The 115343-nt window shown below is 55.1% G+C and carries 104 protein-coding genes and 3 pseudogenes (1 of these 107 only partly in view); 60 read left to right on the top strand and 47 right to left on the bottom strand.

Going from position 1 to position 115343, the window contains the following annotated elements:
- Positions 1 to 71: 71 nt before the first annotated feature.
- A pseudogene (locus HV242_RS11625) lies at positions 72 to 188 on the bottom strand (site-specific integrase); the annotation flags it as partial.
- A 90-nt stretch (positions 189 to 278) separates the two neighbouring features.
- On the opposite strand from HV242_RS11625, the gene HV242_RS11620 reads away from it, so the two are divergent.
- The 5 genes from HV242_RS11620 (at position 279) to HV242_RS24240 (ending at position 2113) form a co-directional block, all read left to right on the top strand.
- Entirely contained in the window at positions 279 to 623 is a 345-nt protein-coding gene (locus HV242_RS11620) for a DUF1294 domain-containing protein (protein ID WP_020884005.1), read from the top strand.
- 144 nt (positions 624 to 767) lie between these two features.
- On the top strand, positions 768 to 1217 hold the full coding sequence (locus HV242_RS11615) for a hypothetical protein (protein WP_020884006.1): 450 nt from the start codon (positions 768 to 770) through the stop codon (positions 1215 to 1217).
- Between the two features lie 134 nt (positions 1218 to 1351).
- Positions 1352 to 1549 carry a hypothetical protein gene (locus tag HV242_RS11610; RefSeq protein ID WP_014170281.1) on the top strand — a complete coding sequence of 66 codons (198 nt, stop codon included), beginning with the start codon at positions 1352 to 1354 and terminating at the stop codon, positions 1547 to 1549.
- Between the two features lie 3 nt (positions 1550 to 1552).
- Positions 1553 to 1966 carry a GFA family protein gene (locus HV242_RS11605; RefSeq protein WP_032678258.1) on the top strand — a complete coding sequence of 138 codons (414 nt, stop codon included), beginning with the start codon at positions 1553 to 1555 and terminating at the stop codon, positions 1964 to 1966.
- 69 nt (positions 1967 to 2035) lie between these two features.
- Entirely contained in the window at positions 2036 to 2113 is a 78-nt protein-coding gene (locus HV242_RS24240) for a hypothetical protein (RefSeq protein ID WP_223263916.1), read from the top strand.
- 58 nt (positions 2114 to 2171) lie between these two features.
- On the opposite strand, the gene HV242_RS11600 is transcribed toward HV242_RS24240, so the two are convergent.
- From HV242_RS11600 to nifJ, 3 genes are all read right to left on the bottom strand, one after another.
- Positions 2172 to 2378, bottom strand: a complete 207-nt coding sequence (locus HV242_RS11600) for a hypothetical protein (RefSeq protein WP_032678257.1) — start codon at positions 2376 to 2378, stop codon at positions 2172 to 2174.
- Positions 2379 to 2521: 143 nt separating this feature from the next.
- Entirely contained in the window at positions 2522 to 3631 is a 1110-nt protein-coding gene (gene ompC / locus HV242_RS11595; protein WP_032678256.1) for a porin OmpC, read from the bottom strand.
- 392 nt (positions 3632 to 4023) lie between these two features.
- Positions 4024 to 7548 carry a pyruvate:ferredoxin (flavodoxin) oxidoreductase gene (gene nifJ / locus HV242_RS11590; RefSeq protein ID WP_050736872.1) on the bottom strand — a complete coding sequence of 1175 codons (3525 nt, stop codon included), beginning with the start codon at positions 7546 to 7548 and terminating at the stop codon, positions 4024 to 4026.
- A gap of 273 nt (positions 7549 to 7821) precedes the next feature.
- Here nifJ and HV242_RS11585 point away from each other — a divergent pair, with 273 nt between their 5' ends.
- A complete protein-coding gene (locus HV242_RS11585) occupies positions 7822 to 8088 on the top strand; it encodes a putative hemolysin (protein ID WP_014170276.1) in 267 nt (88 codons plus the stop codon).
- Here HV242_RS11585 and hslJ read toward each other — a convergent pair whose 3' ends face one another.
- From hslJ to HV242_RS11565, 4 genes are all read right to left on the bottom strand, one after another.
- A complete protein-coding gene (gene hslJ / locus HV242_RS11580; protein WP_014170275.1) occupies positions 8089 to 8526 on the bottom strand; it encodes a heat shock protein HslJ in 438 nt (145 codons plus the stop codon). It lies immediately after the preceding gene.
- Between the two features lie 127 nt (positions 8527 to 8653).
- Positions 8654 to 8782: a DUF2474 domain-containing protein gene (locus HV242_RS11575; RefSeq protein WP_014170274.1), complete on the bottom strand. Its 129-nt coding sequence runs from the start codon at positions 8780 to 8782 to the stop codon at positions 8654 to 8656.
- Positions 8782 to 9792 carry a cytochrome d ubiquinol oxidase subunit II gene (cydB, locus tag HV242_RS11570; protein WP_032678254.1) on the bottom strand — a complete coding sequence of 337 codons (1011 nt, stop codon included), beginning with the start codon at positions 9790 to 9792 and terminating at the stop codon, positions 8782 to 8784. Before cydB ends, HV242_RS11575 begins: the two co-directional genes overlap by 1 nt.
- Complete coding sequence (locus tag HV242_RS11565) at positions 9792 to 11192, bottom strand: cytochrome ubiquinol oxidase subunit I (RefSeq protein ID WP_020884013.1); 1401 nt, start codon at positions 11190 to 11192, stop codon at positions 9792 to 9794. Before HV242_RS11565 ends, cydB begins: the two co-directional genes overlap by 1 nt.
- A gap of 394 nt (positions 11193 to 11586) precedes the next feature.
- On the opposite strand from HV242_RS11565, the gene ymcF reads away from it, so the two are divergent.
- From ymcF to HV242_RS11520, 9 genes are all read left to right on the top strand, one after another.
- Entirely contained in the window at positions 11587 to 11775 is a 189-nt protein-coding gene (ymcF, locus tag HV242_RS11560; protein ID WP_020884014.1) for a cold shock small protein YmcF, read from the top strand.
- 82 nt (positions 11776 to 11857) lie between these two features.
- A complete protein-coding gene (locus tag HV242_RS11555; RefSeq protein ID WP_020884015.1) occupies positions 11858 to 13267 on the top strand; it encodes an aminotransferase-like domain-containing protein in 1410 nt (469 codons plus the stop codon).
- Between the two features lie 273 nt (positions 13268 to 13540).
- Positions 13541 to 14686: a putative ABC transporter substrate-binding protein YdcS gene (gene ydcS, locus HV242_RS11550; RefSeq protein ID WP_050736871.1), complete on the top strand. Its 1146-nt coding sequence runs from the start codon at positions 13541 to 13543 to the stop codon at positions 14684 to 14686.
- A gap of 15 nt (positions 14687 to 14701) precedes the next feature.
- Positions 14702 to 15715, top strand: a complete 1014-nt coding sequence (locus HV242_RS11545) for an ABC transporter ATP-binding protein (RefSeq protein WP_044859298.1) — start codon at positions 14702 to 14704, stop codon at positions 15713 to 15715.
- 43 nt (positions 15716 to 15758) lie between these two features.
- Positions 15759 to 16661, top strand: a complete 903-nt coding sequence (locus HV242_RS11540; RefSeq protein ID WP_108648610.1) for an ABC transporter permease — start codon at positions 15759 to 15761, stop codon at positions 16659 to 16661.
- Complete coding sequence (locus HV242_RS11535) at positions 16651 to 17457, top strand: ABC transporter permease (RefSeq protein ID WP_032680927.1); 807 nt, start codon at positions 16651 to 16653, stop codon at positions 17455 to 17457. Before HV242_RS11540 ends, HV242_RS11535 begins: the two co-directional genes overlap by 11 nt.
- A 24-nt stretch (positions 17458 to 17481) precedes the next feature.
- Positions 17482 to 18906: an aminobutyraldehyde dehydrogenase gene (gene patD, locus HV242_RS11530; protein ID WP_050736870.1), complete on the top strand. Its 1425-nt coding sequence runs from the start codon at positions 17482 to 17484 to the stop codon at positions 18904 to 18906.
- A gap of 155 nt (positions 18907 to 19061) precedes the next feature.
- Positions 19062 to 19235 carry a GhoT/OrtT family toxin gene (locus tag HV242_RS11525; protein WP_032670341.1) on the top strand — a complete coding sequence of 58 codons (174 nt, stop codon included), beginning with the start codon at positions 19062 to 19064 and terminating at the stop codon, positions 19233 to 19235.
- Between the two features lie 86 nt (positions 19236 to 19321).
- Positions 19322 to 20080: an alpha/beta fold hydrolase gene (locus HV242_RS11520; protein WP_020884021.1), complete on the top strand. Its 759-nt coding sequence runs from the start codon at positions 19322 to 19324 to the stop codon at positions 20078 to 20080.
- A 33-nt stretch (positions 20081 to 20113) separates the two neighbouring features.
- Here the strand turns inward: HV242_RS11520 and HV242_RS11515 are convergent, their stop codons facing one another.
- From HV242_RS11515 to HV242_RS11505, 3 genes are read right to left on the bottom strand one after another with little or no spacing between them, the layout of a single operon-like run.
- A complete protein-coding gene (locus HV242_RS11515) occupies positions 20114 to 22288 on the bottom strand; it encodes a virulence factor SrfC family protein (RefSeq protein WP_063858666.1) in 2175 nt (724 codons plus the stop codon).
- Entirely contained in the window at positions 22285 to 25266 is a 2982-nt protein-coding gene (locus tag HV242_RS11510; RefSeq protein ID WP_050736868.1) for a virulence factor SrfB, read from the bottom strand. The genes HV242_RS11515 and HV242_RS11510 overlap by 4 nt, the downstream gene beginning before the upstream one ends.
- A 4-nt stretch (positions 25267 to 25270) precedes the next feature.
- On the bottom strand, positions 25271 to 26623 hold the full coding sequence (locus HV242_RS11505) for an SrfA family protein (RefSeq protein ID WP_050736867.1): 1353 nt from the start codon (positions 26621 to 26623) through the stop codon (positions 25271 to 25273).
- Positions 26624 to 26906: 283 nt separating this feature from the next.
- On the opposite strand from HV242_RS11505, the gene HV242_RS11500 reads away from it, so the two are divergent.
- Together HV242_RS11500 and HV242_RS11495 are read left to right on the top strand one after the other, a co-directional pair.
- Positions 26907 to 28505 carry an ABC transporter substrate-binding protein gene (locus tag HV242_RS11500; RefSeq protein WP_025204114.1) on the top strand — a complete coding sequence of 533 codons (1599 nt, stop codon included), beginning with the start codon at positions 26907 to 26909 and terminating at the stop codon, positions 28503 to 28505.
- Positions 28506 to 28556: 51 nt separating this feature from the next.
- Positions 28557 to 28790, top strand: coding sequence for a YdcY family protein (locus tag HV242_RS11495; protein ID WP_050736866.1), 234 nt, complete (start codon positions 28557 to 28559; stop codon positions 28788 to 28790).
- A 14-nt stretch (positions 28791 to 28804) separates the two neighbouring features.
- On the opposite strand, the gene HV242_RS11490 is transcribed toward HV242_RS11495, so the two are convergent.
- A complete protein-coding gene (locus HV242_RS11490; RefSeq protein WP_050736865.1) occupies positions 28805 to 29254 on the bottom strand; it encodes a DMT family transporter in 450 nt (149 codons plus the stop codon).
- A complete protein-coding gene (locus HV242_RS11485; RefSeq protein WP_050736864.1) occupies positions 29251 to 29769 on the bottom strand; it encodes a GNAT family N-acetyltransferase in 519 nt (172 codons plus the stop codon). The genes HV242_RS11490 and HV242_RS11485 overlap by 4 nt, the downstream gene beginning before the upstream one ends.
- A 150-nt stretch (positions 29770 to 29919) precedes the next feature.
- On the opposite strand from HV242_RS11485, the gene HV242_RS11480 reads away from it, so the two are divergent.
- From HV242_RS11480 to HV242_RS11470, 3 genes are all read left to right on the top strand, one after another.
- Positions 29920 to 30495 carry a helix-turn-helix domain-containing protein gene (locus tag HV242_RS11480; RefSeq protein ID WP_032670344.1) on the top strand — a complete coding sequence of 192 codons (576 nt, stop codon included), beginning with the start codon at positions 29920 to 29922 and terminating at the stop codon, positions 30493 to 30495.
- A gap of 65 nt (positions 30496 to 30560) precedes the next feature.
- Complete coding sequence (locus HV242_RS11475; RefSeq protein WP_050736863.1) at positions 30561 to 31601, top strand: NADP-dependent oxidoreductase; 1041 nt, start codon at positions 30561 to 30563, stop codon at positions 31599 to 31601.
- A 253-nt stretch (positions 31602 to 31854) separates the two neighbouring features.
- Positions 31855 to 32523, top strand: coding sequence for a GntR family transcriptional regulator (locus tag HV242_RS11470; RefSeq protein WP_020884031.1), 669 nt, complete (start codon positions 31855 to 31857; stop codon positions 32521 to 32523).
- Between the two features lie 133 nt (positions 32524 to 32656).
- Here the strand turns inward: HV242_RS11470 and pqqU are convergent, their stop codons facing one another.
- Positions 32657 to 34771, bottom strand: a complete 2115-nt coding sequence (gene pqqU / locus HV242_RS11465; protein ID WP_020884032.1) for a TonB-dependent receptor PqqU — start codon at positions 34769 to 34771, stop codon at positions 32657 to 32659.
- A 241-nt stretch (positions 34772 to 35012) separates the two neighbouring features.
- Here pqqU and yncE point away from each other — a divergent pair, with 241 nt between their 5' ends.
- Positions 35013 to 36074, top strand: coding sequence for a 7-bladed beta-propeller protein YncE (gene yncE / locus HV242_RS11460; protein ID WP_020884033.1), 1062 nt, complete (start codon positions 35013 to 35015; stop codon positions 36072 to 36074).
- Positions 36075 to 36144: 70 nt separating this feature from the next.
- Here the strand turns inward: yncE and ansP are convergent, their stop codons facing one another.
- The gene (gene ansP, locus HV242_RS11455; protein WP_020884034.1) at positions 36145 to 37641 is read right to left on the bottom strand and encodes an L-asparagine permease; all 1497 of its coding nucleotides are present in this window, start codon (positions 37639 to 37641) and stop codon (positions 36145 to 36147) included.
- A 347-nt stretch (positions 37642 to 37988) separates the two neighbouring features.
- The gene (locus tag HV242_RS11450) at positions 37989 to 39524 is read right to left on the bottom strand and encodes a methyl-accepting chemotaxis protein (RefSeq protein ID WP_050736862.1); all 1536 of its coding nucleotides are present in this window, start codon (positions 39522 to 39524) and stop codon (positions 37989 to 37991) included.
- Between the two features lie 341 nt (positions 39525 to 39865).
- On the opposite strand from HV242_RS11450, the gene HV242_RS11445 reads away from it, so the two are divergent.
- The 10 genes and pseudogenes from HV242_RS11445 to pptA all read left to right on the top strand — a co-directional run bounded on the left by HV242_RS11445 (position 39866) and on the right by pptA (position 48950).
- Positions 39866 to 40405 (top strand): AAA family ATPase, encoded by a 540-nt coding sequence (locus tag HV242_RS11445; protein ID WP_025204120.1) that lies wholly within the window; start codon positions 39866 to 39868, stop codon positions 40403 to 40405.
- Between the two features lie 110 nt (positions 40406 to 40515).
- Entirely contained in the window at positions 40516 to 41535 is a 1020-nt protein-coding gene (locus HV242_RS11440; RefSeq protein ID WP_050736861.1) for an LLM class flavin-dependent oxidoreductase, read from the top strand.
- Positions 41514 to 42635, top strand: a complete 1122-nt coding sequence (locus tag HV242_RS11435) for an amidohydrolase (RefSeq protein ID WP_020884038.1) — start codon at positions 41514 to 41516, stop codon at positions 42633 to 42635. Before HV242_RS11440 ends, HV242_RS11435 begins: the two co-directional genes overlap by 22 nt.
- A 16-nt stretch (positions 42636 to 42651) precedes the next feature.
- A pseudogene (locus tag HV242_RS24235) lies at positions 42652 to 44915 on the top strand (NtaA/DmoA family FMN-dependent monooxygenase).
- A gap of 9 nt (positions 44916 to 44924) precedes the next feature.
- Positions 44925 to 45434: a GNAT family N-acetyltransferase gene (locus HV242_RS11420; protein ID WP_014170241.1), complete on the top strand. Its 510-nt coding sequence runs from the start codon at positions 44925 to 44927 to the stop codon at positions 45432 to 45434.
- Between the two features lie 9 nt (positions 45435 to 45443).
- Positions 45444 to 46370 carry an amino acid ABC transporter permease gene (locus HV242_RS11415; protein WP_050736859.1) on the top strand — a complete coding sequence of 309 codons (927 nt, stop codon included), beginning with the start codon at positions 45444 to 45446 and terminating at the stop codon, positions 46368 to 46370.
- Positions 46354 to 47127: an amino acid ABC transporter ATP-binding protein gene (locus tag HV242_RS11410; RefSeq protein ID WP_014170239.1), complete on the top strand. Its 774-nt coding sequence runs from the start codon at positions 46354 to 46356 to the stop codon at positions 47125 to 47127. The genes HV242_RS11415 and HV242_RS11410 overlap by 17 nt, the downstream gene beginning before the upstream one ends.
- A gap of 9 nt (positions 47128 to 47136) precedes the next feature.
- Positions 47137 to 48024 (top strand): transporter substrate-binding domain-containing protein, encoded by an 888-nt coding sequence (locus HV242_RS11405; RefSeq protein WP_014170238.1) that lies wholly within the window; start codon positions 47137 to 47139, stop codon positions 48022 to 48024.
- Between the two features lie 40 nt (positions 48025 to 48064).
- Positions 48065 to 48682: a glutathione S-transferase family protein gene (locus HV242_RS11400; RefSeq protein ID WP_014170237.1), complete on the top strand. Its 618-nt coding sequence runs from the start codon at positions 48065 to 48067 to the stop codon at positions 48680 to 48682.
- 37 nt (positions 48683 to 48719) lie between these two features.
- Positions 48720 to 48950 carry a tautomerase PptA gene (gene pptA, locus HV242_RS11395; RefSeq protein WP_020884045.1) on the top strand — a complete coding sequence of 77 codons (231 nt, stop codon included), beginning with the start codon at positions 48720 to 48722 and terminating at the stop codon, positions 48948 to 48950.
- 43 nt (positions 48951 to 48993) lie between these two features.
- On the opposite strand, the gene HV242_RS11390 is transcribed toward pptA, so the two are convergent.
- Positions 48994 to 49293, bottom strand: a complete 300-nt coding sequence (locus tag HV242_RS11390) for an ArsR/SmtB family transcription factor (protein ID WP_014170235.1) — start codon at positions 49291 to 49293, stop codon at positions 48994 to 48996.
- Between the two features lie 160 nt (positions 49294 to 49453).
- On the opposite strand from HV242_RS11390, the gene fusA reads away from it, so the two are divergent.
- Positions 49454 to 51553: an elongation factor G gene (fusA, locus tag HV242_RS11385; protein ID WP_014170234.1), complete on the top strand. Its 2100-nt coding sequence runs from the start codon at positions 49454 to 49456 to the stop codon at positions 51551 to 51553.
- A gap of 42 nt (positions 51554 to 51595) precedes the next feature.
- On the opposite strand, the gene HV242_RS11380 is transcribed toward fusA, so the two are convergent.
- Positions 51596 to 52171: a flavin reductase family protein gene (locus tag HV242_RS11380; protein ID WP_020884047.1), complete on the bottom strand. Its 576-nt coding sequence runs from the start codon at positions 52169 to 52171 to the stop codon at positions 51596 to 51598.
- A gap of 143 nt (positions 52172 to 52314) precedes the next feature.
- Here HV242_RS11380 and nhoA point away from each other — a divergent pair, with 143 nt between their 5' ends.
- A complete protein-coding gene (gene nhoA / locus HV242_RS11375; RefSeq protein ID WP_020884048.1) occupies positions 52315 to 53160 on the top strand; it encodes an N-hydroxyarylamine O-acetyltransferase in 846 nt (281 codons plus the stop codon).
- Positions 53161 to 53202: 42 nt separating this feature from the next.
- Here the strand turns inward: nhoA and narI are convergent, their stop codons facing one another.
- The 6 genes from narI to HV242_RS11345 form a co-directional block, all read right to left on the bottom strand.
- A complete protein-coding gene (gene narI / locus HV242_RS11370; RefSeq protein WP_014170231.1) occupies positions 53203 to 53883 on the bottom strand; it encodes a respiratory nitrate reductase subunit gamma in 681 nt (226 codons plus the stop codon).
- Positions 53880 to 54575: a nitrate reductase molybdenum cofactor assembly chaperone gene (gene narW, locus HV242_RS11365; RefSeq protein ID WP_050736858.1), complete on the bottom strand. Its 696-nt coding sequence runs from the start codon at positions 54573 to 54575 to the stop codon at positions 53880 to 53882. The genes narI and narW overlap by 4 nt, the downstream gene beginning before the upstream one ends.
- Positions 54575 to 56119, bottom strand: coding sequence for a nitrate reductase subunit beta (gene narH / locus HV242_RS11360; protein WP_020884050.1), 1545 nt, complete (start codon positions 56117 to 56119; stop codon positions 54575 to 54577). The genes narW and narH overlap by 1 nt, the downstream gene beginning before the upstream one ends.
- Positions 56116 to 59856 (bottom strand): nitrate reductase subunit alpha, encoded by a 3741-nt coding sequence (locus HV242_RS11355; RefSeq protein ID WP_047366419.1) that lies wholly within the window; start codon positions 59854 to 59856, stop codon positions 56116 to 56118. The genes narH and HV242_RS11355 overlap by 4 nt, the downstream gene beginning before the upstream one ends.
- Before the next feature lie 72 nt (positions 59857 to 59928).
- Entirely contained in the window at positions 59929 to 61314 is a 1386-nt protein-coding gene (locus tag HV242_RS11350) for a NarK family nitrate/nitrite MFS transporter (protein ID WP_050736857.1), read from the bottom strand.
- 206 nt (positions 61315 to 61520) lie between these two features.
- Positions 61521 to 62096 (bottom strand): TetR family transcriptional regulator, encoded by a 576-nt coding sequence (locus HV242_RS11345; protein ID WP_020884053.1) that lies wholly within the window; start codon positions 62094 to 62096, stop codon positions 61521 to 61523.
- Positions 62097 to 62212: 116 nt separating this feature from the next.
- Here HV242_RS11345 and HV242_RS11340 point away from each other — a divergent pair, with 116 nt between their 5' ends.
- On the top strand, positions 62213 to 63700 hold the full coding sequence (locus tag HV242_RS11340; protein ID WP_032680951.1) for an MFS transporter: 1488 nt from the start codon (positions 62213 to 62215) through the stop codon (positions 63698 to 63700).
- Positions 63701 to 63738: 38 nt separating this feature from the next.
- On the opposite strand, the gene HV242_RS11335 is transcribed toward HV242_RS11340, so the two are convergent.
- From HV242_RS11335 to yddG, 3 genes are all read right to left on the bottom strand, one after another.
- Positions 63739 to 64197 carry a GFA family protein gene (locus HV242_RS11335; RefSeq protein ID WP_020884055.1) on the bottom strand — a complete coding sequence of 153 codons (459 nt, stop codon included), beginning with the start codon at positions 64195 to 64197 and terminating at the stop codon, positions 63739 to 63741.
- Between the two features lie 79 nt (positions 64198 to 64276).
- Positions 64277 to 65350, bottom strand: coding sequence for a porin OmpD (ompD, locus tag HV242_RS11330; protein ID WP_050736856.1), 1074 nt, complete (start codon positions 65348 to 65350; stop codon positions 64277 to 64279).
- A 630-nt stretch (positions 65351 to 65980) separates the two neighbouring features.
- On the bottom strand, positions 65981 to 66859 hold the full coding sequence (gene yddG / locus HV242_RS11325) for an aromatic amino acid DMT transporter YddG (protein ID WP_014170222.1): 879 nt from the start codon (positions 66857 to 66859) through the stop codon (positions 65981 to 65983).
- Between the two features lie 221 nt (positions 66860 to 67080).
- Here yddG and fdnG point away from each other — a divergent pair, with 221 nt between their 5' ends.
- Genes fdnG through fdnI form a run of 3 tightly spaced genes read left to right on the top strand, consistent with a single transcriptional unit; the run spans position 67081 to position 71670 of the window.
- Positions 67081 to 70128 carry a formate dehydrogenase-N subunit alpha gene (gene fdnG / locus HV242_RS11320; protein ID WP_150343157.1) on the top strand — a complete coding sequence of 1016 codons (3048 nt, stop codon included), beginning with the start codon at positions 67081 to 67083 and terminating at the stop codon, positions 70126 to 70128.
- A gap of 11 nt (positions 70129 to 70139) precedes the next feature.
- Positions 70140 to 71024 carry a formate dehydrogenase subunit beta gene (gene fdxH, locus HV242_RS11315; RefSeq protein ID WP_014170219.1) on the top strand — a complete coding sequence of 295 codons (885 nt, stop codon included), beginning with the start codon at positions 70140 to 70142 and terminating at the stop codon, positions 71022 to 71024.
- Entirely contained in the window at positions 71017 to 71670 is a 654-nt protein-coding gene (fdnI, locus tag HV242_RS11310; protein ID WP_020884059.1) for a formate dehydrogenase-N subunit gamma, read from the top strand. The genes fdxH and fdnI overlap by 8 nt, the downstream gene beginning before the upstream one ends.
- A 43-nt stretch (positions 71671 to 71713) precedes the next feature.
- Here fdnI and ppk2 read toward each other — a convergent pair whose 3' ends face one another.
- Positions 71714 to 72532 (bottom strand): polyphosphate kinase 2, encoded by an 819-nt coding sequence (gene ppk2 / locus HV242_RS11305; protein WP_050736855.1) that lies wholly within the window; start codon positions 72530 to 72532, stop codon positions 71714 to 71716.
- A gap of 166 nt (positions 72533 to 72698) precedes the next feature.
- On the opposite strand from ppk2, the gene araJ reads away from it, so the two are divergent.
- Complete coding sequence (gene araJ, locus HV242_RS11300) at positions 72699 to 73877, top strand: MFS transporter AraJ (protein ID WP_040017569.1); 1179 nt, start codon at positions 72699 to 72701, stop codon at positions 73875 to 73877.
- A gap of 30 nt (positions 73878 to 73907) precedes the next feature.
- Here the strand turns inward: araJ and HV242_RS11295 are convergent, their stop codons facing one another.
- A complete protein-coding gene (locus HV242_RS11295; protein WP_181616926.1) occupies positions 73908 to 75110 on the bottom strand; it encodes an NAD(P)/FAD-dependent oxidoreductase in 1203 nt (400 codons plus the stop codon).
- Positions 75111 to 75309: 199 nt separating this feature from the next.
- Here HV242_RS11295 and HV242_RS11290 point away from each other — a divergent pair, with 199 nt between their 5' ends.
- On the top strand, positions 75310 to 75816 hold the full coding sequence (locus tag HV242_RS11290; protein ID WP_014170178.1) for an RrF2 family transcriptional regulator: 507 nt from the start codon (positions 75310 to 75312) through the stop codon (positions 75814 to 75816).
- 43 nt (positions 75817 to 75859) lie between these two features.
- Here HV242_RS11290 and adhP read toward each other — a convergent pair whose 3' ends face one another.
- The 6 genes from adhP to HV242_RS11260 form a co-directional block, all read right to left on the bottom strand.
- Complete coding sequence (gene adhP / locus HV242_RS11285; protein WP_020884077.1) at positions 75860 to 76870, bottom strand: alcohol dehydrogenase AdhP; 1011 nt, start codon at positions 76868 to 76870, stop codon at positions 75860 to 75862.
- 205 nt (positions 76871 to 77075) lie between these two features.
- Complete coding sequence (locus HV242_RS11280; RefSeq protein ID WP_014170176.1) at positions 77076 to 78785, bottom strand: ABC-F family ATP-binding cassette domain-containing protein; 1710 nt, start codon at positions 78783 to 78785, stop codon at positions 77076 to 77078.
- A 323-nt stretch (positions 78786 to 79108) separates the two neighbouring features.
- On the bottom strand, positions 79109 to 80806 hold the full coding sequence (locus HV242_RS11275) for an NAD-dependent malic enzyme (protein ID WP_020884079.1): 1698 nt from the start codon (positions 80804 to 80806) through the stop codon (positions 79109 to 79111).
- 176 nt (positions 80807 to 80982) lie between these two features.
- Positions 80983 to 81120: a stationary-phase-induced ribosome-associated protein gene (sra, locus tag HV242_RS11270; RefSeq protein ID WP_013096533.1), complete on the bottom strand. Its 138-nt coding sequence runs from the start codon at positions 81118 to 81120 to the stop codon at positions 80983 to 80985.
- Positions 81121 to 81215: 95 nt separating this feature from the next.
- Positions 81216 to 81431, bottom strand: coding sequence for a biofilm-dependent modulation protein (bdm, locus tag HV242_RS11265; RefSeq protein WP_020884080.1), 216 nt, complete (start codon positions 81429 to 81431; stop codon positions 81216 to 81218).
- 231 nt (positions 81432 to 81662) lie between these two features.
- Positions 81663 to 82514, bottom strand: coding sequence for a Vmh family MBL fold metallo-hydrolase (locus HV242_RS11260; protein ID WP_050736853.1), 852 nt, complete (start codon positions 82512 to 82514; stop codon positions 81663 to 81665).
- Positions 82515 to 82625: 111 nt separating this feature from the next.
- Here HV242_RS11260 and HV242_RS11255 point away from each other — a divergent pair, with 111 nt between their 5' ends.
- Positions 82626 to 83501 carry a LysR family transcriptional regulator gene (locus HV242_RS11255; RefSeq protein ID WP_063858461.1) on the top strand — a complete coding sequence of 292 codons (876 nt, stop codon included), beginning with the start codon at positions 82626 to 82628 and terminating at the stop codon, positions 83499 to 83501.
- 23 nt (positions 83502 to 83524) lie between these two features.
- On the opposite strand, the gene HV242_RS11250 is transcribed toward HV242_RS11255, so the two are convergent.
- Positions 83525 to 84484 carry a hypothetical protein gene (locus HV242_RS11250; RefSeq protein WP_032678222.1) on the bottom strand — a complete coding sequence of 320 codons (960 nt, stop codon included), beginning with the start codon at positions 84482 to 84484 and terminating at the stop codon, positions 83525 to 83527.
- A gap of 127 nt (positions 84485 to 84611) precedes the next feature.
- Here HV242_RS11250 and HV242_RS11245 point away from each other — a divergent pair, with 127 nt between their 5' ends.
- Positions 84612 to 85040 (top strand): OsmC family protein, encoded by a 429-nt coding sequence (locus tag HV242_RS11245; RefSeq protein ID WP_050736852.1) that lies wholly within the window; start codon positions 84612 to 84614, stop codon positions 85038 to 85040.
- A 77-nt stretch (positions 85041 to 85117) separates the two neighbouring features.
- Here the strand turns inward: HV242_RS11245 and HV242_RS11240 are convergent, their stop codons facing one another.
- The 3 genes from HV242_RS11240 to HV242_RS11230 all read right to left on the bottom strand — a co-directional run bounded on the left by HV242_RS11240 (position 85118) and on the right by HV242_RS11230 (position 86960).
- A complete protein-coding gene (locus HV242_RS11240) occupies positions 85118 to 85537 on the bottom strand; it encodes a hypothetical protein (RefSeq protein ID WP_020884084.1) in 420 nt (139 codons plus the stop codon).
- On the bottom strand, positions 85515 to 85907 hold the full coding sequence (locus HV242_RS11235) for a polymorphic toxin type 44 domain-containing protein (RefSeq protein WP_020884085.1): 393 nt from the start codon (positions 85905 to 85907) through the stop codon (positions 85515 to 85517). The genes HV242_RS11240 and HV242_RS11235 overlap by 23 nt, the downstream gene beginning before the upstream one ends.
- Before the next feature lie 147 nt (positions 85908 to 86054).
- The gene (locus HV242_RS11230) at positions 86055 to 86960 is read right to left on the bottom strand and encodes a LysR family transcriptional regulator (RefSeq protein WP_050736851.1); all 906 of its coding nucleotides are present in this window, start codon (positions 86958 to 86960) and stop codon (positions 86055 to 86057) included.
- Between the two features lie 153 nt (positions 86961 to 87113).
- Between HV242_RS11230 and HV242_RS11225 the strand changes: the two genes are divergently transcribed.
- The gene (locus HV242_RS11225) at positions 87114 to 87863 is read left to right on the top strand and encodes an SDR family NAD(P)-dependent oxidoreductase (RefSeq protein WP_020884087.1); all 750 of its coding nucleotides are present in this window, start codon (positions 87114 to 87116) and stop codon (positions 87861 to 87863) included.
- 26 nt (positions 87864 to 87889) lie between these two features.
- On the opposite strand, the gene HV242_RS11220 is transcribed toward HV242_RS11225, so the two are convergent.
- From HV242_RS11220 to HV242_RS11190, 7 genes are read right to left on the bottom strand one after another with little or no spacing between them, the layout of a single operon-like run.
- Positions 87890 to 88822, bottom strand: coding sequence for an ABC transporter ATP-binding protein (locus HV242_RS11220; protein WP_050736850.1), 933 nt, complete (start codon positions 88820 to 88822; stop codon positions 87890 to 87892).
- Positions 88815 to 89801 (bottom strand): ABC transporter ATP-binding protein, encoded by a 987-nt coding sequence (locus HV242_RS11215; protein ID WP_020884089.1) that lies wholly within the window; start codon positions 89799 to 89801, stop codon positions 88815 to 88817. The genes HV242_RS11220 and HV242_RS11215 overlap by 8 nt, the downstream gene beginning before the upstream one ends.
- The gene (gene ddpC, locus HV242_RS11210) at positions 89798 to 90694 is read right to left on the bottom strand and encodes a D,D-dipeptide ABC transporter permease (RefSeq protein WP_020884090.1); all 897 of its coding nucleotides are present in this window, start codon (positions 90692 to 90694) and stop codon (positions 89798 to 89800) included. The genes HV242_RS11215 and ddpC overlap by 4 nt, the downstream gene beginning before the upstream one ends.
- Complete coding sequence (locus HV242_RS11205) at positions 90691 to 91713, bottom strand: ABC transporter permease (RefSeq protein ID WP_050736849.1); 1023 nt, start codon at positions 91711 to 91713, stop codon at positions 90691 to 90693. The genes ddpC and HV242_RS11205 overlap by 4 nt, the downstream gene beginning before the upstream one ends.
- Before the next feature lie 23 nt (positions 91714 to 91736).
- The gene (locus HV242_RS11200) at positions 91737 to 93269 is read right to left on the bottom strand and encodes an ABC transporter substrate-binding protein (RefSeq protein ID WP_050736848.1); all 1533 of its coding nucleotides are present in this window, start codon (positions 93267 to 93269) and stop codon (positions 91737 to 91739) included.
- A gap of 15 nt (positions 93270 to 93284) precedes the next feature.
- Positions 93285 to 93860, bottom strand: a complete 576-nt coding sequence (ddpX, locus tag HV242_RS11195; RefSeq protein ID WP_047744692.1) for a D-alanyl-D-alanine dipeptidase — start codon at positions 93858 to 93860, stop codon at positions 93285 to 93287.
- Between the two features lie 12 nt (positions 93861 to 93872).
- Positions 93873 to 94727 (bottom strand): MurR/RpiR family transcriptional regulator, encoded by an 855-nt coding sequence (locus HV242_RS11190; RefSeq protein ID WP_025204147.1) that lies wholly within the window; start codon positions 94725 to 94727, stop codon positions 93873 to 93875.
- A 266-nt stretch (positions 94728 to 94993) separates the two neighbouring features.
- Between HV242_RS11190 and HV242_RS11185 the strand changes: the two genes are divergently transcribed.
- The 18 genes and pseudogenes from HV242_RS11185 to dsbG all read left to right on the top strand — a co-directional run bounded on the left by HV242_RS11185 (position 94994) and on the right by dsbG (position 114175).
- Positions 94994 to 96475 carry an alpha/beta hydrolase gene (locus HV242_RS11185; protein ID WP_063858459.1) on the top strand — a complete coding sequence of 494 codons (1482 nt, stop codon included), beginning with the start codon at positions 94994 to 94996 and terminating at the stop codon, positions 96473 to 96475.
- 93 nt (positions 96476 to 96568) lie between these two features.
- Positions 96569 to 97780: a diguanylate phosphodiesterase gene (locus HV242_RS11180; RefSeq protein WP_072126419.1), complete on the top strand. Its 1212-nt coding sequence runs from the start codon at positions 96569 to 96571 to the stop codon at positions 97778 to 97780.
- 89 nt (positions 97781 to 97869) lie between these two features.
- The gene (locus HV242_RS11175) at positions 97870 to 98775 is read left to right on the top strand and encodes an aminoimidazole riboside kinase (RefSeq protein WP_049022379.1); all 906 of its coding nucleotides are present in this window, start codon (positions 97870 to 97872) and stop codon (positions 98773 to 98775) included.
- A 173-nt stretch (positions 98776 to 98948) separates the two neighbouring features.
- The gene (locus tag HV242_RS11170; protein WP_014170154.1) at positions 98949 to 100466 is read left to right on the top strand and encodes a carbohydrate porin; all 1518 of its coding nucleotides are present in this window, start codon (positions 98949 to 98951) and stop codon (positions 100464 to 100466) included.
- Positions 100467 to 100533: 67 nt separating this feature from the next.
- Entirely contained in the window at positions 100534 to 101904 is a 1371-nt protein-coding gene (locus HV242_RS11165; RefSeq protein ID WP_025204151.1) for a sucrose-specific PTS transporter subunit IIBC, read from the top strand.
- Positions 101904 to 103310: a sucrose-6-phosphate hydrolase gene (locus HV242_RS11160; RefSeq protein ID WP_050736845.1), complete on the top strand. Its 1407-nt coding sequence runs from the start codon at positions 101904 to 101906 to the stop codon at positions 103308 to 103310. The genes HV242_RS11165 and HV242_RS11160 overlap by 1 nt, the downstream gene beginning before the upstream one ends.
- 28 nt (positions 103311 to 103338) lie before the next feature.
- On the top strand, positions 103339 to 104355 hold the full coding sequence (locus HV242_RS11155) for a LacI family DNA-binding transcriptional regulator (protein ID WP_050736844.1): 1017 nt from the start codon (positions 103339 to 103341) through the stop codon (positions 104353 to 104355).
- 97 nt (positions 104356 to 104452) lie between these two features.
- Positions 104453 to 106003, top strand: coding sequence for a methyl-accepting chemotaxis protein (locus HV242_RS11150; RefSeq protein WP_050736843.1), 1551 nt, complete (start codon positions 104453 to 104455; stop codon positions 106001 to 106003).
- A gap of 131 nt (positions 106004 to 106134) precedes the next feature.
- A pseudogene (locus HV242_RS24230) lies at positions 106135 to 106344 on the top strand (replication endonuclease); the annotation flags it as partial.
- Positions 106345 to 106517: 173 nt separating this feature from the next.
- The gene (locus HV242_RS11145) at positions 106518 to 107333 is read left to right on the top strand and encodes an RNase A-like domain-containing protein (protein WP_063858457.1); all 816 of its coding nucleotides are present in this window, start codon (positions 106518 to 106520) and stop codon (positions 107331 to 107333) included.
- Between the two features lie 9 nt (positions 107334 to 107342).
- Positions 107343 to 107681, top strand: coding sequence for a contact-dependent growth inhibition system immunity protein (locus HV242_RS11140; RefSeq protein ID WP_063858456.1), 339 nt, complete (start codon positions 107343 to 107345; stop codon positions 107679 to 107681).
- Between the two features lie 643 nt (positions 107682 to 108324).
- Positions 108325 to 108753, top strand: a complete 429-nt coding sequence (locus HV242_RS11135; RefSeq protein WP_080471936.1) for a WapI family immunity protein — start codon at positions 108325 to 108327, stop codon at positions 108751 to 108753.
- A gap of 479 nt (positions 108754 to 109232) precedes the next feature.
- Complete coding sequence (locus HV242_RS11125; protein ID WP_014170113.1) at positions 109233 to 109652, top strand: hypothetical protein; 420 nt, start codon at positions 109233 to 109235, stop codon at positions 109650 to 109652.
- Between the two features lie 5 nt (positions 109653 to 109657).
- Positions 109658 to 110215, top strand: coding sequence for an RNA polymerase sigma factor (locus HV242_RS11120; RefSeq protein ID WP_080471938.1), 558 nt, complete (start codon positions 109658 to 109660; stop codon positions 110213 to 110215).
- Positions 110216 to 110302: 87 nt separating this feature from the next.
- A complete protein-coding gene (locus HV242_RS11115; protein WP_050736817.1) occupies positions 110303 to 110674 on the top strand; it encodes a hypothetical protein in 372 nt (123 codons plus the stop codon).
- A 47-nt stretch (positions 110675 to 110721) separates the two neighbouring features.
- Positions 110722 to 112755: a protein-disulfide reductase DsbD family protein gene (locus HV242_RS11110; RefSeq protein WP_050736816.1), complete on the top strand. Its 2034-nt coding sequence runs from the start codon at positions 110722 to 110724 to the stop codon at positions 112753 to 112755.
- A gap of 7 nt (positions 112756 to 112762) precedes the next feature.
- The gene (locus HV242_RS11105; RefSeq protein ID WP_050736815.1) at positions 112763 to 113374 is read left to right on the top strand and encodes a DsbA family protein; all 612 of its coding nucleotides are present in this window, start codon (positions 112763 to 112765) and stop codon (positions 113372 to 113374) included.
- A gap of 42 nt (positions 113375 to 113416) precedes the next feature.
- Entirely contained in the window at positions 113417 to 114175 is a 759-nt protein-coding gene (gene dsbG, locus HV242_RS11100) for a thiol:disulfide interchange protein DsbG (RefSeq protein ID WP_050736814.1), read from the top strand.
- Between the two features lie 48 nt (positions 114176 to 114223).
- On the opposite strand, the gene HV242_RS11095 is transcribed toward dsbG, so the two are convergent.
- Positions 114224 to 115343: the 3' portion of a glycoside hydrolase family 10 protein gene (locus HV242_RS11095; RefSeq protein WP_025204161.1), read on the bottom strand. Its footprint extends 173 nt past the window's final position; only the last 1120 of its 1293 coding nucleotides appear in the window; its start codon lies beyond the right edge, outside the window; it ends in the stop codon at positions 114224 to 114226.

Raw genomic sequence — 115343 nt, 5'->3', positions numbered from 1 at the left:
ATTGCCCTCTCTTTGCTGTTCATCTCTTCACTCTATGAAGCTTATATTTCAAACACCCTCTGCGCATTTTAGTGCCCCATCTGACTGGCAATAAAAGACGGGTCAGCGCCTGCGGTTAACCACCAGCATGCGAAAGTGTGCCGTGTATGGTACGGATTGTTGCGCCGAATGCCAGCACGTTTTACAGGATTTTGAATTGTGGACGGCAGCAACCTTGCTTTGTGATATCGCATATAATGCGGCTTCGACATACTCTGAACATTCCAGTGGCTTGTGCTATGACCCTCAATCGCTTTTGTTATTTGCTTCTGTTGATCGCCGCAATCGGAAGTCTATTCACCTCGCATCCGTTCATCCTGTGGCTCCTGCTTATCAACGTACTGACGTTAGCGATGTATGGCGCCGACAAAATGGCGGCGCGAAGGGCCATGCGCAGAGTGCCGGAAGCCACACTGCTGGTATTTGGCCTTATCGGCGGATGGCCCGGGGCGATTATAGGTCAGCAACTGTTTCGCCATAAAACGCAAAAGCAGCCCTTCAAAACCTACTTCATTGTCAGTGTCATCGTCAGTATTTCAGCGATGGTGGCGGTGTACCAACTCTTTCCTGTTTTAACGTACTGAGCGTGTACAAACGGAATGCAATAACGCGCTGACCACGGTAGATAACTAAAAACGACTGCCAATAGTAGTAGGAATATTCTTAAGGTGTTGCTGTTTTTTGCACGATCTGAATAATGTGTGCAACGACACGGATGACAACATCTCATGAAAATTCAAACTATTACACTGGCAATGCTGGTGGTTGTTTCTGCGCCTTCGAGGTCAGCTTTTCAGGAACGGGAATATAATACCTGGTATATAAAAAATGCTGTTCTTTACGATATGACCCAGACTTCAGACGGTTTCCCGGTCATGTTGAGCATCTCCCAGCCTGAGCGGAAATCAGCAAATTTGCTGGTCTCCTATATCACCGAAGGGCGCTGTGGCGGGACCCGACAAGAACTTAACGTGAATGGCAAAGTGCTTCCGGCCACGTATTATTGTGTTCAGGTCGGGCAGAACCGGATAGAGCATTTTTCGGTGAAAGATGCACAGAGCGTTAACGGCATGGTTAACCATCTGAAATCGGATTTCACCTTACTTCTTCAAAACGACATCAAGGTCTGGGCCGCGAACATTAATGCGCCCAAATACGGCCTCGCGCCGCGATTCTGACACGTACACCTCGACCTCATCACCTGTTAGCTAAGGGGTTACGCCCTGTATCACAGAATAAATAGCATCCGTGACAACGCCACGTTTTACCACAATCCTGCTACGCTTTTTGTGTTGTACAAGGGAGCACAAACATGAAGAACAAAGATGAACAAACGGGATTAGTGGGACTGGCAATTGGCGCCGCCGTTATCGGTCTTGTTTCAGCACAGCAACCCATCCATCGCGACAGTATTGTGAGTGAACTGGTCAGACTCGGCAGACAGAAAGGCGATGGCGTTGAAGATGAGGTTTTCGTTAAGGCTGCCGAGCTCGTGAGAAAGGGGGTGTAACCGATGGCTGATATTCGTCATGCACAGTGCCATTGTGGCGCGGTGACGTTTACCGTTGAACTCTCAGACGGATTAAATACCGCCCGGCGCTGCAGCTGCTCTTTTTGCCGGATGCGGGGCGCCGTGGTGGTCTCGGCACCGCTGTCGGGCATTACCGTAACAAAAGGGGCGGATAAGCTCACGGAATATCGTTTTAACACAGGAACAGCCCGCCATTTCTTCTGCTCGGTCTGCGGGATTTATACCTTCCATCAGCGGCGTTCAAATCCCAACGAATACGGCGTGAATGTGGCCTGTTTTGAAAATGTGACCCCCTTTGATTTTGCCGAAGTGGCGGTGATGGACGGCGTTAATCATCCCGCGGATGGCGACAGCGGGGTTTTCGGCTACCTCTCTTTTCGTCAAAAAGAAGCATAACTGCCGCCTGGCCAGATTTTAACAATGCGGCCTATAGTGGGGAGTGGGTATCCGAAACAGGAGAGAAATATGCTGTATGTTGAGAAAGACGATCCGCGTGAGGCGCCTGAGTCAGGTGATAAAAAGCCTCAGCCGGTCAAAAAATAGTCCGTTGATACGTTTCCCGCCACCGGCCCTGCTGGTGGCGTATTGTTTGGGGGAAACCTTAACTGCCATCCAGATGGTTCAACAGCGCGCCGAGATGCCCAACGACACCACCAAAATCAAAAATTAACGCCATCCATATAATCGCCAGAAGGGTAAGTACGGCAACTGATACACGACCAAACAATGCAGTTATCCTTAATGAAGCAAAGTCTATAAGGTGAGTGTACACGGGTTTCTTTAAACTTACCCTTAACGACATAGTCATAAATTTTCCTTTTGAGATGATTCACACATTCACTGAGCCGACAGGCGCGAAGAGAGGGAAATATGATGGGAGAGAAGAGGAGGGCTGGCTTCAGGCGTCGCAACGAAAATAACGAGCCCGCATCACGATGCGGGCTCTTGGGATCAGAACTGGTAAACCAGACCTAATGCAACGACATCATCCGTGCTAATGCCGTTATTTTTGTAGAAACTGTCATCTTCATCCAACAGGTTGATTTTATAATCAACGTAGGTGGACATGTTTTTGTTGAAGTAGTAGGTTGCACCTACGTCAGCATATTTAACCAGATCCTGATCGCCCTGACCGTTGGCCAGGTCTTTACCTTTAGACTGCAGATAAGAAATTGCCGGGCGCAGGCCGAAGTCGAACTGATATTGCGCGGTCACTTCAACGTTTTGCGTTTTATTGGCCACGGCATCCGTATTATCGCCATAAGGGGTCATATTGCGGGTTTCAGAATACATTGCCGCCAGATAAATATTGTTGGCGTCATATTTCAGGCCTGCAGTCCAGGCATCCGCTTTATCGCCACCGGCAGTGGTATTCATCACCTGCTCGTTGGTACGGTCAGAAGAGGTATAGGCAGCACCCGCGCTGATACCCATGCCAAAGTCATAGGTGGTGGAGATACCGAAGCCGTCACCGTTCTCATGGCGCGTGTCGCGACCATTGTTGGTGCCTTCCTGGTTGTTGCTGGCATCTTCGTTCTTACCCTGATACTGCAGGGCAAAGTTCAGACCCTGTACCAGACCATAGAAGTCAGTGTTACGGTAGGTTGCGACCCCGTTGGCACGGCCAGTCATAAAGTTGTCTGCATTGGTGTAAGAGTCACCACCGAATTCTGGCAACATATCGGTCCAGCCTTCCACGTCGTACAGAACGCCGTAGTTACGACCGTAATCGAAGGAGCCATAGTCACCGACTTTAATACCGGCGAAGGCCAGACGCGTCCATGACTGGTTATCGGACCCTTCAGTGTTATTGGCCTGGATGTTGTATTCCCACTGGGCGTAACCGGTCATCATGTTGTTGATCTGGGTTTCACCCTTGAAGCCCAGACGCATGTAAGTTTGATCGCCATCTTTAGAGGCATCGTCGGAGAAGTAATGCAGACCATCTACTTTTCCGTACAGATCTAATTTGTTGCCGTCTTTATTATAAATTTCTGCAGCATGCGCAGCGCCAGCCATTAACAGCGCTGGAATCATCAGGGCCAGTACTTTTCTTTGCATTTTGGAATTCCTTTGCAGTTGTTTTTATTTAATTACGTATTGAACTTTCCGCACGAGAAAGCTGTCTCATGCTAAATCACTCCTGGCCAAGAACAATAAAATATAATTGTTACGAGTTAAGTTAATTCTTAACCGGATTATGCGGCGGAAATAGTCATTGGTTTTACGAATGATTTAAAGGTAATCATATTAAATAAAAATTATTAATTGCCCATTAAATCAGATAACCTCAGCGGCGTTATATGCCTTTAAGATTTTTCATCCATAATTTATGTGAATGTCATTTAGTGAATTAACGTGATATTCATTAATTATCTGGACTCGCCCGGTGTGAATACATCGGGCTTTTTTTATGGCAAAAAAATGCCCGGACAAGCCGGGCAGAGGGAGAGTCAGTCGCGGGTGGGTTTTTCCGCTTTTCCGGCCATTTGCGCCAGGAAATCATACCGTTTTTGCAGATCGGCGGCGGCATCTTTCCACAACTGCTCGGCCACCTCTGGTTGTTGCGCGTTGAGGCGACGGAAGCGCTGTTCCTGCATTAACGTTTCGGCCAGCGCATCGGAAGGCGGACGTGAATCCAGCGCCAGAGGCAATTTACCTTCATCGGCGCGGCGCGGGTCGAACCGGTAGAGCGGCCAGAAACCGGTTGCGGTCAGCTGGCGCATCTGATCGTGGCTGAGTGCCAGGTCGTAGCCATGCTCTTCACACGGGCTGTAGGCAATGATCAGCGACGGACCCGGGTAGGCTTCCGCTTCCTGAATGGCTTTCACCGTCTGGTTCAGCTGCGCGCCCAGCGAGATTTGCGCGACATACACGTGGCCGTACATCATCATGCTGACGCCGAGATCTTTACGCGCCTTGCGCTTGCCGTGTTCACCAAATTTAGTTACTGCGCCAAGCGGAGTAGCTTTTGACGCCTGGCCACCGGTGTTGGAATAGCACTGCGTATCCAGAACCAGAATGTTGACGTTTTCGGTAAGGCTTAACACGTGATCCAGCCCGCCAAAGCCGATGTCATACGCCCAGCCGTCACCGCCAATCAGCCAGATTGATTTTTCCACCAGCGCGTCAGCGTCGGTCAACAGCTGCCCGGCACCTTCTACGCCCTGCAGAGCGTTGCGCAGTTCCGCAACCTGCTCACGACGACGTTCTGGCGTTGCATCGGCGTGCAACGCCTCATTCAGCTCCGCCGGGATGTGGCCGACAAACTGTTCCAGTAACCGCATCACGCGTGCGCGGTGCTGGTCAACGGTCAGACGGAAGCCCAGACCAAACTCGGCGTTATCCTCAAACAACGAGTTCGCCCATGCCGGACCGCGGCCATGGGCATCGGTGGTGTACGGCGTGGAAGGCAGATTACCGCCATAGATTGATGAACAGCCCGTGGCGTTAGCGATCAACATTCTGTCGCCGTACAGTTGCGTGAGCAGCTTGATATACGGCGTTTCACCGCAGCCGGAGCAGGCGCCTGAATATTCGAACAGCGGAGTAATGAGCTGCGAGGTACGAATATCAATACGCTCCAGCGTGCTGCGGTCGATCTCCGGCAGGTTCAGGAAGAAGTCATAATTTACCTTCTCTTCTTCGACATGCTCGAGGCGCGACATCATATTGATGGCTTTGATGTCCGGATCCTGACGATCTTTCGCCGGACAGACCTCAACGCACAGATTACATCCGGTGCAATCTTCCGGGGCGACCTGCAGAACATACTTCTGTCCGCGCATATCACGGGATTTCACATCAAGTGAATGCAGGCTGGCCGGGGCGTCTTCCATCGCTTCCGGGGAGACCACTTTGGCACGAATGGCCGAGTGCGGGCAGGCTGCTACGCAGTGGTTGCACTGGGTACACAGCTCCTCTTTCCAGATGGGGATTTCTTCGGCGATGTTGCGTTTTTCCCAGCGCGTGGTGCCCATCGGCCAGGTGCCATCGGGTGGCAGTGCGGAGACGGGAAGGGCATCACCCAGCCCGGCCAGCATGGCTGCCGTCACGGTTTTCACGAAATCCGGTGCTGCGTCAGAAACCACCGGTGGACGGTTCGGGCTGGACGCATCAACCGCTTGCAGCGGTACTTCAAATAAAGACTCGCGTGCCAGCGCCAGCGCCTGCCAGTTACGCTCGACCAGCTCCTGACCTTTACTGCTGTAGCTTTTGGCAATCGCCCCCTGCAGTTCCATTAGCGCGCTGTCTCCCGGCAGGATCTGCGTCAGGTGGAAGAAGGCCATTTGCATCACGGTGTTAATTCGCGCGGCAAGGCCACACTCGCGGGCAATTTTTGCAGCGTTAATGACGTAGAAGCGGGCTTTTTTCTGGTTCAGCACCGCCTGCACTTCCTGCGGCAGTCGCGACCAGACTTCATCCACGCTATATGGCGTATTGAGCAGGAAAATACCGCCCGGTTTCAGGCGCTCTGCCATCTGGTACTTATCGATGAACTGCAGCTGGTGACAGCCCACAAAATCAGCCTGCGAGATAAGGTACGCCGAGCGGATAGGGTGCTCGCTGACGCGCAGGTGGGAAACGGTCAGCCCGCCTGCTTTTTTGGAGTCGTAGACAAAATACCCCTGGGCATACCACGACGTGGAGTTCCCGATAATCTTAATGTTGTTCTTGGTCGCGGAGACGCTACCGTCGCTGCCTAGTCCATAAAACAGCGCCTCAAGTTTTGCGGTGGAAGGCAGCGTGTTTTCCGGCAGGGGCAGAGAGAGGTTGGTCACGTCATCATAAATACCGACGGTAAAGCGCGGTTTTGGTTTAGCCTCGCTCAGCTCATTAAACACCGCCAGCACACAGTCCGGGCCAAACTCTTTGGAGGACAACCCATAGCGACCCCCGATCACGCGGGGCAGTGTTTCGCGCTCACCGCAATTAAACGCTTCAGCCAGCGCGGACATGACGTCCAGATACAGAGGTTCTGCGTGGGCGCCAGGCTCTTTAGTGCGATCGAGCACCGCCACGGTGCGCGCGCTTTCCGGCAGGGCGGAGAGCAAATGTCGCGCGGAAAACGGTCGGTAGAGCCGCACTTTGAGCACGCCGATTTTTTCACCACGGGTCAGCAGTTCATCCACCACCTCTTCACAGGTGCCAATGGCTGACCCCATGAGCACAATGACCCGTTCCGCCTGCGGATGACCGTAGTATTCAAACGGTTTGTATTGACGTCCGGTGGCCGCGGCAAAATCATCCATCGCCTGCTCAACGTGATCATAAACGGCGTTGTACCACGGGTTCGTTGCTTCCCGGGACTGGAAATAGGTATCCGGGTTGGCCGATGTCCCGCGGATCACCGGGTGTTCCGGGTTCAGCGCACGGGCGCGATGCGCGTCGATTTCCGCCTGCGGCAGAAGATTGAGGAGGGTGTCGTCAGCCAGCGGAACAATTTTATTGATTTCGTGAGAGGTACGAAAACCATCAAAGAAATGAATAAAGGGCACGCGACTCTTCAGCGTCGCCATATGCGAAATTAACGCGAAGTCCTGTGCTTCCTGAACGCTGCTGGCGCACAGCATGGCGCAACCGGTCTGGCGGACGGCCATTACGTCTGAGTGATCGCCAAAGATGGAGAGGGCGTGTGTCGCAACGGTTCGTGCGGCAACGTGAAGCACAAACGGGGTAAGTTGTCCTGCCAGTTTATAGAGCGTCGGGATCATCAACAATAATCCCTGCGACGAGGTGAATGACGTCGACAGAGCACCGGTCTGCAGCGCCCCGTGTACGGTCGCGATAGCGCCAGCCTCAGACTGCATTTCCACGACTCTTGGGACGTCACCCCAGACGTTTTTCAGTCCGTTGCCCGCCCAGGCATCGGCCTGCTCGGCCATCGTAGAACTTGGCGTAATTGGGTAGATGGCGATAACTTCACTGGTGCGAAACGCGACGGACGCGACTGCACCATTACCGTCAATAGTTTGCATAGGACAACACCCTTACATTGCGCAAAAAAAGGAGCCCGAAAAAAACACAACGGGCTTTGAATATTATTCCCTTAGTTTAGCAAAGGTCGGATTTTACGATTTTCGCTTTTGTGTCCTCGGTATTCTCGCCATCAATGAGTAGATCAATCTTTTGGCGAAAAAATTGCGAGAAATTGTTTCAGGAGCGCATAAATACGCACTTTCGCTCTCGACGACACGGCATGTGATGCCTATTATGCATAGGTTTCGCATTATTAATGGGGGAGAGAGAGCATGCGTTCAGCATTTTGGGTCGGGTGTGCCGCGTTATTATTATCGGCATGCAGCAGTGAACCTGTTCAGCAGGCAACGGCGGCACACGTAACGCCGGGAATGAAAGCGGCGATGTCCAGCTCCGGACAAGCCAACTGCGCGATGATTGGCGGCTCGCTGTCTGTTGCCCGCCAGCTTGACGGCTCAGCTATCGGGATGTGCGCATTGCCAAACGGCAAACGCTGCAGTGAACAGTCGCTTGCCGTAGGATCCTGCGGAAACTACTGATTACTCCGCACGCTTAAACATCAGCGTTTTATCGGCTGTCGCCAGCGTTAACTGGTCTTCAGTCAGGTCGACCTGCGCCCCTTTGCGCAGCATGTCGCCAATGGCCTGATCCAGTTCGTTTAACTGTGGTTCGGTACAGAGCTTGCGCGTCATGGCGAGCGTTTTGACCTTGAGCTCACCTTCGGACAATTTCCCCTGTCCGTTAAACGTGTTACACATCACGCCGGAAACGCTAATGTTATTAACCAGACTGATATCAGACAGGGCTTTGAAGCTGATCTCTGGTTGCGTTGTCGTGGCCTTAACGGCTTTCCCGTCCACATTCTCCAGCACAAAACGGTGGCTCTTAAGTTGGTCCGGCTGAACGGAGGCTTTACCAGGATTAACGCACCCGGTGAGGACAAGACTGATAACACTTAACGCAATGAGCTTTTTCATTTTTCTTCTCAGACGATAGATACTGTGAATCTTTTTTTCAGTGTAACGATACTCTGCCGTGCGTTAATGGGGTTTATCTGAAAGTGCGGGCGGGTACCGGGCAACGTTGTCGTTGCCCGCAATATGATCAGTGCGATTTAAACCCTGCGGCCGTCATTAACATGCGAAAGAGCATACTGACCGCCGCCAGTGCCAGTACGCTGCCGCCCCAGATAATGGCCAGCCACATGACTCTTTTCCAGAAAGGTTGTTGCATCAGTGATAACCCTCTCCATGCTGTACTTTTCCGCGAAACACGTAGTAACTCCAGAAGGTGTAGACCAGAATCACGGGAATGATCAACAACGCGCCCACCAGCATAAAGCCCTGACTTTGTGTCGGAGCCGCCGCCTGCCAGAGCGTGATTGACGGGGGAATAATGTGCGGCCAGATGCTGATCCCAAGTCCGCTAAAGCCGAGAAAAATCAGCCCTAACGTCAGGATAAACGGCAAATGATGGCTCTCTGGGTTATTCAGGCAACGCCACTGACACAGGCTCAGGATCACCACCAGCGCCGGCACGGGCAGCAGGAAGAAAAGATTCGGCAGGGTAAACCAGCGCGCGGCGATGGCCGGCTGCGCCAGTGGCGTCCAGAGGCTGATTGCTGCAATGAATACCAGAAGCAGGATCAGGAGCGTTCTGGATACCCGTCGCATTCGCTGTTGCAGCGCGTTTTCGCTTTTCATCACCAGCCATGTCGAGCCTAACAGCGCGTAGGCCACCACCAGACCTGCGCCGCAGAACAGGTTAAAAACGGTCAACCAGTCGAACGGTCCGCCACTGTAGGCACGCCCGGTGACGCTAAAGCCGTTAATCACCGCGCCCACCGTCATGCCCTGGGTAAAGGTCGCCAGGATCGAACCGCCGATAAACGCTTTATCCCAGAAAGGGCGGTGTGCCGGCGTGGCTTTAAAACGAAACTCAAATGCCACGCCCCGGAAAATAAGTCCGATCAGCATTAACGTCAGCGGAATAGTGAGGGCATCAATAATGACCGCATAGGCCAGCGGAAACGCGCCAAACAGCGCTGCACCGCCGAGCACCAGCCAGGTTTCATTGCCGTCCCAGACCGGCGCAACGCTGTTCACCATCACATCGCGATCGTCGGCATCAGGCGTAGCCGGGAACAGGATACCTATCCCCAGATCAAAACCATCCATCACGATATACATCAGCGTGGCAAAGACGATGATAACAAACCAGATAATGGAAAGATCGATACCCATTATGGTTGCTCCTTATGTTCAGTAGTAACGGCAGAAAGCGGGCGTGCGGGACGTCCATCGGACTCGGTGGCAAACGATTCATGAGGCTGAGGTCCTTTTTTAATCAGGCGGACCATATAGCTGTAACCCACGCCAAATACGGAGGTGTAGACGACGAAGAAGGCCAGCAGACTCACGCTCATATGCAAGTCACCATGCGCAGAAACCGCATCCTTTGTTCGCTGAAGCCCGTAGACGACCCACGGCTGGCGGCCCACTTCGGTAGTGACCCATCCGGCCAGGATGGCAATCAGCCCGGTGGGTCCCATCAGGAGGGCAAACCACAGGAAGGGACGCGAAGCGTACACGCGCTTTTTATAACGTAACCAGAGCGCCGTTACCCCAAGCAACAGCATCAGCATGCCTAAGCCCGCCATAATGCGGAATGACCAGAAGACGATGGTGGAATTTGGCCGGTCTTCCTTTGGAAATTCTTTCAGTGCCGGAACCTGTTTGTCGAGGCTGTGCGTCAGAATAAGGCTGCCAAGCGCCGGGATCTCCAGCCCAAAGCGGGTGCGCTCCTGTTCCATATCCGGCCAGCCAAACAGCAGCAGCGGGGTGGGTTCACCCGGTGGGTTCTCCCAGTGGCCTTCAATGGCTGCTATTTTAGCGGGCTGATGCTTCAGGGTGTTCAACCCGTGCATATCACCCACCATCGCCTGAAGGGGAGCCACAATCAGGGTCATCCACAGCGCCATGGAAAACATCGCGCGGATGGCGGGGGTGTTGTTTCCGCGCAGCAAATGCCAGGCTGCGGATGCGCCGACAAACAGGGCGCTACTCAGGAAGGCCGCTATCGACATATGCAGCAGGCGATACGGGAAGGAGGGGTTAAACACCACGGCAAACCAGTCTACCGGCACCACCTGTCCGTTGACGATTTCAAAGCCCTGTGGTGTCTGCATCCAGCTGTTTGATGAGAGGATCCAGAAGGTTGAGATAACGGTCCCCAGCGCCACCATGCAGGTTGCAAAGAAATGCAGACCCGGCCCGACTTTATTCCAGCCGAACAGCATAACGCCGAGGAATCCTGCCTCGAGGAAGAAGGCAGTAAGCACTTCGTAGGTCAGGAGCGGGCCGGTAATACTGCCGGCAAATTGTGAAAACCCACTCCAGTTGGTCCCAAACTGGTAGGCCATGACCAGCCCGGAGACCACGCCCATACCGAAGTTAACGGCAAAAATCTTCGACCAGAAATGGTACAGCGAACGCCAGACCGGGTTTTTGGTTTTCAGCCACAGGCCTTCTAGCACAGCGAGATAACTCGCCAGACCGATGGTGATTGCCGGGAAAATAATGTGGAAGGATACGGTAAAGGCAAACTGTATCCGTGCAAGATGAAAAGCATCTAAACCAAACATGCACAACCTCAATGTCAAACGGTGTGCTGTTATGGTATAGGGGCGAAATAACCAGTATCAGACGCAGAAAAGCGAAATTTACCTATAACAGTTCATGAAAACATCACGCTTTGCACATCTGATATAGCTTGCATGAAAGAATAAAAAAATTATTTTTATGAAATTTATGCATTAAACAGCTTGCCTTGTTATCAACAACATGCGTTAATGGCCCTCTGGGTTTGAGTCCAAATAAACATCTGACGTAGTTTTATAAAGCAGTTCTCATCACGTTGTGCCTCTCCGCAGCCTCTCTTGGGTCTTTTTCTACACTCCGATTAGTTTTTGTTTCAAACCACTATCGCCTGAAGGGCCCATTAAGCAATTAACGTTTTTACGTTTACAGGAGAATCCTATGACTTCTTATATCCATTTCCGCTGCCCATGTTGCCATGGTTCGCAGTACCGTACCTCAGCTTTTGATGTGTCTGAGAAAAACCCGTTCGGTGCAAAATGCATTTTTTGCAAATCGTCGATGATTACCCTCGATCATCTGGCCGCTGCCCGCCACGCTCAGCGTAACGTCACCGAACTGCGTAAGTAATGCATCTGGCTAACTATAACAGTTAGCAAAATCTTCTCTTTTTCTCCTGCTGATATACACTGTCGGTCATAAGGAGAATCTGATGAAAAAATACCAGCGTCTGGCGCAACAAATTATCTCGCAGATCGAGCTTGGCGTATGGTTGCCGGGCGATAAGCTGCCTTCTCTGCGAGAGCAGGTCGCGAGCAGCGGCATGAGTTTTATGACCGTTGGCCACGCGTATCAGATGCTGGAAAGCCAGGGGCGTATCGTCGCCAGGCCGCAGTCGGGCTATTACGTTGCCTCGCGCCCGACCGCACACCAACCTGCGCCGCCTGCCCAGGTGATGCGGGACGAAGTGGTAGATATCAATACCTATATCTTCGACGTATTACAGGCCAGCCGCGACCCGTCGGTGGTTCCTTTCGCTTCTGCCTTCCCCGACCCCCGGCTTTTCCCGCTGCAGCAACTTAACCGTTCGCTGGCCAATGTCAGTAAAACCGCCACAGCAATGAGCGTAATTGAAAACCTGCCTCCGGGTAACGTTGACCTTCGCCACGCCATTGCCCGCCGCTATGCGCAGCAGGGAATGAATATCTCACCGGATGAGATTGTCATTACCGCAGGGGCACTCGAAGCCCTGAATCTTAGCCTGCAGGCCGTTACCGAGCCTGGTGACTGGGTGATTGTCGAAAACCCCTGTTTCTATGGTGCACTGCAGGCGCTTGAACGCCTGAAACTTAAAGCGCTGTCGGTGGCGACGGACGTCCGCGAAGGGATCGATCTGAATGCGCTTGAGCAGGCGCTCAATGAGTATCCGGTCAAAGCCTGCTGGCTCATGACCAACAGTCAAAATCCCCTCGGCTTCACGCTCAGCGCAGAGAAAAAAGCGCACCTGGTCGCGCTTCTCGCCAGGCACAACGTCACACTGATCGAAGATGATGTCTACAGCGAACTCTATTTTGGCCGGGAGAAACCTCTGCCAGCGAAAGCCTGGGATCGTGACGATATGACGCTGCACTGCTCGTCCTTCTCGAAATGTCTGGTGGCGGGGTTTCGCATCGGCTGGGTGGCGGCAGGTAAACATGCGCGACGCATTCAGCAGCTACAGCTGATGAGCACCTTATCGACCAGTTCACCCATGCAGCTGGCGCTGGTGGATTACCTGGCGACAAAACGCTATGACGCCCATCTTCGCCGCCTGCGACGCACGCTGGCCGAACGCAAACAACAGGCGTGGCAGTCGCTTTTGCGCCATATGCCGGCAGGCGTCAAAATTCATCACAACGACAGCGGCTATTTTTTATGGCTGGAACTCCCGGCGCAGCTGGACGCCGGGCTGCTGAGTGAGAAAGCGCTAATGCACCACATCAGTATTGCCCCCGGTAAGATGTTTTCGACCTCTGACGCCTGGACACCGTTCTTCCGGTTTAATACCTCCTGGGCGTGGGGGGAGCGAGAAGAACAGGCTGTCATTCAGTTAGGGAAATTAATTAGCAGCATGCTCGAATAATAATCTCCGCACCTTTCTAAAATAATCATTCCTTATCCTGATGGCGGTACGGCGAATATTCCGCAGTACCGCATCATAGGAAATCTGCATACCACCTCTCAACGCTAACTCCTTGTCTATAATCCAGTTAACGGGGAATGCGCCCTCGGTCACACCTTGATGAAATTTCTTTAAGCCGCACGGTACGGCGCATTTGCGCGGTCTACGTTTAATAAGGGAGATATTTTTACGGCACGGCTGCCGCTAAATTTCATTGCGACAGGAGTAATTCTTATGAGCAAAAAATTTGCCCGCAGCAGCCTGTGCGCGCTCGGCATGACCCTCATGACAGCGCACGCCGCAGAGCCACCGAAGGCTATCGGCGACGGGGAAGGACGACTGGATATTATTGCCTGGCCCGGGTACATCGAACGGGGACAAACCGATAAAAATTATGACTGGGTCACCCAGTTCGAAAAAGAGACCGGCTGCGCGGTGAACGTTAAAACCGCGGCCACCTCGGATGAAATGGTTAGCCTGATGGCGAAAGGCGGATACGATCTGGTCACTGCCTCGGGGGATGCCTCACTGCGCCTGATCATGGGGAAACGCGTTCAGCCGATTAACCCCGACCTTATCCCAAACTGGAAAACCCTCGACCCGCGGATCGTCAAAGGTGAATGGTTTAACGTCGGCGGCAACGTCTACGGCACGCCGTATCAGTGGGGGCCAAACCTGCTGATGTACAACAGCAAAACGTTCCCGACGCCGCCGGACAGCTGGAGCGTCGTCTTTACGAAACAGAATTTACCTGACGGTAAAACCAATCAGGGCCGCGTGCAGGCCTATGATGGCCCGATTTACATCGCCGATGCGGCGCTGTTTGTCAAAGCCACGCAGCCGCAACTGGGTATCACCGACCCGTACCAGCTAACAGAAAAACAGTATGCCGCCGTACTGAAGGTATTGCGTGACCAGCATGCGCTGATCCACCGCTACTGGCATGACACCACCGTTCAGATGAGCGACTTTAAAAATGAAGGCGTAGTGGCCTCCAGCGCCTGGCCCTATCAGGCCAATGCCCTGAAAGCGGAGAACCAGCCTGTTGCCACTGTTTTCCCGAAAGAAGGGGTAACCGGCTGGGCGGACACCACCATGCTGTACGCGCAGGCCAAGCACCCGATGTGCGCCTACAAATGGATGAACTGGTCGCTGACGCCTAAAGTGCAGGGCGATCTGGCGGCCTGGTTTGGCTCGCTGCCCGTAGTGCCGGAAGGGTGTAAAGCCAGCACATTGCTCGGCGATAAAGGCTGCGAAACGAACGGCTACAACTATTTCGACAAAATCATGTTCTGGAAAACCCCGATTGCAGAAGGCGGCAAATTCGTTCCTTACAGCCGCTGGACACAGGATTACATCGCCATCATGGGCGGCCGTTAATCGCAGGAGCAGAACATGACGTACGCAGTAGAGTTTAATGACGTTTCCCGTCTGTACGGTGACGTGCGGGCGGTGGATGGGGTCACCATTGCTATTCATGACGGAGAGTTTTTCTCCATGCTGGGGCCTTCGGGCTCCGGCAAAACTACCTGCCTGCGTCTGATCGCCGGTTTTGAGCAGCTGTCAGGCGGCGCAATCAAAATCTTCGGTAAAGAGGCGAGCGCACTTCCCCCATGGGAACGCGATGTGAATACCGTGTTCCAGGATTATGCGTTGTTCCCGCATATGTCGATCCTCGATAACGTCGCGTACGGACTCATGGTCAAAGGTATCGACAAGAAAACGCGGCATGCGCAGGCGCGTCAAGCGCTGGAAAAAGTGGGGCTAAGCTTTGCTGTCACGCGTAAGCCTTCGCAGCTTTCCGGCGGGCAACGTCAACGTGTCGCCATCGCGCGGGCGCTGGTCAATGAACCCCGGGTATTGCTGCTGGATGAACCGCTCGGCGCGCTCGATCTTAAACTGCGTGAGCAGATGCAGTTCGAGCTGAAAAAGCTGCAGCAGGAGCTCGGCATCACCTTTATTTTCGTCACTCACGATCAGGGGGAAGCCCTGTCGATGTCTGACCGGGTCGCGGTTTTCAATAATGGCCGCATTGAGCAAGTGGACACCCCGCGCGATCTCTATATGCGTCCAGGAACGCCCTTCGTGGCGAGCTTTGTCGGGACCTCGAACGTGTTTGACGCCGGTATGGCACACAACGTGTGCGGGATGGAAGGCATCTATTCTTTACGACCGGAACATATTCGCCTCAATGAGAGCGGTGAGGTTCAGGTTGAGGGCGTGGTGCAGGCAGTACAGTATCAGGGGGCGGCAACGCGTCTTGAGCTAAAACTCGCTGACGGTGCAAAACTGCTGGTCAGCCAGGCCAATTTTAGCGATGCCGCAACGCTGGGCGGCGTGACGCCGGGACAGGCGGTGATGGCGTCGTGGTCACGTGATGCCATGGTTCGCCTGCAAGAGGAGAGGTGACATGAACACGCGTGTCGCGCCGCCTCCCGCCCACCGTAGCCGCATGAGCCGCCTTACCGCACTGTTCTGGCGTAAGCCATCGCTTGGGCTGTTCCTGCTGCTGCTCGCGCCGCTAATGTGGTTTGGCATCGTTTATCTGGGATCGCTTCTCACGCTTTTATGGCAAGGGTTTTATACCTTTGACGATTTCACCATGGCGGTCACGCCGGAACTGACGTTTGCCAATATCCTGGCGCTTTTTAATCCGGCAAACTATGACATCATTCTGCGTACGCTGATGATGGCCATTGCGGTGACCATCGCCAGCGCTATCCTCGCGTTTCCGATGGCCTGGTACATGGCACGTTACACTCGCGGCAAGTGGAAGGCGTTCTTCTATATCGCCGTGATGCTGCCAATGTGGGCCAGCTATATTGTTAAAGCCTATGCCTGGACGCTGCTGCTGGCGAAAGACGGGGTGGCGCAGTGGTTTCTGAGCCACCTGGGGCTGGAGCCGATCCTGACCGCGATCCTTACGCTACCCGCCATTGGCGGAAACACGCTTTCCACCTCCGGGCTGGGGCGTTTTCTGGTGTTCGTCTATATCTGGCTGCCGTTTATGATCCTGCCGGTACAGGCGGCGCTGGAGCGGCTGCCCGCGTCGTTACTGCAGGCTTCAGCCGATCTCGGCGCGCGACCACGCCAGACTTTTCGTTACGTCGTTTTGCCGCTGGCAATCCCTGGCATTGCCGCAGGGTCAATCTTCACTTTTTCCCTGACGCTGGGCGATTTCATTGTTCCACAGCTGGTGGGGCCGCCGGGGTACTTTATTGGCAATATGGTCTATTCCCAGCAGGGCGCTATCGGCAATATGCCCATGGCCGCGGCCTTCACCCTGGTACCAATTGTCCTCATCTCGCTTTATCTGGCGTTCGTGAAACGTCTGGGAGCATTCGATGCACTCTGAACGCGCACCGTTGTTCCTGAAAGTGGCAGCCTGGGGAGGCGTTATCTTCCTTCATTTCCCGCTGCTGATTATTGCGACCTACGCCTTTAACACCGAAGACGCCGCGTTCAGTTTTCCGCCGCAGGGGTTGACCTTGAAGTGGTTCACCGTGGCAGCGGGGCGTGGCGACATCATTGAATCAGTGACGTTGTCACTTCAAATCGCTGCGCTGTCGACGGCTATCGCGCTTGTGCTTGGCACGCTTGCTGCAGCGGCGCTGTGGCGAAGCGCGTTTTTTGGCAAAAATGCGATCTCGCTGTTGCTGCTGTTGCCGATTGCGTTACCGGGGATTATCACCGGTCTGGCGCTGTTGACGGCATTTAAAACCATTGACCTTGAGCCGGGTTTTTTCACCATCGTGGTCGGTCACGCCACGTTCTGCGTGGTGGTGGTGTTTAACAACGTGATTGCCCGTTTCAGACGCACCTCCTGGAGTCTGGTCGAGGCGTCAATGGATCTGGGGGCCGACGGCTGGCAAACCTTCCGTTACGTGGTCCTGCCGAATCTCGGTTCGGCGTTGCTGGCCGGGGGGATGCTGGCGTTTGCACTCTCGTTTGACGAAATCATCGTCACAACATTTACCGCGGGACACGAGCGCACGTTACCGCTGTGGTTGCTTAATCAGCTCGGGCGTCCGCGCGACGTGCCGGTCACCAACGTCGTTGCACTGCTGGTGATGCTGGTCACAACCCTACCCATTCTGGGAGCCTGGTGGCTCACCCGCGACGGCGAAAACAGTGCCGGAAGCGGGAAATAACATTGATTTCAACAGGACAATGCTATGCAAACACAACTGCTGATAAATGGTGAACTGGTCGCCGGGGACGGGGAAAAACAGCCGGTCTATAACCCTGCCACCGGAGAGGTACTTCTGGAGATTGCTGAAGCGTCAGCAGCGCAGGTCGACGCGGCGGTCCAGGCCGCCGATCGCGCATTCATTGAATGGGGACAAACCACGCCTAAAACGCGTGCCGAGTGTCTGCTGAAGCTGGCTGACGTGATTGAAGCCCACGGCGAAGAATTTGCCCGTCTCGAATCGCTCAATTGCGGTAAGCCGCTGCACTGTGCACTGGGAGATGAAATTCCGGCTGTGGTCGACGTTTTCCGCTTCTTTGCCGGCGCCGCCCGCTGCCTGAACGGGCTGGCCGCCGGCGAATATCTTGACGGTCACACATCGATGATACGCCGCGATCCGGTGGGCGTGGTCGCCTCCATTGCGCCATGGAACTATCCGCTGATGATGGCGGCATGGAAGCTGGCACCCGCGCTGGCCGCGGGTAACTGTGTGGTGATCAAACCTTCGGAAATTACCCCACTGACGGCCCTCAAGCTGGCGGAACTGGCGAAAGACATCTTCCCGGCAGGCGTTCTGAACGTTCTGTTTGGCCGCGGAAAAACGGTCGGCGATCCGCTGACCGGCCACGAAAAGGTGCGTATGGTGTCGCTCACCGGTTCTATTGCCACCGGCGAACATATTATTGGACACACGGCGTCCTCGATTAAACGCACCCATATGGAGCTGGGCGGCAAAGCCCCGGTTATCGTTTTCGACGACGCCGATCTTGATGCGGTTGTTGAAGGGGTACGTACTTTCGGTTTCTACAATGCGGGGCAGGATTGTACGGCAGCCTGTCGTATTTATGCGCAGAAAGGCGTTTATGCCGCGCTGGTGGAAAAACTGGGTGCCGCGGTGGCGAGCCTGAAGATGGGCGCGCCGGAGGAGGAAACCACCGAGCTGGGCCCGCTCAGTTCCGAAGCCCATCTTTCACGCGTCTGTAAGGCGGTTGATGAGGCTAAAGCCCTGAGCCATATTCGCGTGGTGACCGGCGGCAGCAAAAAAGAGGGGGCAGGCTACTATTTCCAGCCAACCCTTCTGGCAGGGGCAAAACAGGACGATGCTATCGTTCAGCGTGAAGTGTTTGGCCCGGTTGTAAGTGTCACCGAGTTTGATGACGAAGCGCAGGTGCTGGCATGGGCGAACGATTCGCAGTACGGCCTGGCGTCATCGGTCTGGACCCGCGATGTAGGGCGTGCCCACCGGATGAGCGCGCGTCTGCAGTACGGCTGCACCTGGGTTAATACCCATTTTATGCTGGTGAGCGAAATGCCGCACGGCGGGATGAAGTTATCCGGCTACGGCAAAGATATGTCGGTGTACGGCCTTGAAGATTATACCGTTGTTCGCCACGTGATGATAAAGCACTAAGCCCCCATGCCCGGTCGCATTCAGCGCCGGGCATTCTCTGCCTGCAGTACATTATCCATATTATTCAGATGGTTATTCTGTAACGAAAAAACTTGATCTGTATCAACATATGACGCATATTGCGTGCGGTTATTTTTTCGGCTCTGGTAAACAGAATGACGTTGTATCAAAAGATGTTGGTTTTTTACGCAATCATGGCTTCTGTCTGTGCATTAATTACCTGGTTCCTCTCTAAAGACCGCAAACGTATCCGACTGCTCAGTGCTTTTCTGGTGGGTTCAACCTGGCCAATGAGCTTTCCCGTTGCGCTGTTGATCTCGCTTTTCTGAAGCACGCTTCCCGTTTTAAAAGATGAACATAGCATTCCAGACACGAAGACTGTATAAATACACAGTGAATCGTTAAAGGAGTGCTTATGAACAGTTTTTACTCGCAGCAGGCCGGCTGCGTTGTGCGCTGGCACGATCTTCCCGGCTCTGGCGATCCTGTGGTGTTTATTCACGGGTTAGGCTGCGCCTCTTCTTATGAATATCCTCGTATCGTCTCTGACGCCCGGTTTGGTGCGCGCAGAGCCATTCTTATCGATCTCCCGGGCAGCGGTTACAGCGACAAACCCGTGCAGTATCGTTATCGCACCAGCGAGCAGGCGCGAGTGGTGGCTGAACTGTTGGACCATCTCAAACTCAATAGCTTCTGGCTATATGGTCATAGTATGGGTGGCAGCATTGCTATCGAGGCAGCAGGACTGATGGCGCCACGCGTAAAAGGGTTGATGGTGTCGGAACCCAATTTTCACGCCGGAGGTGGCATGTTCAGCCGCTCTATTGCTGCACAGACGGAACAACAGTTCCTGGCGCAGGGGTATGATGCGCTGCTCAGTGCAGAAACCTCACCCTGGGCGGGCAGTCTGCAAAGCAATGCGCCGTATGCCGTGTGGCGTGGCGCGTCCAGCCTGGTGGAAGGGGTAGAGCCGGAATGGGAGGTTCAGTTTTTGTCTCTGCGCTGTCCGGTGACGTTGATTTTCGGCGAGTGGTCTCTACCTGATGATGATGTGGACTCTCTGCAAAAGCGGGGCGTTGAGGTGAAAATCATCCCAGCGGCCGGACACTCCATGTCATGGGAAAATCCGTCGGCACTGGCGCAGACGTTAGCAGAGTGTATGACCACGACCTGAAAGGATAGCCCGCATCTCTGCGGGCCAGGAGCGCTATCGTAACAGGGCTTGTAAGGCCTGGCGTGCGGCAGGCTGTACATCGTGCGGGTGGCGGAAATCGATGTTCTCTATTGCCCGGCTATAGAGGGCGACCAGCCAGTCATAGACATACACCGTTGCCGCATGTACGGGTTGTTCTCCCAGACGCGTCAGGCGCGGCGCGGTACTGTTGACCACCGGCGTGACAAAGATTGCCTGGCCTTTACGGATGCGGCTCGCCGGGCGTGCCTCTGCGGGTGTCCGATCGTAGCCCAGCCAGCCAATGAAGTTGCCCATCACGGCATGCAGTTGAGCAGCGCTGCTCTTGTCGGTTTCAACGATGTTCTGCAACTGCTGCGGCAGGTTCAGTCGGTAGCTGGCCACCACCAGAACGTCAGCAATTTGCTGCAAAACAGCGGGTTCCAGCCCAAGGCGCGCGGCAGTGGCATCGTTGCGGCTCCACTGGCGCAGATGGTTTATCCAGACTTTATGTGCCAGGCGAGCTTTGTCTTTGGTCTGGAATGGACTGGCGTTCTCCTGGGCATGCTCGGCAAACAGGTCAATGGTATCCGTAAACAGTCCGTTCACCTGCTCCTCGCGGGGCTGCTGAACGGCCAGCAGGGTTTCAAAGGCTTTAAGCGGCGGCAGAAGACCTTCAAGCAGTTCACCGTGGCGGGCAGCGGAGCTTTGCAGAACGCGCACCATGTTTTCGGCCTGAGTTCGTCTGGCGCCGGGTTCCTCAACCAGCGGTGCCAGATACCCCTTCATCAGGGCCGAGAGTTCCTGGCGCAGCATTGCTTTCAGCGTGCTAAGACGCTTCTGCCGCTGAGCGGGTAACGTGGCCTGAGACAACCACTCGATCACGCGCTGCATGCTGTGGCTGTCCAGCGCCTGCAGTGTCCCCCAGCGCACACCCGGTTTGCCCAACAGGTGCTGTACCGTTTCATCAAGGTTCTGACGGGTGGTAAAACGTGCGTCTTGAGGCGTAATCGCCCACACCAGCCCCGGCAGGGCGGATTCTTCAACCGGCTGAGTCTCTTTGACCCAGTTCATCAGCACCCGGGCTTTTTTAGCCGTTTGCTCGTGCTGGGCTGTCGCATTGCAGATAACAAGCACGTCCGGTTGCAGCTGCTGGCGATAATGCTCCAGCAACCACTGGCATTTAGCCTGGTTCAGTGTATCGGCGCTGTTATCTGAAAAGACCGGAATATCAATAATATCGACATTATCCAGGGCGCTGCTTTCGACCGGCAAGACCAGCTCACGCGTCAGGAAGGCGAGCGTATCGACAGGGATACTGATGGCGTTAAGCATCTCGCCGTTGTTCAGCGGATGAAGCAGTGTCTCCTGGGCCTCCGGAAGGGTAAAGGTGCCGTGAGTCAGGAACCCTTCGCCCGGCAGCCCGAAGTTATCGACCAGCAGGCTGAGCGGGGCGGCGAGTGCTCCGGCATGGCTGGTCTGATGCAGGACATGAGCGAGCTTTAACCACTGCTGGGTCAACTCCTGTTGCTCACCCCACAGCAGCGACCAGACGCTGGCTCGCGTGCTGAGATCGAGCGAAGGGACCAGCTGTGCAAACTGATGCCACAGGGCATCATCAATTTGCTGTTTCGCGGCAGGTACTGAGCTTTGCCAGAAGCGGGCGATGGCACCCACGTCCTGAGCTGTAATACCAGGAACGCCCTGCGGCTGGCGCAGGCCACGCCACTTCTCCAGGCGCGTCTCAATGACCGCTTTATCCACGGCGCGGATTTCCGGCTGCAGCGTGGTGCGGGCGATAAACAGCTGCACCAGCTCTGCCTCTGTCACCAGGCTCAGGTGCAGCGGGAACGCCTCATCCATCACCTCTGTATTTCCGCGGGTGAACCGCACGGCCATGTTGGTCAGGGCATGTCCCGGATTAATGTGCGAAAAGTAGTCAAATGTACGCTGGCCTGGCGTAACGTTCAGGCGGCCATTACCGCTGCCGCATAGCGATAAAAGCAGATGCGCTTTAGCACTCTGAGAATGACCGTAAAGTCCAATACTGCCCGGGCGGGACAGGGCGCGGTCAATGGCCTGCTCCCGTGCCTGCGTCGCGTTGATGCGCGCAAGAAGGGCATCGGCCTCGTTATCCAGCACAGGGGCGTTCAGGCGCGTCTCATTTATCCACCCGATTAAGACCTGAGTGGTGGTCATCGTCGCAGTCATTTCAGGTATACGCTCCCGCTGTCGATCCAGTAGTGGCTGCCGCTATGACGGCGATCGGCCAGAGTATTCAGTTTGAAGGTTAAAGCATCAGGCGGAACCGGCGTCCCGTCCTGCAACCAGGCATCGCTCAGCGCGAAGGATTCAGGCCCTTCATGCTTATTGCCGCCGCAAAGTTTGAGCCGCACGTTCAGCACGCCGTCACCCGCAATCGCTTTGGCCAGTTCGGCCGAGTTGATGCTAAGCGTATAGAGCGGCGTTGCCGGCCAGCGCGCGTTCGCCAGCTGGCGGAAACCGAGCGTCACATTTCCGCGCAGCGGGAAGTGCAGACGAGCGTCGAGTTTCGCACCCGGTTTATCCAGGTCGATATCCTGATACCAGACGTTTTCTTCACGCAGGGTGTTTACGGTGTTATCCAGGACACCCAGATAGCGAACAGTCGAATATGCACCGATATCCGCGGCTTTAAAGTTAAAGCGCGGCAGTCGCAGGTCAAGCGCCAGGCTGCAAAGCATCGCGCCGACGGCGGCGGTCGATTTTGGATTACCAATGCGTCCTTGCTGGCTGAACGGGTACCATTCATGAACCTGATATTTATCCAGCCAGACGATGCGATTAACCGGCACCGGCTGCAGATGGCGAATAAGCGCCTGAACGCCAGGCAGGCAGCCCGGACGCCCCGTGATCAGCAGAATATCGCAGCTGTAATGTGAAATGGCCTCGCACACCGCATGCAGGGGTGACGCCAGCGTGAACTGGCCTGCCAGCATCGCATCCTGCATTTCACGGAAATTCACGTGCAGCGGAACGGCAAACAGATCGAAGGCGTCTGAACCTGCCGGCAAGGCATGATCGACGGCCTGTTGCAGATAATTCATCACGTTGCGGGTCGGTTTTTGCGACAGCAGATCGCCAAAGGTGGCATGCAAGCCTGCCAGCGGATCGTCGATGTCGCTGGATTCCCACGCGGCAAGGATGGCGTGACCAATCGGCATAAAGAGCTGAAGCGCCGTTTGCTGGCGCAATACCGCCTGAGTATCGATACGTCCTGAGTCACCAAACAGCGACGCCATCAGCAGAGAGGCATCGGCGATGCCGGACTTCTGCAGCTGGGTTTGCAGGGCGGGTAACACATAGCGCTGGATGACGTCCAGCAGGGTGTCGTCGCCGGCCACTTTAAACCCTTCACGGAACAGCAGCTGCGGCGTGATTTTGACGTTGTTACCGGAGCCGTCATCCAACTGATAATGGGTGATCGCCATGTCGGTTGTGCCGCCGCCAATGTCGATAGAGGCGACACGCAGCGAGCGCCCCGGCTGCCCGCCCGGTTCAGGTTCACGATCCGGGCGGGCGAGGGAGGCGAAGAACGCTTCCGTCTGACCACCAAAATGTGAGATCGCTTCGTTGTACAGCCACACCAGTTGACCACAGCTGGCCTCGTCCCACTCCATCTGGATTGCAGGCACCGGCACCACGCTTTTTTCCTGGTGCTTACGGGTGGCAAAATCGTCGTCCTGCGGGTGCCAGCCCATCGCTTTCCAGACGATAGCGATCGCTTCGAACATGCGGCGACGGAAGATCTCGCGTTCCTGCTTCGGCATCGCCGAGGGCAGGGTCAGGATCAGCGTACGCAGCTGGCGTGGCGAGGCCGGAAAGCCCAGACGCAGGCGCGTGGCAACGCTGTTGATCTGCCCCAGCGCCTGTGCCAGCAGTTCGCACAGCATATGCGTCATCAGCGTGCTGCGGCTGTACTGCGGGGAGAAAACCGGCAGTCGCTCGTCCTGCGGCAGCGTAAAGAGCGGTTCACCGTCATCGTTCATCAGGTTCATCAGCGGGAACGCGGTCGCCAACGGTTCGCGCTGGGTTTTGCTGTTCATCTGGCTAAAGCGCCAGTCCTGGACCACCGGGGTTTCATCCCACAGGTAGCGACGCGGGCTGGAGATACCGCTGTTACCTTCCGTGCCCAGACGGCGCGTAGCCAGTTTGCGGGCTTCGTCGCCCACGCGGACAATAGACGGCCAGACAAAGGCATCTTCACGCCCACTTTCCACCGAGAAGTGCTGCTTGCCAAAACGCGCTTCTGAAAACTCCAGACGACTGGTAAACAGCGGCTCATTGAGGAACTGTGGTTCGCTTAACGAGCGCACCTGCAGTTCGGCCGTCTGGCGCAGACCGTCGTTCGCATCACCGTGATCTTCAATAATAACGCCGCAGGTATGGGTATTCCCGACGTCGAGGATCAGGTCGACCGGAATAGCCGGCGTACTGAGGGTATGGGTGACAAATTTCACTTCCGGCACGGTAAGCTGTTCACCGAGCATGGACAGCAGGTTGAGCCAGTGTGCCTGGTACTCAAAGCTGCGCATTGCCTGTTGCAGGTCGCGTTCCGCGCGGTTTTCAACGTCGGTCGCATAGTGGGTAAACGCCTCGCGCAGCCAGCCGTCAATCCAGGTCTGGTCGAGGAAGCTTTCCACCTCATCGTCACGCCATGCCAGTCCGAAACGGGTGCCGTTGAGAATGTCATTTTCAACCGGGGACAGCGCGGCAGTAGCATGCTCTGCAATCTGGCTGTCGAGAGCGAGCGTGACGCGGTGTGTATTACCTGCCGCATCAGGCGTTTCAAGTTTACGCACCTGGACGCGCGCCCAGTTATCCGGCCCGTCAACAAAGGTACGTGGCGGATTGAAGCGCAGGAAGGGAATGGGAAGCCAGACACCATCCAGCACCGTCAGGGACTGATGCAGTGGGATCGTGGTTTCCGGTTTCACCACTTCAGGCTGTCCGCCGTTCAATCCCGGCAGCGTGTAACGCCCGTTGACGAGATCGAAATCGAGACGCAGAAGCGGACCGTTGGCGGTTTTACGTACGAAGCGCCCGTTGCTGGCGGTGTCCTGCGGAGTCAGGCCAAAATCGAGGAATTGCACGCCGCTGTTGGCAATAAGCGTGACGCTCTGTTTATAGTCGCAAAGATTTACCAGCATAGGGTCAGGCACCTGCTTTCTTGAACGTCAGTGGAACGACGGTTTTGGCATCATAACGGGCATTACAGTCAGCGACATCGCTGGTACCTGCTTTACAGGCAACTTCCGGCATCGGGTAGCGTGAACCGTCTGTGCAGCGGGCATTACCGCGACTCTTAATCATCAGTTCGCCATTGCTGTGCAGCCCGGAGAAAACCTCCACGCGGCAGACAACATTGTCACCGTGAACAACACGAGCGAAGCCTTTATTGTTCTGGATCTGATAGCGCAGCGACGGTGGTTTGCCGGTAATCGGATCTTTCACGTCGAGGATCGCACGCCATGTTCCGTTCAGAAAACGCGTCGACCCCGCTTTCACCTGGTTTGCTTCCATGACCATGGCGTCTTTCGGGATCGCCGCAATCACAACCGGCGCAGGCGCTGGGGCGGCAACGGGAGCTGGCTCTTTTTCTTTGCTCGCGACCACCTCTGCCTGATGCAGCGGTAATTTCATCGGCAGTGGCTCAACGGCTTTAATCGGCTTTGGCGCAATGGCGACAGGTTCAGGGGCAACGACAGCCACTGGCTCAGCAGAAGGGGCCTGTTTTGGCCACAGCAACGGGGTGGCAATCGCGGCAACGATCACGGCGGCAACCGGAAGCGTCCACAGGGGAACGCGGCGTTTTTTGGCTACGATCGCAGGCTCTGGCTCGGGTTCTTCCACAGGTGGCACAGTGACCGGCGCAGGTTCAGGCGTATACAGTTCGTCCGGCGTGATGCGTACCACCGTGGCCGGGGCAATCAGCGGCTCATCGGCCTGTTCAAAGGTCAGGACTGGGGTCGGTTCCGGCTCGGGTTCAGGGTCTTCAATGACAATCGGGGCTGGCTCAGGGATCAGCGATTCACGTAAACAGTCGAGTACGTCGTCACGCGCATTCTCATTGAGGTTTACAAACCCCCAGAAACTTATGACCGGCTTTCCATCAACCAGGAAAAGGAAATTTTCGCCGGGAAACTGAAATGCTTTCGACAGCAGGGAGCCGAAAAGCTGTTGCGCTGTTTTTGGCGACTGCAGGCACTTCTTACTCAGCGATTCAACGCTGGCCAGCGTATTTTCCAGATAGCGCAGGGCGCGATAACGATCGTCTTCGTTCGCCGCTTTCCAGCTGGTTACACAACCGTCGACCGGCGAATACCAGTCGACACGGTCGCCACCATCATTGACCTGCGGAATAGCCAGACAGTCGACAATCGCCTGTTGTTTGCGTAACCGGAGCGCTTCCCGGATTTGTAACGCTGATTCAAAAACGGCTTGTCCGCCGCCGCCAACGGCCTGAAAGTCATCCAGATTACCGCTGCGTAAAAGAGTTTTTGCCACGATTTGATCCCATATACTTCTTCACACCGTTACTTTAACGAAATCGGGAAGCAACCAAACGGAGGAAGAGACGCCAAAAGGGACGATTTCTTGTGGCATAGAAAGGTGCGGTTGTGCTTGACGAATAATGGCACTTAAGGCAAATCAACCTCTGGCGCACTGGCTGTAAAACCAGCGGAAAACGTTGCTTTAGAATAACCTGATAGTGATTCGTTATTTGCCAGGTTATAGCGGCTGTGCTGTTATTACAGTCCAATATAATAAAACTGCCAGGGTTATAACCATGTCTACAGGGAAAACGCTGCTCGCCCTCGCGCTGAGCACTCTCTTACCAGCAGGTGCCGCATGGGCGGCGAATAATGACACCATCATTTATTGCTCTGAAGCATCACCGGAGTCTTTCAACCCGCAGATCGCCAGCTCAGGCCCGTCATTCGTGGCCAGCTCTCAGGTCCTGTATAACCGCCTGATCAATTTCGACCCGGTGAAAAACACCCCGGTACCGTCGCTGGCAGAGTCCTGGACGATTTCCCCGGACGGTAAGACTTATACCTTTACGCTGCGTAAAGGGGTCAAGTTCAACAGCAATAAATACTTCAAGCCGACCCGTGATTTTAATGCGGATGACGTTATTTTTTCCGTCATGCGTCAGAAAGACCCTAAGCATCCTTATCACAATGTTTCGCAGGGTAATTACGAATACTTTAATGACGTAGGTCTGGACAAGCTGATTCAGGACGTCAAAAAGGTTGATGATTATCACGTGCAGTTTACGCTGAGCGAACCAAACGCCGCATTCCTTGCTGACTGGGGGATGGATTTCGCCTCTATTCTTTCCGCTGAATACGCTGACGCGATGCTGAAAAAAGGGACGCCTGAGAATGTCGATACCTGGCCGATTGGTACCGGGCCGTACGTTCTGCAGCAGTACAAAGTGGATTCGCTGATCCGCTACGTCGCTAACCCGAACTACTGGGAAGGTGCGGTTCCGACGAAACATCTTATTTTCTCCATCACGCCAAACGTAGAAACGCGTCTGGCGAAGCTGCAGACCAACGAATGCCAGATCATTCCGGCGCCGTCACCGGTTCAGTTTGATGTTATTAACAAAAATAAAGACCTGAAGCTGCACGCCGTGGAGGCGTTGAACGTGGGGTATCTGGCGTTCAATACCGAGAAAAAACCGTTTGATAACGTGCTGGTGCGTCAGGCCCTGAACTATGCGACGGACAAAAAAGCCATCGTGAATGCGGTCTTTATGGGTTCCGGTACGGTGGCGAAATCACCCATTCCGCCGAATATGCTGGGCTTTAATAACGATCTGAAGGACTACAGCTACGATCCTGAAAAAGCGAAAGCTTTGTTGAAACAGGCCGGTCTGGAGAAGGGCGCGGACGTGACGCTGTGGTCAATGCCTGTGCAGCGTCCGTATAACCCTAACTCGAAGCGTATTGCGGAGATGATCCAGAGCGACTGGGCAAAAGTCGGCGTGAAGGCCAAAATTGTCTCTTACGAGTGGGGCGAGTATCTCTCCGGTATGCGTAAAGGGGAGCATGATTCCGCGCTGTTTGGCTGGATGTCCGATAACGGCGACCCGGATAACTTTGCTGATGTACTGCTGGGATGCGACAGCATCAAAACCGGATCGAACGCCGCGCGCTGGTGCGATAAGGGGTATGATGATCTGGTCAAGAAAGCCAAACTGACCAGCAACCCGGGTGAGCGTGCGAAACTCTACAGTCAGGCGCAGGAGATCTTCTATGCCCAGGCACCGTGGATTGCGCTGGCGAACGGCAAAACGTTCTACGCCACCCGCAGCAACGTAACGGGGTACAGCGTGAGCCTGATGGGCAGCGATTTCTCCAAAGCGAAACTGAACTGACATTTTTCCCGGCAGGCACCGCGCCTGCCGGGCATCTGACAAGGAGTGACAATGTCACATTTAAATGAAGTTATCGCCCGTGTCGATACCACCATCGAAGAGGGAGTGATTAGCCAAATGAATGAACTGCTGATCGAACTGAGCGACGACGCAGCGTTAAGCCGTGAAGATCGCTACAGTCAGCAGCAGCGTCTGCGTACCGCGATTGCACATCACGGTAAGCAACATAAAGAAGAGATGGACGCCCGTCAGGAATTGCTGACCAAAGGCGGTACGATTCTGTAGCGGTAAGCCGGGGGTCAGAACTGGCGTCTCGCGACCAGCCACGCCCCGACCACCAGCATTACGGCACCGCACACCGGGCCAATCAGCGCGCGCAAGGGGATGCCACTGCTTCTGAGTACATCCATCACCAGCCCGCCAATCAACTGGCTTGCCACCAGCACGGCGATGGTTGTCGCTGCGCCAACATTTTGATAGCCGCTGATACTGGCAAAAACAAAAAACGACCCTAACAGCCCCGGGATCAACGTCCACCAGCGGATCGTTGAGGCCAGCTCGCTAAATCCGGCGAAGCCCTGTTTTAGCAGCAGAATGCTAACAAACAGCACAATGCCAACCAGCGAATTCAGCAGCATCGCGATAAGAATGGTCGAGGAGGACTGAGTGATGCGCACCATTAAGGTGTTTTGCACCACCAGGCCAATTCCCGCCGCCACCAGAAAAGCCAGCGTCAGAGACTGATTCATGAGATAGCGTCCGGATCGCTGCGCTCATCAAGCTGCAACTGCATAAAGGTCAGATCCAGCCAGCGGCCAAACTTGGTGCCCACCTGCGGCATCTGGCCGGTGGTCACAAAACCGAGCGTCTCATGAAGATGAATAGAGGCCTGGTTTTGCGCCTCAATGCCCGCCACCATGACGTGTTTGCCGAGGGTCCGCGCTTCAATAATCAGCGCGTTCATCAGCGTGCGGCCAATACCTTTCCCCTGATGATCCGGATGAACGTAGACAGAATGCTCTACCGTATGCCGGAAACCGTCAAAGGCGCGCCAGTCGCCAAACGAGGCGTAGCCGGTGATAACGCCATTCTCTTCACTCACCAGCACCGGGTAGCCTGCGAGGGCACGCGCCTCAAACCAGGCAATGCGGTTATCCGTATCGACGGTTTTATCATTCCAGATCGCGGCAGTATGCAGCACCGCGTGGTTGTAAATCTCCCCAATAGCGGCGCAGTCTTCTTTGCAGGCATGACGAACGAGCATGTTTGAACCTCTGAGTGTGTTGTTCACTATAGTATTACGTTATGAGTACGATATTACACAACTGTACAGACGGATGGCTATGACATAAGCCAGATTTTTTTGTTATCAAAACCGCGTTGAAATGCCGTTCATACACTATAGTATGACGTCATGAATACTATGACAGACACAATGAATCAAAGGATTAGCGCGCGAATTCGCCTTGAACGCGAGTCGCGAGGATGGTCATTAAGCGAGCTTGCTGACCGGGCCGGCGTCTCGCGCGCCATGATCCACAAGATAGAGCGTGGGGACAGCAGCCCGACGGCGACCTTGCTTGCGCGGTTATCCGGCGCGTTTGGCATCAGCATGTCAACGCTGATCGCCAGAGCCGAAATGCAGGAAGGAAAGCTGCTGCGTCTGGAAAACCAGCCCGTCTGGCGTGACCCTCAGACACACTACCTCCGCCGCCACGTTTCACCCCGCACCGATCTGCCCATCGATCTTGTTCAGGTTGAGCTGCCGGCGGGAAGCGATGTCCCTATGCCCGCCTCGTCGTATGCGCTGGCGCGCCAGCTTATCTGGCTGCAGTCTGGCGAACTGGTTTTCCAGGAGGGCGATACCCGTCATGAAATGCACGCCGGTGATTGCCTGGAACTGGGGCCGCCCAACGACTGCCGGTTCATTAATGAGACGAATGAAACCTGTATCTATCTGGTTGTGCGGCTTAACCAGTCTGGCTCGTAAAGTTAAAGCGTTTACGCCGATCATGAGCCAGGCTCTAATGACATTTGTACCAGAAGGAGTTCCTGATGAATCAATCTGTTTCGCAAAATCGCCGCTGGGTTCTGGCTTCTCGTCCGCACGGTGCGCCGGTCGCGGAGAATTTCCGTCTGGAAGAGCAGCCTGTTCCTGAACCTCAGGCAGGACAGCTTTTGCTGCGCACGGTCTGGCTGTCGCTTGATCCTTACATGCGTGGGCGCATGAGTGATGCACCTTCCTATTCACCGCCAGTGGAAATTGGGGCGGTCATGGTGGGGGGAACGGTCAGTCGCGTTGAGCAGTCAAACCATCCGGACTATACGCCGGGTGACTGGGTGCTGGGCTACAGCGGCTGGCAGGAGTATGAAATTTCAGACGGCAGCGGCCTGGTGAAACTGGGCGATAATATTTCTCACCCCTCGTGGGCGCTGGGCATTCTGGGTATGCCAGGGTTTACCGCCTATATGGGGCTACTGGACATCGGCCAGCCTAAAGCCGGTGAAACGCTGGTGGTTGCGGCGGCGACGGGGCCGGTTGGTGCGACAGTCGGGCAGATCGGTAAAATCAAAGGTTGCCGGGTGATCGGCGTTGCCGGTGGTGCAGAAAAATGCCGCCATGCCGTCGAGGTGCTCGGGTTTGACCAGTGCCTGGATCACCATGCCGATGACTTCGCGGCCCAGCTGGAAAAGGCCTGCCCGAAAGGGATTGATGTCTATTATGAAAACGTCGGCGGGAAAGTTTTTGACGCCGTGTTGCCCTTACTGAACACCTCGGCGCGCGTACCGGTATGTGGTCTGGTGAGCGGTTACAATGCGACGGGTCTGCCGGAAGGGCCGGATCGTTTGCCGTTATTGATGGCGACGATTCTGAAGAAACGTATTCGTATGCAGGGGTTTATCATCGCTCAGGACTACGGCCATCGCATCAAGGAGTTCCAGGATGAGATGGGGCGCTGGGTGCAGGAAGGCAAAATTCACTACCGTGAGCAGGTCACAGACGGCCTGGAGAATGCGCCTGAGGCGCTGATTGGCCTTCTTGAAGGAAAAAACTTCGGCAAAGTCGTGATTCGCGTCGCGGGTGACAATAAATAATCTAAAATATGGCGGGGTTTCCCGCCATATTTATTTGTGAAGATACGATATATTGTCTTTAATTAACTGGACATGGCTTTTCGCGCCTTCCGTTCAGATGAGCACGAAAACGAAAAAAATAAATTTTGCATTTCTTGACATTTTTACAGACTTCCCATCACCAGGCATGACGATACAGGATATATCGGAACAGCGTCGTTTATAAAAAACGGCGTTTAAAAATAGCATTAAGTATTAGCTACAGGAATTGAACATGCTTGATTTGGACCATTTAGAAAAAGCGCAAAGGATCAGTCTTACCATGCAAGTCGAACTCAGTTTGAAAGGCGCGTTAATTACAGGCTCACTGAAACCTGGCGCTCGACTGATTACCAAAGAAATTGCTGATAAATTAGGAACCAGTATTACCCCGGTCCGCGAGGCGCTTTTGCGTCTGGTGTCGTCTGGGGCATTACACGCCACGCCGGCCCAGGCGTTTCTGGTTCCTGAGGTCACGCTTGAGCGTTATAACGAGATTAACGCCATCAGAAAACAGCTTGAGCCTATGGCGGTAGCTGCCGCCTGTCAGCATATGACGGAAAATAAGCTGGAGGTGTTGCGCAAGCTATCAGAGACATTCCATGAAGCCATGCGCAACGGGCACGTTCAGCAGGCGCTGCATGCTAACCGCATCTTTCGGTTTACGCTTTATCAGTACGCGGAAATGCCGACACTCAGCGCCTTAATTGAGCAGCTATGGGTGCGTATTGGACCTTGCATGAACTATCTGCATCAGGAGCTTAACGACATCAAGGTGTCGACTTATCACTACGCCGAGCTCCTGTCCGCGCTTGAGCGAAGAGATGTTGATGGCAGTCAGAAGGCGATAGAGACGTTGATTGACGAAGCGAACACGCTTTTACAGCGACAATATTTTAACTGAGAGATTATTTAGCAGAGCGACTATATCCTGCCGCGAATTATATTCCTGGTTAAATACTCCTGATGGCTTATTGCCATCAGGAGCGTTATTCCATTTATAAAAATAATATTCAGCAAAAAAGAATGCTTTTTGCTTACTCGAAGCGATAAGAGACCGACAGACCTACGCCGTAGTTACGGCCCGGTGCAGGTTCGTAATAACGCCCGTTGGATTCATTCACGATAACCGATCCGACATACTCTTTATCGAACAGGTTATCGACGCGACCAAAGACGTCCATTCCCCAGTTACCGTAGTTGAATTTATACCCGGTATTCAGCCCAACCACCGTGTAGGACGGGGCTTTCGCCGTGTTCTCGTCATCCGCCATGATATCGCTCATATAGCGCACATCCGATCCCGCATACCAGCCTTCTTCCGGCTGCCAGCCAAACGAGGCATAACCCATGTTGCGGGCAATGCCCGGCATACGGTTGCCGTTACAGTCACCGGTGCTGCACACGTTGGTACGATAGGTGGCGTCCAGATAGGTCCACGCCATTTTCAGCTTCCAGTTCTCAGCAAACTGCTGATCCAGGGAAACTTCAACCCCCTGACGACGGGTTTTACCGGCGTTTTTATAGCTGGTACGACCGCCAGCGCTGGCATCGACGACAATCTCGTCATCCGTATCGGTGCGGAACAGCGCTGCCGTCAGCAGACCATTACCGATACGGGTTTTACTGCCCACTTCATAGGTATTGTTCGTGGAAGGTTTCAGGCCAATGTTGAGGCCGCCCTGGTTATCCGCACGATAAGAGAGCTCATTGATGGTTGGCGTTTCAAACCCACGACCTGCCGCAGCATAGAGATTCCACGCATCGGTCACGGCATATTTCACCGAACCGGCCGGGAGCCACTTGTGATAGCTTGCGTCACCGCTGTCGTCTCCGTTGCCCGGGGTCACGTAATGGTCGTTGGAGTCAAACCAGACCGAGCTGTAACGGACGCCGGCATCCACGGAGAGTTTCTGCGTTAACTGCCAGCTGGTTTGCAGGTACGGGTCGACGTTCCACATCAGGTTACGTTCGTTACGGCGTTTGTCGCCCTTGACGCCGTACTCTGGCACGCCGTTGTTCATGACGAAGTTCTCGTATCCGCGACGATCTTCGCTCATGTTTTCGTAGTTCAGACCGGTGGTAAAGGTGACCGGAACCAGCAGTTCGCCACGGTGCGTCCAGCGGGTATCAATCCCCTGGTAATGGCGCTGCATATCAATCACGCCGCCGGAGTGGGAAGGTCTCAGCTGAGGCTGATAAGGAATTGACTGGTACTGCGTCATTTCACGTTCGCCGGCGTACATCATGACGCTGAGATCGTCCTGGGTGCTGAGCTGACGATCGTAGCGCAGGCCAGCCTGGGTCTGCTTGATGGTCTTGCGCGTATTGTATTGGTCGCCACGCGGAGACTGGCGAGGGTTGTCATGCCACTCCTGGGCACTCAGTCCACCCGGATCGTTGGCTTTCATGTCCACGCTGTTGAAAATCAGCGTCAGCTTGCTCACGTCATCAATACGAACACCCAGTTTAGCGTTGGCAAGATTCTTCCGCGCGCCGCTGTGGTCGCGATAACCTTTGGTCGTGAAACGGGTAGTGGACACGGTGTAGTCCACATCCCCGGCATGCGTCCCGTCACCCATCGCGCCGGTGGCTTTCATTCCATAGCGCCAGGTACCGTAACTGCCGTAATAGCTGCTGGCCTCGATGGTCGGCGGCTGCTGCCCGGTCTGGGTCGTCATGTTGATCACGCCGCCAGAGGCGTTGCCATAAAGGGCAGAGAAGGGGCCGCGCAGCACTTCTACGCTGTCCACGCTGGAGAGATCGATATTGGAGGTTTGTCCCTGTCCATCCGGCATGGTTGCCGGAATACCGTCGACATACATACGGATACCGCGCACGCCGAAGGTTGAGCGGGCACCAAACCCACGCATCGAAAGCTGGAGATCCTGAGCGTAATTCTGGCGGTTCTGGATCTGCAGCCCCGGCACGCTGCCAAGAGATTCAGACAGGTTAATGCGTGGCGCAGCATGACGCATATCATCGCCATTCACGACGCTGACCGCCGCCGGGGTATCGAGCTCCGAGACGGTTTGCGGCGTGGCGCTGACGATCATGGTTTGTTCATCGGCACTCATCGCAGTGAGAGGCGCAGAGATAACAGGAACCAGCAGCAGTGGAAGCGTTGCCTTACGGGCAGAAATGATTTTCATGAAATAGACCGGTTATGGAAAAAACGTACCAAATGGAACATGTCCATATATGTTAAATCTTTTGTAAATCTTTTGAAAACTATAACCGCACATTGCGTTAATGAAAGGCCGGCAAGGAAAGAAAAACTCCACATTTAACTCATAAATGATTACTATTCTCATTATCAAGAAGGCAATGCCATGACGTTGCCTGCCGGAAGTGATGTCAGCAGTAAACCCTGTGTTCAAAAAAGGAATTGTTATGTCTTTACGTCATCTGTGCTCGCCGCGCCTGAGTATGTCTCTGCTGTCAGGGGCGTTACTGTTTGCCGGAACCTTCCAGGTTCATGCTGCCGAAGAGATGTTGCGCAAAGCGGTAGGGAAAGGCGCATATGAAATGGCCGTGAGCCAGCAGGAGAATGCGCTGTGGGTCGCGACATCGCAGAGCCGCAAAACGGACAAAGGCGGGATTGTCTATCGCCTTGACCCGGTCACGCTGGACGTGACGCAGGTCATTCATAACGATCTCAAACCGTTCGGTGCCACCCTTGATAATGCCACCCAGACGCTGTGGTTTGGTAACACCATCAACGGCGCGGTAACCGCGATTGATGCCAAAACGGGTGAGGTGAAAGGGCGACTGGTGCTGGATAACCGTCAGCGCAGTGAAACCGTCAAACCGCTGCAGCCGCGCCAGCTGGTGGCCGATGACAGCACAAACACCGTTTACATCACCGGCGTAGGCCAGGAGAGCGCGATTTGGGTAGTGGATGGTGCAACGCTGAAGCTGAAAGAGACCATCGGCAGTACCGGTAAATTCAGTACCGGCCTGGCGCTGGATGCGAAGGCAAAACGTCTTTACACCACCAATGCTGATGGCGAACTGGTGACGATTGATACGGCAACCCACAAAATCCTCAGCCGTAAAAAAGTGCAGGACGACGGTAAGGAGCACTTCTACCTGAATCTGAGCCTGGATACCGCCGGACAGCGTGCGTTCTTAACCGACTCAAAGCAGCCGGAAGTGCTGGTGGTGAATCTGAAGGACGGCAGCGTCATCAAGAAAATTGCCGTGCCTGAATCGCTGGCCGTTCTGTTTAACCCGGCGCGCAACGAAGCGTATGTGACGCACCGTGAAGCGGGTAAGGTGAGCGTAATCGACGCGAAAACCTACAACGTTACCAAAACCTTCGACACCCCGGTCTACCCGAACAGTCTGGCGCTCTCTGCGGATGGCAAAACCCTGTATGTGACGGTAAAACAAAAATCGACCCGTCAGCAGGAAGCCACCCAGCCTGATGACGTGATTCGTATCACGCTCTAAGTTTCGCTCCTCAACATAAAGAAAAAGGGAAGGCGCAATGCCTTCCCTTTGTATAACCAGCAGGTCGATATTAACGCGACGTCTCTTCAACCAGCGGGGCGTCGTGTTTGGCATCATCAGGATGAACCGGCGCCGTACTGTGAATTTCTTGTACGCGTTTACGCACGCCAAACCAGCCGGCAATCAGCAATACGGCCAGCAGAGGAATGGTGGCAATCGTGTAGGTACCGTTCGGGTAATCAAACGCCATCAACACCAGCACGCTGAACAGGAAAAGCAGGGTGAGCCAGGAGGTCACCGGTGCGCCCGGCAGCTTAAAGCTGACTTCAGCGGCTTTGCCTTCTTTGATCGCTTTGCGCAGACGCATCTGGCAGACCACGATAAAGGCCCAGGAGGCGATGATGCCGAGCGCGGCAACGTTCAGCACGATTTCGAATACCTGAGACGGTACCAGGTAGTTCAGGAACACGCCGAAGACATACACCACCAGTGTCGCCAGGATGCCCGCGTAAGGCACATGCTGACGGCTCATCTTCGACATGAATTTCGGCGCCGAGCCGCCCATCGACATGGAGCGCAGGATACGACCGGTGGAGTAAAGACCCGAGTTCAGACTGGAGAGTGCAGCCGTCAGCACCACGATATTCATGATGCTGCCAACATAAGGCACGCCCAGTTTAGAGAAGAAGGTCACAAACGGGCTTTGACCCGCCTGATAGGCGTTCCACGGCAGCAGCAGAACCAGCAGCACCACGGAACCAACATAAAAGAGACCGATACGCCAGATAACGCTGTTAATGGCTTTAGGTACCATGGTCTGTGGGTCTTTACATTCACCCGCCGCGGTGCCGACCAGCTCAATGGACGCGAAGGCGAACACCACACCCTGAACCAGCACCAGCGCAGGCAGCAGTCCATGCGGGAAGAAACCGCCGTTATCGGTGATCAGGTGGAAACCGGTGGCATTGCCATCGAGCGGTTTACCGCTACCGAGGAACACCGTACCCACGACCAGGAACACCACGATGGCCAGCACTTTTACCAGCGCGAACCAGAACTCCATCTCCGCGAACCACTTCACGCCGATCATGTTCATGGTGCCGACAATGGCCAGTGCGCCCAGCGCAAACACCCATTGTGGCACATCACCAAACGCGCCCCAGTAGTGCATGTAAAGCGCGACGGCGGTGATATCGACAATACCGGTCATTGCCCAGTTGACGAAGTACATCCATCCAGCAACGTAGGCCGCTTTTTCACCGAGGAATTCACGGGCATAAGAGACAAAACTGCCGCTGGAAGGGCGATGCAGTACCAGTTCGCCCAATGCACGAAGAATGAAGAAAGAGAAGATCCCGCACACCAGATAGACCAGGGCGAGAGCCGGGCCAGCCATCTGCAGACGAGCGCCAGCACCTAAAAACAGACCCGTTCCGATAGCGCCGCCGATGGCGATCATTTGAACCTGACGGTTGCCCATCGCTTTGTGGTAGCCCTCTTCATGGGAGTTTAACCAGCGACGTTTAGCAGCGTGATGATCGGCTGCGCTTTTATTGCTTGTTTTCATTGAGTTACCTGTTTGCCTGTCTGAACCATTATCGTGATAGTCCTGCCTGGCAGAGTGCAATACAAACGATTGCTTCTGCGCAAACACATGTTGCCTTCCCAGTCATTCTGCGTATGGATAAGGCGAAACATGGCGAGGCATCCTACCTGCAATTCATAAGCGACGCAAAATATAACCGTGCCGAAAGTGATGCACGTCGAAGGAAATCGTGTGGTCAGAGCAGACGGGGATCACAACACGCTGAATAGCGGTGAGTTTTTAGACAAATCCATTAATGAAGTGGTGCTTTAATCATCAGTTTCGCTTAATGATTGCGCAAAGCAACCAGCGCATAACGGCGCCTTTTCTCAACCGCCAAAAACGGCAATCGCCTGTTGCAGGCGGGTCGTGCGCTGCGTCAGATGGTGTGCGGCGTCCGTCACGTTATCCACCATACCGGTATTGTTTTGGGTCATTGTACCGATGCGGGAGATGGACGCGTTAATCAGGGTCAGCGCCTGCGTTTGCTCCTGCGTGGCGTGGCCTATCTCCTTAATCAGAGAAGACATCTCCATGACATTGCCAATCATCACCGTCAGCTGCGATTCAGTTTGCTCGACCTTCTCCACGCCGGCGTTCACGCTGGAAACGTTTTTCTCTATAAGCGTTTTGATCTCTTTGGCCGCGGTGGCAGAGTGCTGGGCAAGGTTGCGGACTTCGGCCGCCACGACCGCAAAACCGCGTCCGGCATCACCCGCACGCGCCGCTTCAACGGCCGCGTTCAGCGCCAGAATATTGGTCTGGAAGGCGATACGATCGATGACGCTGATGATGTCGACGATCTGGCTGTTATCCTGCGACACGGACTGCATCATGCCGATAGTCTCTTTCATCATTGCTTCACCGCGGTGAGCGCTGGTGCGGGTGCGATCTGCCATCAGGATCGCGTCTTTCGCCGTTTCAGCCGTCTGCTGAACTGCGCTGGCAATTTCTTCCACGGCTGAGGCCGTTTGCTGCAGAAAGTCTGCGGTTTCTTCGGTACGCGTTTGTAATGCCATACCTTCTTTCGCCACCTGCTGGCTGATTGTACTTATACCGCTGATTTGCGCACCGACATCGTCCACCAGCGAATGGAGGTTCAGACCCGACTGATTCACCATGCGCATCATCAGGCCGATTTCATCGACGCGGTCAAAATGGTAATAGTCCGCTTTACGTCCTGAAACCACCCGCTGCATTTGCTGGACAATGGATTTAACCGGCTTCGCAATTTGCGCATGAAGATAAACGGCCAGGGCAATAAATAGCAGAGCCAGACCTACAGTCTCAACAATACGATCGGCAAATATAAACAGCTGCAGACAAGCGAGCAGGGCGGTTATCGCAATACCAAGATGGATCCTTTTACTGGTGCTGAGGCGTTTAAACAGCGACGTAAAAGAGAACAGACCGTGGCGAACAAACAGGCCTTTATAAAAGCGGTGATGTTTTAATTCATTATTGCGCACTTTCTCATACCGTTTTTCACTGACAGCAATCTCTTCACGCGAAGGAATATTTCGCACAGAAATATAGCCGGTTAACGTTTCATTCTGATAAACCGGGGTGACGTTTGCGCGCACCCAGTAGTGATCGCCGTTCAGGCGGCGGTTCTTGACCAGCCCCGTCCAGGTCTCACCCTGTTGCAGGGTAAACCACATGTCACCAAACGCCTCGGCAGGCATGTCGGGATGGCGAATAAGATTATGCGGCTCACCGAGAAGACTCTCTTCTTTATAGCCGCTGGCGTCAATAAAGGCAGAGTTCGCATAGGTAATATGGCTATGCGTATTGGTGGTCGACATAAGCGTCGAACCTTCGTTAAGTAAATACTCGTTTTGTGTAACGGGAGTGTTATTCCGCATCAGTAACCCCATGGTCATATATCAATAAAAAAGAGTCCGTTAAACATTCAGGCAAGTTTGAAAGGTTTGGTTTTATTTTTACTGTCGGCATATTCTCTACGAAAGTTATGCGTTCCGGAATACCCTGTATTTAGTATTTTTTATTTTTAAAATGCATTCGATGTAATAAAAATGAAAATATTTATCGGTGCGTTTTTGTGGCGCCCTGGAAATAAACGCCATAAGGCAAATTAAAAGCGGGAGATCACGCTTCGACGTAAACTGACCCGCCGAAATAGCGTTTCGTTAACAAGATGAAAACGCTATGCTTTAAGGGTTTTTCTTCAACAGGGGGCAACAGGGTGAAAGTGAATGTGATTGGCACCAGCGGGAGTGGAAAAAGCACCCTGGCGAAGCGTATCGCCGCAGAACTGGATATTCCTTACATCGAAATGGACCGACTTTACTGGTGTCCGGACTGGCAGGGCACCCCGGACGCTATCTTGCTGGAAAAACTGGAGACGACGCTAAAGGCGTCAGCGGAGTGGGTGCTTGATGGCAACTATAACCGTACGCGCCCTGTGAAATGGCGAGACGTGGATCGGGTGGTGTGGGTGGATTATGGGTTCGCCCGAACTTTGTATCAGGCTGTCACCCGAGCGTTCACGCGCGCCTGGCACAAACAGGAACTGTGGCCCGGTACGGGAAACTGTGAGAGTTTTCGTCGCTCATTCTTGAGCCGTGAGTCCATTATTATCTGGACAATCAAAACCTGGCGCAGCAACCGCGCACGTTATGCACGCGATATGGTAGACCCGCAATACGCCCATATTCATTTTGTCCGCATTACCCGCCGCAGTGAGGTGGAAAACCTCATTTCATCGCTTAAGTCACACGCGTAGCATGGATTTATATATCTGATTTCCGGCAAACCAAATGTAAATTAATTGTTTCTCAGAGGTGAAATACGCCTTTAATAATGACGACATGTTAAGTCAAACGAGAACGCAACATGTCCTGGCGAATCAGTATTCTGGATAAAAGCCCCATCGCTGAAAACGAAACGGCTGCCGATGCACTGGCGCGAACCCTGGCGCTGGCACAGCAGGCAGAAAATCTGGGCTATCACCGTTTCTGGATTGCCGAACACCACAACACGCCCCAGCTGGCCAGCCCTTCACCCGAACTGTTAATTGCCTGGATCCTCGGGCAAACCCGGCGTATCCGCGTGGGCTCTGGTGGCGTCATGCTCCAGCACTACAGCCCTTACAAAGTCGCAGAAAATTTCAACCTCCTGGCCGCGCTTGCTCCCGGGCGCGTGGATCTGGGCGTCGGTAAAGCCCCAGGCGGCCTGCCGCTTTCCACCCGGGCGCTGCAGCAGGGCCTCAATCAACAGCAAAAAGGCAGTTTTGCCGAACAGCTGACACAGCTTCATCACTGGATCCAGCCGGAAAATCAGTCGGTGGACGAGGCCGTTCGCGCGACGCCGCTGCCGCCGGTTCCGGCACAGGGGTTCCTGCTGGGGGCCAGTACCGAAAGCGCGCTGCTGGCCGCGAAACTTGACTGGCATTTTGTCTTTGCTGCTCACCTGAACGGGGATCCGGCGCTGCTGCGTGAAGTCATCACCACCTGGCGTAACCACAGCGCCCGGGATGCGATTGTGGCGGTGCAGGTCATCGTCGCTCAGTCGCAGGCTGAGGCGGAGGCACTGGCACAACAGGTTGAAGTCTGGGGCGTCGAACTGGCAAATGGGCAGCGCGTCACCGTGGCCAGCGAAGAGCAGGCCTATGCCTTTGCCCGACAGGCGGGCAGCGAGCCGGTGCGCATTGCCCGTCGGGCACAGTCGCTGCTGGCGGGAACAGCTGAATCGGTGCTGGAACAGTTGAACGCCCTGCACGAAAAATGGGGCATTGATGAATTCATTATTGATACCCCCGTTGCGGATGGCGTAACGCGACTACAGTCCCTGCGTCTGCTGGCGCAGGCGAAGCTTAACAAGGAGGTCGCCGTATGCGTTTTGACGAACAACTGATTGCCTGGCGCCGGGAGCTGCACCAGAACCCGGAGCTGTCCGGCCAGGAGGTCGAAACGACCGCTCGCCTGCGTCAGTGGCTGACGACGGCTGGCATTACGCCGCTGCCTTATGCGCTTCAGACCGGCGTGGTGGCCGAAATTGGCACGGGGAAAAAGCTGATCGCGCTGCGGGCCGATATTGACGCCTTGCCCATTGAAGAGCGCAGCGGCGTGCCGTTTAGCTCACAGCGTGCGGGGGTGATGCATGCCTGCGGACACGATATTCATACCAGTGTGATCCTCGGGGCGGCGTTAAAACTTAAAGAGCGTGAAGCGTCTTTAAACGGGCGCGTGCGGATCCTCTTTCAGCCGGCTGAAGAGAACTTTGGCGGCGCGAAAAGTATGGTGCGGGCCGGTGCCTTACGTGATGTCAGTGCCATCTTCGGGATGCATAACGAGCCGGGGCTGCCGGTCGGGGAATTTGCCACCCGCGGTGGGCCGTTCTACGCCAACGTCGACCGGTTTGTTATCCGAATTACCGGTAAAGGCGCGCATGCTGCACGTCCGCATGAAGGTAACGACGCCATCGTGCTGGCGAGCCAGCTGGTAACGGCGTTGCAGAGCGTTGCCAGCCGCAACGTCAACACGCTTGATTCCGTGGTGCTGAGCGTCACGCGCATTACCGGGGGCAATACCTGGAACGTCCTGCCGGAAAGCGTTGAACTGGAAGGCACGCTTCGCACCCACCGCGTGGAAGTGCAGCAGAATGTGAAAGCACGCGTCGGCGAAATTGCCGCCGGGTTTGCCAGCGCGTTTAGCGCGCAGATCGACATCACCTGGTACGCCGGGCCTACCGCGCTGGTCAATGACGCGCACTGGGCCGAATTTGCCACCGCCGTTGCCAGAGAATCTGGGTATGAAACGCAGCACGCCGAGCTGCATATGGGCGGGGAAGATTTCGCGGTGTATCTGCAGCAGATCCCCGGGGCGTTTGTCAGCATCGGTAGCGCCAGTCCGTTCGGTTTACATCACCCGGCCTTCAACCCGGATGAAGCATTAATTGAGCCCGCTGCCCGCTATTTTGCACAGCTTGCGGAAAAAGCCCTGCAACACGTTTAATTCTGAAGAGGTGAATATGTCTGCAACCCGACAATTGCGGCTGGGAACCATTTTGCATGGTGCTTCCGGAAATATGTCTGCCTGGCGCCATCCGGCGGCGGTCGCCGATGCCAGCATTAATTTTGATTTTGTAAAAGCCACGGCGTTAAAAGCCGAAGAGGGGAAGCTTGATTTTTTATTCGTCGCCGACGGCCTCTATATTAACGAGAAATCCATTCCGCATTTCTTAAACCGGTTTGAGCCGTTAACGGTCTTGTCCGCACTGGCAAGTCTGACGTCGCGCCTCGGTCTGGTCGGTACCTTATCGACCTCCTACAGCGAACCGTTTACCGTGGCGCGCCAGTTTGCCAGCCTCGATCATTTGAGCAACGGACGTGCAGGCTGGAACGTGGTGACCTCACCGCTGGAGGGGTCGGCGAAAAACTTCTCGCGCGAGAAACACCCTGAACATGCGCTGCGCTACCGGATAGCGGATGAATACCTCGACGTGGTGAAAGGACTCTGGGATTCCTGGGAGGGGGATGCCTTTGTGCGCAACAAAGAGAGCGGGCAGTTCTTTGACCCGGCAAAACTGCATACGCTTGATCACCACGGCGATTTCTTCCAGGTGGCCGGTCCGCTCAATATTGGCCGCACGCCGCAGGGACGCCCGATTGTTTTTCAGGCAGGTGCATCGGATGACGGAAAAAAACTGGCTGCGAAACATGCTGACGCCATTTTTACCCATCATGAAACGTTAGAGGAAGCCAAAGCGTTTTATCGCGACGTGAAACACCAGCTTGAATCGAATGGCCGCAGGGCATCGGACTTACATATTTTTCAGGGCGTCAGCGTGATTGTTGGCAAAGACGCGGAGGACGTGGAGAACCAGTATCAGACAACCGCGGCTCTGGTGTCGATTAACGATGCCCTGAATTATCTCGGCCGTTATTTCGAACATCACGATTTCAGCCAGTACCCGCTCGACGAGCCGTTCCCGGACATCGGTGAATTAGGTAAAAACAGTTTTCGCAGCACGACCGATGAAATTAAGCGTAATGCTCGCGAACGCAACTTAACCCTGCGTCAGGTTGCACTCGAAGCGGCATCCCCGCGCCCGCGCTTTTCCGGTACGCCGGAGGAGGTGGCAGACGGTCTGCAGGGCTGGTTTGAGGCATTCGCCGCGGACGGTTTCATTATTCAGGGTGGAACGCCGGACACGTTCCCGCGTTTTGTTGACCAGGTTGTCCCGGTGTTACAGGCCCGCGGGTTATTCCGCACCGACTATCCCGGCACTACGCTGCGCGACAGTCTGGGTTTAGACGAACCGCAAAACCAGTTCACACAACAATAATAGAGAACCTCGCTATGCAGAAATCATCGCTTATTCTGGCGCTTGCGCTGGCCTTTTCCCCTGCCGTCTGGGCAGAGAATGTGAACATTAATGGCACTGGCGTGAGCCTGGAAGCCAACAAAACGCCCGTCAACACCGCCAAAAACAGCGACGCCATCGCGCAACTGCCGAAAGATTATCGCTTCGCCGTGCCGGGCAAATTCACCGTGGCGGTTGCCGCGCTTAACTCACCGCCGCTGACCGTTTTTTCCGACGACAATAAAACGCTGCTCGGAAGCGAGGTGGACGTTGCCCGTCTGGTGGCCGACAGCCTTGGGCTGGAGCTGAACGTGGTGCCAACCTCCTGGGAGGACTGGCCTCTCGGCGTCGCCTCCGGGAAGTACGATGCGGCGATCAGCAACATCACCGTGACCAGAGAGCGCAAAGAGAAGTTTGATTTTGCCACTTACCGTAAAGATTCCCTCGGCTTCTATGTGAAATCGACCAGCCCGATTACCTCGCTGCAGAAGGCGGAGGACATCGCCGGGCTGCGCATCATCGTAGGTTCCGGGACTAACCAGGAGGCTATCCTGCTGGCGTGGAATGCGGAGAACGTGAAGAAAGGCCTGAAGCCGTTTACCCCGATCTACACCAAAGACGATGCATCACAAACCCTGTCTCTCCAGTCAGGCCGCGCAGATGCGTTCTTTGGCCCGAACGTGACTGGCGCATGGAAAGCGGCGCTGACCGGGAAAACGAAACGGGTTGGGATTGTCGACGGCGGCTGGCCGAAGGCGGCGCACATTGCGGTGACGCTGAAAAAAGGCAGCGGCCTGGTCGAGCCGGTACAGACCGCACTTAACGGGGTCATCAAAAACGGCGATTACGACAAAGTGCTGAACCGCTGGGGGGAAGGGGTAGAACGTATCCCTCAATCAGAAGTGAACCCGGCAGGACTGGGTGACTAAGGAGGCGCTATGCGCGAGCATTTTCGGGACGTGTCACCGGAAGACGCCGATCTTCAGCCCATTATCGACGGATTATTCGGTGAATATGCCGCCCGCTATGGCGACTACTTCTCTAAAGACGCGGAAGTGGAGCTCACGGAGTGGTACCTGGCCCCGCAGGGGCTGTTTATTGTCCTTGAGCGTGACGGCGACATCATCGCCACCGGCGCGTATAAACCGTTTGATGAACGCACCGCTGAAATCAAACGAATCTGGACGCACAAGGCGCTGCGTCAACAGGGGCTGGCGGCCCGCGTCGTCCAGGAGCTGGAGCGTCGGGCGGTACAGGCCGGTTACAGCCAGATCTACCTCACCACCGGTTTTCGTCAGCCGGAAGCGGTCAGGCTGTATATCAGCCAGGGCTATCAGCCGCAGTTTGATCTGAACCGCGATCCGGAAGAGTACAGCCAGCCGCCGTTCGATGGCCGGCTGCGTTTCACCAAAACGCTGATCAGTGAAGCGTTCAGTAAAACAGCATGAGGAATGACAATGAGCAACATTGAAACCATTAAGGTGGTCCCGGCGCGTTATCCGCTGCGGACTGTCGGTGCCGTGGTGGCGCTGTTTGTGCTTGCGGTGGTCATTCAGTCCGTGGCCTTTAACCCGCGCTGGGAGTGGTCTGTTTTTGCCCGCTGGTTCTTTGATCCGGTTATCCTTGAAGGCGTAGGGCAGACATTGTTGTTGACCCTGATCGGCACTGCGCTAAGCGTGGTCATTGGCGGCCTGCTGGCGCTGGCGAGGCTCTCTTCATCCTGGCTGCTGAGCAGCCTGGCCTGGGGGTATATCTGGCTGTTTCGTTCGTTGCCGCTGATTGTGGTTCTGATCATTCTCTATAACTTTTCCTATCTCTACGACACGCTCTCGCTCGGCGTACCCTTCACCGCCATTACCTGGGGTCGTTTCGAAACCATCAACGTGCTGGGACAGTTTTCCACCGCCGTGGTGGGACTGACGCTGGTTCAGAGCGCGTATACCGCCGAGATCATTCGCGGCGGTTTTCTGGGTGTGGATCATGGTCAGTATGAAGCGGCGGCGGCACTCGGTCTGCCAGCCTGGCGTCGTACGGTGCGTATCATTTTGCCGCAGGCGCTACGCACGATTTTGCCGTCCGGATTTAATGAAATTATCAGTCTCGCGAAAGGCACGGCGATGGTGTATGTCCTGGCGATGCCGGAACTCTTCTATACCATTCAGATGATCTATAACCGCACGCAGGAGGTTATCCCGCTGCTGATGGTCGGTGCGGTCTGGTATCTGGTGATTACCACCGTGTTGTCTGCCATTCAGCATGTTGTGGAGCGCGGGCTTGCCCGCAGCGAACGTCGTTCAGCCGTTAATCAAAACCGGGTAGCCAGTCGCGTCCGTTCCGTATCCACCGCATCAGTACAGGAGCCCATCCATGCAAACCTCTCCTGAAGGGCATATTTCGATTACCGGCGTCAGTAAGTTTTTTGGCCGCCATAAAGCGCTTGATAACGTCTCGCTGGAGATCCCGCCCGGATCGGTAACGGTGATCCTCGGGCCTTCCGGATCGGGTAAATCGACGCTTCTGCGCACCATTAACCATCTGGAACGCGTCGACGAAGGGTTTATCCAGATTGACGGTGATTACATCGGTTACCGCCGTCAGGGTGACAAACTCTACGAGCTGAAAGAGAAAGAGATCCTCAAACAGCGCGTCAATGTGGGCTATGTCTTCCAGAACTTTAATCTCTTTCCGCATCTCACAGTGCTGGAAAACCTGATTGAAGCGCCCATCGCCCATAAAAAACTGAGTAAGAAAGAAGCCGTTGAAAGGGCATACAGCCTGCTGGATGTGGTCGGGCTGCGCGATAAAGCCGACGCCTGGTCGCGCCATCTCTCCGGGGGCCAACAGCAGCGTATTGCCATTGCCCGCGCACTGGCGTTACGTCCCCGGGTAATGCTGTTTGATGAGCCCACTTCAGCGCTCGACCCGGAACTGGTTGGCGAAGTGCTGGATGTGATTAAAAAGCTCGCCCGCTCGGGTACCACGCTGGTGGTGGTCACCCACGAGATCGGCTTTGCCCGGGAAGTGGCGGATCAGGTGGTCTTTATGGTCGACGGCAAAATTGTGGAGCAGGGCAGCAGTGACGACGTATTAACCCGTCCGTCGCACCCGCGAACGCGCCAGTTCCTGTCAAAAGTGCTGTAAGGAGTGCAGATGAAATATGCTTTTCTGGCCGGTCTGGCTTTTACGACCGCGAGCCATGCGGGTATCGATTTACACGCCAACGAGCAACCGCTGCCGGTGACGGTAGATCGGCAGGCCGTCGCGAAGATCCCCGCGAACTATAAATTTGTTGAGCCGGGCACGCTCACGGTAGCGATCTCAGCGCTCAACTCTCCACCGCTGGCGCTGCTTGCCAGCGATAACAGGACGCGGATTGGCAGCGATCCGGATATTGCCCGCTTGCTGGCGGGCAGTCTGGGGTTAAAGCTGAAGCTGGTTCCCACGGCCTGGGAAGACTGGCCGCTGGGGATCAGCTCCGGACGCTATGACGTGGCGCTGGTGAATATTGCGGTGACCGAACAGCGAAAAGAGAAATTTGATTTTGCGACCTATCGCGTCGACTCACTGGCGTTTTCCGTGAAATCCACCAGCGCGGTCCAGGCGATTAACAGCGCAAAAGATCTGGCAGGCAAAAAGGTGATAGTCGGTTCCGGGACCAATCAGGAGCGCATTCTGCTGGGCTGGAATGAAGAGAACAAAAAAGCCGGTCGTGAGCCTGCGCTGCCGGTCTATCTGACCGATGATGCTTCCGGCAACCTCTATATTCAGTCCGGCAGGGCGGATGTGTTCTTCGGGCCTCAATCCGTATCCGCCTATAAAGCGGCGTTGACCGGCAAAACGCGCGTAGTGGGGCTCGGGCCGAAGAGAGCCTATGTCGCCACGACGACCAAAAAGGGCAATGGGCTGGTTTATGCTTTGCAGGCTGCGCTGGAGGGCGCTATTACGCGTGGAGAGTACCAGCGGGTGCTGGCACGCTGGGGAGAAGAGGGCGAAGCGGTGACGCAATCCGACGTGAACCCGCCTGGGATAACCTATTAGTCATGTCTACACTTAGGGTTTTCATCCCGGAGGGGGCAACATGATTAAACTCTATGGCGTACCCGGCTGGGGATCGGCAATCAGTGAAGTGATGCTGACTCTGGCAGACATCCCTTATCAATTTATCAACGTGGACGGGTTTGACCAGCCCGGTCCGCAGCGTGAGTTGCTGAAAGCACGCAATCCGCTGTGTCAGGTACCCACGCTGGAACTGGAAAACGGGGCGATCATGACCGAAACGGCGGCGATTGCCCTGATGGTGCTGGACAGATGTCCCGATCTTGCACCTGCCGTCGGGCAGGCTGAGCGGCAGCAGTTTCAGCGGTTGCTCATTTGGTTTGTTGCGAACGTTTATCCCACCTTTACCTACGCTGACTACCCCGAACGCTGGGTGCCGGATGCGCCGGAGCAGTTGAAAAACAGCTGTATTGAATACCGAAAATCACTCTATCTGTGGTTTGACAGCCAGCTCAGTGCCACCCCTTTTGCGCTCGGGGAACGGCTGACGCTGCTTGACGTCTACATCACGGTTGCACGCACCTGGGGGCCTCGCCATGCATGGTTTGCGGCGAATACGCCGAAGATAACGGCGATTGCGGATACCGTGTGCCAGCTGCCGGAACTGCACAAGGTGTTAAAGGCAAACGAGATAATCTGATAACGTGGAACTCACATTCATAACTGGAAGCCTGCATATGCCACACGTAGATATCAAATGTTTTCCCCGTGATTTGAACGACGACCAAAAAACCGCGCTGGCGGCGGATATTGCCGAGGTGATTACCCGTCATCTGAACAGTAAAGATCGCTCTATTTCGGTCGCCCTGAATGAAGTGCAGGAAGCCGACTGGAAAGCGCAGGTCTGGGATACCGAAATTGAACCCAACCTGGATCACTTAATTAAGAAACCCGGCTATTCAATGTGAGAGAGGGTCGGGCGGCGCGGAGTCGCCCGACACGACACACGCGTTACTTCGTCTGCAGTAATATTGCCATCAGCCCCGGAAAGCGGGCATCAAGATCGTCTCTGCGCAGTGAAATCATATTTTCTCGCCCCTGCGGGCGCTGCCAAATCACGCCGCTGTCGCGCAAGACGCGCCAGTGATGGGTCATCGTCGATTTCACCACCTCGTCCGGGCGCAGCGCGTTACAGCTCAGTTCGCTGCCATCGGCCAGCCTGCGGATAATCGACAGCCGTAGCGGGTTACCGAGGGCAAAAAGCACATTTTCCAGCAGTATTTGTTCAGTTTCAGGGTGGTTCGGGATCATCGTTTTCCTGCGTCTGGTGTCAGATTGAGCTATATCAACAATAGGTCAACCGTAAAAAAATAGTTCGATAATACTCGTACAATAGGACTATTATAGCAAACGAACGAACACGCGACCATCCCGGTCGTCACAACGCAGTCTTAATGACTAAGGAAATATTATGCCCCGACCCATCCCTCTCGAACGTTATCGCAACATCGGTATCTCCGCGCATATCGATGCCGGTAAAACGACCACCACCGAGCGCATCCTGTTTTATACCGGTATGAGCCACAAACTGGGTGAAGTACACGATGGCGCGGCAACTACCGACTGGATGGCACAGGAGCAAGAGCGCGGGATAACCATTACCTCTGCGGCAGTCAGCTGTTTCTGGCCAGGTATGGACCGGGGCTTTGAACCGCACCGGATCAACATTATCGACACCCCGGGCCACGTGGATTTCACCATTGAGGTGGAACGTTCCATGCGTGTACTCGACGGCGCTGTCATGGTGTATGACTCCGTCGGTGGCGTGCAGCCGCAGTCGGAAACCGTCTGGCGTCAGGCGAACAAATATCATGTCCCGCGGCTGGCCTTCGTCAATAAAATGGACCGCCCGGGTGCGGACTTCTTCCGCGTCGTGCGAATGATGCAGGAGCGTCTGAAAGCGAATCCGGTCCCGATTGTTATTCCGGTGGGGGCAGAAGAACACTTCACCGGCGTGGTGGATCTCATCAAAATGCGTACCATTTTGTGGGACGATGCCACCCAGGGCATGGTGTTTACCTATGCTCCTGTGCCGGATGACGTAGTGAGTACTGCGCAGGAATGGCGTGAAAAAATGGTCTCTGCGGCGGCGGAAGCCAGCGATGAGCTGATGGATAAATACCTGGAAACGGGTGATTTAGAGGAAGCGGAAATCATCAGGGGGCTGCGTATGCGGACCATCTCCGGTGAAATCCAGCCGATGCTGTGCGGCAGTGCGTTTAAAAATAAAGGCGTGCAACGCATGCTCGATGCGGTCATTGAACTGATGCCGTCGCCTCTGGACGTGCCCGCCATTGATGGTGTGGATGAGAATGGGCAGCATGCCGAGCGTCATCCAGACGACAACGAGCCGTTCTCCGCGCTGGCCTTTAAACTGATGAGCGACCCGTACGTCGGACAGCTGACCTTTATCCGCGTTTACTCTGGCGTGCTGCGCAAAGGCGACGCGGTCTTCAACCCGGTGAAAGGGAAGAAAGAGCGCATTGGGCGCATCGTGCTGATGCATGCTAACGATCGCCACGAAGTGGATGAGCTGCGCGCGGGCGATATCGCGGCCTGCGTTGGGTTGAAAGATGTGACAACCGGTGACACGCTCACCGACCCGAATGCCGTCATCACGCTGGAGCGGATGGAGTTTCCGGACCCGGTTATCTCGCTTGCGATCGAGCCGAAAACCAAAGGCGATCAGGAGAAAATGGGCATTGCATTGCAGCGCCTGGCAGCGGAAGACCCTTCGTTTCGTCTGCACACCGATGAAGAGTCCGGCCAGACAATTATCTCCGGGATGGGTGAGTTACATCTTGAGATTATCGTTGACCGCATGCGGCGTGAGTTCGGCGTTGAGGCGAACATTGGTCGCCCACAGGTCACGTACCGTGAAACCCTGCGTAAAGCGGTGAAGGATATCGAAGGGAAATTTGTCCGACAGTCCGGCGGTAAAGGGCAGTACGGCCATGTGGTGCTCAGTCTGGCGCCGTTAGAGCCCGGCAGTGGTTTTGTATTTGAAGATGCCACCAAGGGCGGCGTTGTCCCGCGCGAGTATATTCCGTCTGTGGAGAAAGGCCTGCGCGAAGCCATGAACAGCGGTGTCCTGGCGGGGTATCCGGTTGTCGATGTGAAAGCGACCCTGACGTTTGGCTCCTATCACGAGGTCGACTCCTCGGAAATGGCGTTCCGCATGGCGGCGATCCTCGGCTTTAAAGAGGGCGCTCGCAAAGCGGACCCGGTTATTCTTGAACCGGTCATGCATGTCGAGGTGGAAACACCGGAAGAGTACGCCGGCAACATTATGGGCGATCTCTCTTCCCGCCGCGGCATGGTGCAGGGAATGGAAGAGCAGTACGGTAGCCAGATTATTCGCGCGGATGTGCCGCTGGCGGAGATGTTTGGCTATGCCACGACGCTGCGTTCGATGTCGCAAGGCCGCGCGACCTACACGATGGAATTCCATCATTTCGCGGAAGCACCGCGTAATGTTGCGGATGAAATTATTGCACGGCGCGCGAAGTAATTTAAAAGCCCTTTCCCTCGCGGAGAGGGCTTTTTTTATAGGCTATTTTTCCAGCGCCTTTACCATTTTCCCACTGGTCACAAACGTCCCGGCCCCCAGATGATGCAGGGTATTCAGCTTATCGCCGTCAAACTGCCAGCGTCCGGCGACAAACGCGCGTTCATCTGCGGCTGCCGAAACAACCTCACCAAACAGCGTGTCGTATTTTTCTGCGGCTGCGGTAACCGGGAGTAAACGACACTCCATCCACGCCAGGCATTTCTCTTCAATCACCGGCAGTCCGAGTACCGGACCTTGTACAACCGGGATCCCGTAGCAGTTGAACTTGTCTTCGTCGCGCCCGCTCACGCTGCCGACGGCGTAAGCCCAGTTAGCCGCTGCCACGCCGGGGATGACGATGCCGAACTTCCCACTGCGCTCAATCAGTTCGCGCGACCAGGTGCTTTTGTCCACCACAATTGCGATACGCGGTGGCTCAAACTCCACCGGCATCGACCAGGCCGCAGCCATGACGTTACGACGGTCGATAGACTCATCGCGGCTGGTAATCAGCACCGTAGGGCCATGGTTCAGCAGACGGCTGGCATGCTTTAATTCAACGGGACGAAACGCGCTCATGAACATTCCTCTCAGCAGGTATGCTGGCATTAAACGTCTGATGGGGAGCCGAAATCAAGATGCACCCGCAAAAAGCACTTTTGCGCATATGGAGGCCGGAAAATAGTTTATAAACAGGGAACATCACATCATGGAAGCGAATCATGTCCCCATTTCTGAGTGCTTATTTTGCCCGTACGGGCTGGCAACAGCCTGTTCAGGTTGACATCGACACCCTGCGGGCGCTGCATCTACACCACAACTGCGCGATCCCCTTCGAGAATATTGACGTCGTGATGCCGCGCGAAATCCATCTGGAAGATCAGTGCCTGGTCGACAAACTGGTGACGGCGCGTCGTGGAGGCTATTGCTTTGAACAGAACGGCCTCTTTGAACGCGTTTTGCGTGAAGTGGGCTTTACGGTTCGCAGCGTGCTGGGCCGCGTGGTCTTAGCCAGTCCGCCACAGATGCCGCCGCGTACGCATCGTCTGCTGCTGGTTGAACTCAACGGCGAGCGCTGGATTGCCGACGTCGGTTTTGGCGGACAGACCCTGACGGCGCCGATTCGTTTGCTCGCCAACGAGGAGCAGGAGACACCCCACGGGCTGTACCGTTTGCTGAGCGAGGGCAACGACTGGATCCTGCAGTTCAGCCACCACGATCACTGGCAGTCGATGTACCATTTTGATCTGACAACACAGTATTTCAGCGATTACGTGATGGGCAACTTCTGGTCTGCGCACTGGCCGCAATCCCATTTTCGTCACCATCTGTTGATGTGTCGCCATCTGCCTGACGGCGGAAAGCTGACCCTGACCAACTTTAACTTTACCCACTGGCAGAAGGGGCATGCGGAAGAGCAGGTCCATCTTCCCGACGCGAACGCGCTGTATCAGGTGATGCAGTCACGGTTTGGACTGGGCGTTGACGATCCAAAACACGGGTTTTCGCTGGACGCGCTGACGGCGGTGATGGCCGGGTTTGATACACATCCTCAGGCCGGGAAATAGAACGGTGGCGCTGCGCTCAGGCGTAGCGCCACCCGGCAACACTCAGCGGCGCGATCTCACCACCTGATACCTGCGTGTTAAATACTCCACCGGCGCGCTCCAGACGTGCACCAGTCGGGTGAAGGGGAAGATCAGGAAAATGGTCATGCCCAGCACCAGATGGACACGGAAGATAAACGCCACGCCCGCCAGATGTTCGGAGGAGCCACCGCGGAAGGTCACTACCGACTGCGCCCAGTCCACCAGCTTGAGCATCTCGCTGCCGTCGGGATATTTCGCGGAGAACGGAATGGTGGTGAGCCCAAGAATACACTGCACCAGCAAAATGCAGAGGATCAGGATATCTGCCGTGGAGGAGGTCGCCCGGATACGCGGGTTCGTCAGCCGGCGAATCAATAATCCCGCACCGCCCACCAGCGTGAGCACGCCGCAAACGCCACCCAGAATCATCGCCATCAGCTGTTTCTGCGACATCGGCAGAAACCACGAATAAACCCAGTGCGGCGTCAGCATCCCGAAAAGATGTCCGAAGAAGATCCCCAGGATCCCGATATGGAACAGATTCGACCACAGCACCATGCCGCGCTTATCCAGCATCTGGCTGGAGGAGGCGCGCCAGGTATACTGCCCGTAGTCATAACGAAGCCAGCTTCCCACCAGAAAAACCGTGCCGCACAGGTAGGGGTAAATATCGTAGAAAAAGACGTTCAGAAACTGGATCATTTTGGGCCTCCCGCACTGACGTCGACATACTGCGGGGCAACGTCCTGGCTAAAGCGTCGTTGATATTGCTGCATCGGTGAGGTATCACACGATGTGGCGTTGTCCTCGATGAACTTGACCTGTTCCTCTTCCCAGACGGCGTCCAGCGCCTGGCGGGTATCATCCCGTTTCTCGGTGGAAACCTGTTTCGCCACGCTGTCGCTGGTCAGACGCGTGCCTGCGAGCGTCAGGAGCGAATCGAACAGCTGATAATGCGCCACGCCGCGCTGCTTCAGGCGACCGCCTATCAGCGCCAGGATCGGCGCAACGTTGTGTAGCCCTTCGCGGGCCTCGTCGTCGGTGACGAGACTGAGATACTCCAGGTAGAGCGGCAGATAGTCCGGCAGCTCACGACAGTCCAGCTGCAGGCCGGCTTTTTCGTACTGGCTCATCAGGTCGACCATCGCCTGGCCGCGATCGCGAGATTCAGCATGAACGTGCTCAAACAGCAGCAGCGAGGTCGCACGACCCCGCTCAAACACCTCGCACCATTCGGCCTGCTTATCCAGCAGCGCGGCATCCAGATGCTGGCGGGCAAAGGGCAGTAACGCAGGGATATCCTGTTCTATCAGGGAAAGTGCCTCCTCGCGATTTTCCCATAATGTTTCATCGGGATACTCAATCAGCAGGGCGATGATTTTGAGGATCTGCATCACTCTCCCTCCCCGTGGTCGCGCACTTCGGTGATGTTGATGGCATCAATGCGGCTGCTGTTAAAAAGGTTGAATTTGGTGTCGGAACCGTGGCACCCGTCGCCAAAGGAGAAGCCGCAGCCGTTGCGTTCCGGGAAGGCGTCGCGCGCCATTTCGCGGTGGCTGGTGGGGATCACGAAACGATCTTCGTAGTTGGCAATCGCCAGATAGCGGTACATCTCTTCGACCTGCTCGACGCTAAGGCCCACTTCTTCGATGGCGCGGGTATCGGTCACGCCTTCAACGGTCTGAGAGCGTTTGTAATGACGCATGGCCATCATGCGTTTCAGGGCGCGCAGCACCGGAGCAGGATCGCCCGCGCTGAGCATGTTGGCCAGATACTGCACCGGTATGCGCAGGCTTTCGACCGCCGGTAACACGCCGTCGTTGAGCGGCAGGCCGCCTGCATCTGCGTAAGACTGGATCGGTGACAGCGGCGGAACGTACCAGACCATCGGCAGGGTGCGGTATTCCGGATGCAGCGGCAGGGCCAGCTTCCAGTCCATCGCCATCTTGTAAACCGGGGAACGCTGGGCGGCGTCAATCACGTTCTGCGGAATACCTTGCTTGAAGGCTTCTTCAATGACCGCCGGGTCATGCGGATCAAGGAATACGTCACACTGGCGTTCATAGAGGTCAGTTTCATGTTCGGTGCTGGCCGCTTCTTCAATGCGATCCGCGTCATACAGCAGCACGCCCAGATAGCGAATACGCCCGACGCAGGTCTCCGAACAAACGGTTGGCTGGCCGGATTCAATGCGCGGGTAGCAGAAGATGCATTTCTCCGACTTTCCGCTTTTCCAGTTGAAGTAGATTTTCTTGTACGGGCAACCGCTGATGCACATGCGCCAGCCACGGCATTTGTCCTGGTCAATCAGCACAATGCCGTCTTCTTCACGCTTGTAGATGGCACCGCTCGGGCAGGTGGCCACGCAGCTCGGGTTCAGGCAGTGTTCACACAGGCGCGGCAGGTACATCATGAAGGTGTTTTCAAACTGGCCGTACATCTCCTTCTGGATCTTGTCGAAGTTGCGGTCGCGGGCGCGTTTTTCGAACTCGCCGCCAAGCAGTTCTTCCCAGTTCGGGCCGCCAACAATTTTGTCCATCCGTTTGCCGCTAATCAGCGAGCGCGGGCGGGCCGTCGGGAGGTGATCGCCTTGTGGTGCACGGTGCAGATCCTGGTAATCAAACGTGAAGGGCTCGTAGTAATCATCAATGCCGGGCAGGGACGGGTTGGCAAAGATTTTTGACAGCACGCCCACGCGCCCGCCGAGACGCGGCGTCAGCTTGCCGGTGATCCCGCGTACCCAACCGCCTTGCCACTCCTCCTGATCTTCCCAGTTTTTCGGGTAGCCAATCCCCGGTTTGGTTTCGACGTTGTTGAACCACGCATATTCCATACCTTCACGCCCGGTCCAGACGTTTTTACAGGTGACCGAGCAGGTGTGACAGCCAATGCATTTGTCGAGATTCAGCACCATTCCAACCTGTGAGCGTATTTTCATTTTTTCGCCTCCTGTACCTGATCCCGACCTTCGCCATCCAGCCAGTTAATGTTTTTCATTTTGCGGATCATGATGAACTCGTCGCGGTTAGAGCCGACGGTGCCGTAATAGTTGAAGCTGTACGCCAACTGGGCGTAGCCGCCAATCATGTGTGTCGGTTTGGGACAGACGCGCGTCACCGAGTTATGGATCCCGCCGCGACGACCGGTGACTTCTGAACCCGGAATATTCAGGATACGTTCCTGCGCGTGGTACATCATGGTCATGCCCGGCGGGACGCGCTGGCTCACCACTGCCCGGGCGGTCAGGGCCCCGTTGGCGTTGAAGGCTTCGATCCAGTCGTTGTCTTCAATGCCTAACTCTCTGGCATCGGTTTCGCTGATCCAGACGATAGGCCCCCCGCGTGACAGCGTCTGCATCAGCAGGTTTTCACTGTAGGTCGAGTGAATGCCCCATTTCTGGTGTGGCGTCAGGAAGTTCAGCGCCTTCTCAGGAAAGCCGTTCGGCGGGATTTCGCGCATATGGCTAACGCTTCGGGTATCAATCGGTGGGCGATAGGCCACCAGACTCTCCCCGAACGCGCGCATCCACGGATGGTCCTGATACAGCTGCTGACGACCGGAAAGGGTGCGCCAGGGAATAAGCTCGTGAACGTTGGTATAACCGGCGTTATAGGAGACATGCTCGCTCTCAAGGCCCGACCAGGTGGGGCTGGAGATAATTTTCCGCGGCTGGGCCTGAATATCGCGGAAGCGGATTTTCTCATCTTCTTTGTTCAGCGCCAGATGGGTGTGATCGCGACCGGTCAGTTCGCCCAGCGCTTGCCAGGCTCGCACTGCCACCTGGCCATTCGTTTCAGGGGCGAGGGCGAGGATCACTTCAGAGGCGTCAATCGCCGTTTCAATACGCGGGCGTCCTTTTGCCGGGCCATCGAGCTTGACGTAGTTCAGCTTGCCAAGGAAATCGACCTCGCTCTGGGTATTCCATGAAATGCCTTTTCCGCCGTTGCCGAGTTTGTCCATCAGCGGGCCGAGTGATGTAAAGCGCTCGTAGGTTTCCGGATAATGTCGTTCGACCACCGCAATCGTCGGCGCCGTTTTACCCGGAATGAGATCGCATTCGCCTTTGCGCCAGTCCTGAATATCAAACGGCTGTGAAAGTTCCCCCGGGGAGTCGTGCTGCAGTGGCTGCAGTACCACGTCCGTTTCGGTGCCAAGATGACCGACGCACACCTCTGAGAAAACGTTGGCAATACCTTTGTAGATCTCCCAGTCGCTGCGGGATTCCCAGGCCGGGTCGACGGCAGCTGAAAGCGGATGAATAAACGGATGCATATCCGACGTATTCATGTCGTCTTTTTCATACCATGTCGCGGTGGGCAGCACGATATCGGAGAACAGGCAGGTGCTGGACATGCGGAAATCGAGCGTCACCAGCAGGTCAAGCTTGCCCTCGATGGCCTGAGTTTGCCACTCCACCTCTTCGGGCTTAACGTCATCCGTCGACCCTAAATCTTCGCCCTGGATGCCGCTTTCGGTACCGAGCAGGTATTTGAGCATGTACTCGTGACCTTTCCCCGAAGAGCCGAGCAGGTTAGACCGCCAGACAAACAGATTGCGCGGGTGGTTTTTACCGTTGTCAGGCTGTTCGCAGGCGAAACGTATATCGCCCGATTTTAATGCCTGCACGGTGTACTCCTGCGGGGTCATGCCGGCGGCGTCGGCCCGGGCTTTAATGTGCAACGGATTGAGGTTTAGCTGCGGTGCCGAGGGAAGCCAGCCCATACGCTCTGCCCGGACGTTAAAATCGATCAGGTGACCGGTGAATTTTGTCGCGTCCGCCAGCGGAGAGAGTAACTCCTGCGCGGTCAGTTTCTCATAACGCCACTGGCAGGCGTGGTTGTAGAAGTACGACGTACTGTTCATCTGGCGCGGGGGACGGTTCCAGTCCAGCGCAAACGCCAGCGGCAGCCAGCCGGTTTGCGGACGCAACTTCTCCTGACCCACATAGTGTGACCAGCCGCCGCCGCTTTGACCCACGCAGCCGCAGAACACCAGCATGTTGATCATCCCGCGGTAGTTCATGTCCATGTGGTACCAGTGGTTCACCCCGGCACCGAGGATAATCATCGACCGGCCGTGCGTTTTGTGTGCCGTGTCGGCAAACTCACGGGCAATTTTCTCTATCAGGTAAGCCGGGACGCCGGTGATCTGCTCGCCCCAGGCGGGAGTATAAGCTTTGATCTGGTCATAGCTGCCCGCCGCGTTGCTGTCTTCCAGACCACGATCGAGGCCGTAGTTAGCGAGAATCAGATCGTAGACGCTGACCACCCGTTTCTGGCTGCCATCGGCCAGCGTCAGGGTTTTACTCGGTACACGGCGCGTCAGGACCGGCTCCTGCTTGACGCTACGGAAGTGTGGATTTTCATTGCCGCCAAAATAGGGGAATGCCACCTCTGCCACGCTGTCGTGGGTAATCAGCAGCGAGAGGGTGAGCTCAGTTTCATGATCTGCCGCCAGCGGCGCCAGGTTCCATTTGCCTTTTTCGCCCCAGCGGAAACCAATGGACCCGTTCGGCACCACCAGATCGCCGGCGATATCAAAGGCGACGGTTTTCCACTCAGCATTATTGGCTTCACCCAGCCCGTCCGTGAGATCAGAGGCCCGAAGCATCCGCCCCGGCACCACGCGGCCATCGGCCTGTTCATCCAGCAGCACCAGCATCGGCATGTCGGTGTAGCGGCGGCAGTAGTTGAGGAAGTACTCGCTGGGGTTGTCGAGATGGAACTCTTTAAGGATCACGTGGCCCATGGCCATCGCCAGCGCGCTGTCGGTGCCTTGCTTGGGTGCCAGCCACTGATCGCTCAGTTTGGCGACCTCGGAGAAGTCCGGGGTGATGGCCACGGTTTTGGTGCCTTTGTAGCGGACCTCGGTAAAGAAGTGGGCATCTGGCGTACGCGTCTGCGGAACGTTAGACCCCCAGGCAATGATATAGCTGGAGTTATACCAGTCTGCGGATTCCGGCACGTCGGTCTGCTCGCCCCACGTCATGGGCGAGGCGGGCGGCAAATCACAATACCAGTCATAAAAGCTGAGACAGGTGCCGCCCAGCAGAGAGAGATAACGCGTCCCGGCGGCATACGAGACCATCGACATCGCCGGAATCGGTGAAAAACCGGCCACGCGATCGGGGCCGTAATGTTTAATGGTCCAGACGTTGGCGGCAGCAATCAGCTGGTTTAGCTCTTTCCAGCTGGAGCGGATAAATCCGCCGTGTCCGCGTGCCTGCTTGTAGCTCCGGCTCTTCTGCGGATCGTTCTGAATGGCATCCCAGGCCAGCACCGGATCGCTGTGTTGCGCCAGCGCGTCACGCCACAGTTCGATCAGCGTGCGGCGCACCAGCGGGTATTTCAGCCGGTTAGCGCTGTATAGGTACCAGGAATAACTTGCACCGCGCGGGCAGCCGCGCGGCTCGTGGTTAGGCAGGTCGGGGCGGGTACGCGGGTAGTCGGTCTGCTGGGTTTCCCAGGTAACCAGGCCGTTTTTGACGTAGATTTTCCAGCTACAGGAGCCCGTGCAGTTCACGCCGTGGGTGGACCGCACAATCTTGTCGAACTGCCATCGCTGTCGGTAGCTGTCCTCCCAGTCACGGTTGGTGTTGTACACCTGCCCGTGTCCATTGGCGAAGCTGTCGCCTTTTTGTTTGAAATAGCGAAAGCGATCCAACAGTTTACTCATGACATGTCTCCTGCTTCGATAGCCTTTTCGGAGAGGGCTGCCCACTCTCAGGCGAATGTGTAATTGTTATTGTTATTGTTGTGAAGATTTGCGGCCATAAACCAGCCAGGTCACCAGGACGCAGACGATGTAAAACACGAGGAAAACTTTCATGGCACCCACAGGCGAGCCGGTCATGGCCAGCGACGTGCCGAAGGCTTTCGGAATGAAGAACCCGCCGACGGCACCGATGGCGGAGATAAAGCCCAGCGCTGCCGCGGTTTCGGTCACTGCTTCATGCTGCGCCTGCTCGTCACTTCCCCCTTGTTGCTTCACGCGGGTGAGGGTGATTTGGCGGAAAATGATGGCAATCATCTGAAACGTTGACCCGCTGCCCAGTCCGGCGGTGAGGAACAGGCCCATAAAGACCAGATAGAAGGCGAGAAAACTGCCCGACCCGGAACCGGGAAGCGTCAGGAAAAGCAGGGCGCTGAAAAGCGCCATAAAGACGAAGTTAATCAGGGTGACGCGTACGCCGCCGAGTCTGTCTGAGATCATCCCGCCCGCAGAACGGGCCAGCGCGCCAATCAGTGGGCCAAAGAAAGCCAGATGGAGGATATTGACGTCAGGAAACTGGGTTTTCGACAGCATGGCGAAGCCTGCTGAAAAACCGATAAACGAACCGAAGGTTGCCAGGTAGAGGAGGCTCAGGAGCCACAGGTGAAAACGTTTTAACACCGGTAGCTGGCTGGCAATCGTGGCCTTAGAGCTCGCGATGTCATTCATGCCGAAAAACGCCGCAATCGTGGCCAGCAAAAGAAGGGGCGCCCAAATCCACGCGGCATTGGCCAGCCACATCGTTGAGCCGTCATCCTGCGGCACGCCGTTTACGCCGAGAAAGGTGAACATGGGCAGGAAGATCACCAGCGGCGCGACCAGCTGCATTACGCTCACGCCCAGATTCCCCAGCCCGCCGTTAATCCCCAGGGCGCTACCCTGTTTCGTTTTCGGGAAGAAGAAGCTGATATTGCCCATGCTGGAGGCGAAGTTAGCGCCGGCAAAACCACACAGCAGCGCGATGACGATAAAGATCCAGTAGGGAGTGGCAGTGTCCTGAATCGCGATCCCCAACCAGACGCACGGAACAATCAGGATCACCGTGCTTAACACCGTCCAGTAGCGTCCACCAAAGAGAGGAACCATAAACGAGTAGGGGACGCGCAATATCGCACCGGACAGGGAGGGTAAGGCTGTTAGCATAAAAAGCTGGTCGGTGGAAAAATTAAATCCAACTTTATTCAGATTGACCGCAATGGCACTAAATAACATCCATACGCAAAACGCTAATAACAGGCAAGCCACAGAAATTAAAAGATTTCTTCGGGCAATATGTTTTCCTTTATTTTCCCAGAATTGCGCGTTTTCGGGTTTCCAGTTGCTCAGCAGATAAGGATTATTCTTCTCACTTTGTTGTGACATGTCGCCCTCTTGCTTAACCATAAAAAGAAAAAATGGAGTAAAAACAGGTGGATGTCTGACAGTGTGTTTCTGGAATTATTGGATGGTTTGGGATACATCTGAAAGGATAGATAAAAAAGCGAATCCCTGAGCCGGGACGGGAAATAAGGGTTCGCTTAATGTGTTACGAATTGTAAGTGAGGGCTGTTAATACTCATAAGTGAGTATTAACACAATTCCAGAGAGATTAATTTATCAAGATGGTTATTAAAGGCAGCGTCGTCCATCTCTGGGATATCTAATATATAAATGCCGTCCAGGCCACACACCAGACCAATTAAACGCCAGGCAATATTTTCTGGCCGATCTCCCGGGGTAAAATCTCCCGCGTCAGTGCCTGCTTTGATAAGGGCGACGGTCTCCTGGTGCCACATCTCCATGGTCAGTACATATGCACCCCTGATGTCCGTATCCCGGCTTGCCAGGATCTGCGCCTCACGCCACAGGCGAATATAGGGCTCAAATCGGCCATCATCGCTGCCGAGCATGGCATGCAGCTGCTGTCGCCAGCTGGCCTGCTTGCCGACCACATCCGCATCCAGCAGTTCACGGATCAACCGCACAAAAGCCAGCGATTTTAGCTCCCCGCCAGAGGTGAAATGATGGTGGACCTGTCCGGTGGCGACGCCGGCTTCGGCGGCAATTCGCCGTACCGTCATTGCGGAAAGTCCGTCAGAGAGCGCCACGCGCATAGCGGCCTGTAAAATCTCTTCCCGCCTTTCATCCTTGCTCAGATATCGCATTTTCACTCACTCTTAATGGGACTGAAACAAGTGTAACAAAAAGCTGGACACTCGTTCAACTTTACGTAGGATCGCAAGCTGGACATGTGTCCATGATTTAAAAGAAAAGGAAATTTATGTTTCGTCAGTGGTTAGCGTTAGTCATTATCGTGCTGGTGTATATCCCGGTGGCGATCGACGCGACGGTACTGCACGTAGCGGCGCCGACGTTGAGTATGACGCTGGGTGCCAGCGGTAACGAATTATTGTGGATCATCGATATATACTCGCTGGTGATGGCGGGGATGGTGCTGCCGATGGGCGCGCTGGGTGACCGCATTGGTTTTAAACGGTTGTTGATAATTGGCAGTACGCTGTTTGGCTTGTCATCGCTGGCAGCTGCATTTGCGCCTTCAGCAGGATGGCTGATTGCTGCCCGCGCCTCGCTGGCGATTGGGGCGGCGATGATCATCCCGGCCACGCTTGCGGGGATCCGCACGTTGTTCGTTAATGCGCGCGATCGCAACATCGCGCTTGGGGTCTGGGCCGCCGTCGGTTCAGGCGGTGCGGCGTTTGGTCCGTTGATTGGCGGTATGTTGCTGGAGCATTTTTACTGGGGATCGGTCTTTTTGATCAACGTGCCGATCGTGGTCATCGTTGTTTCCCTTGCCGCGCGTCTGGTGCCTCGTCAACAGGGACGCCCGGAACAGCCGCTGAATATTGCCCATGCAGTCATGCTGATTGTGGCGATATTGCTGCTGGTCTACAGCGCGAAAACCGCGCTCAAAGGGGTGCTTTCTCCGTGGCTGGTGGCAATGACGCTGCTCACCGGAGCGGTGATGCTGATGATCTTTGTGCGGATCCAGCTTCGCGCCCGCGTGCCGATGATCGACATGCGTCTGTTCTGTCATCGCATTATTTTAAGCGGTGTCGTGATGGCGATGACCGCCATGATCGCGCTCGTGGGGTTTGAGCTATTGATGGCCCAGGAGCTGCAGTTTGTGCATGGCTTTACGCCGTTCGAAGCGGGGATGTTTATGCTGCCGCTGATGGTCGCCAGCGGGTTTAGCGGGCCGATTGCCGGTGTGCTGGTCGGTCGTCTGGGGCTGCGCCTGGTGGCAGCAGGCGGAATGGGGTTGAGTGCCGTCAGCTTTATCGGTCTGTCGATGCTCGACTTCAGCACGCAGCACTGGCAGGCATGGAGTCTGATGGTGCTGCTGGGCTTCAGTGCCGCCAGTGCGCTACTGGCCTCAACCTCGGCAATTATGGCGGCCGCGCCAAAAGAGAAAGCGGCTGCCGCAGGGGCGATTGAAACCATGTCCTATGAGCTGGGCGCAGGGTTGGGCATTGCCATTTTTGGTCTGCTGTTAACCCGCAGCTTCTCGGCGTCAATTGTCCTGCCGCAGGGACTGAGCGCGACGCTGGCCGATAAGGCCTCGTCATCGATTGGCGAAGCGGTGAACGTGGCGCAGAGCCTGACTCCAGGGCTGGCGGAGTCGTTAATTGCGGCGGCAAAAACGGCCTTTATCACGTCACACAGCGTGGCGTTAGGCAGTGCCGGCGCAATGTTACTGGTGCTGGCGGTCGGGATTTGGTTTAGCCTGGCAAACGTACCGAAACAGTAAAAAACAGGCCCGGTGGTGCAATGCTAACCGGGCAACCCTCAGTGTGCGTCATGGGGAGTCAGCAGGCAGCGCTTGTCGTGTGCTTCAATTTCGGTGCCGCTAAAGCGCGCGTATTGCCCGGTCAGGCCGAAGAATGCGGGTTGCGTTTCTGTATAGATTTCAGCGGCAAGTATCAGACGGCGACGTTCGTCTTCGCTCATCTCAAGCTGCGTCCAGGGAATGAAATAGCGCGTCGTTGAGCGTGCGGTCAGTGTGAACCACAGCGGGCAACCGCATCCGGGACAAAACCAGCGTTCGCCGCGCGCAGATGACGTGAAATGAGAAGGGGCTATCGACTCTTCTTCCACAAGCGGTTGACCCTGCGCTTCCAGATACATGGCCATTCCCCCCGACCATTTCTGGCACTGGGTACAGTGGCAGGCATAGACGTCGAAGTTGTTGAGGGAAACGCTGAATTGGCTCATCCCACACAGGCAGCGTCCTTTGAAAATATGCATGGCGTGCTCCTTTATTACGCCAGTCAAACCGAATAAAAAAAGCCAGCCACGAAGGCTGGCTTTTTTATACTAACAAATCTTAGAACTGGTAGGTCAGACCAACAGCAACGATGTTGTCGGTAGAAACGCCAGCTGCTTTAGTGAAGCTGCTGTCGTCAACCAGGTTGATTTTGTAATCAACGTAGGTAGACATGTTTTTGTTGAAGTAGTAGCTCGCGCCAACGTCAACGTATTCAACCAGATCCTGGTCGCCGTAAGTACCAATGTCTTTACCTTTGGATTTCAGGTAAGCAATGGATGGACGCAGACCGAAGTCGAACTGGTACTGAGCAACCACTTCGAAGTTCTGCGCTTTGTTAGCGATGAAACCGCTACCGAAGTTGGTCATGTTACGGGTTTCAGAGTAGGTGGTTGCCAGGTAGATGTTGTTGGCATCGTACTTCAGACCCGCAGCCCATACTTCCGCGTTTTCGCCGCCTGCATTCAGATTGCTTGCAGCAGCAACCTGACGGTCAGTACGGTCAGATTTCGCGTAGGTAGCACCTACACCGAAGCCTTCGAATTCATAAGTAGAAGACAGACCCCAGCCGTCACCGTTCGCTTCGGTGATGTCGCTACGGTCGTTTTTACCCTGGTACTGAGCAGCCACGTTCAGGCCATCAACCAGACCGAAGAAGTCGGTGTTACGGTAAGTTGCAACGCCAGTCGTACGGCCAGTCATAAAGCCATCAGTCTGAGTCCAGGTATCACCACCGAATTCTGGCAGAACGTCAGTCCATGCGCCGATGTCGTAAGCAACACCGTAGTTACGACCGTAGTCGAAAGAACCGAATTCGTTGAATTTCAGGCCCGCGAATGCCAGACGGGTTTTGTTGCCGTCAGAACCCTGAGATTCAGAGCGGTTGCCTTTGAACTCGTATTCCCACTGGCCGTAACCGGTCATCTGGTCGTTGATCTGAGTTTCACCTTTGAAGCCCAGACGAACATAGGTTTTGTCGCCGTCGTTGCCAGCGTCATCAGAGAAATAGTGCAGACCTGTTACTTTGCCGTACAGATCCAGTTTGTTACCGTCTTTGTTAAAAACTTCAGCCGCGTTTACAACGCCTGCTGCCAACATGGAAGTCACTGCCACTGCAACTAATTTAAGTTTCATCTTAAATATTCCTTATAATTTTCTTCAGTATTTCCTGAGCCACTTTGAACGATTTCTAAACGAGGCTAATCATCAATGGCATGCTATTTTTAAGAATCTTGTAGTAGGGTTTCAATAATAAGTTTCAAAATATTAGCAATAATTTCAATTAGTGTGATCCGGATCGGATAAATTGCGGCTGTAACGAATGAGATGGTGGGGATTTGTGCATTTTTTGATGAATTATTCAACAAAACCATTGGCCGCAATATAGTTTTCGGCCGTTTTAGTTTCTTTTGTTAATTGTCGGTATTTTCTGTCTTTTTGCTCGTTTGATATAAATTCCAGTTGTTTAAAATCAATGGGTTAACTATTCCATTGTACGGGATAATCGTTGTTGGACATGAAACGCACAGAAACACACTATTGCACTTTGTGCTATATACATTGTTAATATTCGCAAGGGATTAATAACGTAACGGTGTCAAGTTATGTCAATAAAAGACGACGGAGATTTACGAAAGGGCGGTAATATAAACAGAATCTAAACGGCTTTTCTAACGCGCCGATCATTATTTTGACGCGCGATCACATATTAAATTTATGTTAATTCCCGCCGGGCGATTATGGACCCGGCAGAAGATAGCGATATTATTTTCGCGTGGCGTACCAGCACAACAATGACCCGGCACAAACCATTAATGCGCCTTGCCAGAAAGAAAACGAGAGGGGGGAATTCAGCAATACGGCAGCAAGTGCTGCTGAGAGTACAGGCGTGAAATAGGATACCGCTGCGAGTACCGTGACGTTGCCATGAAGAATACCGATATTCCATGCCGCATAGCCAAACCCCAGTGCGACGCTGCACATGATGAGCTTCACGACCACCGGGAGAGTAAACACCATTTGCGGCTGTTCGCTGAACGCATATTTCACCCACAGACTGAGCGCGGTGAGCAGCACGAAAAGCGTTATCCCGTTTTGCCCGTTGGCAAACTTACTGGTGACGGTGCAGTAAGCCGCCCAGATAAAAGCCCCGGCGAACGCCAGCGCGTAGCTGAGCGGGCTTGAGATGACATTACGCATGATGTCATCAAGATGTAGCCCTTGTTCTCCGCCTAATACCCAACAGACGCCCAACAATGAGACGGCTAAGCCCGGGATCACCCACAGGGTGGACCGTTGGCCGTTAAATAAAATGGCAAACACAATCGTCAGGCTTGGCCAGAGATAATTGACCATTCCCACTTCGATAGCCTGGGAGCGCGTTGCGGCATAGCCTAACGACAGGGCGAGGCAAATTTCATAGCTGACAAACAGCACGCTGCCGGCAATAAGATACCGGGGTGAAAACCGTCTGATATCAGGAAATCCTACCGTCACCAGGCACAGTAATCCGCTGAGGGTGTATATCATTGCGGCGCCTCCCACCGGTCCCAGCCCCTCACTGACGCTACGAATGAGGCCAACCATGGTGCTCCACAACAGTATCGCCGCCAGTCCCGTGAGCGTTGCTCTCTTTCTGTCCATAACCCTGCCACCGCTATAAAAATCAAAGGAAAAATTTATAGCATTAATCTTCCTGCCATCGCGAATTATTCTCTTAAGTCTTTAATCAAAAAGAGGTATTTAAATTCCGTGGGGGTGACTATTAAGGGGGTGAAGACAAGTGACCTTGATTTGACGCAAAAAAATCAGGGGCTTTACTGCTAGTTTGCGGCGCGAAGTCTTATATGAAAACGAGGACAACAATGGACGTCAGCCGCAGACAATTTTTTAAAATCTGCGCGGGCGGTATGGCCGGAACAACAGCCGCAATGCTGGGATTTGCACCCAAAATGGCGCTGGCTCAGGCACGCAACTATAAACTGCTGCGCGCTAAAGAGATCCGTAACACCTGCACATACTGTTCCGTAGGTTGTGGGCTTTTAATGTATAGCCTGGGCGATGGTGCGAAGAACGCCAAAGAAGCGATTTATCATATTGAAGGGGACCCGGATCATCCGGTGAGCCGTGGCGCACTTTGTCCGAAAGGGGCGGGTCTGCTGGATTATGTCCACAGCGAAAACCGTCTGCGCTATCCGGAATACCGTGCGCCAGGATCTGACAAATGGCAGCGTATCTCCTGGGATGAGGCGTTTTCCCGAATCGCAAAACTGATGAAAGCTGACCGCGACGCCAACTTTATCGAAAAGAACGCGCAGGGCGTTACGGTGAACCGCTGGCTGTCGACCGGCATGCTGTGCGCGTCCGCGGCAAGTAATGAAACCGGCATGCTGACGCAAAAATTTGTGCGTTCCCTCGGCATGCTGGCGGTAGATAACCAGGCGCGCGTCTGACACGGACCAACGGTAGCAAGTCTTGCTCCAACATTTGGTCGCGGTGCGATGACCAACCACTGGGTTGATATTAAAAACGCCAACGTCGTGATGGTGATGGGCGGTAATGCCGCTGAAGCCCATCCGGTGGGTTTCCGCTGGGCGATGGAAGCGAAAAACAATAACGATGCGACGCTGATCGTTGTCGATCCGCGCTTTACACGTACGGCATCGGTGGCGGATATCTATGCGCCTATTCGCTCCGGTACGGACATTACGTTCCTCTCGGGCGTTCTGCTGTACCTGATTGAAAACAATAAAATTAACGCTGAATACGTTAAGCATTACACCAATGCCAGCCTCCTGGTACGGGATGATTTTGCCTTTGAAGAGGGGTTGTTCAGCGGTTATGACGCGGAAAAACGGCAGTACGATAAATCGTCCTGGAACTACCAGTTCGATGAAAACGGCTACGCCAGACGCGATGAGACCCTGAGCCATCCGCGCTGCGTATGGAATTTGCTGAAACAGCATGTTTCCCGCTATACGCCGGACGTCGTGGAGAATATCTGCGGTACGCCAAAAGCAGATTTCCTCAAGGTGTGTGATGTACTGGCCTCTACCAGCGCCGCCGACAGAACCACGACGTTCCTGTATGCACTCGGCTGGACGCAGCATACCGTCGGTGCGCAAAACATCCGCACCATGGCAATGATCCAGCTGTTGCTCGGAAACATGGGGATGGCCGGCGGCGGCGTGAACGCCCTGCGCGGACACTCCAACATTCAGGGCTTGACCGATCTGGGCCTGCTGTCGACCAGCCTGTCAGGCTATCTGACGTTGCCGTCTGAAAAGCAGACTGATTTGCACAGCTATCTGGCGGCCAACACGCCAAAAGCGACGCGTGCCGATCAGGTGAACTACTGGAGTAACTATCCGAAGTTCTTCGTCAGCCTGATGAAGTCGTTCTATGGCGATGCCGCGCAGAAGGAAAACGACTGGGGCTTCGAGTGGTTGCCGAAATGGGACCAGGCCTACGACGTCATTAAGTATTTCAACATGATGGATAAGGGCAACGTTACGGGCTACATCTGCCAGGGCTTTAACCCGGTGGCGTCTTTCCCGGACAAAAACAAGGTCGTTCGCAGCCTGAGCAAACTGAAATACATGGTGGTTATCGATCCGCTGGTGACCGAGACCTCCAACTTCTGGCAGAACCACGGCGAGATGAACGACGTCGATCCTGCATCGATTCAGACCGAAGTGTTCCGCCTGCCGTCCACCTGTTTTGCAGAAGAAGACGGGTCGATTGCCAACTCCGGCCGCTGGCTGCAGTGGCACTGGAAAGGCCAGGATGCACCGGGTGAAGCGCGTAACGACGGCGAAATCCTGGCCGGGATTTACCATCGTCTGCGTGAAATGTATCGCACCGAAGGCGGAAAAGGCGCTGAACCGCTGCTGAGGATGAGCTGGAATTACAAACAGCCGGACCATCCTGAATCCGAAGAGGTCGCCAAAGAGAATAACGGCGTTGCGCTGGCGGATCTGTATGACGCGAACGGCACGCTGCTGGCGAAGAAAGGTCAGTTGCTCAACAGCTTCGCGCTGCTGCGGGATGACGGCACGACCGCGTCGTCATGCTGGATCTACACCGGCTGCTGGACGGAACAGGGTAACCAGATGGCGAACCGCGATAACGCCGACCCGTCAGGGCTGGGCAATACGCTGGGCTGGGCGTGGGCATGGCCACTGAACCGTCGCGTGCTGTACAACCGTGCTTCTGCGGATATCAACGGCAAACCGTGGGATCCGAAACGGATGCTGATCGAATGGAACGGCAGCAAATGGACGGGTAACGATATTCCGGACTTCAGCACCGCCGCACCGGGCAGTGAGACCGGGCCGTTTATCATGCAGCCGGAAGGGCTGGGACGCCTGTTTGCCCTCGATAAGCTGGCGGAGGGGCCATTCCCGGAACACTACGAGCCAATGGAAACGCCGCTCGGTACCAACCCGCTGCACCCGAACGTCATATCCAGTCCGGTGGTGCGTATCTATGAAGAGGACGTCCTGCGTTTAGGCAAGAAGGACAGGTTCCCGTATGTCGGGACTACCTACCGCCTGACCGAGCATTTCCATACCTGGACCAAGCATGCACGGCTTAACGCCATTGCCCAGCCGGAACAGTTTGTGGAGATCAGCGAAACGCTGGCGAAAGCGAAGGGTATTGCCAACGGTGACCGCGTGAAGGTGAGCAGCAAGCGCGGCTTTATTCGCGCGGTTGCGGTGGTTACGCGTCGTCTGCAGGCGCTGAGCGTGCATGGTCAGCAGGTGGAAACCGTCGGTATTCCGCTGCACTGGGGCTTTGAAGGGGTGGCGCAAAAAGGCTACCTCGCCAATACCCTGACGCCAAACGTCGGCGATTCCAACTCGCAAACGCCGGAGTACAAAGCGTTTCTGGTCAACATCGAGAAAGCGTAAGGAGCGAATACATGGCAATGGAAACACAGGACATTATTAAACGCTCCGCGACCAACTCCATCACCCCCGCGCCTCGTGCGCGGGATGATAAGGCAGAAGTCGCCAAGCTTATCGATGTCACTTCCTGCGTAGGCTGTAAAGCCTGCCAGGTGGCCTGCTCGGAGTGGAACGATATCCGCGATGAAGTGGGACACTGCGTCGGGGTTTACGATAATCCGGCGGACCTGAGTGCCAAATCCTGGACGGTGATGCGTTTTAGCGAAACCGATCAGAACGGCAAGCTGGAGTGGCTGATCCGTAAAGACGGCTGTATGCACTGCGAAGATCCGGGGTGCCTGAAAGCCTGTCCGTCAGCCGGGGCCATCGTCCAGTACGCTAACGGGATTGTCGATTTCCAGCAGGATAACTGCATCGGTTGCGGCTACTGCATTGCGGGCTGTCCGTTTAATATTCCGCGCCTCAGTAAAGAGGATAACCGGGTCTACAAATGCACCCTGTGTGTCGATCGCGTGAGCGTCGGGCAGGAGCCTGCCTGCGTGAAAACCTGCCCGACCGGGGCTATCCACTTCGGGACAAAAAGAGAGATGCTGGAGGTAGCCCAGCAGCGCGTGGACAAACTGAAAGCGCGCGGTTACGCCAGTGCGGGCATTTATAACCCGCAGGGTGTGGGGGGAACGCACGTGATGTATGTTCTGCACCATAACGACCAGCCGGAGCTGTACCACAATCTGCCGAAAGATCCTGCGATCGATACCTCGATCAACCTGTGGAAAGGGGCGCTCAAACCGCTCTCTGCGGCGGGCTTTATCGCTACTTTCGCCGGGTTGATTTATCACTACATCGGTATCGGACCCAACAAAGAGGTGGATGACGACGAGGAGGAACCTCATGAGTAAGTCATGGATTGTGCGCACGAAGTTTGTCGACCGTGCCTGTCACTGGACGGTAGTGATCTGCTTCTTCCTGGTGGCGGTCTCGGGGATCTCCTTTTTCTTCCCGACGCTGCAGTGGCTGACGGAAACCTTCGGGACGCCACAGATGGGGCGTATCTTGCATCCGTTCTTCGGCGTGCTGATTTTCGTGGTGCTGATGTTTATGTTTGCGCGCTTCGTACATCACAATATTCCGGATAAGCATGACATTCCATGGCTGAAGGGGATTATTGAGGTTCTGAAGGGCAATGAGCATAAGGTTGCGAAGGTCGGGAAATACAACGCCGGGCAGAAGATGATGTTCTGGACCATCATGAGCATGATTTTTGTTCTGCTGGTCACCGGCGTCATTATCTGGCGGCCGTACTTTGCGCACTACTTCCCCATTCAGGTGATTCGCTACGCGCTGCTCATTCACGCGACGTCAGCCATTATTCTGATCCACGCCATCCTGATCCACATGTATATGGCCTTTTGGGTCAAAGGGTCGATTAAAGGCATGATTGAAGGGAAAGTGAGCCGCCGCTGGGCGCAGAAACACCACCCGCGCTGGTACCGTGACGTTGAGCGGCTGGAAGCGAAACAGGACAGTACGAAAGGGATGCCGTAAGTCCCGCGCTCGCGGGTCATTCTCTGACCCGCGAACGCTTCAGTCAAAAACGCTCTTCAACATACCGGAACGGGTATTGAGTCGGCTTCACTTTACCAATCTTACGCTTCGGCAAACTCACCGCTTCGATGTGAATAGCTTTGTACGGGATTTGCGCCAGCAGGTGCGAAATAATGTTCAGGCGCACGCGTTTTTTATCTTCCGAACGGGCGACAAACCACGGCGCCCAGGCGGTGTCGGTGGCAGCAAACATCGCATCTCGCGCCACGGTATATTCATCCCATAGATTGAAAGACTTAATGTCCATTGGCGATAATTTCCAGGTCTTTCGCCCGTCGTTAATACGATCGCGCAGACGACGCTCCTGTTCTTTCGGCGTGACCTCCAGCCAGTATTTGAGCAGGATGATCCCGGCATCCACCATTGCTTTTTCCATCACCGGCGTGCCATCAAGAAACTTCTCGACCTGCTCCGATGTGCAGAATCCCATCACCCGTTCAACGCCCGCGCGGTTGTACCAGCTGCGGTCAAAAATGACGATTTCGCCGGCGGCTGGAAGGTGGGGGACATAACGCTGGAAATAGAGCTGGGTCTTCTCTTTTTCCGTCGGCGCGGGGAGCGCAACAACCCGGAAGACGCGTGGGCTAACGCGTTCAGTGATGGCTTTAATGGTTCCGCCTTTACCGGCGCCGTCGCGCCCTTCAAAGACAATGCAGACCTTTAAACCCTTTGCGACGACCCACTGCTGGAGCTTAACCAGTTCAACGTGGAGGCGACGAAGCTCTTTTTCATACTCTTTCGTTTTTAACGGCTCATGCTTTATGACATCAACTGCGACACTGGTTTTCTTCTTGCTTCCCATGATTGTCATCCTCAGGTTGTCCGGCGCGGGAAAAAGCGGGGCCGCACTATGAAGTGTAATCCACCTGAATTAATGGATTAACGTGTCAGCCAGCTGATTTGAACTGGCTCACCATACAAGATTGTTCAATAATGCCCGTCGCGCGTTGTTAACCAGTGGTTGTGGTATGAAAAAGACAATTTTTTCGTTGGCACTTGGCACGTTTGGCCTGGGAATGGCTGAATTTGGCATTATGGGCGTATTAACTGAACTGGCCCATGACACCGGAATTTCAATTCCCGCCGCCGGGAATATGATTTCGTTTTACGCCTTTGGTGTGGTGATTGGTGCCCCGATTGTGGCGCTGTTCTCAGGCAAATTTTCGTTAAAATCCACGCTGTTGTTTCTGGTGGTACTGTGTGCCGTCGGTAATGCAATTTTTACCTTTTCTACGTCGTATGCCTGGCTGGCGATAGGGCGGCTGATTTCCGGTTTTCCGCACGGCGCCATTTTTGGCGTCGGGGCGATTATTCTCTCGAGAATTGCGCCTCCGGGGAAGGTGACGGTCGCCGTGGCGGGCATGATAGCCGGCATGACGGTTGCCAATCTGGTGGGCGTACCGCTTGGCACCTGGCTGGGTCATGAATTCAGCTGGCGCTATACCTTTTTCCTGATTGCCCTGTTTGATGCTCTGGTGATCATCTCGGTACTGGTCTGGGTGCCGCACATCCATGATCGCTCCGAAATCAAATTGACCGCGCAATTTTCCTTTCTGAAAAAACCGGAGCCGTGGCTGATTTTTGCCGCCACCATGTTTGGCAATGCTGGCGTGTTTGCGTGGTTCAGCTTCGTCAAACCGTTTATGGTCAACGTCTCTGGCTTCTCCGAAGGCGTCATGACGGTCATCATGATGCTGATGGGGCTGGGTATGGTGTTAGGTAATCTCCTGAGCGGGAAATTATCGGGCCGCTTCAGTCCGCTGCGTATTGCCGCCACCACCGACATGGTCATTGTCGCGTCACTGCTGTTGCTATTCGCCTTTGGGGAACATAAAACGGCGTCGCTGGTGATGGGCTTTATCTGCTGTGCCGGGCTGTTTGCACTCTCTGCGCCGCTGCAAATTCTTCTCCTGCAAAATGCGAAGGGCGGTGAGATGCTGGGTGCCGCAGGCGGGCAGATGGCATTTAACCTCGGCAGTGCGATAGGGGCGTATTTTGGCGGGATGATGATCACGCTTGGCTTTAGCTGGAGCTATGTCACGCTGCCAGCGGCTGTGCTCTCTTTCTCAGCCATGAGTTCACTGCTGATCTACGCGCACCTTCGGGCCAGAAAGGCAGACGCCGGTTCGCTCGCTTCCGCACGTTGAACCGCGCCGGTAAGGCGCGGTAGAAGGGCATTAGACAAATTTCGCCAACGGATCGGCAGCGGCAAACGCCACGGCTTTGTCCGCTGCTGGCGGGTAGATAAGTTCATTGGTGATGGCGATTTTGATTTTCTTTGCGTCATCACGCACCGATTTGACGGCCTGGTCCCACCCTTCAGTGTAAACGGCACCCCAGGCACCCAGGTCCAGACAGGTCACGTAGTTAACCTGGCGGTAAGGATAAGGCGTGCGATTCAACAGGCTGGCTGCCGCGTTGTGGCCGGCAAATTTACCCAACTGGATCGCGTGCTGGCAGGTCATTAGCGCCGTGTTCCCCATCTCGTCCGTTCTGGCGTAGGCCATATCTCCCGTCGCGTACACGTCCGGATGAGCCGGAACCTGCAGCGTTTCTGTCACTTTCAGACGCCCCTGGTTATCGCGTTCGCCGTTAATCTGTTGTCCAAGCGGGTTTGCTTCAACGCCTGCCGTCCAGACTACGGTTGCAGCGGGGATACGTTCGCCGTTTTTCAGCGTTACGCCGTTCGCATCGATGGCCTCAATTTCACTGTTCAGACGCCACTCAATCCCCAGTTCCTGGCTCGCGTCTTCAATGGTGTTACGCAATGCTTCACTGTATCGTCCGCCAATGACATGACCCCTTTCAACTACGATAACTCTTGTCGCTGTATCATCACCGAAGCGAGCGCTCAGTCGGGCAGGAAGCTCGGTTGCCAGTTCAATGCCGGTAAAACCGCCGCCACAGACAACCACGGTATTGCGCGCAGCGGTGGAAGGGCGCGAGACCAGGGAGTCAAGATGCTGCTCAAAGGTCTGTGCGGATTCAAGCTGATCGATATCAAAGGCGTACTCAGCCAGCCCGGCAATCGGTGGACGCTTGCTCTGACTGCCGGTGGCCAGCACTAACCGCTCGTAACTCACTGCGGCAGTTACGCCATTCGTATTACGATAGGAAACACTTTTCCCTTTTATATCAATGAATTCTGCTTTACCGGCGATAAAATCAATACCCAGTTCAGCGAACAGTCCGGTCAGCGGCGAGACCAGCGACGTCACGTTCTCTTCATAGAAGCGCGGGCGAACACGCAACTCGGGGGCGGGTGCCAGTACGGCGATCTTCAGGCTGTTATTGCCCTCCAGCGCATTCAGACGCGCGGCGCTGACGGCAGCCCACATGCCGGAAAAACCGGTGCCCACAATTAAAATCTGCTTCTTCATCTTCGATCCTTTTGATCATCACGCTGTATACCTGACATAACTGCAACTATACTTGTCGCAGTTAACTGCGACAACTTCTTTCTGAGTTAAATTTTAATGCTGCATAAAATCAGCATGTTAATGAAAAAGGGGAGGGTAGTTGTGATTGTGGGCAATAACGCCGTTATAATGACCCAGATAAATAACTTCGGAGTTAACCATGGCGTTTTACAGTTCCGGTGTGGAATACGGCATTCACAGCCTGATGTGCATGGTGGATGCAAAAGGCAATGAGCGTGAGATGAGCGTCCGGGAAATGGCCGCCCTGCAGGGTGTGCCGTATGATTACCTGGGAAAAATCTTCACCCGTTTGTCACGTGCCGGGCTGGTGAGCAGCACGGAAGGTAAGGGCGGCGGGTTTAAACTGGCGCGCCCGGCGGAGTTGATCACCGTACTGGATGTGGCGCACGCCATTGACGGTGAGAAGAACATGTTTGAGTGTCGCGAGGTGCGTCAGCGGCTGGCGGTGTTTAATGAAACGCCTCCTGCCTGGGTGTGCAATGGCCCGTGCGGCGTACGTTCGGTCATGGACAGCGCACAGCAACGGATGGAAGAGGAGTTAGCGCGACATACCATTCTCGATCTGGCGCGCAAGATGTACCGCAAAGCGCCGGATACCTTTCAGATTGAGGTTCAGGAGTGGATTTCTGACCGGCGATCGTCGTAGTGAAATGCCGGGTAAGGCAAAACCGCCCCCCGGCAACCGGCGATTAAGAGCGTAAATCAATCACCATACGACCGCGGATTTGACCCTGCTCCATCTCTTTAAAGATGGCATTGATATCTTCCAGCGGACGCATTGTCACTTTTGGCACCACTTTGCCCTCTGCTGCAAACTGGAATGCCTCCATCAGGTCCTGACGGGTTCCCACCAGCGAACCGACGACCTGAATGCCGTCCAGAACCAGGCGTGGAATATCCAGGCTCATCGCTTCCGGCGGCAGGCCCACGGCGACCACGCGGCCACCGGCACGCACGGCATCCACCGCTGAGTTGAAGGCTGCTTTTGCCACGGCAGTTACCACCGCGGCATGTGCGCCTCCGGTTTTCTCCTGAACAATTTTCGCTGCATCTTCGCTGCGAGAGTTAATGGTTAAATCTGCCCCCATGCTCGCGGCCAGTTTCAGCTGTTCATCGTTCACATCAATGGCGATGACCTTGGCGTTGAATACGTTTTTAGCGTACTGCAGCGCAAGGTTACCCAGACCACCAAGACCGTAAATCGCAATCCACTGGCCCGGCTTAATGTGGGACACTTTTACCGCTTTGTAGGTGGTGACCCCCGCGCAGGTGATGCTGCTCGCCGCTGCGGAATCCAGACCGTCCGGCACTTTTACCGCATAATCGGCGGTCACGATGCACTCTTCAGCCATCCCACCGTCAACGGAATAACCCGCGTTTTTCACATCCCGGCACAGGGTTTCGTTGCCGGTATTACAGTATTCGCAGTGTCCACAGCCTTCAAAAAACCATGCCACGCTCGCACGGTCGCCAATTTTCAGCGAGTTGACGCCTGGGCCAATCTCTTTAACGATCCCTATTCCTTCGTGACCCAGGATCACCCCGGTCTTATCGCCGAAATCACCGTTCTTCACGTGAAGATCGGTATGACATACGCCGCAGCATTCCATCTTCAGCAGGGCTTCTCCATGCTTAAGCGGACGTAATGATTTTTCGGTGACATTGACCTGATGATCCTGAGTGACAACAGCAGCCTTCATATGTTTCTCCTTGTTCATGATGAGATTCTGCATAGCAGGTGTACTACTTCTTAAGGATTAATACTTAGGCGCGTTAATGCAAGGTGGCAGCAACATAATGTCATCATTTGATTCGATTTCGGATTAAGAATACAGCGATCCTCTAATAATCAGGGGGGGCGTTCAGGGGCAGAGCGGCCCGGCGAGCGTCTCGCCGGGCGCGGACTTACAGTTTTGCTTCTATCGCCTCAATCTCCTGGCGCCATTGCGCCTGCAACTGCGGCTTCTGGTGCTTCGGTTTGCGGGCCAGGTCTTCCTCCAGCAATGTCTCCAGCGCGATCAGCCGTTCAAGCAGGTCGTCAAACTGCGAAGGGCGATCGTGCTGTTGTTTCGGTGAACACGGCGATGTTATCAGGCCTGCACTTTCACGCAGCCGTTCAAAGACCGCTTCGGCGTCATGCCATTCACTCAACCTGCCGTCCTCAATCAGCCAGAAACGGTTACAGCTTTGGCTGATTAATTGACGGTCATGGCTGACCAGCAGCACGCCACCTTCAAATTGCTGCAGGGTTTCTGTCAGCGCCTCTTTGCCTTCCATGTCCAGATGGTTGGTCGGTTCATCCAGCATCAGCAGGCTATAGCGCGCTAACGTCAGGCCAACAAACAGCAGGCGAGAGCGTTCTCCACCGCTGAGCGTACTGACTTTCTGACCGTGACGTGGCCACGCAAAGCCGGCACCGATCAGGGCCATCTTGCGATTCTGCGGATCGGGTGCAAACGGCTCCAGTGCGTCAAACAGCGATGCATCGTCCGGGAGCTGGTTCAGCGTCTGGTCATAATAGCCAGGCGATACGCGTGGATGGAGTTTCAGCCCATCGTCAGCCTGCTCGCCGCGAAAATGCCGCCAGATCAGCTTCATCAGGGATGATTTACCGCAGCCGTTACGTCCAACGATGGCCACGCGATCGCCGCTTTTGAGACGCGCGATGTCAATGCTAAACAGCGCAGGCAGCCCGGGCGCCGGCGGCACCGCGAGGTTTTCCAGCTCCAGCAGACGATCGGCCCGTAGCGCGTCGCCGCGCAGGGTTAATGTCCACTGACTTCCCGCCGTGACCTCCGTCTGGCTCTCTTTCAGCCGTTCAACCTGCTTTTCCATCTGTTTCGCTTTGCGGGCCAGGTCTTCGTTGTCGTAGACTTTGCCCCAGGTCGCCAGTCTTTTTGCGCTGGCCGCGACGCGGTCGATCTCCTTTTGTTCTGCCTTGTGGCGCTGCGCATCACTTTCGTCTTTCGCATCCAGCGCTTTGCGTGCGGCGGTGCAGGGAAGGGCAAAGTAATGCAGCATCTTATCGCGCAGGATCCAACTGCCGTTGGTCACGGCATCCAGCAGCTGCCTGTCATGTGAAACCAGCACAAAGCTGCCTGACCAGGCCTGTAAAAATTGCTCCAGCCAGAGCATGGTGGGTAAATCGAGGTGGTTACTCGGTTCATCCAGCAGCAGCAGGTCCGGCGCATTAATTAAAGCCCGCGCCAGCAGCAGACGCGTATGTTGCCCGCCGCTCAACGTTGCCGAGGTTAATGTCCAGTCCTGCGGCGTAAAGCCCATACTCGCCAGCAGCGTTTCCGCTTTCCAGCGCAGGCTCTCGCGTTCAGCCGCAGGCAGTTGTGCCAGCACGGCATCCAGCATGCTCAGGGGATAAATCCCGTCCGGCAGATGTTGTTCTACGCGCGCCATGATGCAGTGCCCGGCCAGCGCGACCGTTCCGGCGGCAGGCGTGTCTGTACCGTCCAGCACCTTCAGCAACGTACTTTTACCGCAGCCGTTGTCGCCCAGCAGACCGATGCGATCGCCTTTTTTCAGCGTAAAGGAGAGAGAGTCGAAGAGCGTACCAAACGCCGTATCAACACGTAGAGATTGTGCAGTGAGTAAAGTGCTCATTGTTGCTTACCCAAGAGTTACAGGCATGTTTATGCCTCGTCAAACATCGCTGACGATAACTCAGTAAGCCCGAGAGAAGGGATTTCAGGGGTTGGTGTCTTCGCTCAAGCAGAAGTTATCGCAGCACGATACCGATAACGCTTGAGCTGGTGCGATCACCAAATGTATGTGAAACATTGAAAATTTCACAGTACAGCATAATTGGCCTCCTTATATATTCAGTAGGTTAATGGATGAAGGCAGTGTAGCGGGGATTTTATGGCCCGGCAAGCGCGGGCAGAATGGCAGGCCGGGAGGCATGATTGCCTGACCCGGCCTGTTCTTTAGATAGACGTTCTGCGATAGCTGCGGTATTCCGGCATCCAGAAGTTGTCGTCAATGGCCTGCTGCAGCGCATCGGCGGAGGTTTTCACCGCCACGCCTTGCTGCTGTGCCATTTTGCCTACTGCGAAAGCGATCGCGCGGGACACCTTATGAATGTCTTTCAGCTCTGGCAACACCAGGCCTTCACCGTTATTCACCAGCGGTGAGTGTTTCGCCAGGGTTTCGCTGGCTGACATCAGCATTTCATCGGTAATGCGTGACGCACCGGACGCGATAACCCCCAGACCAATCCCCGGGAAGATGTAGGAGTTGTTGCACTGCGCGATCGGATAGGTTTTATCCTTCCACACCACCGGGTCGAACGGACTGCCGGTTGCCACCAGTGCGTTACCTTCGGTCCAGGCGATGATGTCCTGCGGCGTTGCTTCTACACGGGAAGTCGGGTTAGAGAGCGGCATCACGATAGGGCGTTCACAGTGTTTGTGCATTTCGCGAATAATCTCTTCGGTGAAGAGACCGGTTTGCCCGGAAACGCCGATAAGAATGTCCGGCTTCACGTTGCGCACCACGTCCAGCAGGGAGAGCACCTCGTTGTCGGTATCCCAGTTTTTCAGGTTCTCGCGTTTCTGAACCAGTCGGGTCTGGAACGGCAGCAGGTTAGGCATACCGTCGGTCAGCAGGCCGAAACGGTCAACCATATAGACGCGGGAACGGGCCAGTTCTTCACTCAAGCCCTCGCGCTGCGTCTGAGCAATAATCTGCTCGGCAATACCGCAGCCCGCAGAGCCTGCGCCCAGGAAGACGATTTTCTGGTAGCTCAACTGGCTGCCTGCCGCACGGCTGGCGGCGATCAGCGTCCCAACGGTCACGGCGGCGGTGCCCTGAATGTCGTCGTTGAATGAACAGATGTCATCGCGGTAGCGGTTCAGCAGCGGCATGGCGTTCTTCTGCGCAAAGTCTTCAAACTGCAGCAGCACGTTCGGCCAGCGTGCCTTAACGGCCTGGATAAAATCATCAACAAACTGATAATACTCATCGTCGGTAATGCGCGGATGACGCCAGCCCATGTACAGCGGATCGTTGAGCAGCTGCTGGTTGTTGGTACCCACATCCAGCACTACCGGCAGGGTGTACGCCGGGCTGATACCTCCACAAGCGGTGTACAGGGAGAGCTTACCGATTGGGATCCCCATTCCGCCAATACCCTGATCCCCGAGGCCGAGAATACGTTCCCCGTCAGTCACAACAATGACCTTGATGTTGTGGTTCGGCACGTTCTGCAGAATATCGTCCATATTGTGACGGTTCTGATAAGAGATGAATACGCCGCGGGAGCGACGGTAGATCTCAGAGAAACGTTCACACGCCGCACCCACCGTTGGGGTGTAGATCACCGGCATCATCTCTTCGAGGTGGTTCTGAACCAGGCGATAGAAGAGGGTTTCATTGGTGTCCTGAATGTTACGCAGGTAGATGTGCTTGTCGATTTCGGTCTTGAAACCCTGATACTGGATCCACGCACGTTCAGCCTGTTCTTCAATGGTTTCCACCACTTCGGGCAGCAGACCAAGCAGGTTGAAGCTGCTGCGCTCTTCCATGCTGAAGGCGCTGCCTTTGTTGAGCAGGGGGAATTCCAGTAAAACCGGACCGGCATAAGGGATATATAAGGAACGATGTTTTTTCAGTTTGTTGTCCATGTCACTCACTCTTTTTTTGAAGATCCGTCCCTGACACTGCTGTTTGTCATCTTTCTGGCCTGTGCGGTGGGGTGCGGTCAGGCGGTATTATAAAGGAGCTAAATGTTAATTACCGCAACACATAAACAAAAACACCATCGGTTTTGCCGATGGTGTTCAGGATCTCTTACTGGAACTTACTTGCCAGCGTGGCGTTTTCTGCCGGTGGCATGGGTGACTTGCGTTTCACTGTCGCCCTCAATCACCACTTTACGTTGGTTAGAAAGCTTGTAGTTCAGTCCCAGAATATGGCGTGCCTGACGGTTCGATTTCATCTTTACTCCTCAATCCTGTTGATAGTTTTAAGGACAAGTTTGCTTACGCAAACGAAATGTAACCCCTTAGGTTGCAGATCCAGCTTAGCAGGTTTTTACAAAGAGGCATTCTGTCCACTGACCACGTAGTTAATGGTCTGTTGGTAGATGTCACTGAGGATGTCATTGTCTGTGGATTCCACCCATTTCGTCAGTTCCATCAAAATGTCATCTTCAGTCACAGCACCGTGTTCGGCGTGAAGACCTTGTGCGATTGCGTTAACGAGTTCAGGTTGTGCTGCTGCGGTATTTGCCGGGTAATAAGTAAACATGCTGCCTCCGTGTCGTTGTCTGTGTAATGGTACGGCTCGCAAAAAATGTAATTCACAAACAGAATGGCAAATATTTCCCTTGCTGTGTCTAAGATTCATCTTAGAAATAAAAATGACATAAGTGCATGCTTTTAGACACTTTTAGAAATGGAGGAATAATAACAGGGGACGAGGGGGGATATTTTGATGCTGCTCCTGCTATCCGAGAAAATAGCAGGAGCAGAGATTAATTTACCATTTCATTTCGCCGGTATTCACTTTCGCACTTAATTCCAGCGAGCTCTCTTCGGCCAGGCCCGGATACGCTTTTTTCATGGCGCTAATGACGCCAGCAGAATCTTTGTGATTAGCCAGAGTCTGCTCGAACCGCTGCAGATATTCACGGGTAAAATCGATAGCGCCGGTACCTGACGGTGGTGTCCCCAGATAGTGACCCGGGATCACGCGCTCAGGTTTGTGCGCCGCCATGTTTTCCAGCGTATCCTGCCACTGCTGGCGACGCGCCTTGGTCTGGGTATCGGCCGTCCACAGATGGATGCCCCATGAAACGCCCGTGCCGCCAAGAATCGTCTTCGCCGATGGGATCCAGACATAGGCCGCGTAGCTGTCTGGCTGTTCAATATCGATTTTCTCACCATCAACCATAAACGTGGTGGAGGTCAGCACCTGAGGAACGATCAGCGTTGTTGGCGCGCCGTCTTTCATCTGTGGACCCCAGAAGGCCAGCTTGGCATCTTTGGTGGCCTTGATATGCTCAACCACCTGCTGAGTCGCCACGACTTTCGCATTCGGGAATGCTTTTACCAGCGGCTGCAGACCAAAGTAGAAGTCCGGATCGCCGGAGGTGATCACAATCTTGTTCAGGGTTTTACCGCTGCGGCGAATTTTCTCCACCAGTGCTTCACCGTCTTTCACGCTGAACTGCGCGTCAAACAGGACGGCCTCTTTCGGGCCAGACACCAGCGTCGACGAGACCGCAAAGATGCCTTTCTCCTGCGGGTTCCAGGTATCAATGGTCAACGGTGCGGCGAAGACCGCCGGCGTGAAGAGGGTGCATAGCAGTGCAAGGCGAGTGAGCTTCATCATCATGTCTCTTTTTATCAGGAAAGACCCTATTGTACCGAACTCTCCATTTGCCAGAATTCCTGAAACAAGACATGCTTAGTTTCATAAATCGAGCAAATGGAGCGTTATATGGATCGCGTTATTGCCGCACAGGTCTATAACCGGATTTGCGAGCTGGGAAGTTTGAGTGCCGCAGCCCGTGCGCTGGGCATTTCCCGGCCCATGGTAAGCCGTTATCTTGAGCAGATGGAGAAGTGGGCGGGGACCCGCCTGGTGAACCGCTCAACGCGTAAGCTGACGCTGACCGCAGCAGGGGAAAAGGTACTGCAGAAAACGCGTACCCTTTCGCAACTGTCGCAGGAGATTGAAGGTCAGTCGGAGAAAGATTTACCTTCCGGCACCTTACGGGTAGCCTGCGCGCACTTTACCGCCATGCACATGATTGCGCCGGTACTGCCCGGGCTGCTGGCGCGTTATCCGCAGCTCAGAATTGAACTGGATGTGAATAACCATCCCGTGAGTCTGGTGGGCGAGCGTATTGACGTAGCCGTGCGAATTACCGATAACCCGGAGCCGGGGATGATTGCCCGCAGGCTGGGCGAGTGCCGTTCGGTGCTTTGCGCCTCGCCGGACTATCTTGCGCAGCACGGCACGCCCGTGACGCCTGAGGATTTGGCGCAGCACAATTGTCTGCATTACAGCTTCTTCGCGGGTCAGTCTTGGCATTTTATAACGCTGGAAGGCGAAAGCGTGAGCGTCGCGGTGAGCGGCAATCTTAGCGCCAGCATCTCGTCGTTGTTGATGGACGCGGCGGTTAAACATTGCGGTATTGCAATGCTGCCCGAACACGAAGCGCAAGGGGCGCTCGAGCAAGGACTGCTGGTCCCGGTGCTCACAGACTTAGTGCCTAAGCCGCTCGCCATTCACGGGATTTACCAGTCGCGGGAATATCAGCCTGCGGCCCTGCGCGTCTTTCTTGATGAAATTGCAGGGCATCTGAACTGATGCCCGCGCAGTGAGCCTGTGGCTTATTTCGTCGTCAGCCAGGGCGACGTCGTGCTCCAGAAAATAATATCTGCGCCGAGATACGCTTCTGCGAACTGAACAAATTCATCTTTGGTGAAGGGCTTGCCGGTAGCCGGGTTTCGGTAGGTGAGCGTGGGCTCCTGAACGGCCATGGCGACCAGCGGCAGTTTGTTTTTATACTGGTTAAAGAACGGATAGGCGTTTTTCATTTGCGCCTTGCGGTTGGGAACAATATCCGGTCCGCCAAGCCCGATATTATGGGCACTGGCGTATTCAAACAGCCGCCCCATGTAATTATGGTCATTGTTCCATTCACACGGCCAGAAGTTCACATATTGTACGACATGGGATTGCGTGAAAACCTTTCGCGCAAAGGCGAGGTTTTCCATTTCTCCGGCAAAATAGTTGTCGCACGAAAATCCTGTCGGCGGCTTTTTCTCATCAAGGTCAATCGCGGTTTCCGGTAAGTTCACACCATAAACCTGGCCATCAAAACGCTTCGCCAGGGCTGCCAGTAAGGCCTGATACCGTTCACGCACGGCAGGATCCCACTGCCGGGCTACCCAGCCTGAACCTGTTGGTTTCCCTTCACCAGGGTTGTCAAACTGCGGAGAAATACCGCCGCTGTACTTCGTGTCTGCCATCAGATAATCAGGGACATACCGGGCATCTTTTTCGAAGAAGCGATCCTGAATTTGAATAAACAGCTTTTTATTGCTGGCCTTCAGGCGCGCCAGATCTCGCTCTATGGATGAGAAGTCATATCTGTTTTTCTCAGGCTCCAGTGCACGCCAGTTATAAACGATCTGCGCGCCACCGATATCACGACGGGCGATAAGCGCGGCGGCGGCATCAAGGTCGCCCGAGCTGGTATAGATAAAATTCTCCGGCGTGCTGGCAAAGAGGGGGAACGTCACGGCGAGCGTGGTCAGCGCCACGACAATCCTGGTGTTTAGCATCATAGGCCTTTCCCTTTTGATGGTTCGAAGTGATGTATCGCATCAACGCCAACCAGAATACTCTGTGTTCCAGGACGCGTCAGATCTCTGGTCTATACTTAACCCTTTGTAAGCCAAAAGGAGAGCAAGAATGACAATTCATAAGCACGGTTCAGCACACTGGTCTGGCGATATTAAACGCGGAAAAGGAACTGTTTCTACCGAGAGCGGCGTTCTCAATCAACAGCCTTACGGCTTCAACACCCGTTTTGAAGGCGAAAAAGGGACCAACCCGGAAGAACTGATTGGTGCCGCACACGCAGCCTGTTTTTCGATGGCACTGTCGCTGATGCTGGGTGAAGCAGGCTACACCGCCGATTCCATTGATACTACCGCCGACGTGTCACTGGATAAAAAAGAGGGCGGTTTCGCCATTACGAAGGTCGCACTGCAGAGCAAGGTTACTGTCCCTGGCATTGACCCTCAGCAGTTCGATGGCGTTATTCAAAAAGCGAAAGCCGGCTGCCCGGTTTCCCAGCTGTTGAACGTGGAAATCACGCTGGATTACACGCTCAATTAAACCAAAGCTCATTAAAAGCCCTCATGCGCGCAGCTGTGCGCATGAGGATAGGTGTATTTTGGGTAGCAAAAAGAACCTTAACGCGTGCCGGTTGCGTTAAGGCTGATAATGGGCATGATGGCCACATTACCTGCGTAAAAGAGATCTGAATTCGTAAAAGAATAAACACGCCCGGTGAGGTTTACATTGACGTGAGAGCCGTAGCCAGAGATTTTGGCGTCGCCAGTGTCAGCTACCATAAAGGGTGAGCGTTTCTTCAGGTGCTCCAACAGATTATCCTGCAGTTTTGTGTCCAGGTAATAGCGATAAACATCTGAAACCGTCGCACCCCCGCCTTTGTACTTTGTAACGTACAAATAGACCTCGGGTGTAATTTGTTGTTGTGAGTAAAGGTCATCATCCGGTGGCTGGTTTGCAAAATACTGAAACCCTACAAAAACCAGCAGCGCGGCAGTTAGCGCTCTGTGCAGCCACTTAATAACCGTGCTGTTTGGCATAATCTATTCCCTGTTTAATCCAAAACTGGTCATGAGGGTCATCCCCGTAAGGTAACTCACCGTACCATGTTCCCCATTGCGGCTTCGACGTTCCCGCCCGGCTTTGTGCAAAACCCGCGCCCATATACAAGGTTGCTTCTGGTATCCCTGCTGCAAACCCGGTGGCCCCATAATTAAAATTACCAAAATTAGCCAGGTCACGGCGTTGCTGTTTGTAATCCCACGGGCCACGATTTTTGACCTGTTGATAGAACCAGTAATAGGTTTGCGGTAGCGCCATATTCCGCCCTGCGCCATGCGTGCTAGCTTCACGCATATTGCTATCAATTAATCTTGTGCCTCCACTCGGCATTTGTGGCAATACAGCCATAACGTCATCCTTAACGTTTGATTTTTGGGTAGATATCAACCCATTATCCGCACCAGGTCAATAAAAAACGCTGAATTAAAGGATAGAAATAAATGCATTAGCACCGGATTTTCATGGACTATAAAGTTTATCCGTACTTTGCTCCGGCTATCCCTTCAGCGCGGCAGGAAACACCTCTGCCAGCCAGGCGATAAACACTCTCAGTCGATGTGTCAGATGCCGGTTCTGCGGATAAACCACATGAAACGGATAAGCGTCAGGTCGCCAGTCGCTAAGAATTTCAGTTAACGTCCCCGCCTGTAAATGCCTTTTTGCCGAATACTGAAACGTCTGAATAATGCCTAAACCTGCCACCGCCGCCGCCAGATGCGCGTTGCTTTCATTGACCCCAAGGAAGTGCGGAATACTTATCGCCAGCCTTTCTCCCTTTTCCCTGAAGCGAAACGGGAACGCCCGACCGGTGACGGGAGAAAGGTAGCTAATCAGCTTATGCCCATTGCACAGCTCCCGCGGATAGGCCGGTACGCCATGATGTTTTAAATAATCGGATGTCGCGCAGGTGACCATTTCAGCGTCGCCCAGATGGCGGGCAATAAGGGAGGAGTCGTTCAGAGGGCCGCCACGGATCACGCAGTCAACGTTACCGCTGATCAAATCCACGGGCCGGTCGGCCACGCCAAGGTCGATGCGTATTTCCGGGTAACGCTGCATAAAATCCGGGAGCAGGGGGATCAGCACGTCGCGCGCGGTTGAACCGCCCACATCCACGCGCAGATGGCCTTTCGGCGTCGCGCGGGAAACGCGAAACGACGTATCGATATCTTCAATATCAATCAGCACCCTGAGCGCTTTTTCATAGTACCCGGCACCTTCCGGTGTGGTGACTACCCGTCGTGTCGTGCGATGTAAAAGCCGGATCTCCAGGTGCGCTTCGAGCGATTTCACCAACTTGCTCAGGGTGGCGATAGGCATATTCAGAGAATCAGCCGCACGCGTAAAACTTCCGGTTTCCACCACCCGCGTAAATGCGCGCATTGCCATGAGCTGGTCCATTCGTACTCCGGATTATTTCCACCTGTGAATAGTGATTTTCATTTTTGCCCGTTTTTCATTAATCCTGCAACCGATAGAGTTTATTCAACGCAAGCGAAAACCTCTTCAACCGTTTTTGCGGGCATCCTGAAAACATGATTAAAGGTGAATAACATGAATACGTCTCTCGCAGGTAAAATTGCCCTGGTTACGGGCGGCAGCACAGGTATCGGTCTCGCCACCGCGCAGGAACTGGCGGCCCAGGGCGCGAAGGTTTATATCACCGGACGTCGTCAGGCGGAGCTGGACGCTGCCGTTGCACAAATTGCCACCGCGGCGGTCGGCATCCGTGCGGACGTCTCTCAACTTTCCGACCTCGATAAAGTCTATGCGCAGATTGCAAAAGACGAAGGGCGTCTGGATATTCTGTTCGCCAATGCGGGTGGTGGCGACATGCTGCCGTTAGGCGCTATCACTGAAGAGCAGTTTGACCGCATTTTTGCGACCAATGTTCGCGGTGTACTGTTCACCGTGCAAAAAGCGTTACCGCTGTTATCAGCCGGATCGTCGATCATTCTGACCGGATCCACGGTGTCCATTAAAGGAACCGCAAACTTTAGCGTATACAGCGCCAGTAAAGCCGCCGTGCGCAACTTTGCCCGTTCGTGGGCGCTGGATTTGCAGGGGCGCGGTATTCGCGTCAACGTGGTGAGCCCGGGGCCCATCAAAACCCCAGGGCTGGGTGACCTGGTGCCGGAAGAACATCGTCAGGGGCTGTATGATGCGCTGGCCGCCCAGGTGCCGCTGGGACGCTTAGGCGCGCCGGGAGAAGTGGGGAAAGCGGTGGCGTTTCTGGCCTCAGATGCAGCAAGCTTTATCAACGCCACCGAACTGTTTGTCGACGGTGGAATGGCGCAAATTTAAACGTGAAACAGCGCCACCCTACGTGGCTACTCGCTCAGATTGCGCCAGCAGCGCACGCTACAGCCCTCAACTGAAGGCTGTAGCGACTGCGGATGTTCGCATCCTTGCGCTGCCTGCGGACAGCGGTCCCGGAAATAACAGCCGGTGGGAAGGTGACGATTGCCAGGAAGCTCTGTTTTACGCAGCGCCAGGTTTTCATCCAGCGGTTCACCGGTTCTGGGGATGGAATCAAGTAGCAGCCGGGTGTAGGGATGGCGTGGCCTGACAAGCACCTGATCGGTGGTTCCCAGTTCCACGATCTGGCCCAGATACATCACCGCCACACGATCGCTCATGTGTCTGACTACCGACACGTTATGTGAGATCAACACATAGGTGAGGTTCCGTTCCTGCTGCAGTTTTACCAGCAGGTTGAGGATTTGCGCCTGCACGGAAATATCCAGCGCGCTGGTGGGTTCGTCGAGCACGATGATGTCTGGATTGGACGACAGCGCCCGGGCGATAGCAATGCGCTGGCGCTGCCCGCCTGAAAAGGCATGCGGTAGCCGGTCAAGATATTCCGCACGAATACCCACCTGCATCGCCAGCGTCTCTGCCAGCTGGCGCCGTTCGCGTTCACTGCTGCGTTTTTGCACCCACACCGGCTCGGTGATGATGCGCCACACCGGCAGACGCGGGTCGAGGGAGGAGAGCGGGTCCTGAAAAACCATCTGCATGCCGCCCGCGTGATGCGTCCGCTGATAGTCGCCGGTGCTGGGCCTGAGCATGCCCATCAATAGCTGTGCCAGCGTGCTTTTCCCGCAGCCGGATTCCCCAACAATGCCCAGCGTTTCGCCGCGACGGATCTGCAGGTCCAGCCCATTGAGGGCATGCACCTGTTCCGTGACGCGGCCCAGCCAGTTTTTGCGCGCGGGAAAGTTGACATGCACGCTATCCAGTTCAAGCAAAATGTCAGACATGGTGTTTCTCCCGTTGCGGGTACCAGCAGGCAGCCATCTGGCCCTCTGCACCATTAGGAAGCAAGCGCGGTGCCTCACCGCATTTCGTCCCGGCGGCAAAGCAGCGCTCGCGGAACGCGCAGCCTTGTGGAAGCTGGCTGAGATTAGGCACCGTGCCGGGAATGGCCGGAAGCAACTCGCGCGGCGCACCGTTTTCAGGTGCACATTGCAACAGGCCGATGGAGTAGGGATGAACGGGATGGTGGATCAGCGTTTGCGTGGCACCGCTCTCAATTACGCTTCCCGCGTACATCACATACATCCGGTCACAGAGCTGGGAAACCACGGCCATATCGTGGCTGATAAACAGCACCGAGGTTCCGCTGGCCCGCGCCTTGTGCTTCAGCAGACGCAGTACCTGCAGCTGCACGGTTACATCCAGCGCCGTGGTCGGCTCGTCGGCGATGATAAGTTCAGGCTCGCAGGAGAAGGCAAGGGCGATCATCACCCGCTGACGCATGCCGCCGGAGAGTTCAAACGGATAACGCGCCATCACCGCTTTCGCGTCCGGGATTTGCATCTCCTCCAGCAGGGCAATCGCTTTTTGCTGCGCCGCGCGACGGTCGAGCGGCTGATGCTGGCGGATCACCTCCACCATTTGCTTACCAATCCGCCGCGTTGGGTTCAGGGCGGTCATGGGCTCCTGAAAAATCATCGCCACTTTTGCCCCGCGCCACTGGCGAAGCTGTTTTTCCGATGCGGTCAGAACATCTTCTCCCAGCAATGTCACCTGACCGTGATGAATTCGGTAGCTGCCTTCCGGCAACAGGCGCATGGCAAGCATGGCGGTAACCGACTTCCCCGACCCCGACTCGCCCACTACGCCGACAATCTCCCCCCGTTTAATCTCCAGCGAGACGTGGTTCAGCGCATGAACCTCACCGCGATATATCGGGAAACTCAGATGTAAATCCTCGATGGTTAAAACAGAGTCGGTCATGATTGTTTCCCTCCTGATTTCGGATCCAGCAGGTCGCGGATGCCGTCACCAAAAAGATTAAAGCCCACGGCGGTAATCAAAATGGCCGCGCCAGGAAAAGCGCAATACCACCACTGGTCAAGTACATAATTGCGCCCTACGGCAACCATCGCGCCCCATTCGGCGGTGGGTTGCTGTGCGCCCAGACCGATAAAGCCCAGCGTGGCGGCCATCAGAATGGCGCTGCCAATATCCAGCGAAGCCTGCACAATCAGCGGCGGCAGGGCGTTGCGCAGAATATGCCAGCTGATTAAATGCCAGCGTGATGCGCCGAAGGTGCGGGCCGCCTGAACATAGGTAAACTGGCGCACGACAAGGGTTTGCCCGCGTGCCAGACGCACGTAAAACGGGATACGTACAATCGCGATGGCGAGCATTGCGTTAAACAGGCTCGGCCCCAGCGCCGCCGCCAGTGCCATGGTCAGCACCAGCGAGGGAATGGAGAGCATCACGTCCATAATGCGCATAATAATGGCGTCGCCGCGCCCGCCCAGTACGCCAGACAAACAGCCCAGCAGCGAGCCAATACCGCCCGCAATCACCACAACGGCCAGCCCCGCGCTGATCGACTGCTGGCTGCCGGCGAGCACCCGGCTGAACAGATCGCGGCCAACCTCATCGGTGCCAAACCAGTGTTCGGCAGACGGAGCCTGCAGACGCGCGGTCAAATCCAGCGCATTGGGGTCATGCGGCACAATCCACGGTGATGTCACCATCAGCAGGAGCATCAGGATCATGATCGCGGCGCCAATCAGCGTGAGGGGACTTTTACGCAGCATCCAGAACAGTTTTGCCCAGTTGATGCCTGCTTTCGCTGTTTTAACCGGGACGGGCGTTTCCTGAGTCAACATCATTCGGCACCTCCGCGCCCGATTCGCGGGTCAACCCACAGATAGAGCAGATCGACCACCAGATTAACCAGCACATAGGCCAGTGAGACTACTACCGCGAAGCCCATGACGGCAGGGAAATCGAGCGCCTGAATAGAGGTGACGACCCAGGCGCCCATTCCCGGCCAGGCAAAGACGGTTTCGGTGAGGACTGCGCCATACAGCAGATCGCCCAGTGCCAGTCCAAGCACGGTAATTGACGGGATCATCGCATTGGGCAGGGCATAGCGCAGCACGATGTACCAGCCGGGCAATCCGCTGGCGCGTGCGGTTCGTATGTAATCTTCACTGAGCTGCTCCAGCATGGCCGAGCGAACCTGACGCGCCACAATGCCGAGATGAACAAATGCCAGCGTCATCGAAGGTAAAATCAGATGCTGCAGGGCATTGAAAAAGACCTCCCCGTTGCCTTCCAGCAGCGCATCCACCAGATAAAAGCCGGTAACGCGCGTCGGCGGATCGAGCCAGTCGTCAAGCCTTCCGCCGCCCGGCAGAAGTTGCAGATGCCCGTAGAAGAGGACAATCACTCCCAACCCAAGCCAGAATGCGGGCGTTGAAATGCCCGTCATCGCCATTAAGCGCACCAGATGATCCAGCCAGCGGTCACGGTAGACCGCCGATAAAATCCCCAGCGGCACGCCGATAACCAGCGCCAGTAGCAGGGAACAAAAAGCCAGCTCCAGGGTGGCCGGGAAAAAGGCCTTCAAATCTTCCACGACCGGACGTCCGGTGCGGATAGAGGTGCCTAAATCGCCATGGGCCAGCGCATCCACATAGCGACCAAACTGGATATACAGCGGTTGATCCAGCCCCAGCTGCTGGCGGATGCCTTGCACAATGTCGTCGCTGGCGCGGTCTCCGGCCAGCAGGCGGGCCGGATCGCCGGGGATCAGGTGTGAAATAATAAAGGTGATGATACAGACACCGGCCACCACCAGGATTAACCCCCAGCAGCGCTGGCGCACAATGCTCCAGAACGTCATACACTTTCCCCCGGCGAGAACCGTTATTTACTCATGGTGGCAATGTTAAAGACCTGCTCCAGCATTGGATTAAAGGTGAAGCCTTTCACCTCTTTGTTCATCGCCAGCTGGTAGTTCTTCTGGAACAGATACACGTAGGCCGCCTCGTCGATCACCACCTTCTGCGCCTGCTGGTAATCGTGGGTACGCTCCGCCTGATCGGTGGTTTTCAGGGCCGCCTTCAGCAGGGCGTCGACCTCTTTGTTCTCGTAAAACGAGCGGTTACCCGGCAACCCTTTTTTGTCCGACTCAAACCAGTAGTTCATGAACATGTACGGGTCGGCAAAGTCCGGGCTCCAGTTGCCAATAGCGATGTCATAGTCACCTTTCCCGACACGATCGCGCATGGTGGCGTTAGCCAGTTTTTCCAGCTTCACGTTGATGCCGATCTTGCCGAGGCTCGCCTGCGTGGACAGGGCGATCGGCTCCCAGTTGGGGTCGTTGTCTGAATAGAGGAATGTCAGGCTTGCTGGCTTGTCTTTGACTTTCTCCAGCGCGGCTTTGGCTTTGGCCTCGTCAAAGCTGTACTGCATTGCCGTGGCGTCAAACCCCCACATGCCGTCCGGTATCGGGCCGCGCATCTGTTTACCATTGCCGCTCATGATGCCTTTCACCATCCCCTGATAATCCGTTGCCCAGGAGACGGCCCGACGTAAATCCACCTGATTGAGCGGGGCTTTGCTGTTATTCAGATAAAGATAGGTCACGCGCAGGGACGGATATTCCGCCACCGCCACTTTGCCTTCTTGCTTAAGGGCTGAAAGCTGATCGACGGGCAGTGAGTCGGCGATATCCAGATCGCCACGGGAAAGCTGCAGGCGGCGTGAAGCGCTTTCACCAATAATTTTCACCGAAACGCGCTTGAAGTGCGGCTTCTCACCCGCCCAGTGTGGATTCGGAACGAGCACCAGCTGCTGACCTTTCTGCCAGCTTTTCAGCATGAAAGGCCCGGACCCGGCGGTGTTTTGCGCTAAATAGCCGCGTGCATCATCAGCAGCGTTTGCTTTTAGCACCGCCGGGTTAACGATCGACGCACCGTCGTTGGCCAGGGTGTAGAGGAACGGGGCAAACGGCTGGCTGAGGGTGAATTTCACCGTGTGCGGATCGACCGCATCAATTTTGAGATCTTTCGGGAACGCTTCAGACGGCCCCTGGCTAAGCTTCAGCAGACGTTCAAAGGAGAGTTTTACCGCCTCGGCAGTAACCGGCGTGCCATCGGCGAATTTTGCGTTATCGGTAAGGGTAAAGGTCCACTCTTTCTGATCCTCTGACGCTTTCCAGCCCGTTGACAGGTCGCCCTCCACCTCGGTGGAGCCTGGCTTGTACTTCACCAGACGCTGATAGGCGGGGTAGGTCACCGTCCAGTCGTTGTTATCAATGGTCACCGCCGGGTCGAGCGTTTGCGGGTCGGCCGCTTTTCCGATCACCAGCATATCTTTCGGGACGGCAGCCAGCGCAACCGGGGCGCTGAGTGCCAGCGAGGCGGCGATCAGGGTAGTAAGAAGCGTTGTTTTCATGGCAGTGCTCCAGTTTTAAAGAGGGGTGTGCGTCAACGGGAAACAGGCAAAACGATCGTCAAGCAGGGGATAGCTGGCCGCGTTCGGCAGCTCGAAGTGCCACCATTCGCTGCTGATTCCCACAAAGCCGCCACCGGACATGATGGCGTTAAGCAGCAGGCGATTGCGCTGCGCGTGCGGCGGCACGGACGGGTGCCAGGCGTGCGAGCGATCGTGCATTTCGTCAAAACCGGCCCCCATATCCAGCACGGTGTTCTGTTCGTCCATCAGCGTAACGTCGATGGCCGTCCCGCGGCTGTGGTTGGAACCAATCGCCACATCAACCACGTATTCCGGGTTCGGGCAGGCATCCCACAACTGAGCCTGCGCTTCCTGCGGACGATAAGCGTCGTAGACCACCAGCTTCAGCCCGGCCAGTGCGGCGATGCTGATGGCTTTCGCCAGCGCGGTGGCCGCATCGGTATGCAGCAGGCACAGCGCCTCCTGATAAATCGGACGGCCCGTGATGTTGTCGGATGTGGCGTATTTCAGATCGATATGCAGCGCAGGGAAGGTCTTCGCCACATCAATCAGTTCACTCTCTGGGGGCATAGCTCCGCTCCTTTAACGTTCGAATTGACCAAACTCTTGTTGTAATTGTCGGTTTACCGCCAGCCGCTGTGGAAGGGCATCACCCAGCGCTTCCACGACACCTGACAGCAGCAGGTTGAACAGACAGCTCACAGGTGCCAGCGAATCCCAGAAATGGCCGGTTTCGGTTTTCACCTGCAGTAAATCAAGCGGGTAATCCCGCGCCCACGGGCACCAGATATCGGTGATCAGGGCCAGCGAAATACCTTTTTCGCTCGCGACCCGACAGTACTGCCGCGCAATGGTGGAATAGGTGCGGGTATCGGTCAGTACCACGTAGGGGTGGGCGAAACCGGAGTTCAGGGATTCAACCCAGCTGCCGGACGCGCCTTCGGCGTAGCTGACGCGCGGGCGAAGGTACTCAAGATGACTGAAGAAGGCGTTGGCTATCCCACGTGTCGACTGGATCCCCAGCACGAAAACCGCATCGGCGTGGGCAAGCTGATGAACCACCTGGCGGAATGCGTCGGTGTGCGCCAGCTGATAAACCTGGGTGATGGCATCCACCTCCAGCGACAGAGAGTGCTGAAGGCGGTTGGGCAGAGGGGACTGCTGCTGCCAGGAGTCCAGCCGCTCGTTCATACCCCAGGGCTGATGCGGGTCGCGCAGGCTCTTTTTGGCATCTTCCAGATTGCGGTAGCCGAGTTTTCGCAGAAAGCGTCCCACGGTAATGCCGCTGGTGCCGGTCGCCAGACCCACGCTTTCAGCCGTTTCAAACGGGATCTGTGCGGCATGCGCCAGCAGCCAGCTTGCCACCCGCTTCTCGCTGGGGGTCAGTTGGCTGAACGTGGCTTCAATACGGCTCAACACCTCGGGTTTTGTCGTCATACCGCCTCGCTGTTAACAGGCTGTCAGTCGTCAGGTTTGTGTTATTTGATTAACAATGCATGACGCGTGCCATGTCCACATCGCGACGGGACGCCGCTGTGCTGCAAACTTCATGCAATATTTAGTTAACCAATGATCAACATTTGTGCAGCGTAGTTCACTTTTGGTGCACTGGCTGAGCGGGGAGGTATGAATTTCGTGAATACGTCAGCGTCTTCACATTTTTGATAAGATAGAGACAACGTAAATATGAAAGGGATCCCGGCATGGCGAACTTGCCCTGGCGTATCAGCGTGCGTCTGATGGCGCTCGCAAAGAAAATGGCGATGATCGCAGGAGTGGTACTGATCGTCCTGCTCGCGGTTCGGGTTTATCTCTCGCAGCAGGGGCCGGAACTGCATCTCTGGCATACCTGGCGGGCAGATGAGATGTCCGTACGCGAGATAGATAAGGCGAATTTTGCCCTGTATGTCGCCCGGGAAAACGCCATTTTCGCCGATCTGGATAACGCGGTAACGCGCAAAACCCAGGGTGAGGAGCGCACGCCGTTAAACCGCTACTACCGTCAGAGCCTGGTTTGGCCCGGTAAATTTTCACCCGATGCCAACCGCTCCTTTGTGCTGATGCCCGCCGGAACGCCACGCGGCGCGGTGGTGTTGCTGCACGGGCTAACAGATTCGCCTTACAGTGTCCGGCATCTTGCCCGCGATTATCAGCAGCACGGTTTTGTGGCGGTGGTTCCACGCCTGCCCGGTCACGGCACCGCGCCCGGCGCGCTGACGGACGTTGACTGGGAGAGGTGGCTGGCGGCGACGCGCCTTGCCGTGCGCGAAGCCACGCGGCTGGCGGGAGACAATGTTCCCCTGCATCTGGTGGGTTACTCCAACGGTGGGGCGCTGGCGATGAAATATGCCCTTGATGCGCTGGACACGCCTGCGCTTCGCAAACCGCAACAGCTCATTCTGCTCTCGCCAATGATTGGCGTTACGGCGTTCGCCCGGTTTGCAGGATTGGCCGGATTGCCGGCGATGTTACCGCCGTTTGCCAAAGCGGCATGGTTAAACATCTCGCCGGAATATAATCCGTATAAATACAACTCCTTCCCGGTCAATGCGGCGCGCCAGTCATGGCTCTTGACCCAAGCCCTGCAGGAGCAGATGGGGCGGGATGCCCGGGAGCACAGACTGGACCAGCTGCCACCGGTACTCGCATTCCAGTCGGTGATGGATTCAACGGTCAGCACCCGCGCCGTGGTCACCGGGTTATTTGACCAGCTTCCGGCGAACGGCAGCGAGCTGGTTGTATTTGATATCAATCAGGCCGCCAGCTTCCGTCCTCTCTTTAAACCGTCGTCGTGGGCGGCGACCTCTGAGTTACTGCCTGTGGCGAAAAGACGTTACGGTGTCACGATTATTACCAATGCCAGCGCGGACAGTTTTGCCGCGGTGGCGAAAATAACCCCTGCGGGACGCACCGATGAGACCGCGGTACCGCTGGCGATGTCCTGGCCGCAGGAGGTCTATTCACTGTCGCATGTCGCCGTGCCGTTCCCACCTGATGACGATCTCTATGGCCGACATCCTGCGGAGAAAAACCGGTATGGCATTAGCCTCGGCACGATTGCGCTGTGGGGGGAAACCTCCGTGCTGAGTGTAGGCAAAGACGCGTTAATGCGGGTGACCTCGAACCCGTTTTATGCCTACATGCAGGAGAGGATTGACAGACGCATCGGGGATGAGAAAAAGTAGCCTCTCCCGCAAGGGGTTAATCTGTTAGGTCGCGCAGATGAAGTATGTTAAACAGTAATGTCCAACGCATACCTCTTATCGGAACACGTTTTTGTGCTGACTACTCTTATCTACCGCAGCCAGTTGAATTTATCCTGCCGATCCGCCGAACTCCAGGCGCTGGTTGAACAGGCCAGGACGCGCAATGCCGGGTTGAATATTACCGGCGTTCTTCTTTCAAAAGGAGATGATGTCCTGCAACTCCTCGAAGGCTCGGAAGAGAGTGTGGTTAGGCTGTTTCAGAAGATCCGTGAGGATAAGCGGCACAGCGGCGTGGTTGAGCTTATGCGGGATTACGGCCCCCGCAGACGTTTTGAGAATGTCGGTATGCTGCTGTTTGACCTGCAGAACCAGTCGCCGAAAGACGTTCTGCAGTCGGTGCTACACTACAGCAAACTGGACAGTTATCTGACATCTGATGATCGGGTGTTCAAATTTATTCAGACGTTTATTACCGGCAAACGACCGGCCCCGTCGGGGGCGCGTTTTGCCCCGGAGAAATGGACGCTCTCGCGTGAGAAATCGCCGTTTGGCGAGAGTCTGGGTCTGCTGGACAAACAAACCTGCCAGTTCGCCCTCCAGCCCATCGTCGAACCGCTGGAAGGGAAAATCAGTTCACTTGAGGCCCTTATCCGCGGTAATGACGGGGGAAGCCCGGAGCATTTTTTCAGCCGCCTCGATCAGGACAAAATCTATGAAGTCGATCTCCAGACCAAAGCCTGGGCTTTTGCGCTGGCCGATAAACTGGGGATCGGGAGCCATAAAATCGCGGTAAATCTTCTCCCGATGTCGCTGGTGAAAGTGCCTGGCGCCGTGGAGTTTCTGGTTGAACAGATTAAACAACATGGGCTTCAGCCGGAGCAGGTGGTCATTGAAGTGACCGAAAACGAGATGATTTCCGGGTTCAACAAGTTCATTAGCGCCATTAAACACCTGCGCGCTGAAGGTATTGGCCTGGCGATCGATGATTTCGGTTCGGGCTACGCCGGGCTTTCACTGCTGACCCGATTCCAGCCGGATAAAATTAAAATTGACCGCGAAATTGTCAGCAATATTCATCTCAGTGGGCCAAAACAGGCGATTGTGCGCTCGATAGTCAGCTGCTGCACCGACCTTGAAATCACCCTGGTGGCGGAAGGCATCGAGAAGCTGGAAGAGTGGTGCTGGCTTGAATCTGCCGGGATCCGACGTTTTCAGGGCTTTCTGTTTGCCCGTCCAGCGCTGAATGGCGTAGGCGATATTAGCTGGCCACACCTGGTGCGTTAAGCCAATTTTCCTTCCGTATTATTTCCCCTTCGTCCTGCCTGTGCTTAAATAGCTAAAACGGTTTAACATTGTTTAGCTGAGAGGATCACATGCAAAAAATCTGGGTACTTGGCGATGCGGTAGTGGATTTATTACCGGAGGGAGAAGGCCGGTTGCTGCAATGCCCCGGCGGCGCGCCGGCGAACGTGGCGGTCGGTATTGCCCGTCTGGGCGGGAAAAGCGCCTTTATCGGCAGGGTTGGCGACGATCCTTTCGGTCGCTTTATGCATAAAACGCTGGCTGACGAGCAGGTTGACGTAAACTGGATGCGCCTCGACCCGGCACACCGCACGTCAACCGTGGTCGTGGATCTGGACGAACAGGGCGAACGCTCTTTCACCTTTATGGTTCGCCCGAGCGCCGATCTGTTTCTGGCGTCAGCCGACCTGCCGCCCTTTAGCGCAGGAGAGTGGCTGCATGTTTGTTCCATTGCCCTGAGCGCTGAACCGAGCCGTTCTGCAACGTTTCAGGCCATGAACGCGGTCAGGGAAGCGGGGGGTTATGTCAGTTTCGACCCCAATATCCGCCCGGATCTCTGGCCGGATGAGGACGACCTGCGCCGCTGCCTCGAACAGGCGCTGCGATGCGCTGACGTCGTCAAACTCTCCGTCGAAGAACTGGCTTTTTTAACCGCCGACCTTGGGGTCACGGAAGGGCTGGCCGCGCTGATGCGCCGCTGTCCGGCCCGGCTGGTGCTGGTCACTCAGGGCAAAGACGGGGTCATCGCCTGGCATGACGGAACGATGAAGCATTATCCGGCAACCCCCGTTGAATGCGTGGACACCACCGGCGCAGGTGATGCCTTCGTAGCGGGACTGCTTTATGGACTGGCTTTCGCTGGGAGTATCGACAGCCACGATCTTCCACGCGTGATCGCATTAGCCCAGCGCTGCGGCGCGTTAGCCACCACGGCTAAAGGGGCGATGACCGCGCTGCCTTATCACCCGCAACTGTAATTCCTCCCGCAACGGGCCGTCTGTCGACGGCCTGAATTGTCGCCTCGATCACACTTACTAAATCGGTTTAGCAAAAAAGATTGCCGATCCAAAATTGGCAGGTTTAGTATCATCAACCTAAACCGGTTTAGCAATTTAGCACTTTCAATGACTTCTTTTAGGGATGCGACAAAATGTATAAAAAACGCAGACTTGCCGTGATGATAGGCATGCTGGCCGGAAGTACCTCTGTTTTTGCCCAAACGGATATGACGAGTATCGAAGCGCGTCTTGCTGCTCTGGAGCAGCGTCTTCAGGCCGCGGAAACCCGCGCGCAGGTTGCGGAGAAACGCGCCACCGACGCAGAACAAAAAACGCAGCAGTTGGTGACTGCCCAGCAGCAGGCGCAAACAACAACCCAGCAAGTGGCGCAACGTACCGCCGCACTGGAGAAGAAAGCCGATCAGAGCAGTGGGTTTGAGTTTCATGGCTATGCCCGTTCTGGCCTGCTGATGAACGATGCGGCGTCGAGCAGTAAAAGCGGCCCTTATCTGACGCCAGCCGGGGAAACCGGTGGCGCGGTCGGGCGTCTGGGGAATGAAGCCGATACCTACGTTGAGCTGAATGTGGAACACAAACAGACCCTGGATAACGGGGCGACCACGCGCTTCAAGGCCATGCTGGCGGATGGTCAGAAAACCTATAACGACTGGTCCGCTGACACCAGCGATCTCAATATTCGTCAGGCGTTTGCTGAACTGGGCAATTTGCCTGATTTTACCGGCGCGCTGAAGGGCAGTACCTTCTGGGCCGGTAAACGCTTCGACCGGGATAACTTTGATATTCACTGGCTGGATTCCGATGTGGTGTTCCTGGCCGGTACCGGTGGTGGCGTGTATGACGTGAAATGGAATGAATCGCTGCGCAGCAACTTCTCTCTTTACGGGCGTAACTTCGGCAGCGAAGAGCAAATCGACAATAACGTTCAGAACTACATCCTCAGCATGAACCACTTCGCCGGGCCGTTCCAGCTGATGGTGAGCGGCCTGCGGGCAAAAGACAACGACGACCGCAAAGACAGCAATGGCGATCTGATAAAAACCGACGCCGCCAACAATGGCGTCCATGCCCTGGTCGGATTGCACAATGAAAGTTTCTACGGCCTGCGCGAAGGTTCTGCCAAAACGGCGCTGCTGTACGGCCACGGGCTGGGGGCAGAGGTGAAGAGCATCGGTTCCGATGGCGCATTGCTGTCTGAAGCCGATACCTGGCGCTTTGCAAGTTACGGTGTCACGCCTCTTGGTGGCGGCTGGCATATCGCGCCTGCCGTTCTGGCCCAGAGCAGTAAAGACCGCTATGTCAAAGGCGACAGCTATGAGTGGGTCACGCTCAATACCCGCCTGATTAAAGAGGTCACGCAGAATTTCGCCCTGGCGTTTGAGGGCAGCTATCAGTACATGGATTTAAACCCGGAAGGGTATAAAGACCGAAACGCCGTCAACGGAAGTTTCTACAAGCTGACCTTTGCCCCAACGTTAAAAGCGGGCAAGATCGGCGATTTCTTCAGCCGTCCTGAGTTGCGTCTGTTCGCCACCTGGATGGACTGGAGCAGCAAACTGGATAATTACGCCAGCGATGATGCCTTTGGCAGCAGCGGTTTCAACGCCGGCGGGGAATGGAACTTTGGGGTACAGATGGAAACCTGGTTTTAACCTTTTACGCTCCCGCAGTGCGGGAGCGTTTTTCACATCATAAAAATACAGTCAGGCAGAGGTATCTATGGATTTTGATAATATCGCCCGCGCGCTCATTCCGCTGCTCGGTGGCAAAGAGAACATCGCCAGTGCGGCGCACTGCGCAACGCGTCTTCGACTGGTGCTGGTCGATGACACGCTTGCCGATCAGCAGGCCATCGGCAAGGTTGACGGCGTTAAAGGCTGTTTTCGCAACGCCGGGCAGATGCAGGTGATTTTTGGTACGGGGGTGGTTAACAAGGTCTACGCCGCGTTTATCCAGGCGGCAGGGATTAGCGAATCCAGCAAGTCCGAAGCGGCCGACCTGGCGGCACGCAAGCTGAACCCGTTCCAGCGCATTGCCCGACTGCTCTCGAACATCTTTGTGCCGATCATTCCTGCGATTGTGGCCTCCGGTTTACTGATGGGCCTGCTCGGGATGGTCAAAACCTACGGCTGGGTCAATGCCGATAACGCACTCTATATCATGCTGGATATGTGCAGCTCAGCGGCGTTTATCATTCTGCCGATCCTGATTGGCTTCACGGCCGCGCGTGAATTTGGCGGTAACCCATATCTGGGGGCGACCCTCGGCGGCATTCTGACGCATCCGGCGCTGACTAACGCCTGGGGCGTGGCGTCTGGCTTCCACACCATGAACTTCTTCGGCCTTGAGATTGCCATGATTGGCTATCAGGGAACGGTGTTCCCGGTGCTGCTGGCCGTCTGGTTTATGAGTATCGTGGAGAAAAACCTGCGCCGTATTATTCCGGATGCGTTAGATCTGATCCTGACGCCGTTCCTCACCGTTATTCTCTCCGGCTTTATTGCCTTGCTGATCATTGGCCCGGCCGGGCGTGCGTTAGGGGATGGCATTTCCTTTGTTCTGAGCACCCTGATCGCCCATGCGGGCTGGCTGGCCGGGCTGTTATTTGGCGGGCTTTACTCGGTTATCGTTATCACCGGTATTCACCACAGTTTCCATGCCATTGAAGCCGGGTTACTGGGGAATCCGTCGATTGGCGTTAACTTCCTGCTGCCTATCTGGGCGATGGCCAACGTGGCGCAGGGGGGAGCCTGTCTGGCGGTCTGGTTTAAAACCAAAGACGCAAAAATTAAAGCCATTACGTTACCGTCCGCGTTTTCGGCCATGCTGGGCATTACCGAAGCGGCAATATTTGGTATCAACCTGCGTTTCGTGAAACCGTTTATCGCCGCGCTGATTGGCGGTGCGGCAGGCGGGGCGTGGGTGGTCTCGGTACATGTTTATATGACCGCCGTCGGGCTGACTGCCATCCCGGGCATGGCGATCGTGCAGGCAAGCTCGCTGCTCAACTATATTATCGGCATGGTGATTGCCTTCGGCGTGGCGTTTACCGTCTCGCTGCTGCTGAAATATAAAACGGATTCTGAATAATGACGTTACCTTCCCGCTGGCCTGCAATCCTGCAGGCCGTCATGAAAGGCCTGCCGCGTGCTTACGCCGACAGCCATTATCCGCAATGGCATCCGGCACCGGTGACGGGGCTGATGAACGATCCTAACGGGTTTATCTGGTTTGCCGGGCGCTACCACCTGTTCTATCAGTGGAATCCGCTGGATTGCGACCATCGCTATAAGTGCTGGGGACACTGGAGCTCCGCAGACCTGGTGCACTGGCAGCATGAACCGATGGCGCTGATGCCCGATGAGGAGTATGACCGCAACGGCTGCTATTCCGGCAGCGCCGTCGATAACAACGGTGTCCTGACGCTGTGTTATACCGGCAACGTGAAATTTGATGATGGCAGCCGCACCGCCTGGCAGTGCCTTGCCACGCAACAGCCCGACGGTACATTCAAAAAACTCGGTCCGGTCCTTGCGCTGCCGGAAGGCTACACCGGCCATGTGCGTGACCCGAAAGTGTGGCAGCACGACGGGGTGTGGTTCATGGTACTGGGGGCGCAGGATCTGCAAAAACGCGGCAAGGTGCTGCTGTTCACATCTGCCGATTTGCACCACTGGGCGTCTTGCGGAGAGATTGCCGGTCATGGCGTGAACGGCCTGACCGAGGCGGGATACATGTGGGAGTGCCCGGACCTGTTTGCCCTCGACGGGACACACGTATTGATCTGCTGTCCGCAGGGGCTGGCGCGCGAACCGCATCGCTATCTCAATACTTATCCGGCCACGTGGATGAGCGGGGCGTTCGACCATACCCGCGCTACGTTTAAACATGGCGAGTTGCACGAGCTGGACGCCGGTTTCGAGTTCTACGCTCCCCAAACCACGGTGGCGGAAGACGGACGGCGGATCCTGATCGGCTGGATGGGCGTGCCGGACGGAGAAGAGATGTTTCAGCCCACACGTGCGCAGGGGTGGATCCATCAGATGACCTGTCCGCGAGAATTACACTTCCATGACGGCAAACTGTGGCAGACTCCGGTGCGCGAACTGCACGCACTGCGTGAAGAGGAATGTTGCTGGCAAGGTAACGCCAGCGATGCCCCGGCTCTTGATGCGACGCGCCTTGAGTTCGAGCTCACCTCATCTTCTGTAACCGTGGATTTCGCCGGTGCGTTGTGCCTTATCGTCGAGGACAGCGGGTTGCGTCTGGAACGCGCCAGCCTGAAAACCGGGGAGACATTGACCCGTTACTGGCGGGGCGACGTTCATCATTTACGCATTCTGTGTGACAGCTCCAGCGTTGAAATTTTCATCAATCATGGCGAAGGGGTGATGAGCAGCCGCTATTTTCCTGACCATCCGGCACGGGTGCGATTCGAAGGTGCGTCCGACATCACATTACGCTACTGGTCGCTGCGCGGCTGCATGGTAGAATAAGGGTTTTGGCAGCCGGATCTAAGTCGTTGTGAGAAAAACAAAACGCGTCACAATTAAAGACATCGCGGAACTGGCGGGGGTTTCAAAAGCCACCGCCAGCCTGGTACTGAACGGGCGCAGCAAAGAGCTCCGCGTGGCGGAAGAGACGCGTGAGCGCGTGCTGGCGATTGCGAAAGAGCATCACTACCAGCCCAGCATTCACGCGCGCTCGCTGCGTGATAACCGTAGCCACACCATCGGTCTGGTGGTGCCGGAGATCACCAACTACGGGTTTGCGGTGTTTTCTCACGAACTGGAGACGCTGTGCCGCGAGGCAGGCGTTCAACTGCTCATCTCCTGCAGTGATGAAAACCCAGGGCAGGAGACGGTGGTGGTTAATAACATGGTGGCGCGTCAGGTGGACGGGCTGATTGTGGCCTCCAGTATGCTCAATGATGCCGACTACCAGAAGCTGAGCGAACAGTTGCCGGTCGTCCTTTTTGACCGCCATATGAACGACAGCACATTGCCGCTGGTGATCACCGATTCCATTACCCCGACAGCGGAACTGGTGGCCGACATTGCGCGCCAGCATCCTGATGAAATTTACTTCCTTGGCGGGCAGCCGCGGCTTTCCCCGACGCGCGATCGTCTGGAAGGGTTTAAGCAAGGGCTGCAGGAGGCCAATGTGGCGCTGCGCCCGGAGTGGATCATTCACGGCAACTATCACCCGAGCTCCGGCTACGAGATGTTCGCCGAGCTGTGCGCCCGCCTGGGACGCCCGCCAAAAGCCTTGTTCACTGCCGCCTGTGGTCTGCTGGAAGGGGTATTGCGCTATATGGGTCAGCATAACCTGATGCAAAGTGATATCCGGTTAGCCAGCTTTGACGACCACTACCTCTACGACTCGCTCACCATTCCGGTTGATACCATTCGCCAGGATAACCGCCAGCTGGCATGGCACTGCTTTGATCTGATTGGAAAACTGATCGACGGCGAAACGCCACAACCGTTACAGCGAAAACTGGATGCCACCCTGCAGCGGCGCTATAAAGCGAAATCATAGGCCTGGCTGCTGAAGGGAAACGTTAATAACTTTAATTAATTTAAGTTTTGGATCGGCCGATAACGATAGGGAATGTTTATTCTTGAGGTATCGGTCCATGTCGTTAAAAAAATCATCCCTGATTGTCCTTTTTGCTCTACTTTTCTTCTTTGTCGTCAGCACCATTACCAGCGTTGGCCTCATCATTAAAAGTAATAATTCCCTGGATAATGTGAACAAAGAAATCCAGGTTGTGCTGTCGATCATTGACCCCATCAACCACAGCCGTACCTTGCGCGTCAGGGTGATGGAGTACGTGAAGATGGTGGAAGCGGGGAACTCGGCTGATGAGTCAGCGAAACTTTCCGCGGTTAAAGAGGCCCTCACAAAAGCGGATTATGCCTTTGCGGCGTTTATGGCGTCTCCGCGCCTGTCGGATGAAGCGCCGCTGGTGAGCGCGTATCAGGATGCCTGGCAAAACTACCGTAACCAGGGGCTGGCACCGTTGATTGACGCCGCCGCTGCGCACGATGTCGCGAAGTTTAATGCGCTTATCCCGGAGGTGTCCCGCCTCGACCGTCAATATGAAATCGTTCTCGACCAGGTGCTTGCCGTTCACCAGAAATATGCCAAAACCCTGAACGAGGATGCGAGCAGTAATTTCATCTCCGGTCTGGCGATCATTGCGGCGATTGCTTTGCTGTTTGTAATCGTGATTGTTGCCGTCAGCCTGCTGATGAAGCGCTTTGTTTTCGCACCGGTCAACCTGGCACGCGAGCACTGCAGCCAGATTGCCGCCGGTAAACTGGACATTCCAGTGCCGGTAAAAGGCACCTCCGGCAATGAAATCGATCACCTGATGGGCTCAATGGAGCAGATGCGCCAGGCGCTTCTGTCGACTATCGCCCAGGTGCGTGACGCGAGCCATACCGTCACCCACGCCGCGCAGGAAATTGCTTCCGGGAATATCGATCTGGCTTCACGCACCGAGCAGCAGGCCTCCGCGTTAACCCAGACGGCGGCCAGCATGGAAGAGCTGAGCGCGACCGTGGCGAATAACACCGATAACGTTCACCAGGCTGGAAAACTGGTGCAGGACGCGGTGAACAATGCGCACACCGGTGAGGCCGTGACCCGCGAAGTGATCGAAACGATGAATACCATCGCGGCGAACTCTAAGCGCATCGAGGACATCACCAGCGTCATCAACAGCATTGCTTTCCAGACCAACATTCTGGCGCTCAACGCCGCGGTTGAAGCAGCACGCGCCGGCACACAAGGACGCGGCTTCGCCGTGGTGGCCAGTGAAGTGCGCACCCTTGCGCAGAAAAGCGCGGTTGCCGCGAAAGACATTGAAAGCCTGATTGCTCAGTCGGTTTCCAGCGTCAAAAACGGTGCTGAACTGGTGAACCGTTCAGGCGAGGTCATTGATTCTATTATCAGCTCCGTGAATAAAGTGAATACGTTGATGGAGCAGATCTCCGTGGCCTCTGAAGAGCAAAGCCGTGGGATCAGCCAGGTTGGTCAGGCGGTGACAGAGATGGATGGCGTGACCCAGCAGAACGCCGCGCTGGTTCAGCAGTCCGCCGCAGCCGCCGCTTCCCTGGAAGAGCAGGCGCAGCAGCTCTCAAGGAGTATTTCGAGCTTTAGTTTGCCGGCGCAGGCGTGATTGATAATGAGAGGCTCCTGAGGGAGCCTTTTTAATGTCTGGCGTAGCTGGAAAGTTGCGCTAGCAATCTTACGAGGGAAACGTTGTGGGCATCTACGGCCAGCACCTGGCTCTGAGCTTGTACAAATTACTCGAATCGACAGCAAAGAAGCAATGCGCTGCTGAAAACAAGCGCCATCAGCTGCCGTGGCGGTCGCGTCGCAAGAATTCGTTTCGATTAGGCTCAGGAGGGTATTACCCCGGAATGGTGGGAGCTCGACGCGCGCTCGCGTGGGGCAACGGTGATTTATGGCGATAAAAAATTCAAATATCCGGTTGTTGATAGGTGGCCGGAAATCTAACTCAAACAGCGTGGGTTATATGAAAGATTTAACGCCGCCTGTGCTGAAACTTGATTTCAGTCTCGGTGGTGTTAAACAACGAGCGAGGCGTTAGTCTGGTGAGTTATTATTGACCTTGCTTCTGATGGGTAATAACCTCCGTATTAACTGCTTAATGATAAAAGGGAGTTTATATGCAAACCGAGGAAGGACTTACCGTTACGTTATCTCCGGTACAGATGGCCGCTATATTGCACGGTCAAACCATCAGTGAAGGGGAGACCATGAGCAACCGTTTATGGGGCGGTCTGGGTGTCCTTAACGGCGTTGTAGAAATGTTCGGTGCAGGTGTATTGTGCGTAGTTCCTGAGCCCACAATGCTATCTAAAGCGGGATGTGTTGTTGTTGGCTCTCATAGTCTTGATACCATAACCACATCATTTAAACAGGTTATTACCGGTAGACAGACTTCTACCGCCACCGCGCAGCTGGTAGAGATCGCTGCTGGTGAGCTGGGTGCGAGTGCGGATACAGCATATAAAGTTGGAGTGACCTTTGATATTGCAGTGCCTTTTGCGTTTGCGGGAGCACTCGGAGCCGCTCGGGTTGGATCCGTATACTCGGGGCGCATTCGACTGCTGGAGCATGAGGGAGGTAAGCTGGGACATACTATCGCTCGGCATGTAGGTAAAACACCTGAGCAGTTGAAAGCCAGATTTCTGGAACCACGCGCCCCAGTTGCATCCAGCTCATTTTTTAATATCCGACAAGCTGAACTGGTAATTTCAGAGGTTTTGACTGTAAAGAAATCTCAGATTGAGGCGGCACTTAAGTATTCGAATGCGCGCACTACCCTAGCCTATGCACACAATTTCAGACTTCCTGTGGGCTATTTCGTCGAAAAAGGTTCAGATACGGTCAGGAAAGTATATGGGGTGCGATTAGTTATCAGACCAACTACATATAATGGTAAGCTTTATTATATTGTGACGGCATACCCGATACCGTGAGGAAGCATTATGAATGCAGATATTTATAAGCCATGTGAACTTGATAATCTGGTTGTGATCTATTTCGGCCAGGATTGCGATATTTTTGATGCCGATTGCAACTTTGATAATTTGTTGAATGAATATCTGACCACTTCGCCTGAGTTCAGCCTCAGAATGCTCCTGGCGAATTTAATCGAGATAGAGTCTCAGCCCGATGGCGTTCAGGTTTTTTCGGAGCGTTACCGATATGAGTTTGCACCTGAGGGATGGAATATGACGGCGCAGGAATGGCTCAGTACTGTTAAAGCTCGGCTGATCAGCTACATGACTGCCAGCGGTTACTCGACTGAGTTATCTAATTTTTAGTATCAGATTGACTAAAACAATATTGTATAAACCAGACGGAACGTCCATCACGAAGCCGATATCACTAATGTCGGTTTTTTTATGCCATTTTTTCACTATTTTCCCGTTTTTAAGCGGCGAATGCATCTGGTGCATTAGTTTGCATGCGTTTTTATTTTCAGGTTTTACCAGCCAGCGTCAGAGCTGGTGCAGCTTGGGGTTCCTGATGCACCTGTATTTAAAGCGACGCGTTAAGCGGGCAGGCGAGGTGGAGATAGCACTGCGCGCCAGACGTGGTCTCGTTCGTAGCAAACAGTCAAAAACCATGGTATTTGTCTGCTAAATGTGTTCCTACATTATCAATTTCTGTTAAAACAAAAGCCCCGCATTTGCGAGGATTCGTGTATCGATGTGGTCAATATGTGGACGTAATCTGAAATAAATCCTTTTATTTCATTATTTTAATGTATTTTTAAAAGCTCCTGAGGGAGCCTTTTTAATGTCTGACGTAGCTGGAAAATCGCGACAGCACCCAGGTTTCAGCTTGTGGAAGACAGGAAAAACAAAGGCACTTATAGTTAAGAGTCTAATCGTTTTGAGGTTCTGTTCAGGGAGACTAACTGGACAATCATGTATTTTCAGTACATGCCGTGAAGAGGGGATCATGATAGATATCACAAGTGGTGACAGGCATCTTAAATTAACACCCTATGAAAGGCTGACTGAAGAGGAGGTGCCTGCCTATAGCCGTATTATGGTATGGGTTGAATTCTCGATCCCTGTCTTAAAAACTGAGTTTGCTGCAGAGTTTTTTGTCGGTCAACTCGAGCAATTCAGGAATGATACACATGCTCTCCATCAGGCTTTAAAGACAGGGGGAAAGTCTAAGGATATTAGTTTAACCTCGGCATTCGAGGAGGTTATGCTTAAGTTTCATCAGGCGCATTTTGCCGGTGCTATTGGCGTTAGTATGGTACTGAAGCCCGAAAACTATGCTGACAGTATTACCCTTGACGATTCCTTCGATATTGATGAAAGTTACTTTCCCGACATGCTCTCAGGTCTGGACGACATCATTTCATGGCAAAACTGATGCCTGGATTAAGCAAAAGACCGACACTTAAAATGCAGGTCGTTTTATTTCTTAAGAGGAAAACGGCACATGACATGTCAGTTATGCCTGGAGCCTCAGTTGCCGGAGCCCGTCACCCGGCAAAAAGAGCGCTATACCAACGGCGAACTGGTAAGCATATGGTATGAGTGACTTTAAGCCTTTTAACGACCAGCGACTTTACCCGTTTAGGTGGCTTGCTAAACCCGCTATTATCCTCACTCATCTTCCTTGCGTTGTTGGCAATCATCCTGGCCGTTATCGCCACCGCATTACTTAAACGAATTTTTCGTACGAGATGATGTGTCGGGAGGTGACGCATAGCGCCCACCCGTCGTGAGCGGTATGCGTTAAAATCCGTAAGTACAAAAAATTTTATATTCTCCCCAGCAATATTTCCCCGCCTCATCCGTCTACCTCATCACAAGCCATACTCAATCACTGTAAATGAGGTAAACACCATGAGAGATTTCGATATGCACGGAAGAGGGCACGGACGCGGGTTTGGCCGCCACCGTATGGGTAAAGGGCTGGTGATAGGTGCGGTAATCGTCCTTGTGCTGGGACTGGTGGTCATGACCCTGTGGAATGCCTTACTCCCGGCCATTCTTGGCGTGAAAGCCATCGGTTTCTGGCAGGCGCTGGGAATTCTGGTATTAAGCCGGATCCTGTTCGGCGGACTGGGTTTCCGCCCGGGGATGTTCGGCGCGCACCGTCGTATGCACGAACGCTGGATGAACATGACCCCCGAACAGCGTGAGGCGTTTATTCAGCAGCGTCGCGAAGGCTTTGGTCGCCATGGTCGCGGGCATTGCGGCTGGCACGGTCATCGCGAAGATAAACGCGACGACAGCGCGCCGAAAACGCCGGAAGCAGAGTGAGCGAGATGAAAACCGGGCTGGCGGGAGAGTCATTGCTGATGTCGGCGCTTAATGCCTGCCGCGCCCGGCTGAAAGCCTTTATCCGCGGACGAACATCCGTGCGCGATGATGCCGACGATATTTTGCAGGAAGTCACCTATCAGCTGATGAAAGTGGAGCAGCCGGTCGAAAACGTCGCCGCCTGGCTGTTTCGCGCGGCACGTAATGAGATGACCGACCGGGCGCGGAAAAAGCGTGAGGTCTCTCTTTCAGGATACTTTACCGGGGATGATGAGGACTTCCCCGAAGATGAACTGGCGGAAACCCTGTTCGGTGTCCCGCATACGCCGGAGGAGGAGTACCTCAAAACGCTGCTGTGGGAAGAGCTGGGTCAGGCGCTGTCTGAACTTCCGCCCCCTCAGCGCGAGGTTTTTGAAAAAACGGAGCTCCAGGGCTACAGCATTAAAATGCTGGTAGAGGAAACCGGGGCCAGCGAGCAGGCGCTGTTATCGCGTAAGCACAAGGCGGTGCTTTTCCTGCGCACGCGACTGCGGGACGTCTATGATGCGCTGACCGGTGACTAACGGCGACAGACAAAACCTTACATTATCAGGACTTGTAGATTCATCACTATCGTTTATGATCGGGGCGTCTGGTAAATTTGGAACGTTATGCGCAACCGTCAGCTTCTGGGAAAATGGCTTTTGATAATCACATGTCTGGCGATGGCTATTTGCCTGGTGCAGCGTGCGGTTTATCTCAACCATTTTTTGCAGGGACTGGATCCGCAAACGACCCTGATTGCTGATGCCCCGGTTCAAACCAACGACGCTGAGCCGTCCGGGCCATCGCCGTGTCAGTTAGGCGCACACTCGCTGCTTTGTGCTCAGCCTCTGTTCTTTGATGGTGCGCTACCGGCGATTATCATCTTCTTCGCGCTACTTCAGTTGTTTACGCAAGGGCGGGCATGCGTTCCGAGAGAACAGCCCGTTCAGGCACCGCCTCCCCGAATACACCTCAAAAACTGCGTTTTCCGTGAATGAAAAGCATCGTCACCACACGATAATTTTCACTATTCACGGAGTAAAACATGTTTAACCTCTTCAGGGGATTCGTCTTCCTGTGGCTGTCCTGCATCGGCATTGTCCATGCGGCGGATACAGGCTGGCTGGTTTCCCCGCAAAACGATCATGCCCGGATCCGCGTTCAGGCGGAAAGGGAGCAAAACCGCATCCTCGCGCTGCTCACCGTTGAGCTGCAGCCAGGCTGGAAAACCTACTGGCGTTCACCCGGCGAGGGCGGCGTAGCCCCGAAAATCACCTGGCCGGCTGGCGTAACGGATGACTGGCACTGGCCGGTGCCTTCGCGCTTTGATATCTCCGGGATGACCACTCAGGGCTATCACGATAAGGTCATCATCCCCATCACCCTCGACGGTGCGGCGGGGGATGTACTCGACGGGACGCTTACCCTTTCCACGTGCAGTAATGTCTGTCTGCTGACGGACTATAAGCTGCACCTTGATTTTAACCAGCCGGTGGATGAGGGATTCAGCCACGCGTTTGAACGCGCGATGCAGGCCATTCCCGCGACATCTGGCGTGTCCGCAGATCTGTCGGCCTGGTTATCAGATGACAAGCTGATCATTACGGGAACCACACAAGGGCAATGGGACAAGCCGGGGATCTATTTTGACCCGCTGGAAGGCGACATTCTTCCCGGTGAACCGACCCTCAAAGCCGACGGCAATCAGCTTCGGGTAACGGTGCCCGTGACCGATGAGTGGGGAGATAAACCCACTTCGCTGCAGGGAAAAGCGCTGTCGTTTGTGCTCACCAATGGCGACAAAGCGCAGCAAACCGTGATGACCGTCGGGGCAACGCCCGCGGAACCGTCAGCGGCGGGCGTGTCTGAGGGAACCGGCAAAATGGTGCTCTTTGCGCTACTGGGCGGGTTGATCCTGAACCTGATGCCTTGCGTGCTGCCGGTGATGGGCATGAAGCTCAACAGCGTGCTCCATGCGGGCTCAGACAGACGGATGATCAGGCTCCGTTTTCTGGCAACCAGTGCCGGGATCCTGGTCTCCTTTATGCTGCTGGCCGCAATGGTAACCGCGCTTAAGCTGACCGGTGCCTCGCTGGGCTGGGGTATTCAGTTCCAGAATCCGTGGTTTATTGGCCTGATGGTCGCGGTGACCTTCCTCTTCGCACTCAATCTGTTCGGGGCGTTTGAGATGCTGCTGCCTTCTGCCGCCGCAGGACGGCTGGCAACGGCAGGGGGAACGGGGCTTGCCGGCAGTTTCTGCGAAGGGATGTTTGCCACGCTACTGGCCACACCATGTTCTGCGCCGTTCCTCGGCACGGCGGTGGCCTTTGCCCTTGGCGCACCGCTGCATTCCCTGTGGCTTATCTTCCTGATGCTCGGCGTGGGGATGAGTTTGCCGTGGTTGTTCGTTGCGCTGGTTCCAAAAACCGCCATGCTGCTGCCAAAACCCGGTCGCTGGATGAACGGCCTGAAAATTATTCTTGGCCTGATGATGCTGGCTTCCAGCCTGTGGCTGGTGACGTTGCTTAGCCCGCATCTGGGCGACGCGGTGAGCCAGAGCGTGATGTTAGTGCTTATCGTCGTCGCTATCGCACTGCTTGCGATGACCGGGCAGAAAACCTCGCCACTGTTCTGGTGCGTGGTGATCGCGCTGTCAGCCTTTGGCGGGTACCAGCTGCGCGGGTTGCTTACCTCACCGCCTGTAACAAACACCGCAGGCGTCGCTCAGGCAATCCCGTGGCAACCGCTAAGTGAAGACGCTATTCAGGGTGCCCTTGCGCAGGGCAAACGGGTCTTCGTGGATATCTCCGCGGACTGGTGTGTTACCTGCAAGGTGAACGAGCATCGGGTGTTGAATCAGCCTGACGTTATTGCCGCGCTTAGCCAGTCGGACGTGGTGGCGCTGCGTGGCGACTGGAGTAAGCCGTCATCGTTTATCGCCGAATTCCTTGAAAAGCGAAACCGTTACGCCATCCCGTTTAATGAGGTGTACGGCCCGGGCTTCCCTGAGGGGGAGATGCTTTCGCCGTTGCTGGATAAAGACACGCTTATTGCCACCCTGAACAACGCTAAAGGCTAAATGTATTATGAAAAGAATCCTTATAACGCTTCTGCTACTGTTGACCTCAGCACAGGTGATGGCGGCGCAGACCATGACGCCGGAACAGGAGCAACGTGCACAGAAGATGGTTTATGACTTTCTGTTTAACGACCCGGACTCGCCGCGCATTGGCGCTAAGGATCCGAAGCTCACCCTGGTGGTCTTTACGGATTACAACTGCCCGTACTGCAAGAAATTCGATCCTTACCTGGAAAAGATCGTCGAAAAACACCCGGATGTGGCGGTGGTATTTAAGTTTTTGCCTTTCCGGTCGGAAAGTTCACTGACCTCAGCACGCGATGCCTTAACCGTCTGGCGCGCGCATCCTGAGCAATTTATGAAATTTAACCATACCCTGATGGCCAAAAAGGGATATCACGATGACGCCAGCATTCAGGAGGCGCAAAAACGGGCCGGGGTGAACGTCACAACGCCTGATGATGAGAGCCTGGAGACGATCAAACGCAGCCTGATCATCGCCGAAAAGATGGGTATCCAGGGAACACCGGCCACGCTGATTGGCGAAGGGTTACTCCCGGGCTGGGTTCCTTTTGAACAGTTCGATGAAATGGTCAGTGACGCACTGAAAAATCGTTAACGTGAAGGGGGCGGTTCGCCCCCAATGATCCCGGAGCGGAAAATGAAAAAATTACTGTTACTGTCGGTGCTGGCAACGTCAGGGCTGGCGCAGGCCGCTGAAGCGATACCGGATGTGGTGAAGCTCTTCAGCGAGCAGCAGAATATCAAAATCATTAAGAAAATTGATGCGCCAGGGGGCGCGCCGGCCTGGCTGGGGCAGTATCAGGATATGGGCGTTACGCTGTTTTTAACCCCTGACGGCAAGCACGTAATTTCTGGCTATCTGTACGATGAAAAAGGAAAAAACCTGAGTGAAGGCTATTTCCAGAAAGAGATCTACGCCCCGATGGGACGCGAAATGTGGAAGCAACTGAACGCGGCGCATCCCCTGAAAGAGGGGGCGGATAACGCTCCGCGCAAAGTCTTCGTCTTTGCCGATCCGTTCTGCCCGTACTGTAAGCAATTCTGGTCCGAGGCGCAGCCTTGGGTGAAGGCGGGCAAGGTGCAGCTTAATACGCTGCTGGTGGCGTTTCTCAACCCCAACAGTGGGCGTAATGCCTCCGCTATCCTGAATGCGAAAGATCCCGTTTCGGCCTGGCGTGATTACGAGCTTTCAGGCGGGAAAAAATTGCCAAAACCGCAGGGCACTGCATCCCGTGAAACCGTCAACATACTGCAAAAACACCAGACGTTAATGGACAACCTGGGCGCGAACGCCACGCCCGCCATTTATTATCTGAATGCCGATAATGAGCTTCAGCAGGTGGTCGGCATGCCGGATGAAAAACAGCTTGAGGCGATGTTTGGGCCGAAGCCGTAGTAAAAAAAAACAGGCAGAAACAGGGTGTTTCTGCCTGATGTTGACCGGTCAGCTACCCCAGCGTCCGCGCAGGTAGCTGACGGCTTCCTGCGTCTGCGGCTGATTAAGATAATCTTCGCGGAACAGGATCGTGCCATTCACGTTGGGAAGTGAATCGTTGAGATCGAGCTGTTTTTTCAGCTCCGGCACGCCGCCCTGAACCGTCCAGTCCGGCTCATTTTTCGACGGTTCACCTACCTTGTAGAACGCAATGCCGATATACAGGCGGGTATGCGTCGGTTTCACCACCTCTGCCCACCATTTCGTCAGCACGTCATAGCGCGCCGCATCCCGGGAGAAAGGCCAGTATATTTGTGGCGCGATATAGTCCAGCAGGCCCTGCTGCACCCACTGACGCGTGTCGGCGTAGGATTCATCGTAGGCTGCGGCACCGCGCGTGTCTGAGCCTGCCGGGTCGAATGAGCGGTTACGCCATACGCCAGCCGGGCTGACACCAAACTCCACGCCAGGCTTCGTCTGCTTAATGGCCCGGGAGACCTGCACAATCAGCTGCTGTGTATTGTGGCGGCGCCAGTCTGCTTTAGAGGCAAATCCCTGACCGTATTGTCTGAAAGTCTGCGCGTCATTGAGCGCGGATCCCGGTGATTCGGTATAGAAATAGTCGTCAAACTGCACGCCATCAATGGGATAGTGCGCAACCACTTCGGTGACCACCTGCGTTATCCAGTCACGCACTTGCGGAATGCCGGGGTCGAGCACAAAACGATCGCCGGCAATGCGGATCCATTCCGGGTGCTGGACATAAACGCTGGAAGGCTGCAATGACGACGTGCGGTTCAGCGCGGCAATGGTCGACGGTTTGGTATTGGTTGAAACGCGGTAAGGGTTGAACCAGGCATGGACTTTCATGCCGCGCTTGTGCGCTTCATCGAGCATAAACTGCAGCGGATCGTAGCCCGGGTACTCGCCGATATTGCCGGTGAGCATATCTGACCACGGCAGAATTTTAGACGACCAGAGCGCCGTGCTGTCCGGTTTGACCTGGAAAAACACGGTATTGATACCGAGGTGCTTAAGCTTGTCGAGCTTGTTCGTCAGGGCCTGTTTTTGCATCGCGATGCGGTCTTGCGCATCGCGGCCATTCACTGAGGCCACCGGAGGCCAGTCC

Origin of the sequence: Enterobacter sp. RHBSTW-00593 (genome assembly GCF_013784105.1) — a bacterium.
Taxonomy (GTDB): Bacteria; Pseudomonadota; Gammaproteobacteria; order Enterobacterales; family Enterobacteriaceae; genus Enterobacter; species Enterobacter ludwigii.
This window is presented reverse-complemented; position numbering and strand designations above follow the sequence as displayed.

What these genes read in the sequence shown, in the direction of transcription:
- HV242_RS11620 (WP_020884005.1), top strand. Translation starts at nt 279, where the DNA reads ATGACCCTCAATCGCTTTTGTTATTTGCTTCTGTTGATCGCCGCAATC.
- HV242_RS11615 (WP_020884006.1), top strand. Translation starts at nt 768, where the DNA reads ATGAAAATTCAAACTATTACACTGGCAATGCTGGTGGTTGTTTCTGCG.
- HV242_RS11610 (WP_014170281.1), top strand. Translation starts at nt 1,352, where the DNA reads ATGAAGAACAAAGATGAACAAACGGGATTAGTGGGACTGGCAATTGGC.
- HV242_RS11605 (WP_032678258.1), top strand. Translation starts at nt 1,553, where the DNA reads ATGGCTGATATTCGTCATGCACAGTGCCATTGTGGCGCGGTGACGTTT.
- HV242_RS24240 (WP_223263916.1), top strand. Translation starts at nt 2,036, where the DNA reads ATGCTGTATGTTGAGAAAGACGATCCGCGTGAGGCGCCTGAGTCAGGT.
- HV242_RS11600 (WP_032678257.1), bottom strand. Translation starts at nt 2,378, where the DNA reads ATGACTATGTCGTTAAGGGTAAGTTTAAAGAAACCCGTGTACACTCAC.
- ompC (WP_032678256.1), bottom strand. Translation starts at nt 3,631, where the DNA reads ATGCAAAGAAAAGTACTGGCCCTGATGATTCCAGCGCTGTTAATGGCT.
- nifJ (WP_050736872.1), bottom strand. Translation starts at nt 7,548, where the DNA reads ATGCAAACTATTGACGGTAATGGTGCAGTCGCGTCCGTCGCGTTTCGC.
- HV242_RS11585 (WP_014170276.1), top strand. Translation starts at nt 7,822, where the DNA reads ATGCGTTCAGCATTTTGGGTCGGGTGTGCCGCGTTATTATTATCGGCA.
- hslJ (WP_014170275.1), bottom strand. Translation starts at nt 8,526, where the DNA reads ATGAAAAAGCTCATTGCGTTAAGTGTTATCAGTCTTGTCCTCACCGGG.
- HV242_RS11575 (WP_014170274.1), bottom strand. Translation starts at nt 8,782, where the DNA reads ATGCAACAACCTTTCTGGAAAAGAGTCATGTGGCTGGCCATTATCTGG.
- cydB (WP_032678254.1), bottom strand. Translation starts at nt 9,792, where the DNA reads ATGGGTATCGATCTTTCCATTATCTGGTTTGTTATCATCGTCTTTGCC.
- HV242_RS11565 (WP_020884013.1), bottom strand. Translation starts at nt 11,192, where the DNA reads ATGTTTGGTTTAGATGCTTTTCATCTTGCACGGATACAGTTTGCCTTT.
- ymcF (WP_020884014.1), top strand. Translation starts at nt 11,587, where the DNA reads ATGACTTCTTATATCCATTTCCGCTGCCCATGTTGCCATGGTTCGCAG.
- HV242_RS11555 (WP_020884015.1), top strand. Translation starts at nt 11,858, where the DNA reads ATGAAAAAATACCAGCGTCTGGCGCAACAAATTATCTCGCAGATCGAG.
- ydcS (WP_050736871.1), top strand. Translation starts at nt 13,541, where the DNA reads ATGAGCAAAAAATTTGCCCGCAGCAGCCTGTGCGCGCTCGGCATGACC.
- HV242_RS11545 (WP_044859298.1), top strand. Translation starts at nt 14,702, where the DNA reads ATGACGTACGCAGTAGAGTTTAATGACGTTTCCCGTCTGTACGGTGAC.
- HV242_RS11540 (WP_108648610.1), top strand. Translation starts at nt 15,759, where the DNA reads ATGAGCCGCCTTACCGCACTGTTCTGGCGTAAGCCATCGCTTGGGCTG.
- HV242_RS11535 (WP_032680927.1), top strand. Translation starts at nt 16,651, where the DNA reads ATGCACTCTGAACGCGCACCGTTGTTCCTGAAAGTGGCAGCCTGGGGA.
- patD (WP_050736870.1), top strand. Translation starts at nt 17,482, where the DNA reads ATGCAAACACAACTGCTGATAAATGGTGAACTGGTCGCCGGGGACGGG.
- HV242_RS11525 (WP_032670341.1), top strand. Translation starts at nt 19,062, where the DNA reads ATGACGTTGTATCAAAAGATGTTGGTTTTTTACGCAATCATGGCTTCT.
- HV242_RS11520 (WP_020884021.1), top strand. Translation starts at nt 19,322, where the DNA reads ATGAACAGTTTTTACTCGCAGCAGGCCGGCTGCGTTGTGCGCTGGCAC.
- HV242_RS11515 (WP_063858666.1), bottom strand. Translation starts at nt 22,288, where the DNA reads ATGACTGCGACGATGACCACCACTCAGGTCTTAATCGGGTGGATAAAT.
- HV242_RS11510 (WP_050736868.1), bottom strand. Translation starts at nt 25,266, where the DNA reads ATGCTGGTAAATCTTTGCGACTATAAACAGAGCGTCACGCTTATTGCC.
- HV242_RS11500 (WP_025204114.1), top strand. Translation starts at nt 26,907, where the DNA reads ATGTCTACAGGGAAAACGCTGCTCGCCCTCGCGCTGAGCACTCTCTTA.
- HV242_RS11495 (WP_050736866.1), top strand. Translation starts at nt 28,557, where the DNA reads ATGTCACATTTAAATGAAGTTATCGCCCGTGTCGATACCACCATCGAA.
- HV242_RS11490 (WP_050736865.1), bottom strand. Translation starts at nt 29,254, where the DNA reads ATGAATCAGTCTCTGACGCTGGCTTTTCTGGTGGCGGCGGGAATTGGC.
- HV242_RS11485 (WP_050736864.1), bottom strand. Translation starts at nt 29,769, where the DNA reads ATGCTCGTTCGTCATGCCTGCAAAGAAGACTGCGCCGCTATTGGGGAG.
- HV242_RS11480 (WP_032670344.1), top strand. Translation starts at nt 29,920, where the DNA reads ATGAATACTATGACAGACACAATGAATCAAAGGATTAGCGCGCGAATT.
- HV242_RS11475 (WP_050736863.1), top strand. Translation starts at nt 30,561, where the DNA reads ATGAATCAATCTGTTTCGCAAAATCGCCGCTGGGTTCTGGCTTCTCGT.
- HV242_RS11470 (WP_020884031.1), top strand. Translation starts at nt 31,855, where the DNA reads ATGCTTGATTTGGACCATTTAGAAAAAGCGCAAAGGATCAGTCTTACC.
- pqqU (WP_020884032.1), bottom strand. Translation starts at nt 34,771, where the DNA reads ATGAAAATCATTTCTGCCCGTAAGGCAACGCTTCCACTGCTGCTGGTT.
- yncE (WP_020884033.1), top strand. Translation starts at nt 35,013, where the DNA reads ATGTCTTTACGTCATCTGTGCTCGCCGCGCCTGAGTATGTCTCTGCTG.
- ansP (WP_020884034.1), bottom strand. Translation starts at nt 37,641, where the DNA reads ATGAAAACAAGCAATAAAAGCGCAGCCGATCATCACGCTGCTAAACGT.
- HV242_RS11450 (WP_050736862.1), bottom strand. Translation starts at nt 39,524, where the DNA reads ATGCGGAATAACACTCCCGTTACACAAAACGAGTATTTACTTAACGAA.
- HV242_RS11440 (WP_050736861.1), top strand. Translation starts at nt 40,516, where the DNA reads ATGTCCTGGCGAATCAGTATTCTGGATAAAAGCCCCATCGCTGAAAAC.
- HV242_RS11435 (WP_020884038.1), top strand. Translation starts at nt 41,514, where the DNA reads ATGCGTTTTGACGAACAACTGATTGCCTGGCGCCGGGAGCTGCACCAG.
- HV242_RS11420 (WP_014170241.1), top strand. Translation starts at nt 44,925, where the DNA reads ATGCGCGAGCATTTTCGGGACGTGTCACCGGAAGACGCCGATCTTCAG.
- HV242_RS11415 (WP_050736859.1), top strand. Translation starts at nt 45,444, where the DNA reads ATGAGCAACATTGAAACCATTAAGGTGGTCCCGGCGCGTTATCCGCTG.
- HV242_RS11410 (WP_014170239.1), top strand. Translation starts at nt 46,354, where the DNA reads ATGCAAACCTCTCCTGAAGGGCATATTTCGATTACCGGCGTCAGTAAG.
- HV242_RS11405 (WP_014170238.1), top strand. Translation starts at nt 47,137, where the DNA reads ATGAAATATGCTTTTCTGGCCGGTCTGGCTTTTACGACCGCGAGCCAT.
- HV242_RS11400 (WP_014170237.1), top strand. Translation starts at nt 48,065, where the DNA reads ATGATTAAACTCTATGGCGTACCCGGCTGGGGATCGGCAATCAGTGAA.
- pptA (WP_020884045.1), top strand. Translation starts at nt 48,720, where the DNA reads ATGCCACACGTAGATATCAAATGTTTTCCCCGTGATTTGAACGACGAC.
- HV242_RS11390 (WP_014170235.1), bottom strand. Translation starts at nt 49,293, where the DNA reads ATGATCCCGAACCACCCTGAAACTGAACAAATACTGCTGGAAAATGTG.
- fusA (WP_014170234.1), top strand. Translation starts at nt 49,454, where the DNA reads ATGCCCCGACCCATCCCTCTCGAACGTTATCGCAACATCGGTATCTCC.
- HV242_RS11380 (WP_020884047.1), bottom strand. Translation starts at nt 52,171, where the DNA reads ATGAGCGCGTTTCGTCCCGTTGAATTAAAGCATGCCAGCCGTCTGCTG.
- nhoA (WP_020884048.1), top strand. Translation starts at nt 52,315, where the DNA reads ATGTCCCCATTTCTGAGTGCTTATTTTGCCCGTACGGGCTGGCAACAG.
- narI (WP_014170231.1), bottom strand. Translation starts at nt 53,883, where the DNA reads ATGATCCAGTTTCTGAACGTCTTTTTCTACGATATTTACCCCTACCTG.
- narW (WP_050736858.1), bottom strand. Translation starts at nt 54,575, where the DNA reads ATGCAGATCCTCAAAATCATCGCCCTGCTGATTGAGTATCCCGATGAA.
- narH (WP_020884050.1), bottom strand. Translation starts at nt 56,119, where the DNA reads ATGAAAATACGCTCACAGGTTGGAATGGTGCTGAATCTCGACAAATGC.
- HV242_RS11355 (WP_047366419.1), bottom strand. Translation starts at nt 59,856, where the DNA reads ATGAGTAAACTGTTGGATCGCTTTCGCTATTTCAAACAAAAAGGCGAC.
- HV242_RS11350 (WP_050736857.1), bottom strand. Translation starts at nt 61,314, where the DNA reads ATGTCACAACAAAGTGAGAAGAATAATCCTTATCTGCTGAGCAACTGG.
- HV242_RS11345 (WP_020884053.1), bottom strand. Translation starts at nt 62,096, where the DNA reads ATGCGATATCTGAGCAAGGATGAAAGGCGGGAAGAGATTTTACAGGCC.
- HV242_RS11340 (WP_032680951.1), top strand. Translation starts at nt 62,213, where the DNA reads ATGTTTCGTCAGTGGTTAGCGTTAGTCATTATCGTGCTGGTGTATATC.
- HV242_RS11335 (WP_020884055.1), bottom strand. Translation starts at nt 64,197, where the DNA reads ATGCATATTTTCAAAGGACGCTGCCTGTGTGGGATGAGCCAATTCAGC.
- ompD (WP_050736856.1), bottom strand. Translation starts at nt 65,350, where the DNA reads ATGAAACTTAAATTAGTTGCAGTGGCAGTGACTTCCATGTTGGCAGCA.
- yddG (WP_014170222.1), bottom strand. Translation starts at nt 66,859, where the DNA reads ATGGACAGAAAGAGAGCAACGCTCACGGGACTGGCGGCGATACTGTTG.
- fdxH (WP_014170219.1), top strand. Translation starts at nt 70,140, where the DNA reads ATGGCAATGGAAACACAGGACATTATTAAACGCTCCGCGACCAACTCC.
- fdnI (WP_020884059.1), top strand. Translation starts at nt 71,017, where the DNA reads ATGAGTAAGTCATGGATTGTGCGCACGAAGTTTGTCGACCGTGCCTGT.
- ppk2 (WP_050736855.1), bottom strand. Translation starts at nt 72,532, where the DNA reads ATGGGAAGCAAGAAGAAAACCAGTGTCGCAGTTGATGTCATAAAGCAT.
- araJ (WP_040017569.1), top strand. Translation starts at nt 72,699, where the DNA reads ATGAAAAAGACAATTTTTTCGTTGGCACTTGGCACGTTTGGCCTGGGA.
- HV242_RS11295 (WP_181616926.1), bottom strand. Translation starts at nt 75,110, where the DNA reads ATGAAGAAGCAGATTTTAATTGTGGGCACCGGTTTTTCCGGCATGTGG.
- HV242_RS11290 (WP_014170178.1), top strand. Translation starts at nt 75,310, where the DNA reads ATGGCGTTTTACAGTTCCGGTGTGGAATACGGCATTCACAGCCTGATG.
- adhP (WP_020884077.1), bottom strand. Translation starts at nt 76,870, where the DNA reads ATGAAGGCTGCTGTTGTCACTCAGGATCATCAGGTCAATGTCACCGAA.
- HV242_RS11280 (WP_014170176.1), bottom strand. Translation starts at nt 78,785, where the DNA reads ATGAGCACTTTACTCACTGCACAATCTCTACGTGTTGATACGGCGTTT.
- HV242_RS11275 (WP_020884079.1), bottom strand. Translation starts at nt 80,806, where the DNA reads ATGGACAACAAACTGAAAAAACATCGTTCCTTATATATCCCTTATGCC.
- sra (WP_013096533.1), bottom strand. Translation starts at nt 81,120, where the DNA reads ATGAAATCGAACCGTCAGGCACGCCATATTCTGGGACTGAACTACAAG.
- bdm (WP_020884080.1), bottom strand. Translation starts at nt 81,431, where the DNA reads ATGTTTACTTATTACCCGGCAAATACCGCAGCAGCACAACCTGAACTC.
- HV242_RS11260 (WP_050736853.1), bottom strand. Translation starts at nt 82,514, where the DNA reads ATGAAGCTCACTCGCCTTGCACTGCTATGCACCCTCTTCACGCCGGCG.
- HV242_RS11255 (WP_063858461.1), top strand. Translation starts at nt 82,626, where the DNA reads ATGGATCGCGTTATTGCCGCACAGGTCTATAACCGGATTTGCGAGCTG.
- HV242_RS11250 (WP_032678222.1), bottom strand. Translation starts at nt 84,484, where the DNA reads ATGATGCTAAACACCAGGATTGTCGTGGCGCTGACCACGCTCGCCGTG.
- HV242_RS11245 (WP_050736852.1), top strand. Translation starts at nt 84,612, where the DNA reads ATGACAATTCATAAGCACGGTTCAGCACACTGGTCTGGCGATATTAAA.
- HV242_RS11240 (WP_020884084.1), bottom strand. Translation starts at nt 85,537, where the DNA reads ATGCCAAACAGCACGGTTATTAAGTGGCTGCACAGAGCGCTAACTGCC.
- HV242_RS11235 (WP_020884085.1), bottom strand. Translation starts at nt 85,907, where the DNA reads ATGGCTGTATTGCCACAAATGCCGAGTGGAGGCACAAGATTAATTGAT.
- HV242_RS11230 (WP_050736851.1), bottom strand. Translation starts at nt 86,960, where the DNA reads ATGGACCAGCTCATGGCAATGCGCGCATTTACGCGGGTGGTGGAAACC.
- HV242_RS11225 (WP_020884087.1), top strand. Translation starts at nt 87,114, where the DNA reads ATGAATACGTCTCTCGCAGGTAAAATTGCCCTGGTTACGGGCGGCAGC.
- HV242_RS11220 (WP_050736850.1), bottom strand. Translation starts at nt 88,822, where the DNA reads ATGTCTGACATTTTGCTTGAACTGGATAGCGTGCATGTCAACTTTCCC.
- HV242_RS11215 (WP_020884089.1), bottom strand. Translation starts at nt 89,801, where the DNA reads ATGACCGACTCTGTTTTAACCATCGAGGATTTACATCTGAGTTTCCCG.
- ddpC (WP_020884090.1), bottom strand. Translation starts at nt 90,694, where the DNA reads ATGATGTTGACTCAGGAAACGCCCGTCCCGGTTAAAACAGCGAAAGCA.
- HV242_RS11205 (WP_050736849.1), bottom strand. Translation starts at nt 91,713, where the DNA reads ATGACGTTCTGGAGCATTGTGCGCCAGCGCTGCTGGGGGTTAATCCTG.
- HV242_RS11200 (WP_050736848.1), bottom strand. Translation starts at nt 93,269, where the DNA reads ATGAAAACAACGCTTCTTACTACCCTGATCGCCGCCTCGCTGGCACTC.
- ddpX (WP_047744692.1), bottom strand. Translation starts at nt 93,860, where the DNA reads ATGCCCCCAGAGAGTGAACTGATTGATGTGGCGAAGACCTTCCCTGCG.
- HV242_RS11190 (WP_025204147.1), bottom strand. Translation starts at nt 94,727, where the DNA reads ATGACGACAAAACCCGAGGTGTTGAGCCGTATTGAAGCCACGTTCAGC.
- HV242_RS11185 (WP_063858459.1), top strand. Translation starts at nt 94,994, where the DNA reads ATGGCGAACTTGCCCTGGCGTATCAGCGTGCGTCTGATGGCGCTCGCA.
- HV242_RS11175 (WP_049022379.1), top strand. Translation starts at nt 97,870, where the DNA reads ATGCAAAAAATCTGGGTACTTGGCGATGCGGTAGTGGATTTATTACCG.
- HV242_RS11170 (WP_014170154.1), top strand. Translation starts at nt 98,949, where the DNA reads ATGTATAAAAAACGCAGACTTGCCGTGATGATAGGCATGCTGGCCGGA.
- HV242_RS11165 (WP_025204151.1), top strand. Translation starts at nt 100,534, where the DNA reads ATGGATTTTGATAATATCGCCCGCGCGCTCATTCCGCTGCTCGGTGGC.
- HV242_RS11160 (WP_050736845.1), top strand. Translation starts at nt 101,904, where the DNA reads ATGACGTTACCTTCCCGCTGGCCTGCAATCCTGCAGGCCGTCATGAAA.
- HV242_RS11150 (WP_050736843.1), top strand. Translation starts at nt 104,453, where the DNA reads ATGTCGTTAAAAAAATCATCCCTGATTGTCCTTTTTGCTCTACTTTTC.
- HV242_RS11145 (WP_063858457.1), top strand. Translation starts at nt 106,518, where the DNA reads ATGCAAACCGAGGAAGGACTTACCGTTACGTTATCTCCGGTACAGATG.
- HV242_RS11140 (WP_063858456.1), top strand. Translation starts at nt 107,343, where the DNA reads ATGAATGCAGATATTTATAAGCCATGTGAACTTGATAATCTGGTTGTG.
- HV242_RS11135 (WP_080471936.1), top strand. Translation starts at nt 108,325, where the DNA reads ATGATAGATATCACAAGTGGTGACAGGCATCTTAAATTAACACCCTAT.
- HV242_RS11125 (WP_014170113.1), top strand. Translation starts at nt 109,233, where the DNA reads ATGAGAGATTTCGATATGCACGGAAGAGGGCACGGACGCGGGTTTGGC.
- HV242_RS11120 (WP_080471938.1), top strand. Translation starts at nt 109,658, where the DNA reads ATGAAAACCGGGCTGGCGGGAGAGTCATTGCTGATGTCGGCGCTTAAT.
- HV242_RS11115 (WP_050736817.1), top strand. Translation starts at nt 110,303, where the DNA reads ATGCGCAACCGTCAGCTTCTGGGAAAATGGCTTTTGATAATCACATGT.
- HV242_RS11110 (WP_050736816.1), top strand. Translation starts at nt 110,722, where the DNA reads ATGTTTAACCTCTTCAGGGGATTCGTCTTCCTGTGGCTGTCCTGCATC.
- HV242_RS11105 (WP_050736815.1), top strand. Translation starts at nt 112,763, where the DNA reads ATGAAAAGAATCCTTATAACGCTTCTGCTACTGTTGACCTCAGCACAG.
- dsbG (WP_050736814.1), top strand. Translation starts at nt 113,417, where the DNA reads ATGAAAAAATTACTGTTACTGTCGGTGCTGGCAACGTCAGGGCTGGCG.